The 115,343-nt window shown below is 41.7% G+C and carries 105 protein-coding genes and 1 pseudogene (1 of these 106 running past the window's edge); 56 read left to right on the top strand and 50 right to left on the bottom strand.

Translation table 11 applies throughout. The features are described from left to right. On the bottom strand, positions 1 to 196 hold the 5' end (the start) of the coding sequence (gene speA / locus LS71_RS06550; protein WP_034354606.1) for an arginine decarboxylase. 1,655 nt of this gene lie to the left of the window's left edge; the window shows 196 of its 1,851 coding nt (coding positions 1-196); the start codon lies at positions 194 to 196; the stop codon falls past the left edge of the window. Positions 197 to 337: 141 nt separating this feature from the next. On the opposite strand from speA, the gene ybeY reads away from it, so the two are divergent. Genes ybeY through LS71_RS06535 form a run of 3 tightly spaced genes read left to right on the top strand, consistent with a single transcriptional unit; the run spans position 338 to position 2,814 of the window. Further along, positions 338 to 820 (top strand): rRNA maturation RNase YbeY, encoded by a 483-nt coding sequence (ybeY, locus tag LS71_RS06545; protein WP_034354604.1) that lies wholly within the window; start codon positions 338 to 340, stop codon positions 818 to 820. A 42-nt stretch (positions 821 to 862) separates the two neighbouring features. Continuing rightward, entirely contained in the window at positions 863 to 1,567 is a 705-nt protein-coding gene (locus LS71_RS06540; RefSeq protein WP_034354602.1) for a nucleotidyl transferase AbiEii/AbiGii toxin family protein, read from the top strand. After that, the gene (locus LS71_RS06535) at positions 1,567 to 2,814 is read left to right on the top strand and encodes a HipA domain-containing protein (protein WP_034354599.1); all 1,248 of its coding nucleotides are present in this window, start codon (positions 1,567 to 1,569) and stop codon (positions 2,812 to 2,814) included. Before LS71_RS06540 ends, LS71_RS06535 begins: the two co-directional genes overlap by 1 nt. A 170-nt stretch (positions 2,815 to 2,984) precedes the next feature. On the opposite strand, the gene LS71_RS06530 is transcribed toward LS71_RS06535, so the two are convergent. The 3 genes from LS71_RS06530 to LS71_RS06520 form a co-directional block, all read right to left on the bottom strand. After that, positions 2,985 to 3,329 carry a hypothetical protein gene (locus LS71_RS06530; protein WP_034354596.1) on the bottom strand — a complete coding sequence of 115 codons (345 nt, stop codon included), beginning with the start codon at positions 3,327 to 3,329 and terminating at the stop codon, positions 2,985 to 2,987. Between the two features lie 104 nt (positions 3,330 to 3,433). Continuing rightward, a complete protein-coding gene (gene cutA, locus LS71_RS06525) occupies positions 3,434 to 3,739 on the bottom strand; it encodes a divalent-cation tolerance protein CutA (RefSeq protein ID WP_034354594.1) in 306 nt (101 codons plus the stop codon). A gap of 58 nt (positions 3,740 to 3,797) precedes the next feature. Then, complete coding sequence (locus LS71_RS06520; RefSeq protein WP_034354591.1) at positions 3,798 to 4,775, bottom strand: cation diffusion facilitator family transporter; 978 nt, start codon at positions 4,773 to 4,775, stop codon at positions 3,798 to 3,800. Here LS71_RS06520 and LS71_RS09815 point away from each other — a divergent pair. Then, positions 4,765 to 4,887, top strand: coding sequence for a hypothetical protein (locus LS71_RS09815; protein ID WP_275050989.1), 123 nt, complete (start codon positions 4,765 to 4,767; stop codon positions 4,885 to 4,887). The two genes, LS71_RS06520 and LS71_RS09815, sit on opposite strands and share 11 nt — an antisense overlap. After that, positions 4,884 to 6,224: an argininosuccinate synthase gene (locus tag LS71_RS06515; RefSeq protein ID WP_081946263.1), complete on the top strand. Its 1,341-nt coding sequence runs from the start codon at positions 4,884 to 4,886 to the stop codon at positions 6,222 to 6,224. Before LS71_RS09815 ends, LS71_RS06515 begins: the two co-directional genes overlap by 4 nt. Before the next feature lie 120 nt (positions 6,225 to 6,344). Here the strand turns inward: LS71_RS06515 and LS71_RS06510 are convergent, their stop codons facing one another. The 7 genes from LS71_RS06510 to LS71_RS06480 all read right to left on the bottom strand — a co-directional run bounded on the left by LS71_RS06510 (position 6,345) and on the right by LS71_RS06480 (position 16,705). Further along, positions 6,345 to 7,376, bottom strand: coding sequence for an LLM class flavin-dependent oxidoreductase (locus LS71_RS06510; RefSeq protein WP_238700365.1), 1,032 nt, complete (start codon positions 7,374 to 7,376; stop codon positions 6,345 to 6,347). A gap of 20 nt (positions 7,377 to 7,396) precedes the next feature. Beyond that, positions 7,397 to 8,431: an ATP-grasp domain-containing protein gene (locus LS71_RS06505; protein ID WP_034354589.1), complete on the bottom strand. Its 1,035-nt coding sequence runs from the start codon at positions 8,429 to 8,431 to the stop codon at positions 7,397 to 7,399. A gap of 35 nt (positions 8,432 to 8,466) precedes the next feature. Beyond that, positions 8,467 to 9,897, bottom strand: a complete 1,431-nt coding sequence (locus tag LS71_RS06500; RefSeq protein WP_034354586.1) for an LLM class flavin-dependent oxidoreductase — start codon at positions 9,895 to 9,897, stop codon at positions 8,467 to 8,469. Positions 9,898 to 9,983: 86 nt separating this feature from the next. Continuing rightward, complete coding sequence (locus LS71_RS06495) at positions 9,984 to 11,276, bottom strand: MFS transporter (RefSeq protein ID WP_034354583.1); 1,293 nt, start codon at positions 11,274 to 11,276, stop codon at positions 9,984 to 9,986. 34 nt (positions 11,277 to 11,310) lie between these two features. Continuing rightward, the gene (locus LS71_RS06490; protein ID WP_052058007.1) at positions 11,311 to 12,120 is read right to left on the bottom strand and encodes a cyclase family protein; all 810 of its coding nucleotides are present in this window, start codon (positions 12,118 to 12,120) and stop codon (positions 11,311 to 11,313) included. 128 nt (positions 12,121 to 12,248) lie between these two features. Then, on the bottom strand, positions 12,249 to 13,700 hold the full coding sequence (locus LS71_RS06485; RefSeq protein ID WP_034354581.1) for an LLM class flavin-dependent oxidoreductase: 1,452 nt from the start codon (positions 13,698 to 13,700) through the stop codon (positions 12,249 to 12,251). A gap of 311 nt (positions 13,701 to 14,011) precedes the next feature. After that, on the bottom strand, positions 14,012 to 16,705 hold the full coding sequence (locus LS71_RS06480; protein WP_034354579.1) for a phosphoenolpyruvate carboxylase: 2,694 nt from the start codon (positions 16,703 to 16,705) through the stop codon (positions 14,012 to 14,014). 109 nt (positions 16,706 to 16,814) lie between these two features. On the opposite strand from LS71_RS06480, the gene ilvC reads away from it, so the two are divergent. The 5 genes from ilvC to LS71_RS06455 all read left to right on the top strand — a co-directional run bounded on the left by ilvC (position 16,815) and on the right by LS71_RS06455 (position 22,175). Then, the gene (gene ilvC, locus LS71_RS06475; RefSeq protein ID WP_138109861.1) at positions 16,815 to 17,840 is read left to right on the top strand and encodes a ketol-acid reductoisomerase; all 1,026 of its coding nucleotides are present in this window, start codon (positions 16,815 to 16,817) and stop codon (positions 17,838 to 17,840) included. Continuing rightward, positions 17,840 to 18,034 (top strand): hypothetical protein, encoded by a 195-nt coding sequence (locus LS71_RS06470; RefSeq protein ID WP_034354207.1) that lies wholly within the window; start codon positions 17,840 to 17,842, stop codon positions 18,032 to 18,034. Before ilvC ends, LS71_RS06470 begins: the two co-directional genes overlap by 1 nt. 154 nt (positions 18,035 to 18,188) lie before the next feature. Then, positions 18,189 to 19,304 carry a hypothetical protein gene (locus LS71_RS06465; RefSeq protein ID WP_034354212.1) on the top strand — a complete coding sequence of 372 codons (1,116 nt, stop codon included), beginning with the start codon at positions 18,189 to 18,191 and terminating at the stop codon, positions 19,302 to 19,304. Positions 19,305 to 19,349: 45 nt separating this feature from the next. Further along, entirely contained in the window at positions 19,350 to 21,122 is a 1,773-nt protein-coding gene (locus LS71_RS06460) for an oleate hydratase (protein WP_034354215.1), read from the top strand. Between the two features lie 39 nt (positions 21,123 to 21,161). Continuing rightward, a complete protein-coding gene (locus tag LS71_RS06455) occupies positions 21,162 to 22,175 on the top strand; it encodes an MDR/zinc-dependent alcohol dehydrogenase-like family protein (RefSeq protein ID WP_052057969.1) in 1,014 nt (337 codons plus the stop codon). A 97-nt stretch (positions 22,176 to 22,272) separates the two neighbouring features. Here the strand turns inward: LS71_RS06455 and LS71_RS06450 are convergent, their stop codons facing one another. The 3 genes from LS71_RS06450 to dnaA form a co-directional block, all read right to left on the bottom strand. After that, positions 22,273 to 23,655 carry a methyl-accepting chemotaxis protein gene (locus LS71_RS06450; RefSeq protein ID WP_034354218.1) on the bottom strand — a complete coding sequence of 461 codons (1,383 nt, stop codon included), beginning with the start codon at positions 23,653 to 23,655 and terminating at the stop codon, positions 22,273 to 22,275. After that, positions 23,655 to 24,152, bottom strand: a complete 498-nt coding sequence (locus LS71_RS06445) for a PAS domain-containing protein (RefSeq protein WP_034354220.1) — start codon at positions 24,150 to 24,152, stop codon at positions 23,655 to 23,657. The genes LS71_RS06450 and LS71_RS06445 overlap by 1 nt, the downstream gene beginning before the upstream one ends. A gap of 171 nt (positions 24,153 to 24,323) precedes the next feature. After that, positions 24,324 to 25,652: a chromosomal replication initiator protein DnaA gene (gene dnaA / locus LS71_RS06440; protein ID WP_034354223.1), complete on the bottom strand. Its 1,329-nt coding sequence runs from the start codon at positions 25,650 to 25,652 to the stop codon at positions 24,324 to 24,326. A 138-nt stretch (positions 25,653 to 25,790) separates the two neighbouring features. Between dnaA and ruvC the strand changes: the two genes are divergently transcribed. The 7 genes from ruvC to LS71_RS06405 are packed head-to-tail and all read left to right on the top strand — an operon-like array spanning position 25,791 to position 33,124. After that, positions 25,791 to 26,324 (top strand): crossover junction endodeoxyribonuclease RuvC, encoded by a 534-nt coding sequence (gene ruvC, locus LS71_RS06435; protein ID WP_052057971.1) that lies wholly within the window; start codon positions 25,791 to 25,793, stop codon positions 26,322 to 26,324. After that, on the top strand, positions 26,321 to 27,730 hold the full coding sequence (locus LS71_RS06430) for a hypothetical protein (RefSeq protein WP_034354225.1): 1,410 nt from the start codon (positions 26,321 to 26,323) through the stop codon (positions 27,728 to 27,730). Before ruvC ends, LS71_RS06430 begins: the two co-directional genes overlap by 4 nt. Further along, positions 27,720 to 28,331: a hypothetical protein gene (locus tag LS71_RS06425; RefSeq protein WP_052057973.1), complete on the top strand. Its 612-nt coding sequence runs from the start codon at positions 27,720 to 27,722 to the stop codon at positions 28,329 to 28,331. The genes LS71_RS06430 and LS71_RS06425 overlap by 11 nt, the downstream gene beginning before the upstream one ends. Beyond that, positions 28,328 to 28,681, top strand: coding sequence for a hypothetical protein (locus tag LS71_RS06420; RefSeq protein WP_034354227.1), 354 nt, complete (start codon positions 28,328 to 28,330; stop codon positions 28,679 to 28,681). The genes LS71_RS06425 and LS71_RS06420 overlap by 4 nt, the downstream gene beginning before the upstream one ends. Next, positions 28,674 to 30,323 (top strand): pilus (MSHA type) biogenesis protein MshL, encoded by a 1,650-nt coding sequence (gene mshL, locus LS71_RS06415; protein WP_081946258.1) that lies wholly within the window; start codon positions 28,674 to 28,676, stop codon positions 30,321 to 30,323. Before LS71_RS06420 ends, mshL begins: the two co-directional genes overlap by 8 nt. 21 nt (positions 30,324 to 30,344) lie before the next feature. Next, positions 30,345 to 31,877 carry a GspE/PulE family protein gene (locus LS71_RS06410; protein ID WP_034354229.1) on the top strand — a complete coding sequence of 511 codons (1,533 nt, stop codon included), beginning with the start codon at positions 30,345 to 30,347 and terminating at the stop codon, positions 31,875 to 31,877. Beyond that, positions 31,874 to 33,124 carry a type II secretion system F family protein gene (locus LS71_RS06405; RefSeq protein WP_238700364.1) on the top strand — a complete coding sequence of 417 codons (1,251 nt, stop codon included), beginning with the start codon at positions 31,874 to 31,876 and terminating at the stop codon, positions 33,122 to 33,124. Before LS71_RS06410 ends, LS71_RS06405 begins: the two co-directional genes overlap by 4 nt. Here LS71_RS06405 and LS71_RS06400 read toward each other — a convergent pair. Further along, positions 33,108 to 34,196, bottom strand: coding sequence for a DUF354 domain-containing protein (locus tag LS71_RS06400; protein ID WP_034354235.1), 1,089 nt, complete (start codon positions 34,194 to 34,196; stop codon positions 33,108 to 33,110). The genes LS71_RS06405 and LS71_RS06400 overlap by 17 nt on opposite strands. 105 nt (positions 34,197 to 34,301) lie before the next feature. On the opposite strand from LS71_RS06400, the gene thyX reads away from it, so the two are divergent. Beyond that, a complete protein-coding gene (gene thyX, locus LS71_RS06395) occupies positions 34,302 to 34,949 on the top strand; it encodes an FAD-dependent thymidylate synthase (RefSeq protein ID WP_034354236.1) in 648 nt (215 codons plus the stop codon). Positions 34,950 to 35,085: 136 nt separating this feature from the next. Here the strand turns inward: thyX and LS71_RS06390 are convergent, their stop codons facing one another. From LS71_RS06390 to LS71_RS06375, 4 genes are all read right to left on the bottom strand, one after another. Further along, positions 35,086 to 36,189, bottom strand: a complete 1,104-nt coding sequence (locus LS71_RS06390; RefSeq protein WP_034354238.1) for a c-type cytochrome — start codon at positions 36,187 to 36,189, stop codon at positions 35,086 to 35,088. Then, positions 36,186 to 37,418 (bottom strand): cytochrome b, encoded by a 1,233-nt coding sequence (locus LS71_RS06385; RefSeq protein ID WP_034354240.1) that lies wholly within the window; start codon positions 37,416 to 37,418, stop codon positions 36,186 to 36,188. Before LS71_RS06385 ends, LS71_RS06390 begins: the two co-directional genes overlap by 4 nt. 10 nt (positions 37,419 to 37,428) lie before the next feature. Beyond that, positions 37,429 to 37,938 carry a ubiquinol-cytochrome c reductase iron-sulfur subunit gene (gene petA, locus LS71_RS06380; protein ID WP_034354243.1) on the bottom strand — a complete coding sequence of 170 codons (510 nt, stop codon included), beginning with the start codon at positions 37,936 to 37,938 and terminating at the stop codon, positions 37,429 to 37,431. Between the two features lie 102 nt (positions 37,939 to 38,040). Next, positions 38,041 to 38,766, bottom strand: a complete 726-nt coding sequence (locus tag LS71_RS06375) for an SIR2 family NAD-dependent protein deacylase (RefSeq protein WP_034354246.1) — start codon at positions 38,764 to 38,766, stop codon at positions 38,041 to 38,043. 137 nt (positions 38,767 to 38,903) lie between these two features. Between LS71_RS06375 and LS71_RS06370 the strand changes: the two genes are divergently transcribed. From LS71_RS06370 to LS71_RS06355, 4 genes are all read left to right on the top strand, one after another. Further along, entirely contained in the window at positions 38,904 to 39,737 is an 834-nt protein-coding gene (locus LS71_RS06370; protein WP_034354249.1) for an NAD+ synthase, read from the top strand. Between the two features lies 1 nt (position 39,738). Next, positions 39,739 to 40,644, top strand: a complete 906-nt coding sequence (locus LS71_RS06365) for a tetraacyldisaccharide 4'-kinase (protein WP_034354251.1) — start codon at positions 39,739 to 39,741, stop codon at positions 40,642 to 40,644. A gap of 67 nt (positions 40,645 to 40,711) precedes the next feature. Next, entirely contained in the window at positions 40,712 to 41,173 is a 462-nt protein-coding gene (locus LS71_RS06360) for a peroxiredoxin (RefSeq protein ID WP_034354255.1), read from the top strand. Between the two features lie 10 nt (positions 41,174 to 41,183). Beyond that, positions 41,184 to 41,831 (top strand): trimeric intracellular cation channel family protein, encoded by a 648-nt coding sequence (locus LS71_RS06355; protein WP_034354286.1) that lies wholly within the window; start codon positions 41,184 to 41,186, stop codon positions 41,829 to 41,831. Positions 41,832 to 41,977: 146 nt separating this feature from the next. Here LS71_RS06355 and LS71_RS06350 read toward each other — a convergent pair whose 3' ends face one another. Continuing rightward, positions 41,978 to 43,738 carry a saccharopine dehydrogenase family protein gene (locus LS71_RS06350; RefSeq protein WP_034354259.1) on the bottom strand — a complete coding sequence of 587 codons (1,761 nt, stop codon included), beginning with the start codon at positions 43,736 to 43,738 and terminating at the stop codon, positions 41,978 to 41,980. A 165-nt stretch (positions 43,739 to 43,903) separates the two neighbouring features. On the opposite strand from LS71_RS06350, the gene lpxD reads away from it, so the two are divergent. From lpxD to LS71_RS06325, 6 genes and pseudogenes are all read left to right on the top strand, one after another. Further along, on the top strand, positions 43,904 to 44,881 hold the full coding sequence (lpxD, locus tag LS71_RS06345) for a UDP-3-O-(3-hydroxymyristoyl)glucosamine N-acyltransferase (RefSeq protein ID WP_034354262.1): 978 nt from the start codon (positions 43,904 to 43,906) through the stop codon (positions 44,879 to 44,881). A 90-nt stretch (positions 44,882 to 44,971) separates the two neighbouring features. Next, entirely contained in the window at positions 44,972 to 46,279 is a 1,308-nt protein-coding gene (locus LS71_RS06340; protein ID WP_034354265.1) for an aromatic amino acid transport family protein, read from the top strand. 113 nt (positions 46,280 to 46,392) lie between these two features. Then, positions 46,393 to 46,860 (top strand): annotated as a pseudogene (locus LS71_RS09900) (ATP-binding cassette domain-containing protein); the annotation flags it as partial. A gap of 18 nt (positions 46,861 to 46,878) precedes the next feature. Continuing rightward, complete coding sequence (locus LS71_RS09895) at positions 46,879 to 47,694, top strand: ABC transporter ATP-binding protein (RefSeq protein WP_476702754.1); 816 nt, start codon at positions 46,879 to 46,881, stop codon at positions 47,692 to 47,694. A 9-nt stretch (positions 47,695 to 47,703) separates the two neighbouring features. Continuing rightward, a complete protein-coding gene (locus tag LS71_RS06330; RefSeq protein WP_034354270.1) occupies positions 47,704 to 48,567 on the top strand; it encodes a carbohydrate ABC transporter permease in 864 nt (287 codons plus the stop codon). Beyond that, positions 48,567 to 49,385 carry a carbohydrate ABC transporter permease gene (locus LS71_RS06325; RefSeq protein ID WP_034354271.1) on the top strand — a complete coding sequence of 273 codons (819 nt, stop codon included), beginning with the start codon at positions 48,567 to 48,569 and terminating at the stop codon, positions 49,383 to 49,385. The genes LS71_RS06330 and LS71_RS06325 overlap by 1 nt, the downstream gene beginning before the upstream one ends. Positions 49,386 to 49,447: 62 nt before the next feature. Here the strand turns inward: LS71_RS06325 and LS71_RS09845 are convergent, their stop codons facing one another. From LS71_RS09845 to ccoS, 3 genes are read right to left on the bottom strand one after another with little or no spacing between them, the layout of a single operon-like run. Continuing rightward, entirely contained in the window at positions 49,448 to 49,594 is a 147-nt protein-coding gene (locus tag LS71_RS09845) for a hypothetical protein (RefSeq protein WP_338034453.1), read from the bottom strand. A gap of 30 nt (positions 49,595 to 49,624) precedes the next feature. Further along, the gene (locus LS71_RS06320; protein ID WP_338034452.1) at positions 49,625 to 50,410 is read right to left on the bottom strand and encodes an NAD(P)-binding domain-containing protein; all 786 of its coding nucleotides are present in this window, start codon (positions 50,408 to 50,410) and stop codon (positions 49,625 to 49,627) included. Beyond that, on the bottom strand, positions 50,411 to 50,626 hold the full coding sequence (gene ccoS, locus LS71_RS06315; RefSeq protein ID WP_138109859.1) for a cbb3-type cytochrome oxidase assembly protein CcoS: 216 nt from the start codon (positions 50,624 to 50,626) through the stop codon (positions 50,411 to 50,413). Between the two features lie 140 nt (positions 50,627 to 50,766). Between ccoS and LS71_RS06310 the strand changes: the two genes are divergently transcribed. Further along, the gene (locus LS71_RS06310; protein WP_034354275.1) at positions 50,767 to 51,792 is read left to right on the top strand and encodes a type I glyceraldehyde-3-phosphate dehydrogenase; all 1,026 of its coding nucleotides are present in this window, start codon (positions 50,767 to 50,769) and stop codon (positions 51,790 to 51,792) included. Positions 51,793 to 51,799: 7 nt separating this feature from the next. Next, the gene (recG, locus tag LS71_RS06305; RefSeq protein WP_052057975.1) at positions 51,800 to 53,725 is read left to right on the top strand and encodes an ATP-dependent DNA helicase RecG; all 1,926 of its coding nucleotides are present in this window, start codon (positions 51,800 to 51,802) and stop codon (positions 53,723 to 53,725) included. 179 nt (positions 53,726 to 53,904) lie between these two features. On the opposite strand, the gene LS71_RS06300 is transcribed toward recG, so the two are convergent. The 6 genes from LS71_RS06300 to LS71_RS09810 form a co-directional block, all read right to left on the bottom strand. Next, positions 53,905 to 54,732, bottom strand: a complete 828-nt coding sequence (locus tag LS71_RS06300; protein WP_034355473.1) for a MetQ/NlpA family ABC transporter substrate-binding protein — start codon at positions 54,730 to 54,732, stop codon at positions 53,905 to 53,907. A gap of 66 nt (positions 54,733 to 54,798) precedes the next feature. Continuing rightward, positions 54,799 to 55,617 carry a MetQ/NlpA family ABC transporter substrate-binding protein gene (locus LS71_RS06295; protein WP_034355470.1) on the bottom strand — a complete coding sequence of 273 codons (819 nt, stop codon included), beginning with the start codon at positions 55,615 to 55,617 and terminating at the stop codon, positions 54,799 to 54,801. A 25-nt stretch (positions 55,618 to 55,642) separates the two neighbouring features. Further along, entirely contained in the window at positions 55,643 to 56,353 is a 711-nt protein-coding gene (locus LS71_RS06290) for a methionine ABC transporter permease (RefSeq protein ID WP_034355467.1), read from the bottom strand. A gap of 1 nt (position 56,354) precedes the next feature. Further along, complete coding sequence (locus tag LS71_RS06285) at positions 56,355 to 57,374, bottom strand: methionine ABC transporter ATP-binding protein (protein WP_034355465.1); 1,020 nt, start codon at positions 57,372 to 57,374, stop codon at positions 56,355 to 56,357. Positions 57,375 to 57,474: 100 nt separating this feature from the next. Next, positions 57,475 to 58,239 carry a pseudouridine synthase gene (locus LS71_RS06280; RefSeq protein WP_034355464.1) on the bottom strand — a complete coding sequence of 255 codons (765 nt, stop codon included), beginning with the start codon at positions 58,237 to 58,239 and terminating at the stop codon, positions 57,475 to 57,477. 20 nt (positions 58,240 to 58,259) lie between these two features. Beyond that, positions 58,260 to 59,396, bottom strand: coding sequence for a tetratricopeptide repeat protein (locus LS71_RS09810; RefSeq protein ID WP_034355462.1), 1,137 nt, complete (start codon positions 59,394 to 59,396; stop codon positions 58,260 to 58,262). 228 nt (positions 59,397 to 59,624) lie between these two features. On the opposite strand from LS71_RS09810, the gene LS71_RS06270 reads away from it, so the two are divergent. The 3 genes from LS71_RS06270 (at position 59,625) to LS71_RS06260 (ending at position 63,836) form a co-directional block, all read left to right on the top strand. Further along, positions 59,625 to 60,653, top strand: coding sequence for a TonB-dependent receptor (locus tag LS71_RS06270; protein ID WP_052058083.1), 1,029 nt, complete (start codon positions 59,625 to 59,627; stop codon positions 60,651 to 60,653). A gap of 162 nt (positions 60,654 to 60,815) precedes the next feature. Further along, positions 60,816 to 62,240, top strand: a complete 1,425-nt coding sequence (locus LS71_RS06265; protein WP_052058081.1) for a TonB-dependent receptor — start codon at positions 60,816 to 60,818, stop codon at positions 62,238 to 62,240. 24 nt (positions 62,241 to 62,264) lie between these two features. Beyond that, positions 62,265 to 63,836, top strand: a complete 1,572-nt coding sequence (locus tag LS71_RS06260; protein ID WP_052058079.1) for a cytochrome-c peroxidase — start codon at positions 62,265 to 62,267, stop codon at positions 63,834 to 63,836. A gap of 22 nt (positions 63,837 to 63,858) precedes the next feature. Here LS71_RS06260 and LS71_RS06255 read toward each other — a convergent pair whose 3' ends face one another. The 5 genes from LS71_RS06255 to mobA all read right to left on the bottom strand — a co-directional run bounded on the left by LS71_RS06255 (position 63,859) and on the right by mobA (position 68,740). Then, entirely contained in the window at positions 63,859 to 64,530 is a 672-nt protein-coding gene (locus LS71_RS06255; protein ID WP_052058077.1) for a hypothetical protein, read from the bottom strand. Further along, on the bottom strand, positions 64,505 to 65,398 hold the full coding sequence (gene lpxC, locus LS71_RS06250) for a UDP-3-O-acyl-N-acetylglucosamine deacetylase (RefSeq protein ID WP_034355460.1): 894 nt from the start codon (positions 65,396 to 65,398) through the stop codon (positions 64,505 to 64,507). Before lpxC ends, LS71_RS06255 begins: the two co-directional genes overlap by 26 nt. A gap of 156 nt (positions 65,399 to 65,554) precedes the next feature. Then, entirely contained in the window at positions 65,555 to 66,919 is a 1,365-nt protein-coding gene (locus LS71_RS06245; protein ID WP_034355458.1) for a M23 family metallopeptidase, read from the bottom strand. 123 nt (positions 66,920 to 67,042) lie between these two features. Continuing rightward, positions 67,043 to 68,161: a flagellar biosynthesis protein FlhB gene (gene flhB / locus LS71_RS06240; protein ID WP_034355455.1), complete on the bottom strand. Its 1,119-nt coding sequence runs from the start codon at positions 68,159 to 68,161 to the stop codon at positions 67,043 to 67,045. A 9-nt stretch (positions 68,162 to 68,170) separates the two neighbouring features. After that, entirely contained in the window at positions 68,171 to 68,740 is a 570-nt protein-coding gene (gene mobA / locus LS71_RS06235) for a molybdenum cofactor guanylyltransferase MobA (protein WP_034355452.1), read from the bottom strand. A gap of 97 nt (positions 68,741 to 68,837) precedes the next feature. On the opposite strand from mobA, the gene moaA reads away from it, so the two are divergent. The 8 genes from moaA (at position 68,838) to infB (ending at position 81,340) form a co-directional block, all read left to right on the top strand. Next, a complete protein-coding gene (moaA, locus tag LS71_RS06230; protein WP_034355449.1) occupies positions 68,838 to 69,836 on the top strand; it encodes a GTP 3',8-cyclase MoaA in 999 nt (332 codons plus the stop codon). 401 nt (positions 69,837 to 70,237) lie between these two features. Then, on the top strand, positions 70,238 to 72,412 hold the full coding sequence (locus LS71_RS06225; protein WP_138109857.1) for a TonB-dependent receptor domain-containing protein: 2,175 nt from the start codon (positions 70,238 to 70,240) through the stop codon (positions 72,410 to 72,412). Between the two features lie 210 nt (positions 72,413 to 72,622). Then, a complete protein-coding gene (gene mqnE / locus LS71_RS06220; RefSeq protein WP_034355443.1) occupies positions 72,623 to 73,708 on the top strand; it encodes an aminofutalosine synthase MqnE in 1,086 nt (361 codons plus the stop codon). Next, the gene (locus tag LS71_RS06215) at positions 73,708 to 76,242 is read left to right on the top strand and encodes a heavy metal translocating P-type ATPase (protein WP_034355440.1); all 2,535 of its coding nucleotides are present in this window, start codon (positions 73,708 to 73,710) and stop codon (positions 76,240 to 76,242) included. The genes mqnE and LS71_RS06215 overlap by 1 nt, the downstream gene beginning before the upstream one ends. A 125-nt stretch (positions 76,243 to 76,367) precedes the next feature. After that, positions 76,368 to 77,480 carry a Cj0069 family protein gene (locus LS71_RS06210; RefSeq protein WP_034355437.1) on the top strand — a complete coding sequence of 371 codons (1,113 nt, stop codon included), beginning with the start codon at positions 76,368 to 76,370 and terminating at the stop codon, positions 77,478 to 77,480. A gap of 157 nt (positions 77,481 to 77,637) precedes the next feature. Next, positions 77,638 to 78,564: a homoserine kinase gene (thrB, locus tag LS71_RS06205; protein WP_034356173.1), complete on the top strand. Its 927-nt coding sequence runs from the start codon at positions 77,638 to 77,640 to the stop codon at positions 78,562 to 78,564. Between the two features lie 20 nt (positions 78,565 to 78,584). Further along, the gene (locus LS71_RS06200) at positions 78,585 to 78,830 is read left to right on the top strand and encodes a YlxR family protein (RefSeq protein ID WP_034356178.1); all 246 of its coding nucleotides are present in this window, start codon (positions 78,585 to 78,587) and stop codon (positions 78,828 to 78,830) included. Further along, a complete protein-coding gene (infB, locus tag LS71_RS06195; RefSeq protein WP_034356181.1) occupies positions 78,818 to 81,340 on the top strand; it encodes a translation initiation factor IF-2 in 2,523 nt (840 codons plus the stop codon). The genes LS71_RS06200 and infB overlap by 13 nt, the downstream gene beginning before the upstream one ends. 295 nt (positions 81,341 to 81,635) lie before the next feature. Here the strand turns inward: infB and LS71_RS06190 are convergent, their stop codons facing one another. The 5 genes from LS71_RS06190 to yedE form a co-directional block, all read right to left on the bottom strand. Then, complete coding sequence (locus tag LS71_RS06190) at positions 81,636 to 82,910, bottom strand: ammonium transporter (protein ID WP_034356184.1); 1,275 nt, start codon at positions 82,908 to 82,910, stop codon at positions 81,636 to 81,638. A 136-nt stretch (positions 82,911 to 83,046) separates the two neighbouring features. Then, the gene (locus LS71_RS06185; RefSeq protein ID WP_034356186.1) at positions 83,047 to 83,394 is read right to left on the bottom strand and encodes a P-II family nitrogen regulator; all 348 of its coding nucleotides are present in this window, start codon (positions 83,392 to 83,394) and stop codon (positions 83,047 to 83,049) included. Positions 83,395 to 83,504: 110 nt separating this feature from the next. Beyond that, positions 83,505 to 83,663, bottom strand: coding sequence for a hypothetical protein (locus LS71_RS09455; RefSeq protein ID WP_194145676.1), 159 nt, complete (start codon positions 83,661 to 83,663; stop codon positions 83,505 to 83,507). 9 nt (positions 83,664 to 83,672) lie between these two features. Further along, positions 83,673 to 83,900, bottom strand: coding sequence for a sulfurtransferase-like selenium metabolism protein YedF (yedF, locus tag LS71_RS06180; protein ID WP_034356187.1), 228 nt, complete (start codon positions 83,898 to 83,900; stop codon positions 83,673 to 83,675). Between the two features lie 14 nt (positions 83,901 to 83,914). Then, positions 83,915 to 85,120 (bottom strand): selenium metabolism membrane protein YedE/FdhT, encoded by a 1,206-nt coding sequence (gene yedE, locus LS71_RS06175; RefSeq protein ID WP_034356189.1) that lies wholly within the window; start codon positions 85,118 to 85,120, stop codon positions 83,915 to 83,917. Positions 85,121 to 85,383: 263 nt separating this feature from the next. Between yedE and LS71_RS06170 the strand changes: the two genes are divergently transcribed. The 4 genes from LS71_RS06170 (at position 85,384) to LS71_RS06155 (ending at position 89,960) form a co-directional block, all read left to right on the top strand. Next, complete coding sequence (locus LS71_RS06170) at positions 85,384 to 85,998, top strand: hypothetical protein (protein ID WP_034356192.1); 615 nt, start codon at positions 85,384 to 85,386, stop codon at positions 85,996 to 85,998. Positions 85,999 to 86,099: 101 nt separating this feature from the next. Beyond that, positions 86,100 to 86,972: an NAD(+)/NADH kinase gene (locus LS71_RS06165; RefSeq protein ID WP_034356194.1), complete on the top strand. Its 873-nt coding sequence runs from the start codon at positions 86,100 to 86,102 to the stop codon at positions 86,970 to 86,972. A gap of 72 nt (positions 86,973 to 87,044) precedes the next feature. Next, positions 87,045 to 88,595: a DNA repair protein RecN gene (locus LS71_RS06160; RefSeq protein ID WP_034356197.1), complete on the top strand. Its 1,551-nt coding sequence runs from the start codon at positions 87,045 to 87,047 to the stop codon at positions 88,593 to 88,595. 3 nt (positions 88,596 to 88,598) lie between these two features. Further along, positions 88,599 to 89,960, top strand: a complete 1,362-nt coding sequence (locus LS71_RS06155; protein WP_034356199.1) for an NFACT family protein — start codon at positions 88,599 to 88,601, stop codon at positions 89,958 to 89,960. A gap of 60 nt (positions 89,961 to 90,020) precedes the next feature. Here LS71_RS06155 and LS71_RS06150 read toward each other — a convergent pair whose 3' ends face one another. From LS71_RS06150 to LS71_RS06130, 5 genes are all read right to left on the bottom strand, one after another. Continuing rightward, positions 90,021 to 91,235 carry a malic enzyme-like NAD(P)-binding protein gene (locus LS71_RS06150; RefSeq protein WP_034356202.1) on the bottom strand — a complete coding sequence of 405 codons (1,215 nt, stop codon included), beginning with the start codon at positions 91,233 to 91,235 and terminating at the stop codon, positions 90,021 to 90,023. A gap of 102 nt (positions 91,236 to 91,337) precedes the next feature. Then, positions 91,338 to 92,042 carry a di-trans,poly-cis-decaprenylcistransferase gene (locus tag LS71_RS06145; protein WP_034356204.1) on the bottom strand — a complete coding sequence of 235 codons (705 nt, stop codon included), beginning with the start codon at positions 92,040 to 92,042 and terminating at the stop codon, positions 91,338 to 91,340. After that, the gene (locus LS71_RS06140; protein ID WP_034356206.1) at positions 92,039 to 92,503 is read right to left on the bottom strand and encodes an acyltransferase; all 465 of its coding nucleotides are present in this window, start codon (positions 92,501 to 92,503) and stop codon (positions 92,039 to 92,041) included. Before LS71_RS06140 ends, LS71_RS06145 begins: the two co-directional genes overlap by 4 nt. Then, positions 92,493 to 94,190, bottom strand: a complete 1,698-nt coding sequence (locus tag LS71_RS06135; RefSeq protein WP_034356209.1) for an N-6 DNA methylase — start codon at positions 94,188 to 94,190, stop codon at positions 92,493 to 92,495. The genes LS71_RS06140 and LS71_RS06135 overlap by 11 nt, the downstream gene beginning before the upstream one ends. Before the next feature lie 12 nt (positions 94,191 to 94,202). After that, complete coding sequence (locus tag LS71_RS06130) at positions 94,203 to 95,036, bottom strand: flagellar hook-basal body protein (protein ID WP_034356213.1); 834 nt, start codon at positions 95,034 to 95,036, stop codon at positions 94,203 to 94,205. 316 nt (positions 95,037 to 95,352) lie between these two features. Between LS71_RS06130 and LS71_RS06125 the strand changes: the two genes are divergently transcribed. Then, positions 95,353 to 96,123 (top strand): GNAT family N-acetyltransferase, encoded by a 771-nt coding sequence (locus LS71_RS06125; RefSeq protein WP_034357194.1) that lies wholly within the window; start codon positions 95,353 to 95,355, stop codon positions 96,121 to 96,123. A gap of 333 nt (positions 96,124 to 96,456) precedes the next feature. Here the strand turns inward: LS71_RS06125 and LS71_RS06120 are convergent, their stop codons facing one another. The 4 genes from LS71_RS06120 to hemH form a co-directional block, all read right to left on the bottom strand. Continuing rightward, a complete protein-coding gene (locus LS71_RS06120; protein WP_034355989.1) occupies positions 96,457 to 98,502 on the bottom strand; it encodes a hypothetical protein in 2,046 nt (681 codons plus the stop codon). 265 nt (positions 98,503 to 98,767) lie between these two features. Next, positions 98,768 to 101,665 carry a cytochrome c biogenesis protein gene (locus LS71_RS06115; protein ID WP_034355992.1) on the bottom strand — a complete coding sequence of 966 codons (2,898 nt, stop codon included), beginning with the start codon at positions 101,663 to 101,665 and terminating at the stop codon, positions 98,768 to 98,770. Between the two features lie 34 nt (positions 101,666 to 101,699). Continuing rightward, positions 101,700 to 102,314 (bottom strand): SoxW family protein, encoded by a 615-nt coding sequence (locus tag LS71_RS06110; RefSeq protein WP_238700362.1) that lies wholly within the window; start codon positions 102,312 to 102,314, stop codon positions 101,700 to 101,702. Beyond that, entirely contained in the window at positions 102,304 to 103,260 is a 957-nt protein-coding gene (gene hemH, locus LS71_RS06105; protein WP_275050991.1) for a ferrochelatase, read from the bottom strand. Before hemH ends, LS71_RS06110 begins: the two co-directional genes overlap by 11 nt. 72 nt (positions 103,261 to 103,332) lie before the next feature. On the opposite strand from hemH, the gene LS71_RS06100 reads away from it, so the two are divergent. From LS71_RS06100 to LS71_RS06075, 6 genes are all read left to right on the top strand, one after another. Next, the gene (locus LS71_RS06100; protein ID WP_034355998.1) at positions 103,333 to 103,761 is read left to right on the top strand and encodes a hypothetical protein; all 429 of its coding nucleotides are present in this window, start codon (positions 103,333 to 103,335) and stop codon (positions 103,759 to 103,761) included. Beyond that, a complete protein-coding gene (locus LS71_RS06095) occupies positions 103,762 to 104,451 on the top strand; it encodes a 16S rRNA (uracil(1498)-N(3))-methyltransferase (RefSeq protein ID WP_034356002.1) in 690 nt (229 codons plus the stop codon). It begins immediately after the preceding gene. Between the two features lie 39 nt (positions 104,452 to 104,490). After that, positions 104,491 to 105,339, top strand: a complete 849-nt coding sequence (locus LS71_RS06090; RefSeq protein WP_034356005.1) for a prephenate dehydrogenase — start codon at positions 104,491 to 104,493, stop codon at positions 105,337 to 105,339. Between the two features lie 74 nt (positions 105,340 to 105,413). Then, positions 105,414 to 107,645 (top strand): outer membrane protein assembly factor BamA, encoded by a 2,232-nt coding sequence (gene bamA, locus LS71_RS06085; protein WP_034356008.1) that lies wholly within the window; start codon positions 105,414 to 105,416, stop codon positions 107,643 to 107,645. Between the two features lie 22 nt (positions 107,646 to 107,667). Then, positions 107,668 to 108,753: a dehypoxanthine futalosine cyclase gene (locus LS71_RS06080; RefSeq protein ID WP_052058129.1), complete on the top strand. Its 1,086-nt coding sequence runs from the start codon at positions 107,668 to 107,670 to the stop codon at positions 108,751 to 108,753. After that, positions 108,753 to 110,045 carry a M16 family metallopeptidase gene (locus LS71_RS06075; RefSeq protein ID WP_238700361.1) on the top strand — a complete coding sequence of 431 codons (1,293 nt, stop codon included), beginning with the start codon at positions 108,753 to 108,755 and terminating at the stop codon, positions 110,043 to 110,045. Before LS71_RS06080 ends, LS71_RS06075 begins: the two co-directional genes overlap by 1 nt. Here LS71_RS06075 and LS71_RS06070 read toward each other — a convergent pair. Together LS71_RS06070 and LS71_RS09450 are read right to left on the bottom strand one after the other, a co-directional pair. Then, complete coding sequence (locus tag LS71_RS06070; RefSeq protein ID WP_034356014.1) at positions 110,029 to 111,015, bottom strand: Gfo/Idh/MocA family protein; 987 nt, start codon at positions 111,013 to 111,015, stop codon at positions 110,029 to 110,031. The two genes, LS71_RS06075 and LS71_RS06070, sit on opposite strands and share 17 nt — an antisense overlap. After that, complete coding sequence (locus LS71_RS09450; RefSeq protein ID WP_194145675.1) at positions 111,012 to 111,167, bottom strand: hypothetical protein; 156 nt, start codon at positions 111,165 to 111,167, stop codon at positions 111,012 to 111,014. Before LS71_RS09450 ends, LS71_RS06070 begins: the two co-directional genes overlap by 4 nt. Before the next feature lie 298 nt (positions 111,168 to 111,465). Here LS71_RS09450 and LS71_RS06065 point away from each other — a divergent pair, with 298 nt between their 5' ends. The 4 genes from LS71_RS06065 to LS71_RS06050 are packed head-to-tail and all read left to right on the top strand — an operon-like array spanning position 111,466 to position 115,250. Next, positions 111,466 to 111,717, top strand: a complete 252-nt coding sequence (locus LS71_RS06065; protein ID WP_034356017.1) for a YfhL family 4Fe-4S dicluster ferredoxin — start codon at positions 111,466 to 111,468, stop codon at positions 111,715 to 111,717. Next, positions 111,717 to 113,192 (top strand): Ppx/GppA phosphatase family protein, encoded by a 1,476-nt coding sequence (locus LS71_RS06060; protein WP_034356020.1) that lies wholly within the window; start codon positions 111,717 to 111,719, stop codon positions 113,190 to 113,192. The genes LS71_RS06065 and LS71_RS06060 overlap by 1 nt, the downstream gene beginning before the upstream one ends. A gap of 6 nt (positions 113,193 to 113,198) precedes the next feature. Next, entirely contained in the window at positions 113,199 to 114,308 is a 1,110-nt protein-coding gene (gene waaC, locus LS71_RS06055) for a lipopolysaccharide heptosyltransferase I (protein WP_052058131.1), read from the top strand. After that, a complete protein-coding gene (locus LS71_RS06050; RefSeq protein WP_275050988.1) occupies positions 114,309 to 115,250 on the top strand; it encodes a lipid A biosynthesis lauroyl acyltransferase in 942 nt (313 codons plus the stop codon). It abuts the gene before it with no gap. Positions 115,251 to 115,343: the final 93 nt, after the last annotated feature.

Genomic DNA, 115,343 nt, shown 5'->3' with positions numbered 1-115,343 from the left:
AGGCTTTAAATACTTTATCCACTTGATTTTTAATTAAATGCGGGAAGCGTAATAAAAGCGGTCCTTTGTAGCCTTTCTCACGCACATCTTGGACAATATCAATAAGGGCTGGCTTGTGCTTGTGATTGACTTTGACCTTACCATCTTGGATAATAAAGTCATTATTGCTCCAAAAGTTAATTCCATAATCCACCATATCACTCCCCTGTGCGCGTGAAATTTAAGTGCGGCATTATAGCACTTTGCGTTTAAATTAACAAAATAAGAATATACTTAAAATCCTAACAGCAAAGCTAATAGCACATAAATGGAGCAATCACTAACTGGAGTAGGCTAAATGGATAGTTTTATCATGCCACGCCTTGAGATAGCAGAGCATAAGTATGATTTTCTGCACGCGCTTATGCAAGATATACAAAATCTCGCACTCATAGAGCGTGATTTATCGCACTTTTATATCGAAGTGATTATGCTAGATTCTAAGCAAATGCAAGATATTAATCGTGTGCATCGCGGCATTGATAAAAGCACTGATGTCTTAAGCTTTCCACTAGCGCTAGATTCTATAACGGATTTAGATTCTATAAATGAGCCTTTGTGCTTGGGGAGCGTGGTGATTAATGTGCAGCTAGCCACTCAAATGGCACAGCAGCTTCATCATAGCGTGCAAGATGAGATAAGCTTACTTTTTATCCATGGGTTTTTGCATATTTTAGGCTATGACCATGAGCAAGATGAGGGCGAGCAGCGGGCTTTGGAGCAGCGCATTATAGAATCTTTGCATTTAAAACAAAGCCTCATTGTGCGCGCACAAGGCTAAACACAATGCGCACAATGCAGAAAAATACCAAAAAGGATTAAAATGCCCAAAAATAACGCACCACAGCACAATACCTCACAGCATTACGCGCAAAAGCTTGAGTTTATGCGCTCTATTTTGCCCTATTTTAGTGAAGGCTTTGTGCTAAAGGGCAGTGGGGCTTTGGGGTTGTTTTATGGGCTAAATCGCTATGCTAGGGATTTAAACTTTGATAGTATGAGCGAGCATCTTAATTTTATGGAGTGCTTAGAGGCGCATAAGGATTTTAAACGCTGGCGCATTTGCGAGCAGAGGGAGAGTGAGACAAGCTTTAGCGTGGTGATTGAGTATGGTTTGGATTTAGAGGCGCGCGATAGTTTAAAGATAGAATCTAGCGCGATTTATAGCGCATTTTTGCGCCATAATTATTTAGATGTGGATAATATCTTGGGTGTCAAAGTCTATGCCCTACACGAGCTTATAGCGATGAAAAAATGGGCTTTTGGCAATAAAGAAAGAATAAGGGATTTGTATGATTTGCACTTTTTACTTGAGCATTATCCACAATATTTTGATAAAAATACACTCCTTGATATGTATATGCAAATAAGCTATATGGAGGCTAGCACTATTGAGGCGCGGCTTAATGCCGATGTAGCAGCAGGCAAGATTGTGTTTGTAGATACTAGCACTAAGCTTGATACGGCGTATTTTGCGCAAAATATGCTTGCAAAAATATCCCAAATGCTTAAAGGCAAGGCAAAGTAATGCAATATATCCTTAAAAATAAAGATATAGATGTATTGTGCTTTGAGGTGCAGTTGGCAGATAGCACAAATCTTAGCACCATAAGGGTGCGCATTATAAATGTATTTAATGAGGCGCTGCTGCCTATGGGGATAAAAAGGCAAAGTCTAGATTCTATATCATTAGATGAAGCGCTGCTTACTTGGATTAAGGCTAGGAAAATCCCACACCACAGGGAAAATGCACCCTATATCGTTGCCACATATAGTGATTATGGTAATGAGGGGGTTATGGATTACATTCACGCGGGCTTTGGCTTAGGGCTGAATGATAGCTATTGGATTATGCCTATAGAATCTACGCCAAATATGACAAAGCATGAGTTTATGAGTAGTGCGCATACTCCCGCACGGTGGAAAGATGTCAATTTGTATGAAAATGCCTTTTTAGAGAGTGTGGAGCGAGCAGCCTTTGGACTTTTTGCTAAAAGATTGCAGCCCATAAGTCTTTCACCCGAATACACCACTAATGGTATGCTCAAAAAATGTTGGCACAGAAGTAAAGATAGAATCTGCCTCTATAAAGCTTCTAGCAAGATGTTTGGCATAGGCGGCGAGGCATATAGCGAATATTATATGGCTCAAATTGCGCGCGTTTTGGGCTTTAATGCCATAAGCTATGATTTGCAAATGTTTTATGATGAGGTGGTGAGCGTTTGTGAGATATTTACTAGCCAAGATGAAGGCTATGTGCCTATGGCGCAGTGCCTCAATGCCAGAGAGAGAAAAATGAGAAAAAACTCACAAAATAATGTCATAGAGCATATTCTTAGGCTTTATGACAAGGCTGCTTTTGAAGATTTAATGCTTTTTGATGCTATTATTTATAACGCTGATAGGCATTTGGGCAACTTTGGCATGATAGTGGATAACAACACAGGCGCGCCCTTGCGTCCCGCGCCTATTTTTGATAATGGACTTTCGCTCATCGCCACTTTAGAGGAAGCGTATTTAAATGATATAGATACCGCACTTGCGCGCGATAAGAGTTATTTTGATATACCTTTCACAGAGCAAATGCGCCTTTATGTGCGAGAGCGACATTTAGAACATCTCACTAAACTTTGTCATTTTGAATTTACTAAGCACCCTAAATATAATCTTGCAGATTCTATCCTTGAGCCTATAAATAAGCATTTGCAACGCCGGGCAAGGCAGGCAATAGCATTGTGTGAGGAAAAGCAACAGCGTGGAATTTATAGAATCTAACCTCAAAAAACAAGTTGATAGATGCTTAAAGCAGCTATAACTTTATACTTTAGGCGCAAATGTGAGCTTTGCTTACATTTGTAAGATGCGCGCGGCTTTTTATAAAAAGCAATAGGGTGGAATTTATAGAATCTAGCCTGCAGATTCTATAAATTTAGTCATATCGCGGCTTACTGCTCGCGAGTGCTTTGCGTGGTAGTTGTCTCCACACTTGGCATTTTGATGCTTACATTTTGATTGCTGCAAGCCTTATATGTGACAATGAGCATGACAATATACACAATAGGCACTAGCACAAAGCCTATGATAACGTAGCATAAAAGACCCGAAAGCACTAAGCACACTACAAATAAAAACGCCACAAAAAAGCTTTTCAAAAAGCTCCATTTGCCAACCAACCAGCAGGAGAAAAACATGCCCAAAGGTCCAAAGAAAAATGCTAAAATCGCCCCCAAAAATCCAGATGAGCCAGCATCTACTTTCACATTTACGGTGGTTTCTTGAGTTTCGCTCATTATCACTCCTTTTTGATTATAAGTATTAAAAACGCGCGATTTTATACAAAAATATATAAATAAGTCAAGTCGCATATACGCCCATATAGCGCGTATATAAGCCCTTAACCTTTGGTATTATCTACTAGCCATTGCTTGTAGGTGGGCGCTGCTTTTGCTTCAAAACTCACAATTTCAGGGATTTTGTAACTATGATTGGCATATATAAGCTGCCTAATCTCTTCATAATGCTCTTTTAGCGCTTTAAATATGAGCAGGTATTCGCTCTGCTTATGCACGCGTTTGCGCCATACATATTGGCTTTTAATCTTAAAATACTGCACGCATGGCACAAGATGAGATTCTATAAGGATATTTGCAAGCTTTTTGGCTTCCTTTTTGTTACTTGCAGTGGTGTGGATAACTAACATTAGACTTGCTCCTTTATGTGGTTTTGTGCGCAATTTGAGGTAATTTATAGAATCTAGCCTAAAGCCATTGCGGATTTGCCGTAAAGCTCACAGAGAGCCATATTTTGTAGCTAGGGATTTCAAGGGCTTTTTGAATACGCTCACGAATATCATCAAACTCCTGCATAGTTTTGGGCTTAAAATTCTTATGTGTGAGGATATTAACCTCCACCATATAAAACCGCCCAGATTTCGCGACATGCGTATCATAATCACTAAATCCATACTCCACGCTTAAAGATTCCATAATATTTGTAATTTTTTCATCAATCTCCTTTGGCGCTACCATCATCAAATCTTTGAAATTTGCCACAGCTATGCGAATAGGAGACACGCACAGCATAAGTGATAAAATAGCCAAAAGCGCAGGGTCAATATATCGCTTTATGTGTAAATGCGGCAGCCAATAAATAATGCCAAACGCCACCAGTGCGCCCAAATACAGCACGCAATCAATTTTCCATTCTGTATTATCAACTTTCACCAAATCAGATTCTAAAGCTCGCACATAAAGCAAAGTGTATCCATAAAGCAGCGCGCAAAATACAAATGCACACAGGCTATACACCACCGCGCCGCCCACTTCCACATCATAACCACCATTAATGATACTATGCAGCGCGTTTATAAAGGCATACACGCATACAAATACAAGCACAAGGGATTTAAACAAATTCACCATAGGTTCAAAGCGCACATAGCCATATTGAAACACATCATCATCTTCTTTATAAATATAGCGCGAAGTAATCACGCTTAGCATTCCTAGCCCTACGCTTACGAGCGCCACAAAGCCATCAAACATAACCGCCATAGATTTGACATAAATGCCAAAGCCTATGCCAAAAATAGCCAAGAAAAGCGCGCTAAACATCGATACTTCAAGCACTTTTTGTTCTGTTTTGAGCGCTTGCGCGGGCGTGCGCACTTTATTATCCCGCACACTTGTGCCATAATGCTTTATCTGCCGCGAGAGCAAGGCGCGTATGAAATTCATTTATCCCCCTGTATTTAAGCCTAAAGCGTTCATTATAGCTTCTTTGGCTTTGAATTTAGCTATTTTGCATTATAATACAGAATCTAGATTCTATAAACGGGGTGGGTTATGAAAAAAAGCGACACAAAAGGCAAAATAAAAAAAGTAGTCCTCGCATACAGCGGGGGGCTTGACACAAGCGTGATTTTAAAATGGCTAGGCGACACTTATGGCTGTGAAGTCATCACATTTACCGCAGACATCGGGCAGGGCGAGGAAGTAGAGCCAGCGCGCCAAAAAGCCCTGAAACTCGGCATCAAAGCAGAGAACATTTTCATACAAGATTTAAGAGAGGAATTCATCAAAGACTTCGTATTCCCCATGTTTCGCGCAAACACGATTTATGAGGGCGAATACCTGCTGGGTACTAGCATCGCCCGCCCGCTAATCACAAAACACTTAGTAGAGATAGCAAAAAAGGTCGGCGCAGATGCCATAGCACACGGCGCCACAGGCAAGGGAAACGACCAAGTGCGCTTTGAGCTAGGCGCATATGCGCTAAATCCAGACATCAAAGTCATCGCGCCGTGGCGTGAGTGGGATTTAAACAGCCGCGAAAAACTGCTAAAATACGCAGAAAACGCAGGTATCCCAATCGAAAAAAAGAAAAATAAATCGCCCTATTCAATGGACGCAAACCTGCTGCACATAAGCTATGAGGGGCAGATTCTAGAAGACCCAAACGCAGAGCCTGAGGAGAGCATGTGGCGATGGAGCGTTTCGCCCTTGGACGCGCCAGATAAGGCAGAGAGCGTGGTTATAGGCTTTGAAAATGGCGATGGCGTGAGTGTGAATAGCAAGAGGCTTAGCCCTGCGGCGTTTTGGACGCGCCTAAATGAGCTAGGTGGTAAGCATGGCATCGGGCGGCTTGACTTGGTCGAAAATCGCTATGTGGGTATGAAGTCGCGCGGCTGCTATGAGACGCCAGGGGGCGCGATATACCTAAAGGCGCACCGCGCGATAGAATCTATCACGCTAGATAGGGAGGAGGCACATTTGAAAGATTCTATAATGCCGCGATATGCGGAGCTAATCTATAATGGATATTGGTTTAGCCCCGAGCGGCAGGCACTTCAGGCACTGATTGATAAGACGCAAGAGCGCGTGAGTGGCGAAGTGCGACTGAAACTTTATAAGGGCAATGTGATGGTGGTTGGGCGAGTGAGCCAAAACTCCCTATTTAACGCGGCTTACAGCACTTTTGAGGAGGATAGCGTGTATGACCAAAAGGACGCCGCTGGGTTTATAAAACTTAACGCCTTGCGCTTTATTATCGCGGGGAAAGCTAAGGTGAGTGGTAAAGGTAAGGGCGGGGCAAAGGCGCAGGGAATGGCTACTCAAAACAAGGCAGATAGCGCTAAAATAGTGCAAACTAAGCCCGCCAAGAGTGTTAAGAATACCAAAAAATAGCGCAAAATAAACACAAGTATTAAGCAGATTCTACAACGCAAAGACCCATGCGCCACCTTTTTAGAATCCAGATTCTAAAAAGGGCTTTTGCATGTCCTAAGTCACCACTACAGCTCTCATTTACAATAACGGAAACACATTCCTTGCGATATACTCAAGCTCCTCTTTCATATTCGCACACTGCACGATGAGCAAGTCTAGCCCAGCCTTTTTATACGCGCGAATTTTCTCCGCCACACTTTGCGGCGTGCCCACAAGTCGCGGACGCAAGCCACGATTAGACACGCTATACTCCTCCTTGCTAATCTCCACATTCAAATTTGAATTATCTGTAAAATCCTTATATGAATTTTCATACGCCGCAAAGTCCTTGATATTGGTAATACGCGCTAGCTCGGCATCTGCTTCTGCTTGCGTATCGCGCACTATCATATAGACTGCCATTCCATAGCCTTGAAAGTCGCTCAATCCAGCCCTAGCGCGACGCGCGCGCATATCAGCGATTTTAGATTCTATCTCTTGGAGCGTGCCACCATGCATAAGATACTTATCAGCAAAATGCGTAATCGCCTCTCGCCCCACCTCGCTCTCACCGCCTGCATACACCAGCGGCATACGCTTTGGCTTTGGCTCATTGTAGGCATTCTCAAAGTGAAAATATTTTCCCTTATAGCTAAAAGGAGTATCACGCCAAAATCCACGCAAAACATCGGTATATTCGCGCGTGAGCGTGTATCTATCATCGTGAGCATCAAAGCTAATGCCATATTGCCGCGCCTCCTCCTCCCACCACGCGCTCACCATATTTATGCTAAAGCGATAGTTTGAAATCTCCGCAATCGTGGCAATTTGCTTCGCAGTAATGGCTACTTGATGATACTGCGGGCGCAGCGCTGCTAAAATCTCAATTTTAGAAGTAATCGCAGCCAAGCCATTTGCCACCGCCCACGCATCAAGCACAGGCGCGCTATGCCCTTTAATATCATTCAAATACAGCTCAGGCACGAGCGTTAGCGCGTATCCTAGCGCCTCCGCACGCAGCGCCAAATCGCGACAATACTCCCAGCTACACTGCGTGCTATCATCATCTACATTCCTAAGCCAGCTGCCAAACACAGGCGTCCAATAGCCAAACTGCATTTTCTCTGCCATTTTTGCTCCTTTTGTTGAGATTAAAGCTTATGGAGTTCATTTGTCAAAAACTCCACCACCCTATCAGCCGCGCAAGGCTTCCCCTGAGAGCGCAAGGCGTTTTCTACCGCGCTATTGTAGTTTGTGTTTGTGTTAATATCATACACCACCTGCCTACCTTGCGTATCTTCCATAAACTCAATGCCGGCAATATCGATATTTTGCGCCCTTAAAAAACCCTCCAAGCGCACCACTAGCGGCGTATCCGCGTTAATATCCTCTCGCAAACTAAACTTATCATTGCTACCTATCTCGCACGCCGCGCCTGCAAGCTGCGGCTTTATATCCTCAATATTGCACGCATCAGCAGGGCATAGCTCAAACGCCCCACCACTCGTATCCACGCGCACCGCGTAAAAAAACCGCCCACCGATAAACTCAAGGCGCGTGATAAACATAGCACGCGCGCGCACATACTCCTGCAGCAACGTGATGTCATCAGCTGGCGGCTCAAACTCGCTAGATTCTATATATTCGCCAAACTCGCTCAAACTCTCAAAACGCCGCACGCCTAAGCCTTTGCCGCCTTGATTATGCTTTGTGATAAAGGGCTCTTTGCCCCCTTGTGAAATACGCTCTGCCGCACTTAGCAAGTCGCCTTTCCCAAAGACTGCGATAGTGCGTGGCACGATAAATCCGGCGTTTTTCAAGGCTAAATGCTGGCGCACTTTGCTTACTTCTAGCTCTAGGACATGGCTTGCATTTACCACGCGCACGGGGTTTTGCGCTTTAGATTCTATATTTCTAGATTCTAGCGCGCTAAGCAGGGCGCGCCCATACTCCTTAGAGTGCGCATTCCCACGCGTATGGCTAGACGCACTAAGCCTACTCCAAAACACGCCGCTAAGCGGACTAGATTCTATAGAATCTATAGAATCTAAATCAATGCTACCACTAGTCAAAATAATCTCGCCAAACTCCACGCCCGCGCGCTCAAACGCCGCACGAAATGGCGGTATCCACTCAGGATTTTCATGCAGGATATAAATACCTTTTTTAAGATTGTTATACAACATTTTTGTCCTTTCTTTTCAAAAATTGAGCCTAGATTCTATTCTGCGGGGCGCGGTCTGCCTGTATCAGTATAGTCATCAATCGTGCTTAGTGCGCCACCTACGCGATATTGCGAGCCAATGTGCGTAGAATCTAGCCTATCGCCTTTGCCAAAGAGTTTATTGCGCAGTGAGCCTTTGGCGTATTCGTGTTTATACGCGTCGCGCTTTTGGAGTTCAGGCACGACATAGCGCACCACATCTTCAAAAGTCCCGGGTGTTGTGGCATAGGAGAGATTAAAGCCATCGGCATCTGTTTGGGCGATAATATCTTGCAGTGTGTCGGCTACCTGCTTTGGACTGCCGATAATGCGCGGTGCTTGAGGCGCGCCAATGCCTGAAAGCTTTAACAAATCGCCCAAAGTCCAAGCGCGCTGCCCGTCGATAGTAGAATTACTCATCGCCTCCACCTTGCCAAGCATAGCATTTGATTGAATTTTATCAAGCGGCTCATCAAGTTTATATTTGCTTAAATCTACGCCAAGCCAGCCGGAATTCACTACCAGTGCGCCCTCTTTGTGCGCATATTTGAGTAAATCTTTATACTTTGCTTGCGCTAGACTTTCGCTCTCATCTGTAATGATAGTGGCTAGAAGGTATATTTTTGCGCTATATGGGTCGCGCCCAGCTTTGATGAGCTCTTGGCGTATTTGGGCAACGGCTGTTTTGGCGTATTGCAAGGGGGGCGCGATAAACATAGCTTCTGCGTGTTTCGCGCTAAAGGCGCGCCCACGCGGTGAATTACCCGCTTGAAATAGCACAGGTGTGCGCTGAATGCTAGGCTCGCACAAATGAATGCCCGGCACATCATAATATTTGCCATGATGTCCTATGTGATGGACTTTGTAAGGATTAGCAAAATCGCCGCTCTCCCTATCTAAAATCACCGCATCATCTTCCCAGCTGCCCTCTAAGAGTTTATAAATCACTTCCATATATTCCTCTGCTACATCATAGCGCTCATCGTGTGGCAGCTCCTTTGCACCCATATTTTTATTTGCGCTCGGTAAGTAGCCTGTTACGATATTCCAGCCTATGCGCCCTTTGGTCAAATGGTCTAGCGTGCTTAAGCGCCGCGCAAAGGGATAAGGGTGCTCAAAAAACACGCCAGCTGTAATGCCAAAACCCACATTTTTAGTAACAGCCGCACCGATAGTGGCAAGACTTAGCGGGTCATTGATAGGCAGCTGCTGCGCCGCTCTTAGCGCGCCTAAATCATTGCCACGATACACATCATACACGCCTAGCACATCAGCGATAAATACCGCATCAAATAGCCCTTGCTCTGCAATACGCGCGATATTTTGCCAATACTCAATGTCTTTATACTTTAGCGAACAATCGCCCGGATAGCGCCATAGCCCCGGACTTAAATGCGATACACAATTCATATCAAAGGCATTTAGACTAATTTGCTTTGTCTTGCTCATATTCCCTCCTTATAGAATCTTAGGCTTTTTGCGGTGCAAAATTATACTAGATTCTATATAGAATCTAGCTTTATTACCCTTTTGCATTAATCTAATTCGCGCTTTTTGGGGATTAAAATCACACAAATAGTCGCAATAATCATTAAAATTTCAAAATAGATAAAAAATCCATTCTCCACGCCCCATTCCTTAAACTGCAGTGCCACATAAGTCGCACTCCCACCAAATAGCGCTGCGCCAAGAGTGTAGCTTAGCCCAGTGCCAAGAGCTCGCACATGCACAGGGAAAAGTGTTGTTTTAAAAATCCCTGCCACTGCGGAGTAAAATCCAAGCACAAAGCACATAAGCCCTAAAATCCCAAAAAGCACAAACGCATTTTGCGTCCCGCGCATAAGCTCAAATAGCGGATACACGCCAAAAAGCGCAAATACGCAGAAAATTAAAAGCGAGGTTTTTAACCCGATTTTATCACTTAGCGCGCCAAGAAAGGGCGTTACGATAAATAGCACAAAGAGCGCGCCTAAAATGATATTATTTGCTACCACCGCATCAATACCATTATTTATCATAAATACCTTGCTATACACGGTAATCACATACCACGCAGGCGAGCACCCAGCGGTAATGCCAAGCACCAAAAGAAAAGATTTATAAGATTTAAAAAGCGCTTTAAAGCTGCCTCTATCATCATATTTTTTTAATTCTTCTGCTGAATTATCATGCATAAGGCTACGCACCAGTAAGCTTAAAAGCGCGGCTACACCGCCGATAAAAAATAAAATGCGCCAGCCAAAATCACTCATTTGCTCTTGATTTAAAAATGAAAATAGCACGCTAACGCTAGCCACAGCCAAAAGCTGCCCACCAATGAGCGTGAAATACTGAAAACTTGAATAAAACCCCCTTTTTCCCGGTGGTGCCACTTCGCTAAGATATGCCGCAGCAATGCCATATTCGCCACCCACAGCAAAGCCCTGTAAAAGTCTTGCAAAGAGTAATAGCAAAATCGCCGCATCGCCTATAGTGCGCTTATCGGGCAAAAATGCGATAATAAATGAGCCTAGCGCCATAAGCACGATAGAGATAATCATCGAGCTTTTGCGTCCAATTTTATCCGCAATGCTGCCAAAAACTGCACTGCCAATAGGTAGCATTAAAAATCCAGCCGCAAATACGCCAAATACAGAGATTTGCTGCACAATGGGCGAGCTTGCATCGGAGAAATTTTTTGCAAAATACACCGCTGAAAATCCATAAATGTAAAAATCAAACCACTCCACTAGATTCCCACTACTAGCTGCAAGCACGGAGCGCAGGGCTTTGGGATTATGCTCTTTTGGGATAGAATCTATATTTTGTTTATAATGTAATGTATTCATATTGTTTCCTTTTATAGCTTTATATAGAATCTACTCAAGGCACAATGGCAAATGCGCGCACAGGGAAGCCCGGATAGCCCTCAAACTTTGGCACGCCAATGATGATAATGCCCCCAGTGGCAGGCAGATTCTCTAAATTTGTCAAAAGCTCGATTTGATATTTATTTTGACTTAAAACAAACTTTTCAGATTCTAAAAAGCCATTTTTACGCACATCAGCCGCCGCGTCCGTATCTAGCGTCTCATGCCCAATAGCAGTAGCCCCTCGCTCATTTAAGATATACTCTAATGCCTCAATGCTCCAGCCAGGCGTATGCGCATCGCCTTTTTTATCTTTATTGCTAAAATCCGCCTTACCAGCCACAGCCAAATCCCACTTTTTGCTCCAGCCGCTAGCAAAGGCCACAAAGCTATTTTTAGGGATTGCTCCATGGCGCTTTTCAAAGTCTAGCACATCTTGCTTTGTAAGGATATAGTCCGCATTTTTGGCGACCTCCTTTTCTTTATGAATGACAATGAGGGGCAGCACTAGCTCTTTAAGCTGTATTTGCTCTAGCGTGCGCTTATTATTCACAAAATGTATAGGCGCGTCAATGTGCGTGCCATACTGCGTTGGGAAGCTTGTCTTATACACAAAAAAGCCATCTTTATCCACATTAAAAATCTTATCTTGCTCTAGCTTTGGCAGGGCGTAGAAGCGTGGAATCTTATCATTTACGCCATGTGTCAAATCTATGAATTTACCCTTTTGCAGCACATTTAAAGCCTGCAGGATTTCGGTATTTTGCTCTTTTGCTGCTGCTATGCTAAAAGCTGCTAATATAATTAAAAACCATTTTTTCATGTTGTATCCTTTTATGTTGATTCCCATAGATATGGGGCTTTAAAGATTCTATAAATTACAGAATCTAGACTTAAAATCTAACCCTTGCGGCACGAAGTGCAGCAACGTGGCGATATAGAATCTAGATTCTATATCGCATATTCCTCATTTGACTTGCGGGGGCGACCGGTGTTTGCGTAGTCATTTATCGTGCTAAGTGCGCCGCCTACGCGGTATTTCGCGCCTGTGTGTGAGTAGGGCAGCCTATCGCCATTGCCAAAAAGCTTATTTCGCAAGCTCCCGCTTTCATACTCCAAGCGATACACGCCCCGCTCCTGCAGTGTAGGCACGATGAATTCCACTATATCCTCAAAAGTGCCAGGCGTGGTAGCATAAGCTAGATTAAACCCATCAGCCCCGCTATAGCCTATAAACTCCTCTAAAATATCTGCCACCTTTTGCTTCCCACCGACAATTTTTGGTCCCAAAGAGCCGATTCTCTCGCTATGTATTAAATCCTGCAGCGTCCAAATCTTGCCAGAATCTGTAGTAGATTCTCGCAAAGCATCAACTAACGCAATTATCGCGTTTGACTTAATGTTATTTAGCGGCTCATCAAGCTTGTAGCGGCTCAAATCCACGCCAAGCCAGCCTGAATACTTTACCAAAATGCCCTCCACACTGCCGTAACTTGCCAAATCATTAAACTTCGCCTCGGCTAGCTTATCATTAGAATCTGTGATGATAGTCGCGCCCAAATAAATCTTTGCTCCCAAAGGGTCGCGTCCAGCGCGCGCTAGCTCATCGCGTATCTGCCCTACGACAAGGCGCGCATGCTCCTTTGTGGGCGCGGTAACAAAAATCGCCTCCGCGTGCCGCCCAGCAAACCGCCTCCCACGCGCGCTAGCCCCCGCCTGAAACAGCACCGGCGTGCGCTGAATGCTAGGCTCACAAATGTGAATGCCAGGCACATCATAATACTTGCCGTGATGCCCTATGTGATGGACTTTGTGCGGGTTGATATACTCGCCGCTACTTTTATCGGCTATCACGGCGTCATCTTCCCAGCTGCCCTCCAAAAGCTTATAAATCACTTCCATATACTCGTCCGCGACATCGTAACGCTCATCGTGCGGCAGCTCGCTTGCGCCCATATTGCGATTCGCCGCGGGCAGATAGCCTGTTACGATATTCCAGCCCACGCGCCCTTTGGTTAGGTGGTCTAGCGTGCTAAGGCGACGCGCGAAGGGATATGGGTGCTCAAAAGCCGTAGCAGCCGTGATTCCAAAGCCTACATTGCTAGTCACACTTGCCATCACCGCAGCCAGCTGCACGGGGTCATTCACAGGCACTTGCAGCGCCGCTCTTAGCGCGCCAAAGTCATTGCCACGATACACATCATACACGCCTAGCACATCAGCGATAAATACCGCGTCAAATAGCCCTTTTTCGGCGATTTTTGCAATATTTTGCCAATACTCAATGTCCTTATATCTTACCGCCTCATCGCCAGGATAGCGCCACAGCCCGGGACTTAAATGCGAAATACAATTCATATCAAAAGCGTTAAAGTGGATTTGTTTTTTATTTTTTTTGCTCATATTAATACTCCTTTTTTTGTTAAGTTCGTTTTTGAACTTACAGGTGTCATCATACACATAAATTTTTAAAAATACAATATGTAATTGCAAAAATTTGTAATTAATGATACTTTTTTACTCATTTTTAAAGGGGTATTTAATAAAAATAAGCTTATAGAATCTCACAAAATCACGCCAGCACAAAGATTTCAAATATGGAATCTAGAAAAGATGATGGGGAAATGAATATTTGGAGGGTTAAAATTAAGGCTTAAAAATGAGGAGATTGAAGCTATAAGGCGCAGAAGCACTTATTGCACAAGAGTAAAGGCTTAGCCAGTATTGCGAATGCCTTGAGCTATGCCTACAATAGTGGCGTGGATTTGCTCCATAAGCCGCTCTTGCGCCTTTGCATAATGCGAGCTTTGGTATTTTTTGATAAGCTCAATTTGCGTGAGATTAAGCACGCTCAAATATGGCTTGCGCAAAAGGATAGATTCTCTAATGCCACTTTCAGAATCTAGCAGCTCGCTTTCATTGCGCAAATAGAGCAAATACTCTAAAGTAAGGTTGTATTGGGCATAAATATGCTCCCAAATATCCTCTCTTATGGCTTTATTTTTCACAAATTCATTATAAAGTTTTGCAATGTCTAAATCTACCTTGAGCAGGGCTTGAGAGATGTTATCAATGGTAGTTTTAAAAAAAAGTGATTGAGCGTAGCAATCTCGCAAGGCATTTTTATCTCCTTGCGCTAAACCACTGCCTAGCCCATACCATGCGGGGATAATGCTGCGATTTTGCGTCCATGCAAATACCCAGGGAATTGCGCGTAAATCCTCGACTTTTTGCGTGTCTTTGCGCTTGCTTGGGCGCGAACCTAAGTTTAGATTCTGTATAAATTCTATGGGCGTAGCATTTTTAAAATACTCCATAAATCCCTTATTTTCATACACAAGTGCGCGATAGGCTTTGTAGGAATGCTGCGAAATAGGCTCAAGCAGGCTCATCGTCTCTGGATTAACTTCACACGCGCTCCCTACGCAATAAGTATCATATGCTGCCCTTTTAAGCAGCGCGCTAAGGGTGCTTGAAAAATTTTTAGTAGCGATATTTTTGTTAAGATACTTAGCGCTTATCATTTCGCCTTGCTCTGTGGTTTTTAGCACGCCATTCACACTTTGAGGGCTAGAGGATAATAAAGCCTCCTCCAAACTCCCGCCACCGCGGCTAACGCTCCCTCCGCGCCCGTGGAAAAAGCGAATATGTATATCAAGCGTGCTTTGGAGCTTGGTAAGATTGCTAATAGCGTGATATAAATTGTAATTGCTAGCAAAAATCCCACCATCTTTGCTTGAATCTGAATAGCCAATCATAATTTCTTGCGTGCTTTGATTATCAAGTAGATATTGTCGATAATGCGGGTTTACACATAGTGTTTGGATAATGCTTTGTGCGCGCTGTAAGTCGTCTATGGTCTCAAAAAGTGGGGTAATGGAAATTTTTGCCTTGCCGCTTTTTGCCTCCTTTTTTTTGCCCGGCTTCCATAAGCCGCTTTGTTTAGCAAACCACAGCACACAGAGCAAATCACTTGCTTCTGTGCACATAGAGATGATAAAACTTTGCAAAATATGCTCTGAAATATGCTTTTTTGCCCACTGAATGCGTAAAAATGCACCCACAAAGCGCCTTGTTTCTGGTGAAAGCTCTTCAAGTATGGTATTTAAATCAAATCTTTTAGCGCCTAAAGCCGTATTTAAAATCTCGCATTTTTTATTCTCGCTTAAATCCTTAAAATCGCTATCGCTCCTCCCAATAAGGCAAAATACCTCGCTTGTGGCGTTTAAAATTACATCTCTATGCTCCCTAAAATCAAGCCTTAAAAGATGAAAGCCCCCAAGCAGCACTAAATGCCTAAACTCCACCAATCCCGCTGCAGAGATAGAATCTAGAGATTCTATAAGCATATCAATATCGCCAATAAGCTCTTTAGAATCTTTGTAGGTAAAATCAATATTATCCACAGTATTAATGGCTATGAGGCGATTTTGCAATTTCTTTTTGATAAGGTAGAGTTTAGCGCGAAAGGGTTCTTTGGCAAAGAGTGTGGCTTGACTTTGCGAGAGTTGGGCTATATTATCTTGTAGGGATTGCATGAGGGCTTTGCTAGGCTTTATAAAATCCATAGACATGGAAAGCTCGCGGATAAGCTTATCGCATTTTTTAATATACACTTCAATGATAGCCTTATGCGCGATTTTCATAACCTTTGTCATAATTTCATTGCTTACATAGGGATTGCCATCTCTATCGCCGCCTATCCAGCTGCCTAGTGTGATTGGCGAATGCTCTAAATTTTTATTTAGCAAGCATTGTATATCGCCTAAAACCTTTGTAGCCGCCTCAAGTATGGAACTTTCAATAATATAGAGTAGATTATCAAGCTCAAATAAAATCTCCATTTTTTCACTGCGCACCAAATGCGTATGCCACAATAGGTGCAAGCGATAGAGCAGTTGGGCTTTAGCCGCGCTGTCATTGTGCGTAAAAATGGCTTGAATGTTTTGGCTCATTTGATGATGCGCTTCAAGGAAAGTGCGGCGGCGAGATTCTGTAGGGTGCGCGGTAAAGACGGGATAAAAGCGCAAATGCTCTAAAATCTCTAGCATATCACAAGTATCATAGCCCTCTTTATTTAAATCCTGCAGGCTTTGGGGGAGGGTGTTGAGTGTGGCATTGTTGCTAAGGTTTAACTCCTCGATAATATTAAGTAGCATATGATAGAGCGTGAAAGCCTTTATAATAAAAAGTGTTTTATCCTGTGCTGAAATCTCTGCAAGCGCGCGCTTAAATGTCTCAATATCTTTCTTTTCAAGGCTTTGTTTAATACTAATAAAGGCGTGCGTTAGCTCTGTATCAATGCTCTGCAGGAGGCTAGTGATGATTTCTCCTACAAATTCCATTTGCGCTGGCTCAAGTAGGCTAGAGCGTGATAAGGGTGAGTTTGTATCTGTGATGTGCTGCATTTTGCCTCCTTTGTGATTTGGCGTTAATTATAACTAAGTTTGTTTTAACTATAATTGAGCCTTTATTCTATCATTTAAGCGGTGGCAAAACTGCGAAAGGACAAACAAAATGGCACTTAAAGTTTATTACGATAAAGACTGCGATTTAGGCTTAATACAAGGCAAAAAAGTGGCAATCATAGGCTTTGGAAGTCAAGGACACGCACATGCTGAAAACTTGCGAGATAGCGGCGTGCAGGTAGTCATCGGGCTTTATAAAGGTGGCAAAAGCTGGGCAAAAGCAGAAGCAAAAAAATTCAAAGTAGTAGAAGTGGCAGAGGCTACAAAATGGGCAGATGTGATAATGATTCTAATACCAGATGAACTGCAAAGCGATGTATTTTACCGCGACATCGCGCCACATTTGAGTGAAGATAAGATTATTGCATTTGGTCATGGATTTAACATTCATTTTGGGCAGATAAAAGCACCAAAGGGCGTGGGCGTAATAATGGTCGCTCCAAAAGCGCCCGGGCACACCGTTAGAAGCGAATTTGTAGCAGGGGGGGGAATCCCAGATTTAATCGCAGTGGCACAAGATACTAGTCGGGGCGATGCAAAGGCTATTGCATTAAGCTATGCCGCTGCAATTGGCGGGGGGCGAAGCGGTGTCATTGAGACAAGCTTTAAAGATGAGACTGAGACAGATTTATTTGGCGAGCAAGCGGTGCTTTGCGGCGGTGTGACAAGCCTTGTGAAAGCAGGATTTGAGACTTTGGTAGAGGCGGGGTATCCTGAGGAGATGGCGTATTTTGAGTGCTTGCACGAGCTAAAATTAATCGTAGATTTGATATATCAAGGGGGGCTAGAAAATATGCGATATTCTATCTCAAATACCGCAGAATACGGCGATATGATAAGCGGTCCGCGTGTAATAGGAGGCGAGGCAAAACGCGCAATGAAGTCAATATTAAAAGACATTCAAGATGGCAAATTTGCAAAAGATTTTATTTTAGAGCGAAAAGCCGGCTACGCACGCATGAACGCAGAGCGCGCAAATCTAGCCGCCCACCCAATCGAAAAGGTCGGCACCCGCCTGCGCGAAATGATGCCCTGGATAAACAAAGGCAAGCTAGTGGATAAGGAGAAAAATTAATGCCTATAGAATCTAAAGCCCCTAAGGTATCCTTGTCCAAAGCTTTCTTAAATCATCAGGGCAAGCTCGTATTATGCGCGCTATGCGCGATATTTTTAGCCATTGTGCTATCAAATATCACTCGCACTTCTATCTGGGGTGATGAGGGCTTTAGCGTGATGAGTATCGGGGGGGGGGGGTATAACCTCTCTTAATAGATTCTGGGAGCTTGTTTTAGGCGACAATCACCCTTTTTTATATAATTTTCTACTTTACTTCTATGCCAAACTTTTTGGCTACACTGATGGCGTTTTACGATTTTTTAGCACACTTTGCATTCTTGTAGGGGGTTTTGTCAGTTATTATCTATTGCAAAAGCACACAGGGCGCTATGTAGCCTTTATTTATTTTGGTATATATTTGTGTGCGCCAAATACGATTTACTATGCGCAGGAATTGCGCAGCTATGCCATGCTACTAGGTTTATCATCTGTATTTTGTGTGCTGTATTTTTTGATTAGAGAATCTTTATATGCGCGCTTTACTTCCCTTAGTATTTGGCATTTTGTTGGGCTAAGTTTTGTTGGAGTTTTGCTCATTTTAACGCATTATTATGCATATATTTTTTGTTTTTGCGCAGGGCTAGCGCTTTTGCTTGAATGTTTGTATAAAAAATCACTTTTTCTCCCTGTATTTTTAAGCTTTCTAATAATTGGCTGTGTGGGCGTTGCGTGGATTCTTGTGCATATATATTATGGTGGATTCTATGAGCGCATTATTGGTTCGGCAAATGGACAAAACTGGATTCATGAGGGCAGCGTGTGGAGTTTGGTATGGAGCGTTTTACTCTCAATGTTTGGTAAATATGGCATAGGCGCGCTTATTCTCACAACCCTTTATCTTACTGTGAGTAATTTTGCTCAATTGCGCAGCCTTATAAAGCGCCATATTACGCTTTGCTTACCTATCGTATTTGAGATATGTATGCTTGTGGTGATTTTTACTTTTGTGAGTAAAACAATGACTACGCGCTATTTTATTGAGATTTATCCTTTTGGATACTTGTTTGTAGCCCTTATTTTAGGCTTTTATGGGAGGCGTGTGCTGCCCTTTGTGTGCTTAATCCTTGTATGTTTAAGCATTCATAGCTTTTTGCTTAGCGCCACTTATAAAAAAGAAGATATTCGCGCCGCATCAGCTTATATCACCACGCACTTTGATAGCGCGCATTGTAAGCTGCCTGTATCGTGGATAAGCTATGCGCGATATTTGCCCGAATTTGAGTTCGTTACACACCCGCTTAAGCAAGAATCTTGTGATTTAATCCTGCTTAGCACCGCAAATGAGACGGATAAAGCCACAGATTTTAAAGCCACAAGGGATTATTTGAGCAAGCATAATATTAGCGAGCCTTATTGCTTTTTATACTTTGATGGCGCGCTGCTCGTGCTTCAAAAATGTGCGCCAAAGAGCCTAAAAGATTAGAAACTTTGTATTATAATTGCGCAAATTTTTGCGTGGAGGTGTGCAATGTATTACAGCAGCGGGAATTACGAGGCGTTTGCGCGCCCATTAAAGCCAGAGGGCGTGGATAATAAGAGTGCGTATCTTGTGGGAAGTGGGCTTGCAAGTCTGTCTGCGGCGTGTTTTCTTATCCGTGATGGGCAGATGAAGGGCGAGAAAATCCACATTTTAGAGGAGCTAAGTCTGCCGGGCGGGGCGTGCGATGGAATCTATAATGAGAGCAAAAAGGGCTTTGTTATCCGCGGTGGGCGCGAGATGGAAAATCATTTTGAGTGCCTTTGGGATTTGTTTCGCTCTATCCCCTCGCTAGAGGTTGAGAATGCAAGTGTTTTGGACGAATTTTATTGGCTAAACAAAAAAGACCCAAATTTTTCTTTGATGAGAGTAACGCAAAATCAAGGTCAAGACGCCCATACTGACAAGAAATTTGGCTTGAGTGATAAGGGCTTAATGGAGATTTTAAAGCTATTTTTCACGCGCGATGAGGACTTGTATGACAAAAAAATCGATGAAGTGTTTAGCAAAGAAGTGCTAGATTCTAACTTTTGGCTTTACTGGCGCACGATGTTTGCGTTTGAGAATTGGCACAGCGCGCTTGAGATGCGGCTATATTTGCAGCGATTTATCCATCATGTCGATGGGCTGCCTGATTTGTCTGCGCTAAAATTCACAAAATATAATCAATATGAGTCGCTTATAATGCCCATGATTGCGTATCTTAAGCAGCATAATGTGAATTTTATCTACAATACAAAAGTTACCAATGTGAAATTTGAGAAAAATGGTAACAAAAAGGTGGCAAAAGAGATAATTTTTGAACGTGATGGCAAGGAAGATTCTATAAAATTAAGCGAAAATGACTTGGTGTTTGTTACGAATGGTAGCTGCACGGAAAATTCGACTTTAGGCGATGATAATACCGCACCGGTGCTGAATACAAGCGAGGGTGCGTGCTGGAAATTATGGAAAAATATCGCCGCTCAAGATTCTAGTTTCGGTCGCCCTGAGAAATTTTGTAACAATATTAAGGCGACAAATTGGGAATCTGCGACTATAACGACACTTGATAATGTTATCCCGCCTTATATTGAGAAAATTTGCAAACGCGACCCTTTTAGCGGGAAAGTCGTGACCGGCGGCATTGTCACGGCGCGAGATTCTGCGTGGCTGCTTAGCTGGACTATCAATCGGCAGCCGCATTTCAAAAGTCAGCCAAAAGAGCAGCTTGTGATTTGGTTTTATGGGCTATTTACCGATGTGCCGGGCGATTTTGTCAAAAAGCCCTTGAAAGAGTGCAGCGGGCGCGAGATTATCCAAGAGTGGCTGTATCATATCGGCGTGCCGAGCGATAAGATTGTGGAATATAGCGAAAAGCATGCGCGCTGTGTGCCTTGCATGATGCCCTATATCACGGCGTTTTTTATGCCGCGCGCAAAGGGTGATAGACCTGATGTGGTGCCGCAGGGTTGTGTGAATTTTGCGTTTTTAGGGCAGTTTGCACAGACGGCTAGTGATACGATTTTTACGACTGAATACTCGGTTAGAACGGCGATGGAGGCGGTTTATACTTTATTGAATGTGGATAGGGGCGTGCCGGAAGTCTTTGGCTCGCGCTTTGATATTCGCGCCCTGCTTGCCTCTAGCGTGCGGCTAATGGACGGGAAAAAGCCCACAGAAATGAAAGTGCCTTTTTTAGTCAAACTGCTTGAAAAAGCCGCCATAGCAAAAATTGACAACACACTCCTAGGCGACCTTTTGAAAGAATATGGGGTGATATAGAATCTAGATTCTATAACTTTGCAAAATGCGAGGTGAATAATGAATGAAGTCCCTAAAATGCCGCAAAATACGAAAGGCTTTTGCTTTGCTCCAAATACGCCTTTAAAGCTTAGCCTGCAAGAAAAGCCCTTGCGCGCGCTAAATGCGGGAGAGACGCTTATACAAAATCTTTTTGTCGGGCTAAATCCTGTTGATTACAAGCTTTTAGATAGCTTTTCGCCTAAAAAAGCAGGGCAGATAATGGGCGTAGATGGCGTTGGTATCGCACTTACAAGCTACCCAAATCAAGAGCATAATCCTATAAAAATCGGGCAGATATACGCGTATCACACGGATTTGCGCAGTGATGGGAGTTTTAGCACATATAGCATTGTGCGTTCTAGTGCGTTAATGCCACTAGTTGCTAGCCTGCCGCTGCATATTGCCGCTAGTCTGCCTTGCCCTGGGCTTACTGCTATGCAGGCGCTGCATAAAGTGCCATTGCTTACGGGGAGAGATGTGCTCGTGTATGGCGCTGGGGGCGCGCTTGGGCGGATACTGCTCTCGCTTTTAGTGCGGCAAAATGCTAGAGTAAGTGCTGTGGCAAGTAAGAAGCATCATAGCGTGCTTTTGGCGCAAGGGGCGTGGGCGTGCTATGAGTATGAGGAGTTTTGCGCGCAGAATCTAGATTCTATAAATGGCGCGATAGAATCTGTGCGGAATAGATTCTATGCTATCTTTGATACGATGGGCAAGGCTAGCGAGCTAGTCTGCCTTTTGGGCTATTATGGGCATATCGTTTCTATTTTGGGGCGCATTGAGGAGAATGCTGTGAGGGCTTTTACTTTTTGTCCTTCGTTGCATGAGATTGCGCTAGGTGCGATACATGAGTGCGGTAGTGAGGCGGATTTTAGGCGGCTTAGAGCGCAAGGAGAGGAGCTTTTTAGCCTTGTTTTAAGCGGCGAAATACTTTTGCCAGATATTCAAATAATTGATTTTGCCGAGATTCCACAGGCTTTAAGCGAGCTAAAGAGCGCGCATTTAGGGAGAAAATTTGTAGCAAAGGTAAGCTAATTAAAATGGGCAAATAGAGCGCGCAAGCGTATCTAAATGTTTAAAAATGCACACATTTTTCTAGATTCTATATTTTTACGTGAGTTATAGAATCTAGCTACTCTTTGGGAGTTAAATGCTCAAGCAGCACGGCAGAGCTTTGCTCCACTTCTTTGACATCTTCTAAAATTTTTGCCGAACTCTCTTGTGTGAGTTCCTCTCCGATGAAAGCCACCGCATTAAGTGCGTCCTGCTTTAATCTTTGGCTAATGTTTTCAAGCTCTGCTTGTGGTAGCAGTGCGTAAATAATGGCATTTGTATCTTTGTCATCAACCAGAGAAGAAATAGGATTATTTGTTTGCAAACTTGTATGGTTTTGCTGAGTGTTAAGGCACAAATAGAGATTTGATTTAAACACAATATGGTCAAGCTTTGTCACAGAAAGCACGAGGCGCTTGTAGAGCTGGGTAAAGATATCGTTTAAAGAATGGCTATTTGCCTCCATTTTATCAAATACTTCTTTGAAACTTTGCAGTTTAGATTCTGAAACGGAAGTGATTTTGCTCACTTCCTCGCCGCCCTCTTCAATGCTACCTACTTCTTGCTGCATACTTTGGATAGAAATAGAAATTTCATTGGTGGCTTTTTGTGTTTTTTCTGCGAGTTTTCGCACTTCATCTGCCACCACAGCAAAGCCCCGCCCATGCTCGCCCGCGCGTGCGGCTTCGATAGCGGCATTGAGCGCTAAAAGATTGGTCTGCTCGGCAATGTCATTAATAAGCTCTACGACATTGCCAATATCGCTTGATTTTTGCGCTAGATTTTCAATTGATTGATTATTTGCCTCAATAAGCGTGAGCAGCTCGCCAATGGAGCTTGTGAGATTGGTTACATCTTCTTTGCTATTAAGGGCTAAAGTGCGAATATCGCGGATATTTAAATCCACCTTTTTCATATGCACGATATCTTCATTAAGTGTGTGGGAGATACTATCGAGGTTGGTATTTTGGCTAGTGAGGCTAAGATTCATTAAATTTTTTGAGAGGGCGTTGCGGATAGAATCTTTGGCGTTTTTTTCAATCTCGCTTAATGCCTGATTAATGCCCTCGATATTTTGTGCGAAAGTGCCATTTAAGCCCTCCATAATAGCCTTGCGATAATATTTACCCTCTCTTGAGCATTCAATGGCAGTTTTTACCTCGCGCAAAAAGGCTTCCAAATGGTCAGCAAAATCATTCACGCACTCACAAATCTTTGATATTGCGCTTTTACCCTTGATATGCGTAATGCGCGCCTCAAACTTACCATGCGTGTATTCCTGCATGGTAAGCAGTAGTGCTTGCACTAAGCGCCTATCTTTGCGTGAAAGCAAATAGTTTAGAATCCACACAATACCAATAAGCACAAATATCGCGCTTACCATGCTTAGCCCATTTGTATACACATCAAGCCCTATGCCCACTACCAACAAGGCAAGCACTAATATATCTTGCCATTTCATTATGCGCGCTCCTGCAAAGAAAGTATGAAGTGATTATAAGACATATTATGCTCGCTAAGCTTCTGCTCAAGCAATGCGTAGCTTGCCTGCGTGGATTGACTTTGCGCACTAAGCATAGAGCGATATACTTGAGCGATTTGCTTAATGGCTTTGGGATTTGGCTTTCTCCTTACAGAATAATAGCCCACGATATTTTTTTGCATATCAAATGAGGGTGTGACATTGGCAAAAACCCAATAATGCCCATTATCTTTGGTTCTATTTTTCACAAAGGCAAAGACCTCCTCGCCCCTTTTAACATAATCCCACAAAATTTTAAAAACCGCCTTTGGCATATCCTTGTGTCGCACGATGTTGTGTGGTTTTCCAAATACTTCATCTTCGCTAAAGCCGCTATATCGGAGAAAATCTTTATTGCAATATGTTACCCTGCCTTTTAAATCTGTTTTAGATGTAATGAGCGTAGAGTCGCTTAGTTCCATACCCAAATCAATCATTATTGCTCCTTATAAAAATCAAACAACGAGGAATTCTAGCAATTTTTAGTTACAAACTAAAAATTTAGCAAATTAAGCGCATAGTCAAGAATTATTTTAAGAAAGATTGTAGCTTTAAGTAGCACTTTTATAGATTCTAGATTCTATATTTTGCTGCGCTATGGGTGTTATCTATATGCTATCAAGACTTTGTTGAATTTTGCTTTTTATATCCTCGATAATGCTTTTTGTGGAGGGGTTTTGCTTAATTTCTGTTTCAATAGCCTTTAAAGCCTTGCTCACAGAGCTATGGTCTTTCATACCAAGCTCTTTGGCAATCATAGGCATGGAATTAATCGTTAAAGAGCGTGCGAGGTAAATAACAGCGCGCCGCGCGAAGGCAACCTTACGGCTGCGCTCTTTAGAGGTAATTTCACTAGGCTTAATGTTTAGCTCCTTACTCACCACTTTTATAATATTATCAAGCGTGATGTCGCCTAATCTCTCATTTTGATAATTTTTAAGCACATTTTTGGCAATGAGCAAGGCATTGCTTTGTGGCGAAAGATTAAGATGCGTGTTTATGGTGGATAAAATCCCCTCAATCTGGCGGATATTAGCATGAATATTTGAAGCGATGTATTCAATGACTTCTTTATCAAGGCTAATGCGGTTAAGCTCGCACTTAGATTCTATAATGGATATTTTTGTCTCAAGTTCAGGATTAGTAATCTCTGCCATAACCCCACCTTCAAAGCGCGAGCGCAGCCTATCTTCTAAGCCTTTAATTTCTTTGGGAGGCTTATCGCTTGTCATCACAATTTGTTTTTTAGAGCCATACAGCGCATTAAAGGTATTTAAAAGCTCCTCCTGCACGCCTTCTTTGCCGCCAAAAAACTGCACATCATCAATAAGCAAATAATCACATTTGCGGTATTTATGGCGAAAGCTATCCATAGTTTTGCGCTTAATTTTTTCCATATAGTCATTGAGGAAATCTTCAGCTGTAACATACAACACATTTTTGTTTTTTTCTTTCACATCATTGCCTATGGCGTTAAGCAAATGCGTTTTGCCAAGCCCAGACTTACCATAAAATACCACAGGATTATACGCAGAGGCTTGTCTTTGAGCCACAAGCTTAGCAATGGTGTGGGCATGCTCATTAGATTTACCCACAATAAAGTTTTCAAAAGTGTAGTAGGGATTAAGACTCATCGCATTTGTGGAGGGCATAGCGATTTTATTAAGATTTACACTTTTCACATTGTGGTTTTGTTTTCTCACTTTGATGTGAATTTCTGGACGAATACCTAGCGTATTTTCATCTTCAAAAGCATGCGCGATAATTTCTAAATAGTTACTTTTTATCCAATTTGCCACAAACATATTAGGCACATAAAATACTTCCGTATCCGTCCTAGAGGCACTTTCATCATACTCCATAAGTGAGATGTAAGAAGCATATTCAGATTCTGATAGCTTAGTTTTAAGTTTTTTTAATATATTATCTATGGACAATATTACTTCCTATGGGGAAAGATAGAATCTTGATTTACCCTGTGAATAAAATGTGAATAATCAAAGATTCTTAAGCTTTAAAGATTCTAAAAATGGAAGCGTCATCATAATGAAAAAAACTTTTAATTTGGATTAAATGTGCATATCTTAGGCATTGACCCCGGGAGTAGAAATTGTGGCTATGCGGTGATTGATTATGCGCCTATGTCGCGCAAACTTAAGCTTTTGGAGGCGGGGTTTATAAAGATTAAGCAAAGGCATTTGCAAGCGCAGATTCTAGAATGTATAGAGGGGATAGATTTGATTTTAAAGCATTTTTCCATAGATGAGGTGGCTATTGAGGATATATTTTTTGCTTATAATCCTAAAAGCGTGATTAAGCTTGCGCAATTTCGCGGCGCGCTAAGTCTTAAGATTTTGCAAGATGTAGGCAACTTTGCTGAATACACGCCGCTACAAGTTAAAAAGGCTCTCACAGGCAATGGCAAGGCTGATAAAGCGCAAGTCGCCTTTATGGTTAAAAAAATACTTGGCATTCGTGCAGACATAAAGCCTCTTGATATTAGCGATGCTATTGCCATTGCTATTACGCACTCCCAACGCATTGGCGCGCTAGATTCTATAAATCCTGCTAAAAATTCCACCATAAATCCCGCAGCAGGGCAAATATGAAACATATAAAAAATAAACCCACAAATCCTATCTTTTTTGACACGCACAAAGCCTATGAGCTAAGTAATGGCGAGATTGTGCTATGTGATAAAATCCCAAAGCGTGCTTGTATTATTTCTTTGCCTCCCACAGAGCTTATTTATACGCGCTTAGAAGTGGATACACTTGCGCTTCAGTCTGCAGGTGCGTCGCTGCTTATTTCACTCGCGCCGCTAAAAGCGCCAAGCTATGCTTATGAGCTATATTTCACTGCCTATCCGCATTTGTTTGATGAGCAAAAATGCGTGTGTGAGTGCTTTTTCTTTGCCAAATCCCGCGCACTTCCCCATACTGCTATCATTACTAGCGATATATTTTTGCCCCTGTGCGCATTTGCTGCAAACGCCCATAAAAGTCAAAATGCGTTTGTGGCGTGGATAGAATCTTATCTGTGCTACTTTGAGCATAATGCTTTGAGGGAAATATGTGTGCTAGATATGGCAGATTCTATGCTACAAGAGCGTGTGCAAGGGCATATTGCATATTTGCAAGATGCGTATGGGCAGGTTTTTAAGCAGATATATTATTTTATGCCCTCCCTCCCTCATCAATTTATAGAATCCACGCCCCATGCGCCCTCCCAAGATGTGCATACAAATTCTGTAGATTCTATAGAATCTGAAGCCAAAAATGTGCAAGGGCTAAGTTTTGTGCCATTTTATGAATGCTTTGGGTTTAAGGGCGAGATAGATTTTGAGCATTTTAGGGCATTTCTAGCTTTTGAATATGCCAAAATGTATGAAAATACAAAAGTATCTTTGCCTAATTTTGCGCCTAAGCCAAGCCCATACAAAAGGCTATATGCAGGTATTGCAGCGGTTTTTGTGCTATTTGTATGTCTTATTCCGCTAGGGCTTGCTAGCTATAATCACTATTTGCATAACGCCATAATAAGCTTAAATGAGCAAACCCAGCAGCTTTTTATGCCAGATGATATGCTGCAGCTCGCACAAGAGGGCAATAATGAAAAAACGCCAAATGCGCACACCAGCACTCTAAGCGAGCTTACAAAAAAGCAACATATGCTTTTAGAGAATCTGCAAGAAGTGCATACATGGCAGCAGAGCTACATTAAGCGCTATGAGTTTATGCAGAGTATCCTATCACAATGTAATGTCGCGCACATTAGCGTTGAGGGGATAGCATTTTATTTCACGCCCCAAATTTTTATCGCCACTATGCAGGTGAGTTCCTCATCGCAGATGCATCTCTCCTCCCTGCTTGCCACGCTTAATAACGGCACGCAAAGCGCGCTTTTTAACCATCCAGATTCTATAAATAAAGCGCAAGAAGGTGCTATAGAATCTGCGCCAGATATGCCTGATAAAACAAAGGCGCAAATTATGGTTGTGCATTATGTTATCTAATCTTTATGCGCGTATTTTTGGTGCTTTGGAGCATTTTTTATCTACTAAAACTAAGCGCGAGCGGTATTTGTTAAGCCTTGCTTTAATCTTATGTATGGCATTTGTGATGATAGAATTTGTGTATATGCCTTTGTTTGAGCGTTTTTCTGCATTACAGAATATGCACAAAAGCGCGCACAATGAGCTAAAACTCTCGCTAGATTCTGTAAATCACACCAAAATGCAGCATTTAGAGCAGACACAAGCCCTACAAGCGCACATTGAACATATAAATGAGAATCTAGCCCTTTTACAGAGCCACATAAGCCCGCAAGAGCCTCCACTCAATCCATTTTCGCTCATCTCTCAACTCATTGCCTTTGCCAAAGCACATAGCCTTAATCTCACGCATTTTGCGCCTTATCCTGCGCTTAATGCACTGCGCATTCAAGGTGTGGGGGACTTTGCACAATTTATTGCTTTACTTGAGTTTATAGAATCTTATCCATTTTTTAGCCTTGATACTATACATCTAATGCCTAAAGATAGTGCGCAAATGGGCTTTGAGCTGCTGATTGTAGATTATCATTTAAACCCCTTTATACAAAGCAGTGCCAAATGAGAAAAAAGCTTATATTATTACTTTTTGCGCTTAATCTTTACGCGCTAGATTCTAAGGCAGATATTCACGCGCTTATTTCAAGCCTGCAGGGATTTTCTAAGGAGGCTATAAAGGAGCATTTGCACGCATTGCATAATCCTTTTGCGCTAGATTCTATGTCTTTACATACAGATTTAATGCTTGAGGCTATCATTAATGGCAAAGCCCTAATCAATGGGCAGTGGCTAAGTGTAGGCGAGTATATGAGTGAGTATTATATATCACATATAGAATCTCATGCTGTGTATGTGCAGAGCCAAAATGCGCGCTATGTGCTTGAAGTGGGCAAGGAAATGCGCCCACATGAATAAAGCAAATCAAAGGTTTATTGTGGCACAATCTAGCCACTCTAGTTTCAAAAAGGACGCTACTTTGCCACTTCTGCTCCTTATTTTCGCGCTATTTTTTATGCCCTCTTTACTCCTTGCGTGCGGTAAGGCTATGAATATCCACTCAAGCAGCCATGCCATGCTTAGCAAAATCATCGAGGAAATCGCCGCACAATGCCATTTAAGCGTTATTTATCTGCAAGAAGATACCAAAGCCCTGCTTGATGGCAAGAAAAGTGCCATTCATATAAAAGATAAGCCCTTAACAAATATCCTTGAAAGCCTAATCATGGGCAATGACTTCCATTATACGCTTAATAAAGGCACGCTAAAAATTGGCTCTTTACTTACAAAAACTTTTGAGATTAGCTATATCGCCACCACGCGCGTTGGTTCTAGCAATACAGATATTGTGTTTTCACAAGATAATCAAGTGCAATCTTTATATAACACCACGCATTCAAGCGCACCTATAGGGATTTCAAACTTTGAGATAGAATCTCAAGCGCATAAAATGGCGATGAGTAAAGCCACTTCTAATAATCCAAACATTGGTAAAAGTGGGACAAAAATTTATAGCATTGATGAGATTGACTTTTGGGGCGAGCTGTGGCAGGAGATTGCAGGCATTGCTTATGCACCCGGTGATGCGTATCAGCCAGAATCTAGCAAAAAAAGTAAAGATATTATCATCAATAAAGCCGCAGGTTTGCTCACTATCACTGCTTCGCCTGCGCAACTGCGGCGTGTAGAGGCATATATCGCTCATCTTAATGCTAAGATTCAAAAGCAAGTGCTTATTGATGTGCATATTTTCAATGTGCAGCACACAAATAACCAAACTTATGGCATTGATTGGAATGAATTTTATAAGCTTGGTAACCTTATGACACTGCCGCCAAATGCCAACACACAAGGCAATGAGGGCTTTGGGATTAATATTTTTTCACAAGGGGTGAGCATTAACCGCATTATAGAATTCTTACAAACTTATGGCAAAGTGCATTCTATTTCTAATCCTAAAGTACTCACACTTAACAATCAGCCCGCTATCATTAGCGTAGGTAGTGTGCTGCGCTATTCGCAAAACACCACTTATCAAACCACCACGCAAGGCACTTCTATCCAAAATAACGCTCAAGCTTTTCCATCAGTCTTTGCGGGCATTTTGCTTGATGTAACGCCAAGCATTAAAGACAATAAAATTATCCTAAAAATTAATCCATCTATTACTAAAACAAAAGATATTGCTATTGAAAATCACACCACTGCCCTTGATACTCCGCCAAATCTCTCAACTAAGCAGCTCTCTTCGCTCGTGCAGGTAAAAGATGGAGAAAGAATTGTGCTTGGAGGATTGATTGATAAAACAGAGGGGCAAATAAGGCGCAAAATCCCGCTTTTAGGCGATATTCCGCTTATAAAATATTTATTTAGCTATACAAAAAATATTCAAGAAACGCAAGAAATGGTGATTGTCATCGCTCCGCACATCGTGCAGCTAGATGCGCAGGAGCGTGGGGAGTATGGAGAGCAGGAGCGCATAGAAGAAATTATTGATTTTTTACATGGGCAGGATTTTATGTATGAGCTAGATTCTATACGCGAGAAGCCCTTTGTGTAGGCTAGATTCTATAAAGGGCGTATGATGAGTGAGGCGCTGCCTTTTATTAACCTGCACACGCACACATTGTGCGAAAAATCTTTGAACGCACTTGAGTATAAATTTATTTTAAAGCATCAGTGCCTTATTTTTGCTTTTAATTCCAAAGAAGTGTGCATAGCCCTTAAAGATACTAGCGCGCCCATTGGGCTTATACGCGCGCATATTGCAAAGCTATATCCTTATGCGAAATTAGCACTTTTTACTTGCTTGCCCCAAGCCTTTGATGTGCAAGCAAAGCAAATCCAGCGCTTTCAAATGTTTCATACGCTTAAAAATGCCCTTTTGCAGCAGCACAAAACGCCTCTAGATTCTAAAAACGCATTTCAAGATTTAAGCGCGGTGGCGCTGCTTGATTTTATCTTGCAGGCGTGCATTGAGGAGGGCGCGAGTGATATACATTTTGAATGCTTTAATGAGCAGCATATCCATAAAGCGCGCATAAGAGTGCGCGTAGATGGTATGCTAAGGGAAATTTTCAGCTTAGAATCTAGCATCTTTGAGGCTTTAAGCTCGCTTTTAAAGCTTGAGTGCGAGCTTGATATTAATCAAAATCGGCAAAGCCAAGATGGGCGATTTAGTCGCGAATTTAATGCTTTGGGCTATGACTTTAGGCTTTCATGTTTGCCCGCATTTGGTGGAGAGTCAATTGTGCTTAGAATCTTGCATAAAAATGCCAAAAGCATTCATTTAGAGCAGCTAGGCTTTAATCCTACGCATTTAGAGATTATTAAGCGCAATATTTTTACCCCACATGGCATTATTTTGCTCACAGGTCCAACAGGCAGTGGCAAATCCACAACACTTTATGCGATATTAGAATTACTCAAATCCCCGCTTAAAAAAATTATCACCCTTGAAGACCCCATTGAATACCAAATGCAGCTTGTTACTCAAGTGCTTGTGCAGGATAAATATGATTTTGGCTTCACACAAGCATTAAGGGCGATACTGCGCCATGACCCAGATATTTTAAGCATAGGCGAGATACGCGATGAGCAAAGCCTTGAAATCGCGCTTAGAGCGTCTTTGACCGGACATTTAGTGCTAGCTACATTGCATGCTAATGATGCTCTAAGCGTGATAGAGCGTTTGCTTGATATGGGCGCACAGGGCTATTTGCTTGCTTCAAGTTTGCATTTAGTTATCTCCCAACGATTAGCTAGGAGGCTTTGCCCACATTGCAAGCTGCCCCTTTCTGCGCAAGAAGTTTATAAACACTTTGAGCAGCGTGCTATCACGCATTTATGGGAAGAGGTGGAGCAAGGCTCATTTTTTGCGCCAAATGGCTGCGGACATTGCCATATGCAGGGCTTTAGCGGGCGTTTATTAATAAGTGAATGCTTAGAGCATTCGCCCTTAGTGTATGAATATATTAAATCCCCACAAAATAAGGCATATATCATGCAGGAGCTAAGGCAAATGGGCTTTAAGAGCATGTTTGAAAATGGCTTGCAAATGCTAAAAAATGGGCTAAGTAGCTTTGATGAAATTTATAGAGTGTGCAAAATATGAAAAAACTGCCCAACAAACTGCCGCGAAAATATCTCATTAAAGGCATTAAGGATAATGCACATATTCAAATCACACTTTTTGCGACTTCATATGAAAATGCCAAAGAGCAGAGCCTGCAAAAGTATAATATTTATCCCATTGACATTAAGGTTCTAAGCGGTTTTGAGTTTTTGCATTTGCAGATGCTGTGGCTTGATAATAAAATTAATAAACAAGATATAAGCGCGCTTTTTTTGCAAATCTCAATTATGCTAAGTGCCTCCCTGCCGCTTTTAGAAGTCATTCAAGTGTGTGCGAAAAACACACAAAAGCCTGCTTTAAAGCATATTTTGCTTGAGATTGCTTATCGATTGAATCTAGGACAGAAATTATCTATAGCATTCAAGGAGCATAGGCATATTTTTGGCGATATGACTTGGAGTATGATAGCACTTGGCGAGAAAAGCGGGGAGCTAGGCGAGATTTTTAAAATGCTTAGCGCGCATTTGGAAAAAGAGCATAAAAATAAAAGCAAAATTAAGCGCGCACTTTTGTATCCGCTGCTTGTGCTTATAAGCATTATCGGGGCGTTTGTGGGGCTAGTGATGTTTGTGCTGCCGGAATTTTTGGTGATGTTTGACGAACTAAGCGTGAATTTGCCCATATACACGCGTGTGCTTATACATTTGCAGCATTTTTTCACGCATTTTGGGCTAATAGCTTTGATTGTATGCGCTGTGAGCGCGGTGGTGCTGTATAGATTCTATACGCGCTCACTTAACTTTAGGCACAAAATCCACGCGTTAAGCCTGCATGTACCAGTCATTGGCGAGATGATAAAGCTTAATGTGTTTTATCAATACACTTTCACACTCTTTTTGCAGCTTAAATCCGCCACGCCACTTGATGTGGCTTTAAGCCTAAGCAATGATACTATAGGCAATCTAGCCCTTAAAGCGCGCTTTATGCAAGCACTCACTTTAGTAAAAAATGGCAAAAGCCTATCGCTTGCGCTCACACAAGAGCATTTATTAGATGATATTTCGCTAGCCATTTTGGCTGCTGGTGAGCAAAGCGGGAAATTGCCTGAAATGCTTGAAGTGTGTGCAAAGCGCTTTGAGGAGATTGCACAAGGCAAGATTGATTTTTTAATCTCACTCATCGAGCCGCTTTTAAGCTTTATTATGGGCGTGCTGCTTTTGCTTTTGGCTCTAGGCGTGTTTGTGCCGATGTGGGATATGAGTTCGCACGCTATGGGCGGTGTATAAGCTTTTTGATATGAGGTAGGATTTTACTAAAATCCGCACCATTTGGTGCAAAGAGGCTATCTTGCTTTTTTTGGGATTTTTTTGGGATTTTTGTGAGCAAAGACATCACTTCTTGCGCACTTTTTGCGTGATACATAAGTTTGTGCTTTATAAGAAATTTATCATGGAACAATAAAAGCGAGCGCGTAGAAATCACAGGTATGCCAAGATAGCACGCCTCTAAATTCATAGTCCCGCCCCCACCTAGCAGCACATCAATAAAGGGATAAAAATCTTTTGGCATAAGCTTTTGCTTGATGATTGTAATACGCGCCTGCCCTCCAAAGCGCGTTTCTAACCCATCGCTTTCATATCGCGGCATAAGCAATACATTAAACGCTTGAGCTAGAAGCGTAATACTCTCATAAATAATAGGCAGTTTTTGCGTCACATAATGCGCCTTATACTCCTCCTCGCGCACTAAAATAATGGGTAGATTTTTATCTAAATGCCACTTTTTGCAAAATGCTGCGCGCTGTATAGAATCTAGCGCATAAGTAGGCACATCTTGCAGCCATAAAGCCACATCTATAAAATCATAAGCTATGACTTGAGAATCTGCTAGCCCCAAACTTGTGTAACACACTTTTGGCACGACAAAAGGATAAAAAACAAGGCTTGAGAGCGGCAAGCTCAAGCGCGAAAGAATAGTGATTTTTTCTTTACTAAAGCGCCAATCTGCCACAGGCGTGTCAGCAAACTGCACGATAGGAATGCCCAAACCATACGCGCACTGCACGCCATCTACGCTTGCTCCAGTGATAAAAAGATGCGGCATACCCACTTTTTTAAAAAGTGCCAAAAAGCCCTTTTGCCGCTTTAATCTCGCCTCAAATTTACCAAGCTTGCTCGCTCCCCCATAGCCGCCAATAGCATAAGATTCTATATTAAAGAGTTTTAGGAGTTTGGCACATTCATCATAGCCCGCACTTTTGCGCGTGGTGATAATCACAGAATCTAGCGCCTGAAGTTTAGGCAATAAGGATTTAAAAAATAGCACATACTTTGGGTCAATAATATCAAGCCATATCATTTGCGCTCCTTGATGTTTGTAGCTTTTATGGGCAATTGCATTCATTAAAGTATTATATAAACTGCGTTAAGATTCTATAAAGAAGGGCAGATAAAGGAGACATTTATGGTAGAGAATATCGCTTGCAAGATTCATATCACACTTTTACATTATACGCCTTTGGAGGTATGCAGCCACGCTATTCGCACTTGTTGGCAGAGCTTTGATAAAAGCGATAATGGTGGGCAGAAAGATATGGAGCTTATCGATAGGGTGGGGAATAAATTTAAGCACGCAAGCACTTTGGAGCATTTGCACTATAATTTTTATATTCAAGGCATTTCTCGCGCGTGTTTGCAGGAGCTAGCACGCCACAGAATGGCAAGCTTTAGTGTGAAATCTTCACGCTACACGCTTAAAGAACTTAAAAATCTCCCTAGCTTTCTCCCTGCCAACGCAGAAAATCTAGCGCGTGCAGAGGAATTTATCGTCCTCACAAGCAATGAGCAGGTCAATCTCGCCTCACTCCATGCGCTTGAAAATTTGCGCCAGATTCTGTGCAATAATGTAAATAACGACATTGCCAAGTTTGCTATGCCAGAATCTTATCGCACAGAACTAAGTTTTAGCATTAATGCAAGGAGTTTGCAAAATTTTCTTGCTTTGCGCACTTCTAAGAGTGCATTGTGGGAGATTAGAGCCTTAGCTTTAGCGCTTTTTAACGCTTTGCCAGAGGAACATCGCTTTATTTTTGAGGAGCATATCACGCAGTAATGCCGCTTTAATTTGCCCTAATAATTGTATGGTTATGGAATTTAAAAAGTAAGTATGCAAGGATAGAATCTGAAAGGTTTTAGTGCAGCATAGAATCTAGGGTCGCAACCTTAGATTCTATGGCTAGATTCTATATTTAATGCACTTCGCTCCAAATGCGGCGCTTCCATAGGTATGCTAGCACGCTCATCACAGCAAAGAAAATCATTATTTTAACGCCCAAGCTTTCGCGCTCCGCTTTTTTAGAATCTCCAATAGATTCTAAGTAAGCCACAACGCGCTCTTGTGATTCTTGTGTTAATCCAACGCGCGGCATAGAAAGTCCCACCGGCATAACGCCTAGCTCTTTGGCCAGATTGCTATAATCTTTGTCATCTTGCCAATCGCTTTTTTTGTCATTAGCAGGCAGTGAGCCTTGCTTTTTGATAATAGCCTCTTGTATAGATTTGTAAGAGACTTTTTGCGGGTCGTTGATGAAATACTCTAAATAATGCTCACCCTTGCTGCGAATGATAGTTGATAAATCCGGCGCAGCTGAGCCAAGATATATACCCAAGCTTTGAGGCGTAGTCTTTGAGGCGACTTTGTCATATTTCATCGTATGACAGCGTGAGCAGGCATTGAGGAATACGGCTTTATTTGTAAGGCTATCTTCAAGCTTTGCAATCTCATTTTGCTTTTGCGATTCAGATATATTTGCCTTTTCAATTCTTTCTTTTTTGCTCACGAACTCTTGAGATTCTAAGACTTGTTTTTTAAGCGATACAGAGCCTATGGATTTGAGATAGGCGACCATATCTGCCACTTCTTGTTCTTGATTTTCATCGCCAGCATACGGAGGCATAGGAAAGTCAAAATTAGGAAATTTATGGCTAAGGTGGAGCGTTTCAATAGGATTCATAATAAGATTTGCCAAAAATTTCTCATGATAAATTGCGCCTGCAGTGGAAATATCAGGCGTTGAGATAGTCGCCTCTTTATCATCGCGAAAATACATTGCCATATCGCCTCCAGCAATGCCCACATCATTAAGGGTGTGGCAGCCTATACAATTTGCCTCAATGAGAGCCTTACCACGCTCTGCATCGCCTTTACTAATATCTACTTCTTGCAAATCTTTAAATGCAAAATCAGCCTTTGCCACTTCAGGGTGGAAAGTCGCATGAGCCAAAGGTTCAACACCCCAGTAAAGCACACCTACAACCACTATAAGAATAGCTAGAATTTTTAACTCTTTCATTGGTGTGCCTCCTTCTTGTTTTCAAGCATAGTAACTATAGGCAGGGCGACAAATACAAGGAATAAAAATCCAATCGAAGCCACAAAACCAATGAAATTATTTGCTCCTTCTGGTGGGAGCTTACCAAAGATAGTAAGCACAATCATATCTACCACAAGCAGGCAATACCATACAAAATAGCCCGGGCGTTTATGAGCGGGCGCAACATTAGGGCTTCTATCAAGCCATGGCAAGAATAAAAACGCCACTTGCGCAATACCAAAGGCAATTAATCCTAAATCTGCGCTAAAGAAAAATCCTCTTAATACCTCATAGCTCCACAAGAAATACCATTCAGGGTAGATATGCGCGGGCGTTTTCATATTATTTGCTGGGTCAAAGTTAATGGGGTCCATAGCAAAATCAAAATGAAAGCATACTAGATAGAAAAACCCAATCATAAAGCTACACACAACAAAAATATCTTTTGATAAAAATACAGGCCAGAAAGGAATGACTTTAGATTCTTTTTTCTTGCCTTCTTCATATTTTTTTGCTTCTGCTTCAAAGTCGATATGCTCGCCTGTTTCATTATTCACATGCGGCATTCTTAGCGTATAAAAATGCAGCGCAATCACGCCAATAATCACGATAGGCAGCAAGCAAACATGCAGCATAAAAAATCGTGTCAATGTAGAATCTGCTACTACAAAGTTTCCGCGCACCCATTCAACCACATCAGGGCCAATCACAGGAATCCCACCAAAAAGATTAGTAATAACAGCCGCCGCCCAGTAGCTCATCTGTCCCCAAGGCAACATATAGCCGCTAAATGCTTCTGCAGAAAATAGCACAAAAAGCAGCATACCGCCAATCCACACCATTTCGCGCCCTTTTTTAAACGAGCCATAATAAATAGCCACAAACATATGGATATAAATGATGAGGAATATCATACTTGCAGCCACTGCGTGAATATGCCGCCACAGCCAGCCAAATGCCACTTCGCTCATAATGGTATGATTTACACTATCAAAAGCCAAATTCACATCAGGCTTATAATACATAAGCAAAAATAGTCCGCTCACTACAAGTAAAGTAAATAGCACGAGCAGCACCACGCCCATAGCCCATAAGAAGTTGATATTTTTGGGAATCCAATATTTTGTCATCATCACTTCTAAAAATTTCTTAAGAGCAAGGCGTTGGTCTAGCCAATCCACCAAGCCATTAGCTTTTTTCACTTCCATTGTCGCCTCCTTATGCTTTCTTTACTTCAAGCAAGGCTTTGTATTCTTGCCCTTCTTCGCCTAAGACCATTTTTGTGCCATCGATTTTAAAGGGTGGAATATCCATAGGGCGTGGTGGAGGTGTGCCAGCTTCATTAACACCCGAAGCATCAAACCTCCCTCCATGGCAAGCGCAGGCAAATTCTTGCGAGGCTTGATTAAAGCTAGGGATACAGCCCAAATGCGTGCAGATTTGAATTCCAACTGTATAGAGTGCGCCACCTACTTCAAAGTCGCGCCCCTCTACTTTTTGGGCATTAGCTAATTTTTTGAGAATATATACAGGCTTACCTCTCCACTCCACCGTGTGCAGTATGCCCTCTTGCAATGCGCTTAAATCAAATGTAGTAAAACCAGCTGAAACAACGCTAGGCAATGGGTCCCAAGAGCGTTTCATCGCATACAAAGACGCCACCGCGCCCACAGCAGCGACACCACCTAGAGCCATTCCCAAGAAATCGCGTCTTTTTGTGTCTTGCATCTTTTCTCCTTTCTTGTTGTTTTGCGAAGTCTAAAAAAGCCATTATCGTATGCAAAAATGGCTTAAATATTGTTTATTTACTTTAATTGTTGTTTAAAATTTTTAGTTAAAGAACGCCAAAATTTCTTTGTCAATATCTGCTATTGCCTCTGTAGTTGGCTTATAAAAAATTTTATCAAATACAGATTCTGTAATGCTTTTGCTTGGCGCGAGATTATTTAAAATCTTAGAGCCTATGCGCTTTCCACCCCTCTGCGCGTATGTGAGCAGCATACTAATATCCACTACATTCCCACTTGTGCCAATCACTAGCGCCATATCATTATGTGAAAGTGAGGAGAGAATCTCATACATGGGCGCATATAGCGGGGCTTGCTCAAAGAAAAAGATAATTTTTGGCTTCACTTTAGTATAACCGCATTGCTCACAAGGTGCGGGTGTGTAGGCATTATAGCCTATATTTGTGACATGCTGACATTGCGGGCAAATAAGCTTTGTAAGCTCGCCATGAATATGCATTATATTTCTCGCCCCTGCGCGCTCAAGTAAATCATCTACATTTTGCGTGATGTGTATCACCTCAACTGATTTAAGCTTTTTATCCAGTGTAGCAAGATATTTATGCATCGCATTTGGCTGCACTTTGGCTAGCTCCTGTCTGCGTAGATTATAGAATCTATGCACCAATGCAAAATTATCAAGCCAATTTTCATAATTGCACACTTCCATAGGGTCATACTGCGCCCATAATCCATTACTATTGCGAAAAGTCGCTAGCCCAGATTCTGCACTTAGTCCCGCACCGCTAAAAACCACCAGTTTTGGCATATTTGCTCCTTTCTTAAAGTGTGTAATGTTTAAGCGCGCGGTTATACAAAAATTACGCTTAACATCAAATTTTGCATACACAAATGTGCTAAAATCCCAAACTTAGATTCTCAAATACTTTAAGGATATGTTTATTTATGGACACATTTATTACGCAATGCAGCGCTTTTATCCGAGATGAGCTAGCCTCGCGCGGCTTTTCGCGTGTAGTTTTGGGCTTAAGCGGTGGCGTAGATTCTGCAGTGGTGGCTACTTTAGCGAGCAAAGCACTAGGTAGTCAATATGTGCGCGTGCTGCTTATGCCCTCTCTTAGCTCAAATCCAACGCATTTTGATGATGCGCTTAATCTCGCCCAATCTTTAAACCTTGATAGCAGCATTATCCAGCTTGGCTCTTTTCAAGAAGCCTTTGCCTTGCAGGAGGGAATGGATTTAAGTGGGGCGTTTATGAATGGATTAGATAAAGCCCAAAAGCTGCGTATGGGGAATTTCTGTGCACGCTTAAGAATGGCTTTGCTGTATGATTGCGCGAGTGCAGAAAATGCGCTTGTGTTAGGCACGAGCAATAAAAGTGAGCTGCTTTTGGGCTATGGCACGATTTTTGGGGATTTGGCTTGCGCGATTAATCCTATTGGCGGATTGTATAAAAGTGAGATTTTTGCCCTAGCGCGCGCGCTTTTTGTGCCACAAAATATCATTAACAAAAAGCCAAGCGCGGATTTATTTGCCTATCAAAGCGATGAGGCAGATTTGGGCTATAGTTATGAGCGCATTGATGCGTTTTTAAGGGCTTTTGTAGCAGCTCATGGGCTAGATTCTATGCACCTTAGCGCGGATACAAAAAATGCGCTTTTAGAGCAGGGATTTGATTGGCAGATGATACAATCTTTGAGCGCGCGTGTTTATAAAAATGCCTTTAAACGCGCTATGCCTACTATTTTTGACCCAAAAACTTCCAACCCAAAGGAATAAAATGCGATGGATTGATGCATATTTTTATCGACCAAATTTTATACAAAAGTGCATAAGCATCGCACTTTTGCCTATTTGTGTGCTTTTTAGCATAGGGGCTTTTGTGCGGCGCAAAGTGGGTAGATTCTATAATTTTCCCATTCCTATTGTGAGCGTGGGCAATCTCATCGCCGGCGGGAGCGGCAAAACACCCTTTATCATCGAAGTAGCAAAAGACTATGAGTGCGCAGCAATAGTCTCACGCGGATATAAGCGCACTTCAAAAGGGCTTGTGGTGGTGAGCCAATGGGGTAAAATCCAAGTTTCACAAGCACAAGCGGGCGATGAACCTTATCTTATGGCACGTGAATTAAATCAAGCAAGCGTTATTGTGTGCAAAAACAGGGTAAAAGCCATAGAAAAAGCCATAGCTTTGGGCGCAAAAGTCATTTTTTTAGATGATGGATTTCGCTTTAGATTTGCTAAGTTAAACATCGTGCTTGAGCCGCTTTTGAAGCCATATTTTAGATTCTGTTTGCCTAGTGGGATTTATCGCGAATTGCCTAGCGCGTATAAAGATGCCGATATAGTCGTGCAGGAGGGCAAAGACTACACGCGCGAAGTGGAGATAGAATCTCCTAGCCCTAGAATGCTTTTGCTCACAGCCATTGCCAATCCTGCGCGCCTTGATGCGTTTTTGCCCTCTATTGTGGGAAAAATTACGCTAAAAGACCACGCGCGTTTTGATAAAGATTTTCTTACCCAAGCCATGAAAGAATATAACGCCACAAGCCTGCTTGTAACGAGTAAAGATGAGGTAAAGCTGCTTGATTATGGCTTTAAACTTAGTGTTATGCGGCTGCGGCTGCACATAGATTCTGTAATATTAGAGCAAATTAGGGCTTATGTGCAGCATTACAAAAAGTAAGATAGAATCTAGCTATAGAATCTAAAGCCTTGTGTTATGAGGACGCGAATAATTTTAAGGAGTGAAAATGAAACTACAAAAAGGCGATAAAGCACCGCTATTTAGGCTAAAAAGCGCAGATGGGACAGAAGTGGGCTTGCAAGATTTGCTCACGCAATGCGTGATTGTGTATTTTTATCCTAAGGATAATACGCCCGGCTGCACTATTGAAGCAGAGGAGTTTAGCGCGCTAGCTAGCGAATTTCGCGCAAAAAATGCCGTGATTGTAGGCATAAGCCCCGATAGTCCCAAATGCCACCAAAATTTTATTGAGAAAAAATCACTCAAAGTTCTGCTGCTAAGCGATAACGATAAAAGTGTGGCAAGTGCCTATGGCGCGTATGGCACAAAAATGATGTATGGCAAGGAGGTGCAGGGCATTATCCGCAGCACATTTATCATCGGGCAAGATGGCAGGATAATAGAGAGTTTTTATAATGTCCGCGCCAAAGGACACGCACAAAAGGTATTTGAGGAGCTTGCAAAATAGGGCTATTTTTATGCTACTCACTACGCTTTATATTATTGCTATAACTGCAGAGGGTATGACTGGCGCACTCGCAGCGGGCAAGCATAAAATGGATTTATTTGGTGTGATATTTATCGCCCTTGTAACAGCCATAGGGGGCGGCTCTATCCGCGATATTTTGCTCAATCACTATCCGCTTACTTGGGTGGCGCACCCAGAATATGTTCTGCTTATTTGCGCTTCTGCGCTTTTAACTACCAAAGTACCACGCGTAGTGGTGCGCAGCGAAGCGGTGTTTTTGACTCTTGACGCTGTGGGGTTAGTTGTTTTTAGTATCTTGGGTGCGCAAGTAGCGATAGAAAAAGATTATGGCTTTATTATTGCAGTGAGTGCGGCGGTGATTACTGGTGTGTTTGGTGGAATTTTGCGCGATATTTTGTGTATGCGCATACCGCTAGTGTTTCAAAAGGAGATTTATGCGGGCATTGCCATTATCGCTGGGGCTATGTATTATGCGCTGCTACAATACGCGCACTTAGATATTATGCTAGTTACTATTCTTACGCTAGTTGTGGGTGTGAGTGCTAGGCTTTTGGCTATTTTTTATAAGCTTTCTTTGCCTGTGTTTGACTATGAGGATACGCAGGGCAAAGATGGGGATAAAGATGCCCTAAAGTAGGGTTGTAGGATTCTATAAAGTTTCAAGTTGTATGTAAAAAATGATTTTCTTGCATATGTCACAAAAAATGCAACCACACCAAAATACATTGCAAGTCCTTTATTTTTTGATATGTATTTTGGGATTAGATAAGTATTTTCGAATTTCTATAGTCGCTTTCTCCCATCCTCTAGCACCTTGTAGTTCCCCGGGCTAAAGACATCTAGGACTACATAGGGTAAGCCTTGCTTGTTTAGCTCTGCCATAAATGGGTCAGGGTCGTTTTGCTCCATATTCCACACGCCAGCTCCCTGCGTTGCCTCTTTGCCGCTTTTGCGGGAGTCTGCAGTGGCGGCTCGGTCATTTATGTCTAATAAACTCCCTTCGCCGCCACCTTGACAACCCGCAAAATCGCCTAAAGATGCTGCCGCAGACAATACAACCTTATCTATCCCTTGCGCTTCGCCGCCATGAGGCATATCCTTATTTAACGCCGCACGCGCCGCATTAAACGCACTCACTGCATTAGAATCTTTAGAATCTAGCAGCGAAGTATTTTTCACACAGCCCACGCCCCATTTGCCCTCTACAATGAGCTTTGCGCCAATCATAGCTGGCACGCCGGTAGTATAGCTCACGCCTTGTGCATTCACCTCTTTATAGCACGCCTCATGGTCGCAAATATTGTAAATATAAATCGTTCGCAGTTTAGAATCTTTATAGCCGCGTATAAAGCAGCCAATGTGCGTCTTTCCCTTAGTGCGGCTCGCAAGACTTGCCGGGTCAGGCAGTAGCGTCTTTAGCACCTCAATAGGAATGATTTTTGCGCCCTTGTGTGCGACCTCATCAATGCGTAAAAGCCCCACATTTTCTAAGACTTTCATATGCGTCAAATAGCTCTCGCCAAAGGTCATAAAAAAGCGGATTTTCCGCAGTCCCTTGATATTTCGCACGATAGATTCTAGCTCCTCATGATAAAGCAAGTAGCTATTTTTCACGCCTACTTCGGTATAATCCCACTCTTTCATAAGAGCCAAAGGCGCGACATCTCGCCACTCGCCGCCGCAATAAGCTTCGTTCTTTAGCGATAAATCGGGGAGCTCGCCACTCGCTTGTGCGATAGACTCCAAAGTCTTATCTCCGCGTTCAAAGCGTCGCAACCCCGATTTCTCATCTAAAGAACTTTGCTTATTAATCTTATCTCGCACTTCTTGCGTCCAATGCTTTTCCACGCGCTCAAACTTACGATATATGCAATCTTCTTGCAAATCAGGGTTTAGGGCAAGATTAGATTCTAAACTCGTGTCGTTTAAATTAGCCTTTTCGCAAGTCCAAAAACGCGCCTTGCTGCTCACCTCGCGCAAATTAATCTCAGGATTAAAATTCGTAGCAAACGCGTATCCGTGGTCGCCGGCATTGCAGTCCAAAATGTCAATAGATTCTATGCTATCAAAGTAGTGCTTTTGTGCATACGCGCAAAAAACATTCGTAACCCCCGGGTCAAAGCCACTGCCAAGCAGCGCGAAAAGCCCAGCCTGCTTATATCGCGCATCGTAAGCCCACTGCTCCTTATACTCGAAATGCGCGCTATCAGGGTGCTCGTAATTTGCGGTGTCAAGGTAGTGCGTGCTAGTCTGCAAGCAAGCGTGCATAATGCTTAGGTCTTGATAAGGCAGGGCGACATTTACCACGAGTTTTGGCTTGTATTTTTGGATTAAAGCTACCAAATCATCGATGTTATCGGCATCGACCTTATCGATTTCAATCTCACCTAAGCCTTTCTCGCGGATAGAATCTGCGATTTTCTTGCATTTATCAAGCGTGCGGCTAGCTAATATTATGCGCGTGAAAACATCTCTATTTTTCGCCATTTTATGCGCCACCACGCCACCTACGCCACCTGCTCCAATCTGTAAAACACACGCCATTTTCGCTCCTTGTTATGATTAATGCAATCATTATACTTAAAAATACTCAAAATCTTGCAACACTGCCCATGAGCGCGCGCAATTTTTACGCAATCTTAATAAATCCTTATAACATTATGCTATGATTTCCCCCACATTTTGTCAAAACTTCTAAAAAGGATTGTTATGCTACTTTCAGCCGCCCTATCTCAAGCGTTTGAGGGCTATTTGACCATACAAAACACTTTGCAAAAGGATTTTGAACTTAGTGGAATCGCCCCACTCACACAAGCTAAAGCCACAGACATAAGCTATATTGACCAAGACAAATATATAGATGAGCTAGCAGATTCTAAAGCTGGAGCGGTGCTTATCCGCGCGCATTTAATTGAGAAGGTGCCTGCGCATATTCAGCCCATTGTGGTTGAAAACCCTCATCTTGCTTTTGCCCTGCTCTCTCAACTATTCACACAAGGGGATTTTTCACCCACTACTCATACTTTAGTATCTCCAAGTGCTTGTGTGGCGACAAATGTAAGTATGGGCGCAAATGTAAGCATTGGTGCAGATTCTGTAATTATGCCCGGCGTTGTCATAGGCGATAATGTCCAAATAGGCGAGCATTGCAAGATTTATCCAAATGTGGTGATTTATCGCAACACTATCATCGGCAATCGCGTGAATATCCACGCAGGCAGCGTGATAGGCTGTGATGGCTTTGGCTATGCACATACCAAAGATGGTAGGCATATTAAAATTGAGCATAATGGCTGCGTGGTGATAGAAGATGATGTAGAAATTGGCGCAAATAACGCTATTGATAGGGCTGTGTTTGGTGAAACGCGCATAAAACAGGGCGTTAAGATTGATAATTTAGTTCAAGTTGGGCATAACTGCGTCATAGGCGAACACAGCATTTTGGTTTCACAAGTAGGGCTTGCTGGCTCAACTAGCACGGGACGCAATGTTATTATGGGTGGGCAGGCTGGCACAGGAGGGCATATACACATTGGCGATTTTGTGCAAATTGCTGGGCGCGGCGCTGTGGGCAAAAACTTGCCACCAAATACCAAATGGGGAGGACACCCGCTTATGCCGCTTGATGAATGGATGAAATTTTATGTCTCTCTACGCAGAATGCTCAAAAAATCCCCCTCGAAGTGAGTCCTTATAGAATCTAGATTCTATAATTTCAAGTATTTCAAACACTTCATACTATAGAATAGACAAAAAATGTTTTTACAAAGGAGATGTATGCAACATATACCAAAATGGAGCAAGTTTGATACGCGCTGGACGCTTTCACTCTTTGGCACGGCTGTGGGCGCTGGGATTTTGTATTTGCCAATTAGGGCTGGAGGCGGGGGATTTTGGCCTGTGGTGGTGATGAGCATTATTATATTCCCTATGGTGTATTTAAGCCACCGCGCGCTTAGCCGCTTTGTGTGTCAGGCAAGTGGGAATGACAAAGACATCACGCACGCCGCAGAGGAGTATTTTGGTCGTAATGTGAGTGTGTTTATCTCCATTTTGTATTTTTTTGCCATTTTTCCTATTTGTTTGGCGTATTGTGTGGGGATTACAAATACTTTTGAAAGTTTTATTTATAATCAGCTTTTGCCGCTTTTTAGCGAGCATAGCGGTGTAGCACACTTTATTCAAAGCATATATCAAGTCCATGATAACACAGCTTCTTTACTGCCTTTGTGGCGGGGGATTTTGGTGTTTATTGGCGTGAGCGTTTTTATGATTATTATGCTCTTTAGTGAGGAGCTTATTACAAAGGTATGTGAATGGCTGGTGTATCCGCTCTGTGGCATTTTGTTTTTATTTTCGCTCTATCTTATCCCACAATGGCGGCTTGAAAGCTTCACTATCGTGCCGCACACAAAAGAATTTTTGACTATTGTTTGGCTCACTCTGCCTGTGCTTGTTTTTTCTTTTAATCACTCACCTGCAATCTCTACATTTTCACTAAGCGTTAAGCGCCACTATGGCAAAAATGCTAATGCAAAAACTAATCAAATTTTATTGCGCACTTCTGCTATGCTGCTATTTTTTGTGATGTTTTTTGTATTTTCTTGCGTGCTTTCACTCACCCCTAGCGAGCTAGCAGAAGCAAGGGCGCAAAATATCCCAGTCCTGTCGTATTTTGCCAATAAATTAGATAATCCTATCATTTCTTATGGCGGTCCTTTGATTGCGTTTTTAGCCATTGCGAGTTCGTTTTTTGGGCATTATTTTGGTGCGCGCGAGGGGGCGTATGGCATTGTGCGAAAATGCTGCAAGATTGCGGGATTTACGCCAAATCTTAAGGTGATTGCTGTAGTTTGCACAGGTGTGATGTATGTGATTATGCTCATTACTGCGTATGTCAATCCAAGCGTGCTAGGCTTTATTGAGGATTTAGGTGGCCCAATTATTGCAGCGATTTTATTCCTTATGCCTATTATTGCTATTTATAGCGTATCCAAAATGAAGCAATTTAAAAATCCTGCCCTAGATTTATTTGTATTTATCACAGGGCTTTTAACGATTTTTACCGTGATTTATAAGATGTAGATTCTATATTTTTAGCAGGTTTTTTACTTTCATTTTAAAAAATAATCCTTTATATTTTACACATACGCCCTAACATTCGCTCCTAAGAAACAAACTGCAAAGAGGAGCGAATTTTGTTACGGATTGTTAATCTTGTCAAAAATTATGGCAGCAAGCAGATACTTAAAAATATCAATTTGGATATTAAACAAGGCGAGTTTCTCACACTAGTTGGCGAAAGTGGTAGCGGTAAATCAACGCTTTTGCGCATCATAGCCGGCTTAGAAGAAAAAAGCAGCGGGCAGATTCTAAAAAATGATAAAGACATCTCTCACACCGCGCCCAAAGATAGGGATTTTGCTATGGTGTTTCAAAGCTATGCGCTCTATCCTCACTTTAATGTCGCACAAAATCTTGCCGCGCCTTTGAATGCTCGCGCAAAATTTAGCTACAAATTGCCTTTTGCCAGATTCTATAATGCAGGGGCTAGAGCGTATCAAAAGCAAATTCAAGATAAAGTCTTGCAAGTAGCCAAGCAGCTAAAAATTGAGCATTTATTAGAATCTAAGCCAAAGCAGCTCTCCGGTGGGCAATGTCAAAGAGTGGCTTTGGGGCGTGCGATGACGCGCAATCCAAATGCGTTTTTAATGGACGAGCCGCTTTCAAATCTTGATGCGAAGCTGCGCGCGCATATGCGTAGTGAGCTAGTTAATCTCCACAGGGAGCTTAATAAGACATTTATTTATGTAACACACGACCAAACAGAGGCAATGACTATGAGTACGCGTATAGCGTTTTTGGTCGATGGGCAGCTGCTGCAAGTGGATACGCCAGATAATATGTATAATAACCCAAATCACCTAAAAGTGGCACAATTTATCGGCACGCCAACGATTAATACTACGCTTGTAAGCGTGCAGGGCGATGAGGTGATATTTGGTGCGGATATTGCGCATTTAAGTGAGGATTCTAAGATTAAAAATTATAGAGCTACGCATACTTTTGCTATCCGCCCAGAAGATGTGAGCATTAATCCAAATAGCGCATTTAAGGCTAAGGTGCAAACGATTGAAAATATGGGGAATGAATATTTAATCCACATCGTGCCGCTCTTTGCTAATGCGGAGTTTATTATTAGTGTGAATGCCCATACAGGCAAGCAAATCCATTTTGATGAAATTATAGGCATTGAGCTTAACCTTAGCAAGGCTATGTATTTTAATCTACAAGGGCAAAGAGATAGCGCCATAAGTCCGCAAAAAGCAAGCATTACAGAATCTAGCAAGACAAATGTCCCCTTAAGCTCCGCAGGCTCTGCTACTCACACTCCAAAGGGTAGTGCTGCAAAAAGTAGCGACAATAACGCGCTAGCTTCTGCAAATTTATACAGCAATGAGCTAGATTCTATCGTGCAGAAAAATTTCGCAAAAGCATAGGAATAAGCTATGAAAAAGACTTTGAGTACCTTTTGTTTTGTCTCTCCGGCTTTTATTTTAATGATGCTTTTTTTGATTTTGCCAATTCTTAGCGTGGTGGTGCTAAGCTTTACAGATTGGCAGCTAGGGAATACGGATTTTAAGTTCATAGGATTTGATAATTATGTGGCGATGTTTAAAGATGATGTGTTTTTTACTTCGCTTAAAAATACTTTGATTTATGTGGGCTTAGTGCTGCCTATCTCGGTGCTAGGTGGGCTGTTTATAGCCTTACTTATAGAATCTAGGGCAAGTGGGAAGGCATTTTATCGCACAGTATTTTTCTTGCCCGTTATGGCGACTTTGATTGCTATGAGTATTGTGTGGGAGTATATTTTGCACCCTGATATTGGGATTTTAAATAAAATTTTAGCCCTTTTTGGCGTGCAGGGTTCAAACTGGCTAGCAAACCGCGATACCGTGCTTTATGTGCTAGCTGGCATTGGGATTTGGCAGCAGTTAGGCTATAACATGGTGCTTTTTACCGCAGGGCTTATGGCAATCCCCTCTCATCTATATGATGCGGCTAAGATTGATGGCATAGAGGGCTTTGCGCAGTTTCGCCTAATCACTTGGCCTTTACTTGGTCCTATGCTGCTTTTTGTGGTGATTATCACTTCAATTAAGGCGTTTCAAGTCTTTGATACTGTTTCAGTCCTCACGCTTGGCGGTCCAAACCATGCGAGCGATGTGATGCTTTTCACTATTTATCAAGAGGCGTTTATGTTCTTTAGGACGAGCTATGCGGCGGCTATTTCGGTGGTGTTTTTATTCTTTATTATGGTTTTAACACTAATTAAAATCAAATTCTTAGATAAGAGGGTGCATTACTAATGAGTGCTTTTAGTATTTTTCGGCATATTGTGCTAATTGGCATTGGCAGCGTGTTTTTCTTCCCATTTTTGTGGATGGTGCTTACTAGTCTTAAGCCAGAATCTGAAATCTTTTCTAATACCCTTGCGTTTTTCCCTACACAATGGTATGCCCTGCAAAATTATACGCAGGCTTTTACTGATACGCCACTTTTAAGATTTTTGATTAATGGTGTGTTTGTAACGCTAAGCATTTTGCTTTTGCAGATTCTTATTGCCTATCCGTGTGCGTATGCGCTATCAAAGCATAAATTTTGGGGGCGCAATTTTATTTTAGTGATGATTGTTTGCTGCTTGCTTATCCCTGCGCAAGCCATTTGTGTGCCTTTGTATCTTTTAATGTATAAATTTGGCTTTTTAGATTCATATATGGGGCTTATTGCGCCTTATACGATTTCTGTGTTTGGTATTTTTCTTATGCGGCAGTTTATTAATGGCATACCTGATGATTTAATTCATGCAGCAAAGATTGATGGATTTAGCGAGTATGGCATCGTGTGGAAAATCATTTTGCCAACGACCATTCCTGCTATTATTTCATTTGCCATTTTTTCTATTGTCGCGCATTGGAACGACTACTTTTGGCCGCTTATTGTGCTAAGTTCTACAGAGTTATTTACACCCACACTAGGTGTGGTGGCGTTTAGAAATAATGAAGCGGGAAGCACTTATGGCGCACTTATGGCGGCTGCTACTATTATCGTGCTGCCTCTTATTGTAGCTTATCTTTTTGCGCAAAAATACTTTATGCAAGGTATTGCAAGCACTGGTATGAAATAATACGCAGGCGTGCAAACATACTCGCAAGCCTGCTTGAGAGTAATTTATTACAGCAAAAGCAGTTATTTTGCGCGCTTTATAATTTCTTGCACAATCTCATAGCCATGCTTGATGCCAGCTGCAATTGAGCCACCGCTTTTTAACGCGATATCACCTGCTACAAAGATATTTTTCACATTGCTTTCCCACACATTAGAAGTGAGCGGCACACCCTTTTCATCGAGTTTAATTCCGCATTTTTAAAAAAAATCAACAGGAGAAGCCCCGCCAATAGCATAAATTACCCTATCAAAGCTCTCACTACTTCCATCGCTAAACTCCACGCCTACTTTGCCATTATCATCGCTTAGCCCATTAATATCAATGCCAAATTTTGGGATAATCTTTCCTGCTTGCAGTGCAGAATCTAGCGCGTGGGCATTTGTATCATTAATGCGATTAAACTCTTTGCGGCGGTAATTAAGCGTTACACTGCCGCCATCTTTAGCACTTTGGGCTAAATCATAGGCGTATTCTACTGCTGAATTGCCCCCGCCTACTACAAGGATTTTTTCACAACTTTTTGCATCATTGGCGTTAAAATTAATCTGCTTTCTCACACTTGAGGGCAGGGGATAGCTAGGTTTGTTAGGCTGTCCCATTTTGCCAATACCAATAACCACAAATCTAGCCTTAAAGCTGCGATTGTCTGTCGTATTAACGCTAAAGCCCTCTTCGCTTTTAGTAATAGATTCTACATCGCTATTATAAAGCACTTCAAGCGGAGTAAGCAGCCCGCTAAAAAAATCTAAAGTGCTTTCCCTTGTGCCATCTTTAAAATCAATTTTGCCACAGAGTTCTACCACATGCCCTTTGTAGTCTTTATCAACGCGTTTTCCCTCTTTGTAGAATTTACGAATACTCATATTGTGCGCCTCACCCTTTTCAAGCACAATGACACTTAAATGATTGGCTAAAGATTCTATGCCTACACTTATCCCAGCAGGACCGCAACCCACCACACATACATCATACACCTTGCTCATTTACCGCTCCTTTGTTGAATGTTTGCTTTTTTTCTCCTTCGGGCTTTTCTTTGCTGCAAGATTTAAATCCTCCACAGAATCAAAAAGCACACCCTGCATCATTTTATTTGCATCATCAAATTGCCCATTTTTTAATCCCCATATAAACGCAAGCAATCCAAATAATCCCAGCACAATAGACACGCCAAGCATAATTGCTATGATTTCGGTGTTCATAAAATAAGCCTTTGCGCAATGATGAAGTGGGGACATTGTAGCATAGTTTTTTATATGTCAAATCAAATAAAAACGCAATCATTTGGCGCAAATATGCTACAATCACGCTCCATTAGATTCTGTAAATATCAAGGGATAAGATGATAAATATTGCAATTAATGGCTTTGGGCGTATCGGCAGAAGTATTTTGCGCGCCCTTTTGGCACAGCAAGAAGCCTTAAGAGAAGATATGAAACATATAAACATCGTAGCCATTAATGATATTAATGATTGGCAGATTCTAAGTTATCTTTTAGCGCATGATACTACACATGGCGCTTTGCCCTATGAGGTTACACATGCGCAAAATACACTCTTTATCAAGGATAGCCCCCTCCCTCCCATACCTACGCTTAATTGCGCCACACCAAGCGAGCTTGATTTTAGCACCTTTGGCGCGGATATAGTTATAGAATCTAGCGGGCAGTTTTTGGATATGCATTCTCTTGAACATCATTGCCAAAAGGGCATTAAAAAAGTCATTCTCTCCGCTGCGCCACAAGATAATATGCCTATGTTTGCCCTTGGCGTTAATCACACACTTTATAATAACGAGCCTATTTTTTCAAACGCCTCTTGCACGGCAAACGCACTCGCGCCACTTTGCAAGATTATTGATGAGCATTTTGGCATTGATTTAGCCAGTTTTTGCATTACGCATAGTTATACTAATGAGCAATCTTTGCTTGATAGCGTTTATCCACACGATAAGCGCCGCTCGCGCGCTGCTGCACAAAATATCATTCCCACCAGTACAGGCGCTACAAGCGCGCTTTTAAGACTGCTACCATCTTTGCAAGGCAAAGTAGGTGGGCATAGCGTGCGTGTGCCGGTTTCAAATGTATTGTTACTTGATATAAGCTTTGTGTTATCGCGCCAAGCAAACGCACAAGCCATAAATAAGCGTATTATCCACGAGAGTGAGCATACTATGCGTGGCATTATTGGTATCGATAGGGATTATGGCGTAAGCAGTGATTTTATCGGCAATCCACATAGCGTAGTATTTGTGCCAGATTTAACCTATATGGTGAGCGATAAAATGGTGCGCATAATGGCATGGTGCGATAATGAATGGGGTTATGCTAATCGTATGCTTGATATGGTGCGTTTTTGCTCCTTATAAATGACTTATGAATGATACGCTTTTTCATCACATTTACTCCACCCTTAGCCCCACAAATCAAGCGCGCATAAAAAAGCTTAAAGTAACAAACCTCTTAAGCTTTATGCTAGCCCATGTGCCTAAATCCTACACTAATACCACGCTTTCAAGCACGCTCATTCCAAAGCAGTCTATCACGCTAAAAGTGCGTATTAGCAATGTGCAGCCGCTAGGTTTTGGCAAAAATGCGAGATTAAAAGTTTATGCCTTTATGTGTGATTTTAATGAGAATCTAGAAATGATAATTTTCCACGCTAAGCCATTTCATAAGAAAATTTACACGCTAGATTCTATACTTTATATTCAGGGCAAGCTTGATGTAGGGCAGTTTGGCTATGTGATAATGCAACCAAAGGTCGTGCAGGAGATTAATACTATTGTAGCGCATTTTAAAACCACAGTCCTAAATCACAAATCTATGCAGGAGTTATGCAGCGCGCTTGTTACACTAGAAAATCTCACACAATATGGCATTCCTACGCATATAGCGCAAAAAATATGTGATATTTTTGTGCCAACTCCTTCTTTTATAGAAGCCTATAGCGCGCATAATGCCCTGCCCCCAACACATCTTAATGCGCTTAAATTTGTCGAAATCTATCGCTATTTGGCATTATTATCGCGCAAAAAGCGCTATTTTCCAGCAAAGTATCGCTGCCATAATGATATTTCATCTTTTATTCAATCCTTGCCTTTTGCGCTAACCGATGGGCAAAAGGGCGCGATTAAGGATATTGCGCATGATTTAGATTCTGTAAATGCGGCAAAGCGGCTTATTATGGGCGATGTGGGCTGTGGAAAAACCATTGTTATTTTATGCGCAGTGATGTTAGCCTACCCGCATACAAGCATACTTATGGCGCCAACGACCATACTCGCCACCCAGCTTTATGAGCAAGCAAAGCTACTTTTGCCCTCATTTGTAAATATCGCGCTCATCACTGCGAAAAATAAGCAAGATACGCCTTTTGAACAAGCGCATTTTATCATCGGCACGCAAGCTTTGCTTTATAGGGAGTTTGCTTTAGAGAATCTAGCGCTTGTTATGAGCGATGAGCAGCACCGCTTTGGCACAAATCAGCGCTATGTGCTAGAAAAAATAGGGCAGGAGGACTTGCCAAATTTATTTGCCGCTACATCGCATACAGCTAAAAATACCGCTAGAGCGCATGTGCTGCAGTTTTCCGCCACGCCCATACCGCGCACGCTTGCGATGATTAATGCGCAATTTGTTGATTTAAGTATTATTCGTGATGTGCCTTTTAAGAAAGATATTAGCACAAGCATCGTGGATAAAAGCGGTTTTAAAGCAATGTTTGCGCATTTGCAAAATGAAGTAAGCAAGGGCAATCAGGCTATTATTGTCTATCCGCTTGTAGAGGAGAGCGAGCATTTAGATTATCTCTCACTAAGCGAGGGTTTGGGCTTTTGGCAAAAGCATTTTACATCTGTGTATTTCACATCGGGCAAGGATAAAAATAAGCAAGAAGTGATTGATAATTTTGCGCGTGATGGCTCGCTGCTACTTGCTACGACGCTTATTGAAGTGGGGATTTCCCTGCCTAGAGTTTCTAGCATAGTGATTGTCGCACCCGAACGATTAGGACTAGCCACGCTCCACCAGCTGCGCGGGCGTGTGAGCCGCAATGGCTTAAAGGGATATTGCTTTTTATATACCAATCAGCCAGAAAATGAGCGATTGAGGGCATTTTGCAAGACGACAAGCGGCTTTGACATAGCCGAGCTTGATTTAAAATACCGCAATAGCGGGGATTTACTAAGCGGCGAGCGGCAAAGCGGGAATGAATTTACATATTTTGATATGAGCAGCGATGAGGCAATTTTATTAGAAGCAAAAGCGCAGTTAGACACACGCCACAATGTAGAAGTCTAATTACAGAATCTAGATTCTATAAAAATATAGAATCTAGCATTAAAAAAACAAGTTGATAGATTAGCTAAAGCTTAAGCTATAACTTTATACTTTGAGGGCTAATGTGAGCTTTGCTTACATTTGTAAGACCACGCGGAGCTTTAGCTCAATAGCGTGGAAATTATAGAATCTAGTGGAGATTAAAACGCAGGGACGATTTCACCTTGATATTTTTCGATGATAAAATCCTTGACTTTTTGGCTTTGGAGTGCATTTTTAAGCTTTTTTAGATTTGCATCATCAAGCCTTTTGCTTTGTATCACCAAAATATTAGCATAAGGAGATTCTGCACCCTCTAAGATAAGCGCATCGCTACTTTTTAAGCCCGCTTGAAGTGCGTAATTGCCATTAATCACCGCTCCATCGACATCATCAAGTGTGCGGGGTAAAAGCGCAGCGTCCATAGGCTTAATCTTAAATTCTTTTGGATTTTCTACTATGTCAAGCTCTGTGGCAGCGAGATTACTTGAATCTTTAAGCTTAATAAGCCCCTTTGCATCAAGTAAAAGTAACGCTCTAGCGCCATTACTTGGGTCATTAGGGATAGCAATGCTCGCGCCCTGTGGAAGCTCATCAATGCTTTTATATTTTTTAGAATACAAACCAATAGGCTCTACATGGATAGTTGCAATAGATTCTAACTCAAAGCCCTTATCAGCCTTTAGAGAATCTAAAAAGGGCTTGTGTTGATGAAAGTTCGCATCAAGCGAGCCGTCATTTAGGCTTGCATTGGGTGTTACATAATCTGTAAAAGACACAATTTGTAAATCAATGCCCTCTTGTGCCAAATCTGGCTTAATAAACTCCAAAATCTCCGCGTGAGGCACAGGGGTCGCGCCTACTTTTAGCACTACTTTTTCTTGTGCATTATCTTTGGTGTCTGCTTGCGCACTTTTTTTGTCATCGCCACAGCCAATAAGGGCTAGTCCCATACCTATAAATGCTACTAATGCAAGTATTTTTTTCATTTCTGCTCCTTAAAAAAATGTGGCGATATTTTACACCAAATAAATAAAAATCATTCGTATTTTTTATTATTTTGCATTCACAGGGATAATTTCACCGCCATATTTTTGCAAAATAAATGCGGTTGTTTCATCGCTTGTTAGCACTTCTGCAAGCTTTTTAATGCGCTCATCATCTTTATTATCCTCCCTTGCGGCTAAGACATTAGCAAAAATGCTTTGACTACCTTCATGAAAGAGTGATGTGGCAATTTTAATACCCGCTTGCAAGGCATAATTTGCATTAATAATCGCGCCATCTACACTATCAAGCACACTTGGGAGCGATGCTGCCTCCATATGCTTAAATACAAAGCCCTTTGGATTTTCTAATATATCAAGCTCTGTAGCAGCAAGATTATCAGGGTCCTTTAAGGTGATTGCGCCATTTTTGTGAAATAAAATAAGCGCGCGTGCTAAATTCACCGTATCGCCCGGAACAGCAAGTGTAGCGCCTTGTGGAAACTCATCAATACTTTTGTATTTATTAGAATAAAATCCTAGTGGTGTGATGTAAATAGGCACTATTGGCACGAGTTTATAGCCTTTTTGTTTATTAGTATTATCCAAAAATGGCTTATGTTGATATAAGTTTGCATCGCTACTTCCTTCAGCCAAAGATACATTTGGCACGACATAATCTGTGAAGCTCTGCACCTCCATTTGCACACCTTTAGCCGCAAGCTGTGGTTTTACAAATTCTAAAATTTCTGCTGCTGGCACAGGGGTCGCGCCCACTCTTAATACAGCACTTGTATTGCTAGATTCTGTATTTTTCTTTTCATCTCCGCAGGCTATGAAGCCTAGTCCCAATGCGCAAAGTAGCGCTAATTTTGCTATATTTCTCATAAAAACTCCTTTGTAATATTTATTTTTAACGATGCGCTCGCAGTCGTTTTGTAATTAAATCACCAACGCTTTGGATAATTTGCACCAAAATAATGATACAAACTACCGCATACGCCAACACATCAGGCTTAAAAGATTGAAAGCCTATGCGATAGGCTAAATCTCCCAAGCCTCCAGCACCTACGACACCAGCCATTGCCGAATATCCCAGCAAGCTCACTGCCATAATGGTAATGGCATTCATAAGTGAGGGCATACTTTCACTTATCATCATTAGAATTACACGCCATTTGCTTGCGCCCATACTCATCGTAGCCTCTATTAAACCTTTATCCACCTCATCAAACACGCCCTCAAAAAGGCGAGCGATAAAAGGTGTAGCGGCAATCACAAGAGGAATGATTGCCGCGGTGCTGCCCACACTTGTGCCAATAATCATTTTTGAGAGTGGCAAAAGCAAAAATATAAGCACAATAAACGGAAAAGAGCGCACAACATTGACAATGCTTGCTAAAATCCTATAAAGCAGCGGACTTGCCATAATGCCAGAAGGCTTAATAATGCTTAGCATAACGCCTAAAGGCAGTCCAAAAAGCACCGCAAAAAAGGCTGAAAATGTAATCATATAAAGCGTCTCGCAGCATGATTTTGCTAGGCTAAACGCCACAGGGTCGGTAAAAATATCCCTTAGAAAGATTAAAAAATGTTTTTCGCATAAATTTAAAAAATCAAGCATATTACTCTCCTTTAGATTCTCTAAGTAAGGCAAGATTTACAATTGTAACGCCTTGATTGGTAAGCCACTGCAGTGCTTCATCTCTTTTATCATCTTGGGCGATAAAGCGCAGCACTAGATGTCCCACTTCGCCTGTAGCAAGCTCATCAATGCTGCCGCTTAAAATATTTACATCAATATTAAAAGTGCGTATCATTTGGCTAATTAAGGGGGATTGCGCAAATGGACCTGTGAAAACTACTTTATACACATTGTGTAAATCCTCTAAGCGCGCAATCATTTGCTCTTCATCTTGCGGCAGGAATGAAATAAGCTCGCGTGTAATAGGCTGCTTTGGCGCGGCAAAGACTTCATCTACACTTCCACGTTCAATGATTTGCCCCTCACTCACCACGCACATTTTGTTACAAATCTCGCGCACCACTTCAATTTGATGCGTAATAAGCACCACGCTTAAACCTAGTTTCTGCTGAATATTGCGTAGGAGGGCTAAAATCGATTTTGTCGTTTTAGTATCTAATGCCGAAGTGGCTTCATCGCATAAAAGCACTTTGGGGTGATTTGCCAATGCTCTAGCAATCGCCACGCGCTGCTTTTGCCCACCGCTTAATTGACTAGGATAGAATCTAGCGCGCTCGCTTAAGCCCACAAGCTCTAAAAGCTCATTCACACGAGGCTTAATCATTTTTTTGTCCCATTTGGCAATCTCAAGCGCAAATGCGACATTATCAAACACATTCTTAGCGCTTAGCAAATTAAAATGCTGAAAAATCATACCTATTTTCTGCCTTTGGGCTTGCAGCTCTTTCTCTTTAAGGCTTAGCATATCCACACCATCAATAATAAGCTGCCCGCTAGTTGGCTCCTCTAAGCGATTAATAATGCGAATAAGAGTGCTTTTACCCGCTCCAGAATAACCAATAATGCCCATAATATCGCCTTTTTGCACTTCTAAATCGATATTTTTAAGCGCCACAAAGCCATTAGGGTAAGTTTTATTAATACCTTTAAGTTGTATCACGTTTGCTCCTTTTAGATTCTATAAATGTATTTTTCTCAATCAAAAAAGGCGCATTATATCACAAAAATTTTAAAATACAATATGTATATTGAAATTTTTGCTAATTTACTTGAATTTTATTAGCTTGTAAAAATTGATGCAGGGCTTTGTATTCATCTTTATTAAAATATCTTACTTTCCCGCAAGGCAGGGCATTGAGTGAGACAAATCCATAGCTTAATCGTCGTAAATCCAGCACCTCACGCCCAAATGCACCAAAAAATCGCCGCAATTCTCTATTTTTCCCCTCTGTTAGCGTAACTTTAAGCTTAGAATATCTATTGTCATTTTTTAAAATCTCATATCGTGCAAATGGCGCAAATTCCATGGCATTAATCTTGCTTTTGCTATGTCCGCCAGCGCGCGCATTTTCGCATACTAGACCATTTTCAAACGCCTCTATCATAGGCTTTGTAATCGCGCCATTAATTTTTAATAGATAAACACGCTCCAGCATAGAATCCATTAAAGCCTTTGCCACAGGCGTGCTGTCAGTTAAAATAAGCAGCCCCTCACTTGCAAAATCAAGCCGCCCTACATACACAAAATGCTTAAATTTCCCCTCAAGGCTATCATAAATGACGCGCCGATTTCTATCATCGCTTTTGCTTGTAAGCTCGCCTTTAGGCTTATGATAGACAATGCAAGTGAAATGCTCCTTTGGCATTACGCGCTTGCCATCGATAAATACACGCTCATTTTTATGCAATACAGAATGCGCTGTGGCTTTATGCTTTTCTATATTCACACGCCCTTGCTCGATGAGCTTATCTGCCTCTCGGCGTGAATACTTGCTATTATGGGCGATGAATTGATTAAGGCGCATAGTGCTGCTTTGTAGCGGGGCTATTTTAAGCCAAAGAGCAGGTTATTGCCAGCACTTACACTACCTTTTGTTTTCATAAGTGAGTAATTATTGCACCCAGATTCTATACCATAATCACACGCTAGCCCAAAAAGCTCAATAGCTTTGCGTTTATCTTGCCTTACGCCAAAGCCCCCATCATAAAGCACGCCTAAGTTATTGCAGCTTTGCATATGCCCGCTATCACAAGCAATGGTAAAATACTTTGCCGCATTATAGTAGCTTTTTTCCGCTCCGCTTGAGCCTGTGGCATACATCCAGCCTAGATTCCCACAGCCTATGATATCGCCCTGCTCGCATGCTACATAGTTTAGCTCCACATAGCTCATTTTATCTTTTGTCATGCCATAGACATTGTAAGTATTGCTCATAAGCCCTAAATTATAGCAGCCCAAATCGCTCCCTAGCTGACACGCGCTATTATAATATGCTAATGCCCTTTGATAGTCTTTTTTCACACCCACACCATTAGCATACATCCATGCAATGTTTGTGCAGCCTAAGCTATCTCCACCTTGGCAGGCGACCTCATAGAGTTGCGCGGCTTGATTTTTATCCTCTTTCACACCTTGCCCATTATCATACGCCATAGCTAAGTTAGCGCATGCTACCGCATCTCCACCTACGCAGGCTTTGTAGTAATAATCAACAGCCTTTTGCGGATTAGGCACGCCAGAGTTTGCGCCATACATATATATGAGTCCCGAGCCAAAGCAGCCTGCGGCATTACCTTGGTCGCAAGATTTTGCAAAAAGCTGCAGCGCGCTCTCATAATCGCCCTCTTTAGCAAATGCCATAGCAGATTTTAGCGCCGTGTTTGATTCATTTACTTGTGCGAGCATATCATCAAGCGGCGCGCCGCTAATTTCATTTGCGGGCGTTAGGGGTTGATTTGCCAAAAGCCCAGAGGGCGTTTGAGTAGGCGCTTGCATAGGTTGCGTGGGTGCTTGAGTGGTAGGCGTTTGAGAATCTAGCGCGGGATTTTGTGCGCTAGGATTTTGTGCCATGGTGGGGGATTGAGTAGAGCTTGCATCGGGCGTTTCTGCAGGCTCTGCGCCAAAGCTCACTGCATATATCACCGCCCAAACAAGCACATAAAGCGCGAAAATCTTTTTCATTATATATCCTCTATACTTATGGATTTGCCTTGTAGCTTTTGGATTTTAAAGCAAAAATAATGCCATTTTTTCCTTAAGAATCTGATGAAAATAATGTGAACAAATGTAAAAAGAAAAGTAAAATAAATATATACTCTTAACAAAATAAGAGTTATTTTTATAATACTTTAAGCATATGGGGATTATGTTTTGTCTGCTTTACAAACTTCAAACATTAAGGAGCCTCCTATGCAATCAAGACAATCAAAATCCGCTTTTCTCTTAACGCTCACATTTGCGTGTATCACAGCTTTTGCCGATACATCTGTGTCAAATAGTGCGCAAAATAATGCCCAAGATAATACTTCCTCCCCCCCCCCAGCTAAAAATGTAAAACTCTCAACTTCAATTGTGAGCACCACTAACGAAATGCAAACTTATCAAAATGGGGTAAAAATAAATAAAAATGTCCTAGATTCTATCCCTAATGGCAATGGCGATATAAGCGCGGCTCTCTCCATTTTGCCAAATGTGCAAACTAATAATGCCTCGCGCACTTCAAATAGCCCGGGTGAAGTAAATCCGGCAAATATTAGCATTAGCGGAGGGCTACCTTATCAAAATAGTTTTCAGCTTGATGGCTTTGAGATGAATAATGATATTGACCCCGCAGGCTCAACCACAAATCAAAATCAGCGCTTGCGTGGTGGGCAATCGCAAGGACTTAATATCGATACAAGCTTGCTAGATTCTATAAGTGTGCAAGATTCTAATATTTCAGCAGCCTATGGACGATTTAGCGGCGGCGTGATAGAAGCAAATGTGAGAAAACCCCGCACAGATGGCTGGCATGCAGGGCTTTCATGGCAATACACATCAAGTGGTATGACTAAATATCATTTTTTAGAGGGACAAGAGGAGCTTGCTAATGTAAGCAGCAATGAAAATTTTCAGCCAAATTTTACTAAACATATCGTGCGTGCGTATTTAGAGGGCTATGCGGCTAAGAATTTGGGCATTATCGCTAGCTTTTCAACAGCACGCTCGCTTATCCCTTTGCAGCTCTACTCCACAGGCACGGATACAACCAAGCAAGACCAAAAAAGGCAAAATGATAATTATTACATTAAAGCCATTTATAATCCCGAAGAATCTTTTAGTTTGGAGGCAAATTTAGCCTATATGCCCGGAAATAATGTCTATTTTATACCCGGTTTTAAAAATTCACGCTATACGATGAGGAGCGGAGGAATTCAAGGAGGCTTGAAAGCATTATAGCAAAGTGGTGTAGGATTATGGACAAATCAGCTTGGCTATTCAAGGTTAGAAAATTCAAGAAAAAGTGATACAAATTATTATCTTGTATGGAGTGCCACAGATAGAGATGGGCAGTATGGAAGCGTTAATCAGATTCAAGACAGTCTTAATTTTAAAAGCGATATGCTTTTTGATGGTTTAGAAATAGGACGCTTTGAGCAAAATTTTCGTATAGGAGCTGAGGCAATCTATCAAAAAGCCGTGCGCGATAGGATTGAAGATTCATATATGTATCCTTATGGGAATTTTACTGCGATGAGTGGCGGTATTAATAGTGGCTATCCGCAAGGCACGGGAGCAAATGGCGTGTGGAATGGACAGCCCGATAGCTGGGGAAATATCAGTGTAAATGGCGATAGTTATTATAATAAAATGGGGGTAATTCACGCGCACAAAGGGCAATTTGATACTTTCACCTATGGCGTATATGTAGAAGATGATGCAAAATATCATCTAGGCAGCGCAGGCACGCTTAATGCACGATTTGGTATGCGCTTAGATGGTGATAATTTTCTTAACAAAAATAAACTCGCCCCGCGCTTTAGTTTAAGCTATGTCGCCCCTTGGGAAAATGAGTATAAAACGCAGCTTACCTTTGGTGCAAATCGCTACTATGCTAGAAATTTGCTCGCATATAGATTCTATGCAGAGGCAGTGAATAATCGCCGCGCGTATTATCGCACTAATCCCAACGAAGCATGGCAACACTGCGGCGTGCAAAATGCAAACTGCGTTATAGCGGGTAATAATTATATGAGCGATGGGGTTGTTACAGCTGGAAATAGGCTAGATTCCATTGATGTGCCTTATGATGATGAACTTATGGGCGCATTCACACAGAATCTAGCAGGACTATTTAGCTTTAATCTTAAATATATCCATAGAGATGGCAAAAATCAGGTCACACAAGAAAATCGCGGCACGGAGGCGGCACCTCGCTATTTTTGGGGTAATAATGGCTATACAAAAGCGGATATCATAAGTCTTGCTGTGCAAAATATTGCACCCATTGAGAGTGCGGGCATTAAGCATTTTTATATGGTAGGGGTAGATTGGAATAATGCACGGCGTAACTATAACTCAAGCAGTATAGACACAGATATGTTAGGAAATATTACTTACAATGGACAAGCTATGAGATATGAAGATATGCCCGCCCAAAAGGTTAATCAACCCCTTATTGCGCGCATTAATATGACGCACACAGTGCAACTTGGCAGGGTGCAAGTGCTGTGGAATAACCTTTTTCGCTATAAAGGCAGCTATGATAGAATTGTGCTAGAGAGCCTCTCAAATACTTCAACATTTGTTGATAAGCATTTTAAGCCAACTTTCATGTGGGATATGCGATTAGGCTTTGATGTGAATATTTATGGTGGCAATACGCTATTTGTAAATTTTGATATCTATAATGTGCTAGATTCTAAAAATGAAGTGGCGCTAAGCGCTGCAGATGGCATTATGCTCTATGGAATTCCTAGTAATGCCGCGCTTACTACTTATGAGCTTGGGCGGCAGTTTTGGACACAGGTGGGGTATAGATTCTAAGATTTAATTTTAAGGAGTAAGGCTATGAGTTGGGAAGGAAAGATAGGTGTAAAGGCGGCGTTGGTGGCTGTATTTATAGGAGGTATATGCGTTGGGGTGGGCGTTTATGCGCTTTTTTCTAACAAGGCGCAGCATGTGGCGCTAGATTCTAAAGCTACAGAAAATGCAACAGCAAGTACTATCGAGCAGCTCCACGCGCAGGAGGATAAACAAGATGCGCAGATTATAGAATCTAGCGCAGATTCTATAATTCGCAATCAAACGCCCATAGCGGACTTTGAGCGGAAAAGGTATGCCAAATATGTAGCAATGTATGCTAAGCCTATATCTCAATGGGAGCAGCCACACATTGATGAGGGCGTGGAGTGGAAGGAGTTTGCGCCCCTCCCAGAGGTCGCTCCAAGCCCAAAGGATAATCCTATTACAGAATCTAAGGTGCGTTTAGGCAAAAGGCTTTTTGAAGAGCCAAAATTAAGCAAAAGCGGGCAAATATCCTGCCAATCCTGCCACAATGCGCAATTAGGCTTTGGCGATGGACTAAAGGTAAGCATAGGGCATAATCGCGCACAAGGTCGGCGCAATGCGCCAAATATCCAAATGGCGGGGCTTTTTAAAGAATTATTTTGGGACGGGCGTGCGGATAGTTTAGAATCTCAAGCCCTTTTCCCTATACAAGATGGCGTTGAAATGGCAAATACTTTGGAAAATATGGAAATGGCGATTAAAAATGATGAGAGTTATTATGCTGCGTTTATTGAAGCCTTTGGGAGCGATGCGCAGAAAGCAGAGTGGGAGCGCGCGTATCCTGCGCTATTTGAGCGGGAGCAAGATATAAATTTTTCTATTAGCTTTCTTGAAAAAAGGCTAAAAGTGCCTCCAGAGCAAAAGCCAGAAGATAATGTGATAGGACTTAATGCTAATGAGCGTCAGCAGCTAAGAGAGCAGGTGCTAGCGCTATTTGGGACAGATTCTATGCAAAAGCCTTTGAGTGAAAAGGCAGCAAGAAAGCAGCGCGCAGATACAAGAGCTAAGGCAATCCAGCAGCTAAGCCAAGCGCACAAAGCCCAAGCGCGCGAGCTTATTAGTATAGAAAATATCACTAAAGCCATAGCGAGCTATGAGCGCACGCTTATCCCACAGGATACGAGGTTTAATCGGTTTTTAAAGGGCGAATACGAGATGTTAAGCCCTAAAGAGATTTATGGAATGCACATTTATCGCACTAAGGGCAGGTGTATGAATTGCCACTTTGGCGATAAATTGAGCGATGAGAAGTATCATAATTTAAATATCGGGCTTTATGGGCGCTTAGGGCAGGATTTGGGGCGGTATGAGGTAAGCGGCAAGGTGGAGGATATAGGCGCGTTCCGCACACCAAGCCTTGTGAATGTGAGAAAAAGCGCGCCCTATGGGCATAATGGCATATTTCCAAACTTTGTAGGGCTTATGCACTTGTATGATAAGGCTTTGCCTGTGCCTGAATTTGAGGGGATAAAAGATGATAAAAATAAGCCAAAAATTGATGTTTTAATTAAGCGGCTTGATTTAAACACAGAGGAGCTAGAGGCGCTTGAAGCCTTTATGTGGGCATTGTGAGATGTAACTATTGAGTATAATTTTAATGCAGTGCGGGGAGGATATAAAGGGGCTGTGTGTGCGTGTGAAAGGCGCTTTTATCTAAATAGTCGGGGAGGAAAAAGCCCTCTTGCAAAGGCTTGTGCTGCGGTTTGGCATTTATAGAATCTGCTATAGAATCCGCGCTTGGCGTAGATTCTATATTTTGTGTAGATTCTATGGAGTTTGTCTCATCGCGCACATTGTCGCGCGCAAGGGTGATATTGCCCATCTCATCGCGGTGAAAGTAGGTCGTGCCAAATGCCTTGATATAAGGGCTTTTGGTGAAATAAAAGCTTGAAGTGGCAAAGAGTTTCACATCATACATAAGGCTTAGCGTGTGCAGAAAAATATGCGTGAGTTTAAGCGAGGTGAAGCTCCCCGGACCCTGCGCATAGTAGATAGATTCTATAATTTTGCCTTTATATGTGAGGTGCATAGAATCTAGCACAGAATCTGACATAGAATCTGGTATAGAATCTAGCGCGGGTAAGGCGCTTTGTGGCGCTTTGTGAGGGCGTGGCAAAAACGCCTCAAAAATGCGCGGCAATGCGATGAGAGCTAGCTCATCACTTTGAATGGTTTTAATAAGCCTATCTTGCTCATAGATTCCACATAGAATGGGCGCGCTCACACTCACTAGTGCAATATCAATGTGTCCCAAAGGCGTATTCAAGGCTTTCTTCCTCTGCCTTATCCTCAAAGCTCACAATCTCAAAGGCTTTTTCATCGCTTAAGAGCTGCTTTGTAAGCAGGTGATTGAGTTTATGACTGCCGGCAAAGGATACATAAGTGCCAAGCAAGGGCATTCCAAGCAGCGCCATATCGCCAATGGCATCTAAGATTTTATGCCGCACAAACTCTTCTTTATATCGCAAGCCCTCTTTATTAAGAATGCTGCTCTCATCAAGCACAATGCAATTGCTCAAATCCCCTCCCTTAGCCAAACCTTGAGAGCGCAGATAATTCACCTCGTGCAAAAAGCCAAATGTCCTAGCGCGTGCAATCTCCTCTTTGTAAGCCTTTGTATTAAAAGTAAACTTATAGTGCTGCTGGCGTATGGCAGGGTGATTAAAATCAATGCTAAAATCAAAAATCATCTTTTCACTAGGTTCTACGCGCACAAATTTCTTATCATCTTGAATCTCAATAGGCTTTTTAATCGCAATAGCCCTTTTTGGCGCATTTTGCACCGCTATGCCCGCCTCCTCGATAAGCATACAATAGCCAATGGAGCTGCCGTCCATAATAGGCACTTCCTCATTATCAAGGCAGATTCTAATATTGTCAATCCCATATGCAGCAATAGCCGAGAGCAAATGCTCGATAGTAGAAACCCTCGCATCGCCCATACCAAGCACGGTTGCCATAGTGGTATCCACAACATTTTCAGGCTTAAGCGGAATGCTAAGCCCCAAATCAGAGCGATAAAACACTATCCCACTATCCACGCCCAAAGGCTCTAACTCCATTTTTACCGGCACGCCCTTATGCAGCCCTATGCCTATGATTTCAACTTTATTTTTAATGGTTTTTTGCTTCATTTGCTATCCTTTGCGCGCTTCTTAGCATGTAAATCGTTTGTTTTGGCAAATATATTGCGCATTTTGCACCCTTTGAGTTAATTTTGTGTAAAAATTTGCCCAATTTAGACTATGTCCGCACTTTTTAGAATCTAGCACAGAATCTGTTTTAGAAACTTAGTTGCCCTGCGTCCATGAGCGCGCTTTATTTAGCACATTAATGATATTCTCATCTACCCACTTTTGGTCAAGCCATTCATTAAGCCTCACAAAATGCCCTTGCACTAAGATTCCAAAATGCAAATGGTCACCAAATGCCCAGCCTGTCGTGCCTGTTTTACCCATTTCTTGCCCGATATGCACCTCATCGCTCACTTCAACATTGCTTGCCGACATATGCGCATAAATAGATGAGATACCAAATCCATGATAAACTAGCAGCGTATTCCCATATAGCCCAAGATGACTTTTAAGCAGCACCACGCCTCTATTGCTTGCAATAATGGGCGCATTTTTCACACTTGCTACATCAATGCCCAAATGCGTAGCCTCGCTAATTTTTTCTTTGTCAAGATAATAAATGCGATAATCCCCAAAGCTCCCCACTACCTTTGAGCCTTTCAGCGGCACAAAGGCACGAAAATGCTCATCAATATAGCTTTTATTTGAGCTTAAATCACTGCAGGCTTTTAAGATTCTATGCTCGTCCTCACTGCGTATGTTTTCATTAAAAAATACAAATCGTTCAACATCATTATCAAAATCTTTGACTAATTTTTTATCAATTTGCGCGATGAGTTCATTGAGCTTTCCATTTAGGAAATTTTCTTGCACGCGGATATTTGAGCGGTAGTAAGGCACATTGATATTGCGCGTAATGGGAATAGTTTGCTTTGTAGTATTGCCCGCTTTATCTGTAGCAATCACTTGAGCATTAAAAAACATATTTTTCAAAGGCCAAGCAATAATACCCACATACACATCATCTATATACTTAAACAGCGCAAAATCATCGGTGCCATTATTAATGCGCACATGCTTTAGTGCCATATCTTTTATCTCCACAGCGACAACAGCACTCCCACCACGCGCGATTTGGAAAGATTGCGCAACGGTTTTAATGCTAGGTGGCGTGGTATCTACGATGAGATTAAGCTCTACACTAGCGGTATTGCCGCCAAAAAAATGCGCATTGCTCCAGTCTGTAACTTGAATTTTATACTGCAAAGTTGTACCATTTTTGAGCGTTGTGGAGGGCTTTGGCAAGGTGATATTCACAGATTTTGGCTTATTTAGAATGATTTCTTTTTCATCGCTTAGAATCTCGCCATCAAAAATGGTTTGTATGCGATAATGTCGTATGCCGCTCTCATCATCAAAGCGCACTTGCACTTCATCTGTAAGATTCCAGTGTGTGGGTAGCGTTTCATTATGGACTTTGGGCGCATCAGTCTCAAAAATAATAGAGCTAAAAATAATAAGCCCAGCAATCACTGCAAACACCACGCCTATGCTCACCAAAATCAATCGTTTATTATCCATACATATCCCTTGCCCATTTATCTATGAAAAATATATCTAAAATTATGTAGAAAATCCGCGCATTATAGCATAAATTGCGCTTATCGCTTTTTTTAATCCTATTTATAGAATCTACTTTTATGTTTAACCTTGCGCAGCCTTTTCGCCTGCGGCTTTTAGCACTTCACTCATTCTATGTTTGCCCTCTAAGCTTTCAAGGTATGCCACTTCGCTAAGCACCTGCCCCACAGCGGCAAACAAATCATGCGGGATAGCTTGATTAATATCAAGCTGCCGATACAGCTCCCTTGCAAGTGGAGGATTTTCAATGATTTTTATATCATATTCGCGCGCTACAGCCTTAATGCGTATAGCTAGCTCATCAATGCCCTTTGCTACAAGTATGGGCGCTAGACCTTTATCAATCTCTTTTTGACTATATCGCAAGGCTACAGCGTAGTGCGTGGGGTTAGTGATAACCACAGAAGCAGAGGGGATTTCTTGCATCATACGATTGCTTGCAATTTTTTGCTGCATGGCGCGGATTTTGGCTTTAATTTCAGGGCTTTGCTCATATTGCTTGTATTCATCTTTAACTTCTTTCACGCTCATTTTGAGACTTTTTATGTATTGATAGCGCTTGATGAGATAATCACTCACCGCCATTACAAAAAATAAAATAAGCAGCACACCAATTAAAATAAGTGCCTTTTGCCTAAACCACAGAATCTGCACATAAAGGCTTGCCATAGACACGCTTGGTAATTCATCAAAAAAGCTCACAAATACCGCAAATCCCACGATAAAAGCGACAAATACTTTAAGTGTAATCATAAATCCATCAAGGATTTTTTTAAGCGATATGACATTTTTAACGCCGCTAATGGGATTAATTTTTGAAAGCTTTGGCTTAATGGCTTTGGGGGAGAGTAAAAGCCCAAATTGCGCGATATTAGCAATCACGCCTGTGATAATGAGCGCGACAAAAAGGGGGGAGAGCATAAGAAACATTTCAAGCCCAATGCTTAGCATAAGCTGCCCTAAAAGCTCGCGGCTCACATCAAGTGTGATGAGTTTATTAATGTGAATAAAAATTTTTTGCGCGCCCTCCACCCAAAAGGGTATGAGCAAAAACATCATTCCAAGCCCTACAAGCAGGATAAAAAATCCTGCAAGCTCGGGACTTTTGCTTACATTTCCTTCCTCGCGCGCTTTTTGAATCTTATGCGCGCTGGGGGCTTGGGTTTTTTCCTCATCAGCCATTATGTGAGCCTATTGCAGATTCTCAAACATCTTAAGCGCGTTATGATAATCTGTCATGGTATTGATATTAAAGCACTCCTCCTCGCTTGCCTCAATAGCCGTGTGTGGGTGAGATTCTACAATACGATGCAGTGAATAATCTTTAGATTTAAAAGCCCACAAAAGCGCATCTAGCATACTTTTATCCCATTTTGATATAAGATAATGCGCTCTATCCGTGCTTTGCGCAAAGGCGATAGGATTTTGCGCAGAGGCGATGTGGGAGAGTGTTTTTTGCGTTATAAATGGCGTATCCACGCTTATAAAAAGCAAAGATTGAGAATCTAGCTGCTTAAAGGCATTTATCATACCGATGATAGGCGCGTAAATGGGGCTAGATTCTATCAAAAATGGTGCGTGGAAGTTAAATTTATCTGTTTGCTTCACACTCATATAGACTTGCTCGCACATACTTTGCAAATGCAGAAAAATCCACTCGCTTAGAGTGCGATTGCCAAAATCTACTTGCGTTTTATCCGCTCCCAAACGCGAGCTTTTACCGCCTGCTAGGATAACACAAGGTGTATCAATCTTTTGCATAAAAATCCTTTATTTAATCCTTATATTTTAGTGAGCATTGTAACTTATTTTGTATAATCCCCATTTTTTCAACAATAAATAATTTTGGATACATCAAATGCTTATAGATACTTTTGAACGCACTATCGATTATATGCGCGTATCAGTGACTAAACAATGCAATTTCCGCTGCCAATATTGTATGCCAGATACCCCAGATGATTTTGTTGATGAAAGCCTGCTCCCGCTGCCTAAAATGCTAGCATTTATAAAAATTGCTATTGATAATGGCATTAAAAAGTTACGATTTACCGGTGGTGAGCCGCTTTTGCGCCCGGATTTGAGTGAATTTATCGCGCAAATTCACGCCTATGCGCCTCAAGTGGAGCTTACACTCACTACAAACGCCTATTTGCTTGAGCGCTATGCGAGTGCGCTAAGGCAAGCAGGACTTTCGCGCATTAATATTTCGCTAGATTCTCTAAAAGATGAGCGCATTAGGCTTATTTCAAAGCGCGACGCGCTGCCACAGATTCTAAGAGGGATTTTTAAAGCCAGTGATTTAGGCTTTAAAATTAAGCTTAATATGGTGCCGCTAAAAAAAATCAATGATGATGAGATAGTGGATATGCTGCATTTTGCCAAGATGTATGGCTTTGGCATTCGTTTTATTGAATTTATGGAGAATACCCATGCAAAAGCAGGCTTGCAGGGCTTAAGGAGCGATGAAATGCTTAATATCATTAGCGCAGCGTATCCTGTGCGTATGGTAAAAAAAGATGTTTTTGGTCCAGCAAAGCTCTATGAAATCAACTTTGATTCTGCGCTAGATTCTGTCACTTATGCGCCTTTTGGTTTTGGCATTATCTCCCCGCACGAAGATGACTTCTGTAAAAGCTGCAATCGCATTCGCTTAACTAGCGATGGCGTGATATGCCCTTGCTTGTATTATCAAGAAAGTGTGAATTTGCACAAAGCCATTATGCAGGGTGATAGGGAGCAAATGCAGCGCCTCCTTGAACTCTCTGTGAAAAATAAGCCCGAAAAAAACCAATGGGAAAAGGATATGTGCGAGGATTTGCATTCAAGTCGGGCATTCTACTACACCGGCGGATAATGCCAAAGAAACACGCCTTTTGGCTAAAAACGATGATTTGCACGCGCGCGGCTTGGTCATTTATTTCATATAAACTCCCTCCCTTTGCCAAAAATAAAGTAAAGTAGTGAATTTTAAAATGGAAAGCTAGAGAATCTAGAAAAAGACATAAGATTATAGAACGCAACATCGCAGAGATGATAAAACGCGAACTTTTTTACACATTTGTTACATTTCATATAGAATCTGCTTCACATTTATTTCACTTTCAGCTTAAATCTTTAGAATATGCGCTTTATGACTCAATACTAAGAATAGATATTGATTTATAAAATATCACTTTTGAAAAGGATTACAGATGACATTTACAAAATCACATTTCATCTCATTTTGCGCCGCTTTAGCACTCTCTAGCGCGCTTTATGCTGATGAACAGCTTGTGGGGGGGGGGGGGCACAACTGAAAGCTCTACTCAAGATTCTAAAGAAGTAAAAAAGGTAAATCTTGGTCGCTCGGTGGTGAGTGCCACAGGCTATGAGCAGGATATTAAAGACGCGCCCGCGAGCATTTCTATCATTGATAGGGAGGAAATCCTCACGCGTCCGGTGCGGGATTTGGGTGATATTGTGCAAGATGTGCCGGGCGTATATGTGGAGGCAAGTAAAACAGGGGCTAATACCATTTCTATGCGCGGGCTAGCTTCTGGCTATACGCTTATTCTCGTAGATGGCAAACGCCAAAATGTCGCACAGGGCTTTGGTGCAAATGGTATAGACGCAACCACTTCATTTATGCCACCGGCAAATATGATTGAGCGCGTGGAGGTGATACGCGGACCTGCATCAGTGATTTATGGTAGTGATGCAATGGGTGGGGTGATAAATATCATTACCAAAAAGCATAGCGATGAGACAACCGCTGGCATTCAGCTTGATACGCGTTTAGCAGAGGAGAGTGATGTATTTGGTAATATCTATGGGTTTAATGCCTATCTTAATGCCCCGCTTGTCAAAGATAAACTTTCTTTAAACTTACGCGGAGGCTATAAATATGGGGAGCAAAATGCATTTTTAAAGCCTGCTTACATTCTGGCTAATCAAACAGGCACTAGCAGGGCAAATCCTTATCTAGGCTGGAGTGCTACTGGCTTTACACAATATAACTTAGGTGGGCGCATAAACTTCACACCAAATAAAAACAATTATATCTATCTGGATTCTGAAATGTATTTTGGACGCTATGGCTCGCTTAATACTTCGGGCAATTCAATCACAGCAGTTCGGGACTTCACAAGATATAATAATATCCTAAGCCATGAGGCAAGCTATGACTGGGGTAAAATATCTAGCTATGTGCAGTATGCGCGCACAAGCTACCGCTCACACGCCGATAGCTGGAGAATGGCAAATCACCTTAGCGGGCTTACTCCGGGAGCATCAAGCGGAGATACATTAGGTGCGCCAAAGATTAATGATGATGTCGTGGTGCAATCCACCTATACTAATGACTTTGATTTTGGCAAGGCAGGCGCGCTTATTGTAAATGGTGGAGTGTATTATATGTGGCAGCGATTAATTGTGCCTAGAAGTGTGAATCTAACCACAGGCGCAATTACTAGCGAAGAAGACAAGCGCGATATGAATCAAGTAGCCGCCTTTGCAGAGGGTGAATATTTGATTAATCAATACATTAGCACTACTCTAGGCTTGCGCTACAACTATAGTGATATTTTTAAAGCTGTGCCAAATCCACGCTTTTATGTGAATATTAATCCTACCGATTGGCTTACTTTTAAAGCTGGTGTAACAAGCGGCGTGCGCGTGCCAAACCTTAGCTATTTGTATGAGGGCTATACAGAATCTACCTCAGGAAACACGACTACATACACTTATGGAAATAAAGACTTAAAGCCAGAGGAGAGCCTAAACTACGAGCTAAGCGCGATTTTAGACACTGATAGTGCGATGTTTATCCTTACTGGATTCTATACAGACTTTAGAAATCAAATTGAGACTGTGGGCTTTAATGGCGATATGTGTTCAACTGGTAGCACTAATCAATGCCGCACTTATCGCAACCTTGATAAATCACTTATGACAGGAGCGGAAGTAAGCCTTAAGCTAAAGCCTATGTATGGATTTTCGCTTGATGCAAACTATGGCTTTACACATACAGAAGTGGTATCTTTCTCCGGTAGCAATACAGCAGGTGAAAATCCTGTAGGCAGGGCTGTGAATTCTATCCCTCGCCATAGCTTTACTATTACGCCGCGCTATAGCTATCAAAACTTTGATGTGTATTTGCGCTGGAGTGGGAAGTATAAAACGCCAACTCCCACACCTATTGGCACAAATGCAGGCAGGCTAGACCAAACAAAGGCTATTTTGGGCAATTATTACAAAGACTATCAGCTTGTAGATGTGGCAGCTACTTATAAGTTTGCTAAAAAATATGCCATAACTTTGGCGGTAAATAATTTACTTAATGTGAATTTTGTGGATTTAACGCCCTATAGCAATAACACCAATGCAATGAATAATTACCAACGCATTTTGCCTAGCCGCAATTACTGGCTCACTTTCCGCGCGGACTTTTAGCCCTGCGCGCTAGTTTTTGTAAGAAACTTTATTTTCTCAAAGACACTTGCGTTTTTCAAAAATCCTACCGCATGCTAGATTCTATAACCACCGCGTGGAATATAGAATCTAGCCTTTAAAATTTTACTTATTAAAATAGATTCTAAGATTTCACACATTACAATGCACCCACAAAACAAACGCTAAACATCATAATTTAAAAGGATTTTTATGGATTTATTACACAAGGTTTTAGACCAAGAGGCGCATTTAAGCCCAAGTGAGCTAAGCGGGCTTTATGAATATGATATTTTTACCTTAGGCGATGTCGCAAATGCCCTGCGCACGAAACTCTATGGCAAAAAGGTGTTTTTTAATAATAACCGCCACATTAATCCTAGCAATATTTGCGCTGATGTGTGCAAATTCTGCGCGTTTTCAGCCTCGCGCAAAAATCCAAACCCTTACTCTATGAGCATTGATGAGATTCTCTCCCAAGCCCACACCGCCTACAATAATGGCGCAAAGGAGCTGCACATCGTTTCAAGTCATAATCCAAACTATACTTATGAATGGTATTTTGAGCTTTTTAGAGAAGTCAAAAAGGCTTTGCCACAGGTGCATTTAAAGGCTTTGACCGCGGCGGAAGTGGATTATTTAGATAGAATCTCAAACAAAGGCTATCAAAAAGTGCTAGAAGATATGCTAGAAGCAGGCGTAGATTCTATGCCCGGCGGGGGAGCGGAGATTTTTGATGAGGGCGTGCGCAAGTATATTTGCAGGGGGAAAGTAAGCTCAAAGCGCTGGCTTGAAATCCACTCCTACTGGCACACTCTAGGTAAAATGAGTAATGCTACTATGCTTTTTGGGCATATAGAATCTAGAGAGCATCGCATTGACCATATGTTGCGCCTGCGCGATACGCAGAGCAAAAATGGCAAGGCAGAGCGCAAAGAGGGCGGCTTTAATGCCTTTATCCCCCTATTGTATCAGCGGCAAAATAATTTTTTAAAAGTGCAGGCTTTCCCTAGCGGACAAGAGGTGTTAAAGACTATAAGCATAGCTAGAATTTTATTGCATAATATTCCGCATATTAAGGCGTATTGGGCGACTTTGGGGCTAAATATGGCAATTGTCGCGCAAGATTTTGGCGCAGATGATATGGATGGCACTATCCAGCATGAAAGCATACAATCTGCCGCAGGCGCTAAAAGCAAGAGCGGACTAAGCAAGCAAGAGCTTATTTCGCAGATTAAAGATGCGGGATTTCGCGCTATTGAGCGGGATTCTTTGTATAATGAACTTGTTGAGTGCTAATGCGCTGCAATCACTGCCAACTTGAATACGACAAAGCGGCGTTATTCACACGCTATAACGACAAAGGTGAAGAGCTACATTTTTGCTGTGCGGGGTGTGAGGGCGTGTATTTTTTATTACAAGATGCCTCCCTTACAAGCTTTTATGACAAACTTAGCTCCCCGCTCTCTCCGCCGCCCTCTTTTACAAACACTGATAAACAACATCACTTAGCGCGATTTGACACGCAAGCCTTTGAGCAAAAATACATACAGAATCTGCCTAGCGGCTTATGCGAGGTGCATTTAATTATTAGCGGCATTCACTGCGCGGCGTGTATTTGGCTCAATGAAAAGCTGCTCTCAAATACAGAGGGCGTAGAAAGTGTGGCGATTAATTATACAAATAACAAAGCAAGCATTATTTGGGATAGGGAGAAACTGCCGCTAAGCAAGATTATTGCGCTTATTCAGTCTATTGGCTATGATGCGTATGCGTATGATAGCACGCTACAGGAGAGCGCGGATAAGGCGCAGATGAGGGAATACTATATCCGCGTGATTGTGGCACTCTTTTGCACGATGAATATTATGTGGGTGGCAGTGGCGCAGTATAGCGGCTATTTTTTGGGCATAGATAAAGATGCAAAAGATATTTTAAATATCGCTTCATTTGCGCTCTGCACGCCCGCACTTTTCTACTCTGGCTTTGTATTTTATCGCTCTAGCTTTTATGGATTAAAACATGGCTTTGTGGGTATGGATTTGCTTGTATGCGTAGGCTCAACGCTCACTTATATTTACTCTATTTATGCCGCACTCACGCGCAGTGGGGAGACTTATTTTGAATCTGTGAGTATGATTATCACCTTTGTGCTTATTGGCAAATTTTTAGAAGTGCGTGCGCGCAAAAATGCCGGCGATAGCCTTGATAAACTAAGTCACCTTTTGCCTACAAGCGTGATAGTGTGCGATAGTGATAACACCACGCGCGAAGTCACGCCTGAAGCGGTGAATGTGGGCGATATAATTTTAGTGCGCGCGGGTGATAAGATTGCCATTGATGGCGTGCTTTGCTCCCCTAGCGCGCTTTTTGACACTAAAGCCATTAGCGGTGAAGCCCTGCCCAAAGCGTGCAAAGAGGGTGAAAGCGTGCTATCTGGCTACATTAATCTTAATCATCAAATCTTTTATCGCGCCACAAAGGCATTTTCACAAAGCCTTATGAGCCATATTATTTCGCTTGTTAGCTCCTCGCTCTCCCATCGCCCGCGCATACAAAATCTTGCCAATACTTTGTCGCAGTATTTTTCGCGCGTGATTTTAAGTATCGCGCTTTTATGCTTTTTGGGCTGGTATTTTGTGGGCGAAGTGGGTATGGAGCGCTCACTTATGATTGCTATATCTGTGATTATAATTGCTTGCCCTTGCGCATTAGCGCTTGCTACGCCTATTGCTTCAGTGGTGGGCATAGGCGAATCTTATCGCCACAATGTGCTTTTTAAGCAAGCTAAGTTTTTAGAAACCTTAGCCAAAGCGCGCCTTGTGGTGTTTGACAAAACAGGCACGCTCACACTAGGTAAGCCTCAAGTGCAAAAATGCCATTTGCAACAGCCCTATGATAAAGCCTTGCTTTTACAATTTGTGCGATTAAGCAAACACCCTGTAGCAGAGGGTATTAGGGATTTTATCTCATCACATTTTATAAAATCCACACTTACAGAATCTAAGCCTATAGAATCTAACTTTATAGAATCTAGCGCGCCAGATTCTATAAATCAAAATAGCGCCCTAGTGCGCGATTTTAGGCAGTTTGACGCGCAGGGCATTAGCGCGTATGTGGGTGATGCGCAATTAGTAGGAGGGAATTTAGCCTTTCTTGCGCAGCTAGGCTTTGAAATCCCAAATATCACGCTTGGCAGCGGTATGGTCTTTGGCTATGGGATTATAGAATCTAGCGCGCATAAGCCCTATAAATTGCTTGAAATTTTTGAACTTTATGATGAATTAAAGCCCTACGCAAAGCAGCTCGTGGCGTATTTGAAAGAGCGGGATATACAAAGCGTAATGTTAAGTGGCGATAGAGCGCAAAGTGTAGCGCAAATAAGCCAAAAAGTGGGCATTACACAGGCTTTGAGCCTACTCTCCCCACTGCAAAAAGCTCAATGGATAGAATCTTACAAATCTAATCACCCCTCACATGTGGTAGTGATGATAGGCGATGGCATTAATGACGCGCCCGCACTTAGCAAAAGCGATATTGCCATATCTATGGGCGCGGGGAGTGATATAGCCATTTTAAGCAGCGATGTAGTAATCCTTGATGATAAGCTCACCACCTTGCGCAATGCCTTTGAAATCGCGCACCAAACTTATAAAAACATTAAACAAAATATCGCCCTAAGCATTGGCTATAATGCTTTAAGCGTGCCGCTAGCGGTTATGGGCTTTGTGATACCGCTCTTTGCCGCGCTCTCTATGAGTTTTAGCTCTATTTTAGTGGTGCTTAACTCCTTGCGCTTAAAATATTTTAAAGCCGTTGAGGCTAAAGCTTAAATAATGCTGAAATGGGTAAAAACTCACAATAAAGACAAAAAATATTACAAGAATCTTAGATTTTAGTTTATCTTATAAAAATCTAGCGTAAGATGAATGCGTTAATCTTAAACAAGGAGGATTGCATGAAAAAACACGTTGTTTTTTTTGAAGCGGTAGGCGGCACTGATAAAGGCTATGATGGACATAGAAAAGATACGGTTCCTATGATGGACTATCTTAAAAAGCTCGGTTGGGGCGCGGAAGTTGTTTTTTTTACTGACGAGATTTTAAAGGATAAGGATAAAACGCAAAAGATTTATGACTATGTCAAAGGCGTGGCTGATGCGTATGTTTCGCGTGTGAATCCGGGCAATTTGAAAGAGGAAAAGCTCTACTTTGATGTGCTGCGAAAGCTCTGCGATGATGGCGTTATCGGTATGCCGCACCCTGATGCGATGATTGGCTATGGGGCAAAAGACGCGCTTACAAAGCTGCGAAATACCGAGCTTGTGCCTACTGACACGATGGCGTATTATGACCCAGAGGAGGCGAAGCGAATTGGTGTAAAATGGGAGAGCGGCGGCGAGCATGACTTTAAGCATTACTTCCCGCATACGCTTACAAAGGGCGAGCGCGTGTTGAAGCAAAATCGCGGTAGCACGGGAGAGGGCATTTGGCGTGTGCAGTTAAAGCACCCTGAAAAATACGCCGGACTTGATAGAATCCCGCTAGATGCGGAAATCCGCTGCACAGAGGCTGTGGATAATCATGTCGAGGAGCATAAGCTTGGCGAGTTTATGGACTTTTGCGAGAAATATTTGAAAGGCGATAATGGAATGCTTGTTGATATGCGATTTTTGCCGCGCATTAAAGAGGGCGAGATACGCATTTTGATGCTGTATAAAGACCCAATTTATGTCGTGCATAAAAAGCCAGCTGAAGGTGCGGACGCCTTTTCTGCTACGCTATTTAGCGGGGCGAAATACCGCTATGATAAGCCTGAGCAGTGGCAAAAGCTAGTTGATTATTTCCTTAATAACCTGCCTGATATTAAGCAAAAGCTAGGCAACTACGACTTACCGCTGATTTGGACTGCGGACTTCATTTTAGATGGTAAGCCAGGCGAGGATAAATATTGTCTAGGCGAGATTAACTGCTCTTGCGTGGGCTTTACTTCTCCTGTGGAGTTCCTTGATAAGACTGCGCGCCGCGTGGCTAATACGATTATTAACATTGTGGAGGACGCACAAAGCTAGCTATAACTTTATTCTTTGAGGGCTAATGTGAGCTTTGCTTACATTTGTAAGACCACGCGGAGCTTTAGCTCAATAGCGTGGAAATTATAGAATCTAATGCAAAATCAATCAAAAAATCATTATAATGCTATTTTTAGATTTTCACTAGGAGTTGCATTTGGTTATATCCGTCCCCGCTACAAGTGCTAATTTGGGACCGGGCTTTGATACGCTAGGCTTGGCGCTTGGGCTTTATAATACCTTTAGTATCACGCCTGCTAGGCTAAGTAGTATTCATATTTCAGGGGAGGGCAAAGAGCGCGTAAAGTTGCGCGTGGATAATGTGTTTGTCAAAATTTTTAATGACATTTTAGCGCTGCATGAATACCCTAAGGATAATTTCAAATTTAGCTTTCATAATTGCATACCCATTTCACGCGGGCTTGGCTCAAGCTCGGCAGTGATTATTGGCGCGATTATGAGTGCGTATCATATTATGCAAAAGCCCATTAATAAACAAGAGATGTTAAATCTTGCTTTGCATTATGAAAATCACCCCGATAACATCACGCCAGCACTCTATGGGGGATTTAATATCGCTATGCTAGAACATACAGAATCTAGGACAAATGCTAAAAAAATACCAGAAAAAAACACGCAAGTAGTGAGCTTTCAAGCAAGCCTGCCCCCAGAGATTAAAGCCGTAGTGGTAATCCCTAATATGACTATCTCCACGCGTTATTCGCGCCGCACCTTGCCTAAAAAATACAGCACTAAAGATGCAGTGTTTAACCTCTCTCACGCATGTATGCTAAGTGCTGCATTCATCACGCAAAAGTGGGATTTGCTGCGCGCGGCTAGTGCGGATAGATTTCATCAAGATGTGCGCATGAAAAGCTTGCCTGTGCTTTTTAATGTGCGCAAAATTGCGTTAGAGCATGGCGCGCTTTTAAGCACGCTTTCGGGCAGCGGCTCATCTTTTTTAAATATCTGCTACAAAGATGATAGTGCGAATTTAGCTCTAAAATTGCGTGATGAATTCCCAAAATTCCGTGTGCTTGAGCTAGATTTTGACAACATGGGCGCGTGCCTAAGAGAATTATAGAATCTTTAAGGTATAATGCGATGAAGCAGCCCAAGCAAACGCGTATGTGCGTGAAGTGCAAAAAGAGATTTTATCAAAAGGAGCTTTTGAGACTACAAAGTGATGGTTATTCCCTATGGAGCTTTAGCGGGAGAGGACGGAGTTTTTATGTGTGTGCGGAGTGCTTAGAGCAGCCCAAAACATTTCAGGCAATTATCAAAATAAAGAAGCTAAAACCAGAATGCGCGTTGCATTTAAAGGAGATATGGAATCTATGGAGAAAGTAAGATTATCAGAGATAGGAAAGGAATTTGGTAAAAACGCAGGCTATGCGTATGAAAAAGCCAAAGAAATGGGGCTTAAGGTTAAATCCCCCTCAAGCTCAATTCCCGCAGAGCAAGCCGCTGCGCTCTATGAATTTATTACCACGGGCATAAATTCATACGCACCCCCCGTTGAAGAGACAAAGGAGAAAAAGCCTAAAAAAAGCACGCAGGCAAGTAAAACTAGCAAAGCCACTAAGTCAAAAGAGGAGAAGCCCACAGAGACAAAAGCAGCTAAGATAGAGACATTAGAGCCTAAACCACAAGATGAGCCAAAGCCTAAAGTAGGCTTGCGTATTGTGCGCAAAAATGAAAGCAAAGCATCTACAGAATCTAGCACAGAATCTAAAAAAGAGGAGAGCAAAAAGGCTACACTAAGCTACAAGGAGCTATTTGCCAATACCGAAGCCACAGATGAGCCTAAAAAAACTAAAAAAGATAAGCCAAAGCCTAAGGTCGCGCATAAGCACACAGACCAGAAAATGCATATTTTAGATGACAGGGATATTACTTTTGATTATGATGAGGAGCAAGATGAGATTATGCTCTTTGACTTAAATGAACGCGAGGTGCGCGACGAGGAGGAGGAAAATCAAATCCGTCAAGCCATTACCGAGCGCGTGCATATTCATCGTAAAAATCCATGGATGAATGAGGGCAGCATTAAGCGCGGTGGCAAGCGGCGCAAAGTGCCAAAAGTGGCTAAAAATGTGGATAAAATTAAAGGTCCTATTGCTATCCCCGCAGAAATCCGCGTGTATGAGTTTGCTGAGCTTGTGAAAGTAGAGCTTAAAGAAGTGATTAAGGTGCTTTTTAATCTCGGGCTTATGGTAACTAAAAATGACTTTTTAGAGCGCGATGTGATTGAGATTTTAAGCGATGAATTTGAGCTTGATATTTCTATCCAAGATAGCCCAGAATATAACATTATAGAATCTAGCCTAAGCGCAGATACGCCAAAGTTTGAGCGCCCACCGGTGGTTACGATTATGGGGCATGTAGACCATGGTAAAACTTCATTGCTTGATTATATCCGCAATTCGCGCGTAGCAAGCGGTGAGGCAGGTGGCATCACGCAGCACATCGGCGCGTATATGGTAGAGAAAAATGGCAAGCAAATTAGCTTTATTGACACGCCCGGACATGAGGCATTCACGCAAATGCGCAGTCGCGGCGCGCAGGTTACGGATATTGCTATTATTGTGATTGCTGCAGATGATGGCGTAAAGCAGCAAACCATTGAAGCGCTCAATCACGCCAAAGCCGCAGATGTGCAAATTATTATTGCGATGAATAAAATGGACAAAGAAAATGCTAATCCCGATAAGCTTAAAGCCGAGTGTGCGGAGCTTGGATTTACCCCAAATGAATGGGGCGGGGAATATGAGTTTATCCCTATATCTGCTAAGAGTGGGGATGGCGTGGAGCATTTGCTTGAGACCATTCTCATTCAAGCAGAGCTTTTAGAGCTTAAAGCCTCACATGAGGGCAACGCACAAGCCATTATCCTTGAAGCAAGCGTAGAAAAGGGTAGGGGTCCTGTGGCGACTATCATCGTGCAGCAAGGCGTGCTGAATGTGGGAGATTCTGTAGTGGCGGATACAGCTTTTGGGCGCGTGCGTGCCTTGCTTGATGATAGGGGGCAAAATATTAAAGCACTTTATCCCTCTGGCGTGGCGGTGGTTACAGGTTTATCTGAAGTGCCAAGCGCGGGCGCGGTGCTACAAAGTGTGGATAATGATACTATTGCGCGTGAATACGCCCAAAAGCGCGCCTTGTATTTGCGCCAAAAAGAATTAAGCAAAAGCACGAAAGTTACTTTTGATGAGCTTGGTGAAATGGTCGCGCAGGGCAATCTTAAAAGCTTGCCGCTCATCATTAAGGCTGATACGCAAGGCAGCCTTGAGGCGATTAAATCAAGTTTAGAGAAGCTTAGCAATGATGAGGTGCGCATTAATATCATCGGCTTTGGCGTAGGCGGGATTAGCGAGGGCGATATAGCATTATGCGCTACTAGCGCTAATAGCCTTATTCTAGGCTTTAATGTGCGCCCAACTGGGAGTGTGAAAGCAAAGGCAAAGGAACTTGGTGTTGAGGTTAAGACTTATTCGATTATTTATACATTGCTTGATGATATTAAATCGCTGCTTGGTGGGCTGATGTCGCCTATTTTTGAGGAGGAAAACACAGGGCAAGCGGAGGTGCGTGAGACATTTAATATCGCTAAAGTGGGCGTTATCGCTGGGTGTATGGTGGTCGATGGGAGCATTCAAAGGGGCATTAAAGTGCGGCTTATTCGTGATGGAGTGGTTGTGCATACAGGCGCTATCGCTTCGCTTAAGCGCTTTAAAGATGATGTGAAAGAAGTTTCAAAAGGCTATGAGTGCGGCATTATGCTGGAGAATTATAATGATGTGAAAGTGGGCGATGTGTTTGAGACCTACAAAGAAGTGGCAAAAGCAAAGGTGCTGTAGTTAGCCACACTTTAAAATAGGTTAGATTCTATAAATTATAGAATCTAGCTTTAAAAAACAATAACTTTACACTTTAAAGGGTGCGTAGGGCAATTCATTTGCCTACAGCCAAGACCGCACAGCGCGCAAGCACAATAGCCGCGGCATTATAGAATCTAACCTTAAAAAACAAGTTGATAAGCTGCGTAAGCAGATTATAACTTTATGCTTTAGGCGCAAATGTGAGCTTTGCTTGCATTTGCAAGACCGCGCGGCTTTTTATAAAAAGCAATAGCGCGGACATGATAGAAACTAGCTAGCGGTATGCGATTTCGCCATGTAGGGCTTGGTCTAAGCCATTTTCTTCTTGCGCTATATCTACACGCAAAGGTGTGAAAAGGCTAATAACTTTTAAAATGATAAAGCTCACTATGCCAGATAGCGCAAAACAGGCAACTATAGCCACTATTTGCACAAGTAGTAGTGAAAAATCTCCGCTATAAAATAATCCCTCGCCCGCTGCCTCTTCTTTGACAAGCTCATTAACGCTGCTTGTGGCAAAAAGCCCTGTGGCTATACCACCCCAAATACCGCCTATGCCATGTAGCCCAAACGCATCAAGCGTATCATCATAGCCTAGCTTTGACTTCAAATAACTGATAGCAAAAAAGCAAATGGGCGAGGCGCATAAGCCAATAATTATGCTTGCAAAGGGCGTTACAAAGCCTGCTGCTGGCGTGATTGCCACAAGTCCTGCTACAATGCCTGTAATGCTGCCTAGCAGTGTGGGTTTGCCATATTTTACCCATTCAATAATCATCCATGAAAGCATAGCGCCAACAACGGCAAAATTGGTCGTGATAAAGGCATTAAGCGCGATAGAATCTACACTAAGCGCACTTCCACTATTAAAGCCTAGCCAGCCTATCCATAATAGCACCGCGCCGATGAAAGATAGCGGCAATGAGTGGGGTAAAAGCCCTTGAGAAAAGGTGCGCTTGCCTAGCATAATGCACCCCACTAGCCCAGCCACGCCAGCGGCGATATGCACGACACCACCACCTGCAAAATCTAAAGAGCCAATTTTCACAAGCCAGCCATTTCCCCACACCCAGTGTGCTAATACATCATACACCAAAGTGCTCCAGCACAGAATAAAAAGCAGCAAAATGCCAAAGCGCATACGCTCCACTATCGAGCCTGTGATAATAGCCGCGCCGATAATGGCAAAAAGCATTTGAAAAAAGGCAAATTCTATTTGCGGAATGCTGCCATGCGCGCCCTCAACATTTGCCCAAAAAAGATGTTTAAGATTGCCAATAAGTAGCCCAATATCATCGCCAAAAGCAAGCGTATAGCCGATAATTACCCATTGCAATGCAATCACAGAAAAGAGCATAATGCTATTTAAAGTAGTGCTTAGCACATTGCGTCTATTCACCATACCCGCGTAAAACAACCCAAGAGCGGGCGTCATCATTAACACTAAAGCCGATGAAGCCATAACAAACAGCACATCAACCGCTACAAACTCGCCCTCTGCGCCAAATGCACACACACAGCACAGAAAAAAGATAAGTATTGCTTTCATTTTTACTCCTTTTGTATTTAGGTTTTGCCTCATTCTTGCTCAAATTTGTTATAGAATCTAGCCTTTAATAAGCGTCTAAAGCGCGTTTATAGAATCTAGATTCTATATTTTGCGCCATTTAATCAACCAAAGCCCACTAAATGGCGTCCTCGCCCTCCTGCCCTGTGCGGATTCTAATCACATTAGCCAAAGGCTGGATAAGAATCTTGCCATCGCCCGCTTTGCCCGTATTTAGCGTCTGTTTAGCAATAGAGACAATCTCATCGACATGGCTTTGCTTAGCAATAATTTCTATGCGGATTTTAGGGAGCAAATCAATAGTCGTTTCACTCCCGCGATAGATTTCTGTTTTGCCTTTTTGGTTGCCTGCACCCATTACATTACTCACCGTCATACCCTTGATACCCTTTTGAGCTAGTGCATCTTTCAAAGCACTAAGCTTTTCAGCGCGCGTGATAATTTCAATCTTAAAAATGCTTTCCATAATTTACCTCCTAAAATGAGATAGGTGCATTATATATCACTAAAACTTATATGAGAATTAATTAAGTTTCGATAAAGTTTAAAATTTTTGAAGCATTTTTCAAGTATTTTTTAAATAGTGGGCGCGTAGATTCTATAAATGACAAAATAGCGCCATAAAATATAGAATCTAGCCTTATAATTTTGGAAGTTGATTGAGTGATGTAAGTGTGAGACCACGCGGGCTTTTTGAGCAAGCCGCAGCGCGGTAAAGTGAAAATATGAAAGCAATAAGCTTTCTTAAGGCTTTTTAATGACAAAGCGCAAAGTAGGACCATCTTGCTCAATGGCAAGCATTTCAAATCCCCTAGAAGTCGCATCATGCGGGATTGAGTTAATGCTCTGCGGGCAGTCGCACAGCACTTCTAAAATTTCCCCGCTTTTGAGTGCAGGCAGTGCATCAAGTGTTGCAATGGCAGGATAAGGGCAAGCCTCACCCTGTAAATTAAGCGTATAAGTAATCTCCATAAAATAGCCTCCCTTTAAACCTTTGCTTTAAAAAATTTATATTTATATACACTCACTAGTATGAGCGTTATAACAAAAAGCAGCAGCGATATGCCAAAGCCATTAAGCGCGCCAAATGTTTGCAAGAGATTAATTTTTGCGCCCTCTTTAATGCTCTGCGGGAAATAATCATAGCTCAAAGCCAAAATCATCGTGCCAAGCACATTTGCTATACCCACAATCATAAAGTGTGTCTGCCCCTCACACGCACGATATGCCCAGCCGCATTCGCAACCTCCAGCAAAGACAATGCCAAAGCCAAATAAAAATGCGCCAATAACCACGCCTAGGCTAATATCTACTACCTTTGCTTGATGACCTAAGAGCATAAAGCAAAAAGCTAGCAAAGAGGCAGCTATCATACCCACAATCGCGCCTTGTGTGGCAATAGAGCGCCCAAATAAGAATAAATCCCTAAAACATGAGGTAAAGCACACTTGCGCACGCGAGATAATAAAGCCAAACACAAAGCCAAAAAGCAGTGCAAGCGCGAGCAGGCTTTGTTTGACTTTCACATCAAGAGCAGGATTATGCGTAACTAAATAGATAAACCACACAATAAATAGCGCAAACACAATGCACCCATACACAAAATGCCTCTTAGCGCGCGCAGGGCTAGGGGCGATGTGTGCGCTTGTGCCATTGCTTTTTTGCAATGTTGCGCGGGGTTTGAAAAAGGGCATATTGCACACTTTCACGCCTATATAAATCCCAAGTATCATAAAAATAGTAAAAACCCAAGTATGCAGGGAAAAATAAGGCAATCCGGTGAAAAAATTTGCCAAATTGCAGCCAAAGGCAAGTCTTGCGCCAAAGCCTGATAGAATCCCGCCCACAATGGCTTGAAAGATTCTCACATTACTCGCAGGGAGGCGAAATTTAACTTTATTTGCCCATAGCGCTGCTACGAGCGCGCCAATAAACATACCAATGAGCATAAGCCCATCTGTGCGCGTGAGAGGTGTGCCATTAAGATTTTGCTTTTTGTAATAACTATATGAGCTTAAATCCATACCAAAGAGTTCTAAAAATTCTCCACCCCATCGCGTCATCTCGCCTGTTACAGCCCACACGCCGCCAAAAAGCCCAAAATACGCCGCGCTAATAATGCCAAGCGCAATCATACCTTTGCCCGTATCCCAAAAATGCACCAAATATTTTTGCCTAAATGACTGAAACATTAAGCAATCCTTATGAATGAAAATGATTTAGACAAGAAGTTAAGAGAAGTCTAAATGAATGCCTTACACGAAAGCCTTTTTGGAGAGCGTTATTGTAGCGCGTAATGGTATCAAAAAGCAAGGGGTTGGAATATTTTTTGCTGTCTTGCCTTAAGGTAAAGATTACCAAGTCACTTTTATAGAATCTAGCTTGCAATATTTAGGCGATGTGAGCTTTTTAAAAAGTCTAGATTCTATAAAATAGCGCAAACAAGGAGTGTAGCGTGGAGAAAAAAACATCAAAAGCCAAATTTTATTTGCTAGGATTTGCATTCGTGCTTTTAGCAATACTAGGCGGAATATACTACTATATGGTGGCGTTTTCTAATATATCGCTTGAAGAGGCGAGCAAAAATATAGAATCTAAGCTCTTAGAGCAGGACGCTATGGCAAAGCAATCGCAACTTGATGCTAAAGATTCACAAATTGAGCGCCTAAAAGCGCAAAGTCAATCGCTGCAAAAAGAGCAGGAGAGCCTGCCTATGAAGCTACGCTATTCTATTAAGCCAAAAGATAAAATTGTCGCGCATTGCAAAAGTATGAAGCTTGGGCGTTGGGGAATGCCAAAAGATTGTCTCAATGAGCTAAATAGCGGCATTACAGATATGGTGAAAGAAGATAATAAAATTGTAGCCTTTGAAATTGCTGGCATCGTGGATAATTTACCCTATGCGGGTTTAAGCCCAGAGCTCAAACAAGAGGGGCTTGCGAGCTTTCGCGCTAAAGAAGCTATTCAAATTGTCGCTAAACAAATGCCAAGCGTGGCTGTATTTGAGGGACTAAGCCAACAGAGAGCGGAGCAAAGGGGTTTTGTTGTGCGTGCTTTTTATGTGGAGTAATGCTATATTAGTTGTTTTATGCCTGAAGTAGCGCATTATACGCGCGTTATAAGAGTTCTGCTACAATTTTTGCCTATAAATTTAATCATTAAGAGGAAAGAATGAGCCATCTTAATAAGCCCATTACGCAAGTTGGCATTATCCTGCGCCCCTCAAGCCCTGAACTTAAGGGAGTATTTTTACAAATACGCGAGGAGCTAGATAATGCGGGCATTGAAGTAATGCTAGAGAGTATAAGCGGAGGTATGATTGAGCTTTTGGGGCAGGATTTTCATCACATCATCTCGCGTTGCGATGCGCTCTTTAGTTTAGGGGGTGATGGCACGCTCATTGCTATGCTGCGCCGTGCTTTTGAGTATAGGCTGCCTTGTATGGGCATAAACACAGGCAGGCTTGGCTTTTTAACGGCATTTATGCCAGAGCATTTGCATACTTTTATCCCCGCACTTAAAAGTGGGGACTACTCTTTGCAACATCATTTAGTCTTGCAAGCGCAGGTATTTAAAGCAGATTCTATAACGCCCTCCCACACGCTTATTGCCATCAATGAATTTCTTATCTCAAAGCATGATTTAAGCGGTATGGTGCGCATTGATGCAAGCATTGATGGTGCGCATTTTAATACTTATAGTTGTGATGGGCTTATTATCGGCACGCCCACAGGCTCAACAGCGTATAATATTAGCGCAGGTGGCTCTGTGATTTATCCTTATTGTCGCAATATTTTGCTCACTCCCATTGCGCCCCATTCGCTCACGCAGCGTCCTTTGGTGTTAAGTGATGAATTTGTGCTAGAATTTTCCGCTAAATCGCGCGCAAAGCTTATCATTGATGGGCAAGAAATGATTGATATTATGCCAAGCCATAGGATTAAAATTCAAGCCCTCTCCCAGAGTGCTACGCTTATGTATCCACGCACACGAGATTACTTTAGCGTTTTGAAAGAAAAATTTAAATGGGGTGAAGAGGATTAAGAGATATATTGGCGCAAAATATAGAATCTAGATTCTAAAAATAGGCAAAAGTTTAAAAAGGAGTTAAGGCAAATGGTCGGGCGCATTCTAATCCACAAATCCCCCGCTTTTAATGACATAGAATTATATATGCAGGGGGGATTTAATGTCTTTAGCGGTGCTAGCGGGAGTGGGAAGTCGGTGTTTATGGATTCTTTGCTGGCAATTTTAGGCATTAAAGAGAGCAATGCAGATTTGATTGAAGCAAACATCGCTATAGAAAATCTTAATTGTGATTTGGCATCATATGGCATAGATGATAAGGAGGATAATGAAATAGTGCTAAGTATTCTTAAAAAAGACAAAACGCGCTATTTTATAAATCATAGCTCAAGCTCCAAAAAAAAGCTCTATGAGATTGTCTCTGGCTTTGCTAAACACATTAGCACAAAGGGCGCAGATGAGCTAAAGGGAGCAAATATTTTAAGAATTTTAGATATCTTTATATCCCAACAAGATAGCGCACATAGGCAGATTCTAAGCGAATATGAGGCGGATTTTAAAACCCTTATACACATAAGAGATGAGCTTAAAGATATAGCGCAAAAGGAAGCTAATATCGCGCATTTAAAGGAATTTGCAGCCTTTGAAATTGCTAAGATAGAATCTATAAACCCAAAAGAGGGGCAGTATGAGGAGCTTTTGGCATTAAAAAAAATGCTCTCCAAGCAAGAAAAAATTAAAGAGCATATCTACAAAGTGCGGCAGGCTTTGGAGCTAAGGGGGGAGCTTGAGGAATTTTTAAATCTTATTGATGAGCCATGCCCTAGTTTGGTTGAGGGATTAAATGAATTTGAGGCGATTTTAGAGCGTCAAGAGGAGCGCTTGGGCGATTTGGAGGAGCTAAATACAGAAGAAATCCTTGATAAACTTGCAGCCCTAAGCGAGCTTAATCGGCGATTTGGCGGCGTAAAGGAGGCATTAGCATATTTAGAGGAGCAAAAGGCAAAGCTCGTAGCGTATGATAATCTTGCCTTTGATAAGCAATCTTTGCAAAAAAAAGAAGCCGCTTTAACCCAAAAATGTGAGGCAAATGCCAAAAAACTGCACGAAAACCGCATACATTTTGCGCCACTTTTAAATGAGCGCATTAATGCTTTGTGTGAGCAGCTTAAATTAAAGCCAAGTCATATAGTGCTTAAAAGCGTGCCAATGGGACATTCTGGCATAAGTCAATGTGAGATAATGCTAGGGGAAAGCGATGTGGGCGTGCTTTCATCTGGTGAGTATAATCGCTTGCGGCTAGCACTTATGTGTGTTGATACGCAGCTTGAGCCGCGCAGTGGGATTTTGGTGCTTGATGAGATTGATGCGAATTTGAGCGGTGAGGAGAGTGAGGGCGTGGCGCAGATTCTTAAAATGCTCTCCCATGATTATCAAATCTTTGCTATCTCGCACCAAACGCATATGCCCTCCTTAGCGGATAATCACTATCTTGTGTCAAAAAATGGCACAACAAGCGTAATTACTAAGCTTGATTATGAAGGCAGAGTAAAAGAGATAGCGCGCATTATTAGTGGGGCAAATATCACGCCTGAAGCCTTAGAGTTTGCAAGAACGCATTTAGACAAAGCCAAAGGATAGGCATTGAATCTAGGCTTGCTTAAAGGTGTGAGCGCGTATTTGCAAGATATGCGTTATTTGCAATGCTTTAGGCGCGTGGAGGAAAATCTTTTTATGTGCGCGTGTGAGGATAGTGCGCGTAAATCTCATTGCTTGTATTTTGATATGACACGCGCTCATAGCGGGATTTTTATGAGTAGGCATGAACTATTTGTCGAGCATAAATTTAGCGCACCATTTGATAATAAACTCGCTCAATGCACCACTAACAGCGCTATTATGCAAGTGCGCGTAGATGGAGAGAATAGAATCTTGCAATTTTTGCTTGCACAAAAAGAGCAGTATAAATCGCGCCATTTTTGGCTAATGTGCGAATTCACAGGCAAGCACACAAATGTGATTTTATGCGATGGGGATTTGGTGGTGATTGAGGCTTTGCGCCATATTCCACAGACTAAATCATGGCGTGATGTGCGCGTAGGTAAGCCTTTGCAGCCCTTGCCACAACCAAAAGATGCAAAAATTACACCTGCCTTAGGTATGAAGCAGACTTTAGATGCATTGCATGCGCATTATGACACGCGCTATGTGGCTTTGTATGAGGCTAAAAAACTGCAAGTTATAAAGGATTTAACCCATAAGCGTGATATGCTCCAAAGTGCGCTTAATGCGCTCCCACAGAGTGAGAAACTTATAGAATCTGCTAAGATGTATGCTGCTTATGGCGAGGTGCTTTTTGGCGCACTGCACACTTTACCCACGCATAAAATCACAGCAAGCGCCATTGATATCACTGATTTTAATGGCATGCTATGGCATTTAGAGTTGCCCCCGCACGCTAGAGATTTGCAAGAGGCGGGGAATTGGTATTTTGCTCAAAGTAAAAAATATCACAAAAAAGCACAGCACCTGCATAAGCAAATACAGAATCTGCAAGATAAAATTGCTTTTTTAAGCGATAAAATTGCCTTTGTGGAGCGCTTTGGGATACTAGGCTTTGAGCGTGAAAAGCTCGCCCCACGCGCAAAAGAGAGTGAACATATATTTATTGATGGCTTTAAAATTAGCCTTGGGCGCAATGCTAGGGAAAATCAAAAGATTTTAGAATCTGCTCGGGCGGAGGATTTGTGGTTTCATATAAAAGATGTGCCAAGCGCGCATTTAATTATTCATTGTGGGAAGCAAATGCCGCCAAATGCGGTAATTGACAAAAGTGCGCAAATGCTAGTTGGGCTGTATGCTGCACGCAAGGGTGTGGGGGACTTTGTGGTGGATTGGACAAAAAGGAAATTTGTTAAACTCTCCGCAAATGCGCATGTAAGCTATGCCAAGTATAAAAGCCTGCATTATAGAATCTTGCAAAATGGGATTATAAAATCTTGCTAGGGCTTTAATTTCCGCGCTGTTGCTTTTGCTAGCACAAAAGCCGCGCGGTCTTGTAAATGGTTAAATCCTTGCCACGCCACTTTTGATAGCTGCCTCTGCTACAGCGTTTGAGACCACTTCATCAAGTCGCTCATCAAAGGCAGAGGGGATAATGTATTCTTTGCCAAAGCTTACTTTTTTCTTTAAAATGCCCTCAAGTTTTTGCGTGATAGGCTCTCTAGCCAAATTTGCCAACGCATGCGCGGCAGCAAATTTCATATCTTCATTAATCTTGCTTGCTCGCACTTTGAGCGCGCCCTTAAAGATATAAGGAAAGCCTAGCACATTATTGATTTGATTAGGGAAGTCGCTTCGCCCTGTGGCGACAATAGCATCAGGACGTGCTTTTTTTACGACATCTGGCATAATCTCTGGTGTGGGGTTGCTTAGCGCAAAGATGAGTGGGGATTCATTCATACCCATAATATCCTCTGGCTTTAATAAATCAGCCTTTGATAGCCCAAGTATCACATCTGCACCATTAAGCGCATCTTTAAAGGTAGGATAATGCCCTTTGCACACAAACTCTTTTTTCAAATCATTTAAATCATTTCTTTGCTCTGTAATCGCGCCTTTAGAATCAAACATAATAATGTGTTTTATGCCCAAAGCCTTATACATTTTCGCACACGCTATGGCTGCCGCGCCTGCGCCAAAAACCACTACTTTAATATCCTCTAATTTTTTATGCACAAGATAAAGTGCATTGATAATAGCCGCAGTAGAAATAATAGCCGTGCCATGCTGGTCATCGTGCATGACTGGAATATCAAGCTCATTGACTAAGCGCTTTTCAATCTCAAAGCACTCTGGCGCTTTAATATCCTCTAAATTAATGCCTCCAAAAGTGGGCGAAATGGCTTTAACCACGGCTACAAACTTATCAATATCTTTCTCGTTTACCTCAATATCAAAGGCATCGACATTTGCAAAAGTTTTAAACAAAATCGCCTTGCCCTCCATTACAGGCTTACTCGCCAATGCTCCTATATCGCCAAGCCCAAGCACAGCTGTGCCATTGCTTATAACAGCTACTAGATTGCTTTTTGAGGTGTAGTCATACGCGCTAAGCGGCTCTGCCTCAATTTGTTTGCAAGGCACTGCAACACCGGGCGTATAGGCTAATCCTAGCTCATCAATAGAGTGTAAGGGTTTGCGTGGTGTGATACCAACTTTACCGCCAATATGATATGAAAGCGCTTTGGGATAGGCACTTTTAAGACTTTCTAAATCCATTTTTAATCCTTTAAAATCATATAAAAACAGCATTTGTAGCACTTTTTTACAAATAGAATCTAACGCATTTCCCAAAGGTTAAGCAGTATTTAAACTAGTGCGTTATAAGCCCCCAAATCTTCTTTTGCGCTGCATAAAATCCTCTAGCATAGAATCTAGCTCTTGCGTGCGTAGGTTAGGCCATAAAGTGGAGGTAAAGAATAATTCTGCATAGCTTGCCTGCCAAAGCAAAAAGTTTGATATGCGTTTTTCCCCACCTGTGCGAATAAGCATATCTACATCAGGGAGTGTGGCAGTATCAAGATTAGCATTAATCATATCTATCACTTCAGATGTGCTAAGGGCAGCTAGGTGTGTGGGAGAGAGCGTGTTGGCAAGTTTGATAAAAGTGCGTGCTATTTCATCATGTGAGCCATAATTTAGGGCTAGAATCTGTGTAAGATTAGTGTGATTTTGCGTGATATGCTCCAATTCTAAAATGGCATTTTTAAGCGTGGTGCTAAAGATGCTAATATCGCCTATAGCGCGAAATCGTATATGGTTTTTCATATACATAGGCTGTTCGTTATGGAGATATTTTTCTAAGAGATTCATTAAAAAATCTACTTCAATTTTGGGTCTTTTCCAATTTTCAGTTGAAAAGGCATAGAGCGTAAGATATGGAATATGTTTATTTGCGCACCATTGTGTAACATCGCGCACGATTTTTGCTCCCTCTTTATGCCCTTGTGTGCGCTTTTTGCCTTGCGCTTTTGCCCATCTGCCATTGCCGTCCATTATCATAGCAATGTGTTTAGGCATATTCATAGCGCGCCCTTTAAGGGACGCAAAAATCGTGCAGGATTGCCAATATAGAATCCACTTTGTGTGATTGAGCGCGTAACCACAGCTCCCGCGCCAATAACGACATCATCGCAAATACACACAGGCAAAATGGTAGCATTTGAGCCAATGCTCACGCGATTGCCAATGCGCGTTTGCTCCCATAGATTCTGTGTTTGCGCGGGATAGCCTTGTGAAAATTTATCATTTATAAACATCACGCCATGTCCTATAAAGCAATCTGTGCCAATCTCCACAAGCGAGCAAATAAAGCTATGAGATTGAATGCGCGTGCGGGCTTTAATAAGCACATCGCTTTGGATTTCGCAAAATGGTCCCACAAACACATCATCTTCAAGCGTGCAGCCATAGAGATTGCTTGGCATAATGATATTTACATTATTGCCATAAGTGATATTTGCAAGGCTAGCGTGCTTAATATTCATCTCTTAACTCTTGGAGCTTAGATTGAATATTGCGTAATTCAAGGGCATAAGATTCTATACGCTTAAATCGCTCTTGCGCACCTTGCATAAAATCATTAGGAATAGGCAGCTGCTCTAAATCAGGAGGATTAATGCTGCCTAGATTGCGCTCATAAATACTGCTTAGAATCTTCTGCCCTTGCGTGGAAAATAAATAGCAATAAATACCTATGGCTACCTCTGCGCTAGGTGAGCGCAAAATGATAATGCCTGCATTTGCTACCACTCTAAGGGATTTAATCTGCGGGCTTAGAATGGTAAATTTGGGCGTTGTGCCGCGGATTGATAGGGCTATATCATAGGGCTTTAGGCTATATTTATGCACTTTGTGCGCCTCGCCTTTAAGTCTTTGGATAGAAAACTCATCACAGAATCCAAAATCAGTAAAATCCGCAATGCCCAAATCAAAATAGGTAATTTTTTCATCTTTAGCGCTGCCATAGACGCGCTGCCCGCGAAATACGCTTATGCCTAGCGCGCTAATGGGCGTGTGGTTATTATGATGAGAGAGTGGCTTTTTAATATATCGCCCCACACTTAAATCGCTCCTGTCAATATCTTTAAGCGGCGTTAGAGCGGAGTATTGACCTGTGATTTTGTGATGATAGATATGCAATATTTCTTTTAAATTAATAAGGCGATTATACTTGCCGTCTTTGCGGTAAAAGTGCGGCACATTGGCATTAATGTGCAAAATGGCTTTGTTGTGTTGAGAAAGCACGATGATAGAAAATTCATGCGTTTGATGTGGAAAGATATTTTTAGGCAGCTCGATGATAGATTCTATCAAACCCTCTTCGCAGAGCCTTTCACGCAGCTTGACTTCAAGTGAAGATTTAATTAAAGTCTGCGTGCGCAAGATAAATACACCCTTATCCTTTAAGTGGGAGAGGGAGTGAATGAGAAAAAGCAGCTCGGGATAGGTTTTAATAAGTGTCTCATAAGTAGCAAAGCGCTCATCTTCTTTTAGAAACTGCGTGCCAATATGGCTATCAAGCGGAGGATTGCAAATAATTTTATCAAATCTTTGGTATTTAAATTGCGCGTTTTTAAGGATATTATTAAGCAATAAATGCTGTGAGTTTAAATCTAAAATTTTGCAAATAATTTTTGCAATGCGCGACAAAGAAGCATCTAGCTCCTCACCATAAAGCTCAAAACTATGTGCATAATTAGCAATGGCAAAAAAGAGGCTGCCCATACCATAGCAAGGGTTATACACGCTTTGAGATTCTGTAATATCAAGTAAGCCCACAAGCAGTTCATTTACCTCTAGTGGCGTGGAGTAGGAGTAAAGCTTATGGATAGTTTTTTTCTGCGTGATAATGTGCAAAAATTCCTCAATAGTGTGATTAGAAGCGTCATTTGCCATAATGACTTTAAGGATTTTTAGTAAATTAGAGCTTGGATTAAGCGGCGTGTAAAGCTCCTCACCAAAGGCGTCTTTAAGCGCAGCGGCGCATTCATCGTGGATAAATTTACGCTTTGCAGCAAGGTGGATAAGAGATTCTATAAATGCGGGCGAATGCCTTTTTAGCCAAAACATTTCAAGCATAATGGCTATAGAATCTAGCATATCTGTATGATAGCGCTTGATGTATTCAAAGCAATTAAGCAGCTCCTTAATGCCTTGGCGGTAATCTTGCATGATTATCCTTTATTATGCGCGCACAGCAAGCTTAGTGATAGCTTCAGTATTCAGTTCGTCCATATGGCTTTTCATCACTTTAGAATACATATCCACAAGGCGATTGGTTTCAATCAGTGAAGTCATCTCCTGCACGGCATTGACATTGCTTTTTTCTAAAAATCCTTGCGCAATGATACCACTATTTTGCATAATATCTCGCTCTTGCAGGCGCTCGCTTGGGTATTCATAGAGATTTTTGCCCACTTTTTTAAGATAGCGCGGATTTTCAAAGCCTACAATTGCAAGCGCGCCGATATTTATCTGCTCGGCAATGGCGTCATTATTGATATTGCGCAAATAAAGTGTGCCATTATTATCGCTCTCAAGGTGCATTCCTGTGGGAATGGTAATGCCCTCATTAGAATCTAGCCCATCACGACTAAGCACCAAATGCCCATCTTTATTTACAATACGCCCACTAGCATCGATATTAAAGCTCCCATCACGCGTGTAGCGAATGCCATCGGGGGTTTTAATGACAAAAAAGGCATTTTGGCTTTGCAGGGCAAAATCTAGTGGATTATCCGTTTGAGCGAGGCTACCCACGCTCCTATCGGTGTATTCCTCGCTAATAATTGGCACGCGATTCATCGTGCGGTTTAAAAATTTAGCCGCTTTGCGCGTGTGGTCTTCTATAGGCAGCTGTTCTTTGTGCGTTTCATAAAGCCTTAAATAATCGCCAATAACGACATCATCGCGCTTAAAGCCTGTGGTGTTGAGATTGGCTAGATTATTTGAAATTAAATCAAGTCGGCTAAATTGCGTTACCATACCGCCTGTGGTGTTATAATATCCACTTTGCATAAAACCCCTTTATTTATAGAATCTGCTTTATAAAAAGCAAAAGATATTCCTTTAAGATATTTGCTTAAAGCGATTGTGTGAAAATATGTTATATTCGCAGGCTTATAGAATCTAACCTAAAAAAACAAGTTGATAGATGCTTAAAGCAGCTATAACTTTATACTTTAGGCGTCGCAGGGCAATTCACTTGCCCGAAGATAAGATACGCGCGGCTTTTTTATAAAAAAGCAATAGCGCGGGAATTATAGAATCTGCCCATACAGAATCTTAATGTGGTTTGTGATAGTATAAATACCACACATTTATGGGGAGAAAAATGAGCGAGTGCTTTATAAATTTGACAAATGAAAATATTGACAAAGAGCATTTGTGCTGTGCTATTGCAGATAAAAAGCACAGCAGCGGTGTGGCGAGTAAAAAGGCGTGGCTTAAAGAGCGGCTAAATGAGGGGCATATTTTTCGCAAACTCGATGTAAGGGGAAAGGTTTTTATCGAATATGCACCTTTAGAGAGTGCTTGGGTGCCTATTTTGGGGGAGAATTATTTGTATATTTATTGTCTTTGGGTGGCTGGCTCTTTTAAGGGGAAGGGGTATGGAAAGGCTTTGCTTACATATTGCATAAATGACGCCAAACTTAAGGGTAAAGCTGGGGTTTGCGCTCTTAGTAGCGTAAAGAAAAAGCCCTATTTGGCGGATAAAAAATTTTTGCTTAAATATGGCTTTAAGGTCGTGGATAGCGTGGGTGAGTATGAGCTAATGGCTTTGTGCTTTTCTCAAAATAAGCTGCATTTTGCTAAGCCTTATTTCTCTAGCACCGCAAAGCAAATGAAAATTGATAGCAAAGAGCTTAGCATTTACTACACGCCGCAATGCCCCTATATCCTGCACTGCGTTGAAGAGGCACAGGATTACTGTAAAAGTAATGATATAACGCTAAATCTAATGCCTGTAGATTCTGTGCAAAAGGCAAAAAATCTGCCTTGCATTTTTAACAACTGGGCTGTTTTTTATAATGGTAGGCATTGGACAAATAAGCTTATTGAACAGAGTTTTTTAAAAGAAATTTTACTACTAGGAAAATGTTAAGACTTTCTTAAAGCACAAACTTATCGCTTAAAAATATTACTCACCGCGCCAAAGCGCTAGATTCTAAATACTCCAAAGCCTTGGCAAAACTTAATAATCCCATTTTGTAAAATTCTATAATGCAGGCTTTGCGGCTTTTGTGCTAACAAAACGAAGTTTCTTTGAGACAAAGCAACAGCGCGGGAATGATAGAATCTAACCTAAAAAAACAAGTTGATAGATGCTTAAAGCAGCTATAACTTTATACTTTAGGCGTCGCAGGGCAATTCACTTGCCCGAAGATAAGACCGCGCGGCTTTTTATAAAAAAGCAACAGCGCGGGAATGATAGAATCTATTTAAAGAGATTATTGAGCAGCTTTTGCGCGCCATCTTTTACTTTATCATCTTTTATGTATTTATCTATGGCTTTTTCTGCTCCTTTGCTAATAGCTTTATTAGCTTCTGCCTTAATGAGTTCATTAGCATCAATGCTAATGCTAGGCGAGGCAAGCTTGTCGCGTGCTTTAAGATAAATGTATTTATCTTTAATTTGGATTTTTAAATCTGCATTAATCGTGCCTTTATCCGCATCTATGCTCGCACCCTGCGCGGCAATAGTAGTATTTGCACTCTTTAAGCCAATATCTGCGGTAATAAGCTTTTTGTTAATAGTAGCATTAAGCCCAGCATCTTCGTAAGCCTCTTTAGTAATATCAGTTTTTAGATATTTTGTCGCTAGCTCTGTTATTTGATTAGGCATAAGCTTGCCATTGCTTAAAACCGCTTTAAGCGTGCCTTTTTCGGTGAGCGTGTCGTAGTTTAAATCACCATTCATAGCGGAGCTAAACACAGGCTTTAACTGCGTGATTTCAAAGAGTTTTAGGGTATTTACATCTTTTAAAGTAGCAGTGAGTTTGTTATTATCTAGCTTTGCATCGATATTCCCGCCTAGTGATTGGGTATTAAAATCCGCATATAAAGAATCTTTAAATCTTGCCACGCCCTTAGCCTTAAAGTCTCCAGCTAGCTCAATGTCTGTTAGGAATTTTAGCTTTTTAAGATTAGGGATTATGGCTTCATAAGGGGCTTCAAAAGCCACATCATTAAGATTAATGCTTGTTTTTTGTAAAAGCACTTGAGCAATATCAGAATCTAGCCGCGAATTTGCCTCACCCACGCCTTGATTGAGGTTAATAGCAGATTTTAATGTAAAGTTTGTATCAGGCATATCCATATCAAGGGCTTGCTTCATTACAGCATTATTGGTAATGCCTTTTAGGGTAAGATTTGTCTTTGTCGAAATGCCCTTATCAAAGTCGCTCACTACAGAATCTGCATCAAGATTCATATTCGCATAGCGGGGTTGATAAATCATATAAAGCAGCGTATCTACTCTAAGATGTTTGATGCTTGCCTGCACATTTTGCGGCGCAAGCTCCACAAGTGTGGCATTATAAGTCGTATTTGAGCTAGCAAGATTTGAGCTGCCATTAATCACCAAAGATTCTTGCCCGCCTTTGACTTCACCTTTGGTATCAAAGCTGCCGCGTATAGGCATACCCACCAGCGGTGTGAAAGCCGATAAATCGCTTAATTGCACATCATAAGTGCTAAGTGTGGTAAGCGTTTTAAGCTGCGTTTCCCCGCTTGAGTGGATATTACCAATATTGGCGTTAAAGTTAAAATCATGTTTAAGCTTATCCATATCAAAGAGCGCATTTAGTGTGGTTACAAAGGTAGTTTTTGGCACTTCAATAGCAAAATCTTTTTTAATAAGTGCGCTATCAACTAAGCCTTGCGAAATGCTTAAAAGCGCGTTGCCATTAAGATTAAATTCTGTATCGCCTTTGATGTCAGCCTCAAGGTTAAGCGAGCCATTTGCGTAGGGCTTCAAGCCAGCCATAGCAAGGAATTCTCTAATTTGAGCATCTTGAATATGCGCTATAATGGAAGTTGGCGCAAAATCTTGCAGCACTACGCGAATATCGGTTAGAGATTTAGCAATATCGCTTGTGGTGTTGATTTCAAGTAATTGCAGTGTGCCTTTTGCTGTGGTATTAATAATAAAAGAGCCTTGCAACGGCGTATCCACAAGCTCACCAAGCGCGGATATATCCTTGGCATTTACCTTAAGCAGCAAATCAAGCGTTTGAGAAAATAGCGAGAAGTCGCCATTTAGCGTGATATTAATCTTATCGCCGTGATTAATGGCTACATCTATACTTGAAAACCTAAGCGCGAAAGTGTCTAAATCAAGCTTAAGCGGCGCGTATTTATCAATTTGGGATTGAATAATGGGCTTTAAGAGGGCATTGCCCGGGGGTGTGAAAAGCACACAGAAAATAATTACAAGTAAGGCGACAATAATGCCAACTAGCCACAACACAAATTTTTTCATTTTCTTACTCCTTTAGATGCAAATGCCATAATGCCATTCTTGACAACCATTATAAAAATCTAACTTGAAATATCAATTAATGCTTAATTTTTTAAATTTAGCTTGCAAGTCTCTGTAAGTTTTTAGAGAATCTCTTAGAATATGCAAGCTCGTGTTCATCTAAGCCCCATTTTCTATTGCTTCTATCATTGCATCTACGCTTTTATAGTTCTTTAGGTTTCCTGTTTTGTATGCTTTGCAATTCATTGTATTTATGGGCTAGATTCTATTTTAAATGGGGCATTTGGAGTGTTTTGTTTCTGCTAGCCATAATAATAAGCACAAAAATGCCTCCCACCATGAGCTTTACCCATAATGGCACGGGCATAGCCTCGCCAGCAGCATAGCTATGCATACCTGTGAGATAGAAATTCACCCCAAAATAAGTCATAAGAATAGAGAAAAACGCCACCACCGATGCGCTTGCAAAAATGAAAGGCAAATTGCTCTTAACCACAAAGCGCAAATGCAGCACGATAGCATACACACCAATGCTAATTAATGCCCAAGTTTCTTTAGAATCCCAGCCCCAATATCGCCCCCAAGACTCATTTGCCCACACACCGCCTAGAAAATTTCCAATAGTGAGCAAAAATAAGCCTAAAATCATACTCATTTCATTAAGCGCGCTAAGAGAGAGGATAGAGCTATCAATGCGCTTTATGCTAGATTCTATGCGTGCGATTTTTTTATCTTTTAAAATAAACATTAAAAGCGTAATAAGCCCAAGCATAAAGCAAAGTCCCAAAAATCCATAGCTTGCTGTGATGACAGAAACATGGATATTAAGCCAATAGGATTTAAGCACAGGCACAAGATTGCCAATTTGTGGGTCCATAAAGCCAAGATTTGCCACAAATAGCGTAATGCCAGCTAGAAAGCTTGCCGCACATAGCGCGAGATTTGAGCGTCTAAAAAATATCACGCCTGATAAAATAGATGCCCATGCAATATAGAGCATAGATTCATAGGCATTGCTCCAAGGTGCATGCTCGCTCACATACCACCGAATGCCAAGCCCGCAGGTGTGCAAAATAAAAAGCCCAAGCAGCAGTATATAAAATACTTTATGCGTTAAAGCCTTCATGGGCTTATTTCTTAAAATCCCACCTAGCACGATGATAAAAAGCACAATGCTAATAAGCAAATACGGATAAGTGAGCTGATAGAAAGGATTATATGTATTAAGCCATATTTCAGAATCTACCTTAGCTGATGAAATAAGCGTGCTTGCGCCATTTTGCTGCTGGAAGTTAGCAATGCCTTGCACAGCCTGCAGCGCCTCGCTCCAATTGTTTGTATCTAGCCCTTTTTGCATACCCTCTGCAAATTGCTTATAAATACTCATAAGATTTTTTGCTTTTTGCATATCTGCTTGTGCCACAGCGCTACTTATGGCTTCAAGCGGATAGAGCCATTGATTATTGCTCGCTTTGCTATCGGGGAAGATTCTAAGCACCTGCCCGGTGTAGATTAAAAATGCGTAATTAATGCGCTCATCAACGCTAATGACATCTTTTTCAAAAGTGCTGCGAGAAGCGGGACTTGTGAGATTAGCAGACTCAACATAATTTTGCAAAATATATTGCCCATCTTTAGTGAAAACATCAATATAAGCAATATATTTCTGCCCCTCATCTTTGCCTAGAATCTGCCTTAATTGCGGACTTTTAGTCGCTATCATTTGGATAGATTGCCACTCTTGTGGGTAAAAAATCATACCAAGTAGGATTTGCGTGGGATTAAGCCCTTGAAATGTGTTTTTTTGCGTGATTTTATGGATATATTCATTTGCGAGTGTGTGGATAGGCTTTGTGCGCCCTCCAAAATCCTGCACTAAGATTCTATCAAAGTCTTTAGCTAGCAAAGTAGTGCCTTGCAGAGCCTTTATCATAGCTGGAATATCCTGCATAGGCGGATTTATAGAATCTGCTTGAGTGGGTGATACATTTGGAGAGCCTGCAGATTCTGTATTTATAGAATCTAGCGCGCCTTCTTGCGTGGATTGTGCCATTTCTTGTGTATTTTGCGCGCTATTAGCCTGCGCATAGCTTAATTGTGGGTAGGCAAGCATAGAGCCTAGCACGACAAGGAGGGATAAAAATTTTTGTGTTTTTAAAAATCTGCCTAACATCATAAATCTCCCATTTTTATCAAAAAGCAGCCATATAGCTCCAAGTATGAGCATAGCATAGCCGATGTATGTGGGGAGCTTGCCGGGGTCTTTATTTACAGATAAAATCGTGCCTTGCTCATCGGGGAAATATGAGGACTGGAAAAATCTATATCCGTGATAATCAAGCACATTATTCATAAAAATCCTAAAAGGCATCGGAGGATTTTGCCCATCAAGCACCTCCACTTCGGAAGCATAAGAAGCGGGTGAATTAGAACCCGGATAGCGCTCAAGCTCAAATGCTTTAAGCCTAATGCTAAAATCAAGTGGGATTTTATCCACGCCCCACGCGAGAAATATTTTATAGCCTTGTGTTTGGAGTATGCTAATGCGTTCTAAAGTGGGGAAACTATCACCCTCTCTTAGAATCTGTGTGCGAAAAGTCTCACCTAAAAATGTAATATCGCTTGTGAGCGTGTAAAGCCCGCTTAAATCATCGCTTTTTAGCTCGCTAGTGCGGATATTTAGCGGTTTATCAAAAAAGGTAAAAGTATAATCTATGGGACGATTAATTTTATTATCGATATATGTGGGGATTTGGGCTGATTGCTCCTGTCCATTTGGGTCTTTCACTCCAATAAAAATATAATGCGTATTAGTCGCGATATAATCCACACTTTGCCCCTCTCTTATGCTCATAATGCCTTCAAACCCAAAATGCCGCGTAATCCCCGCGCCAATAATCATCACAATAAAAGAGGCGTGTAGTAAAAGCGCGGCATATCGCTTCCTTTGCCATGCTTTAGAGGTAATAAAGCAGCCAATAAGGCACAAAGCTAGCCATAAATGCAGCACTTCAAACCAAAAAGCATCATACACATAATACCGCGCAGCTATAGTGCCGTGAAATTTTTCTATAAATGTGGCTATCCCGCAGGCTATGGCATACACTGCCATAAGCAAAAGCACCATTTTCATGGAGCAAAAAAGTGTCTTAAGCATCTGCATTATTTCTCCTTATTTTCCCTTATTGAAGTGAAGCCTAACTGAAGGCGTTGTTGATTTCGCGTGCGATTTGCTCCTCTTTTTTATTTTCCCATGAGTGAGATTGCATATATTCTAGTAGGATTAAAAGCTGGCTGCTAGGGATATAGCCGGGAAGCTCATAGATTTTTTTGCCCTGAAAATCTAAAAATACAAGCGTAGGTGTAGGGCGCATAGGGGATTTGACATAAGATTCTGTAAGGGCGGCGGTGTTTAGCGAAGTTTTAGAATCCCCAAAGGTGAGATTATGGACTTTTGAGTAGCTTGTATTAATGTAATAAGGCACAAACTGGCTTTGTAGCATATTTTTAAGCGTGGCATTATCTTTAATATCATCTTTTAATTTATCGCAATATACGCAATTATTTTTGCCAAAGACAAGCAGCGTTACTTTATTTTTGTCCGCAAAAATATTTTTTGTATCTAAAAATACATCTTCTAAGCCTGCATAGCTTGCTTTATCTAGGCTTTCAGCTTGCTCTATGTGCGATTTTTGTGTATTTGAGCCTTGAGAGACTTTCACCTCGCCCTCATCATTACAGCCTAGAAATATAATGCCACTACAAATTCCAGCGCATATCCCAAATGTGCGTAATGCCGCTTTAGCCTTCACTTTGTCCTCCTTGAATGATATTAATAATGCTTTGTGCGAAATGCTCACTATCATTAAAGCACTTGCAAACGCGATATTCAGGGACATTGAGTTGTTTGGCAAGATTTTTATATAGAATACTTAGTTCAAAATCTGTCTCCGAATTATCTAGCGTAAAAGAGAGCGGAAAGAGTATGATTTTTTCATTTTTATATTTTTTAATGCTTTGTGCTGTGCTAGGCTCAAGCCACTTCATACGCCCGATTTTAGATTGATAACATAAGGCTATTTCTTTAAAGCATATATTTTGTGCTAAAAGCGCAGATTCTAGGGCTTTGGCAGTGGCTTTGCAGTGTTTTTGATAGGGGTCGCCTGCATCTATGCGCGATTGAGGCAGGCTATGGCTTGAGAGTAAAAGCACAAAATCACTCGCATTTGATGTGCCTAGCGTCTCTTTAATGCTTTTTACAATGCATTCAATATAATCTGTATGCGTATGATATGAGCTAAACTCTTGGAGTGTGGGATTAAACTGCAGTTTTTGAAGCGCGTCTTTGGCATCAAGGATTGAAGAATGGATAGTCGTGTAGGAAAATTGCGGATAGAGGCTAAAGAGTATGATAGAATCTGTGCCATTTTTTTGCAGCTCATCTAGCACATCATAAGCAAAAGGCGGTGTGTAGCGCATAGCAAAAGTATAATGCCGCTTAGAATCTAGCGCATTTAGCTTTTTTACAAGATTAACTGTATGTGTCATAAGGGGGGATTTGCCACCGATTTGTGCGTAATTTTTTTTCGCCTCTTCAAGGCGACTATTAGTGATAAAACTAGCAAGCATTTTGCGCAAAAAGTTATTTTTAATCCCAAGTATAAAGGGGTCATTAAACATATTTTTAAGGAATATTTCTACTTCAAAGAGGCTGTTTGGTGCGCCCATATTCAGCAGAACAACGGCTTGTGGTTTAATGGGGAATCCTTTTAAAGATGAGGTTAAAAAACTTAAGTGATAATAAATCACTAAATTAAAGAAGGAGTAAATATGCAGGAATTTCACTCTCCCGTATTGGAGGATACTTTTGTAAATCTTATGCTTTATCACAAGGTGTTTGCTGGCTTTTTTGCACTGCCATTTATCCTTAATCTCTTAGTGTTATTCTTTGGTGCTAAAAATTTGGTGGCGATGAATAAAAAAATTTGGTTTATCGCACCCATTACTTTCTTCCTCCTTTCTGTAAGCGTGCTAAGTGGTGTGAATCTATGGGCATTTGGGCGGCTTGAGCTTAATCTTGGTATGATTGCGATGATGACTTTTTGTGTCTTTGTGCTTATTGGAGAGATATTTCGCATACGCATTCTTAAAGTAGCGCGCCGAACGAGTATGGAGGCGATGATGAGTTACATTAAATTTTGCAAGATTTTGTATTTTTTAGATTTATTCTTTTTTGTTTTACTTTTTTGGTGGGTGTAAATGCAGTTTTTGTATCACCCTAACGCCAAAGACGCGCTCATAGAGCTAGATTCTAAAAATACGCATTATTTGCTTAAAGTGCGCCGTATGCGCATAGGGGAAGCTATAAATGTGCGTAATTTAAAAGATGATATGCTCTACACATATTCCATACAGAATCTGCATAAAAACTTACTTACTTTGTGCCTAGATTCTAAAAAAAGCGCGCCAAGCGTGATAACTACACGCCTGCATTTATTGTGGGCAATTATTGAACCAAAAGTGATTGAAAAAGCATTGCCATTGCTAAATGAACTAGGCGTGTGGCGCATTAGCTTTTTTTACGCGCAATATTCCCAGCAACATTTCACATTAAATATGCAAAGAATGCAGCATATTCTCATTCAGTCTTGCCAGCAATGTGGGCGTAGTAGCCTTATGGAACTTGATGTGTTTAAGGATTTTAAGAGTATATGCGAGGCATTTAGTGATTTTTACGCTTTTGATTTTGGTGGGGAGGATTGCAGGGATTTAGATTCTATAAAGGCAGATATAAGGGATAATATATGGCGCGTAATGATTGGCACAGAGGGTGGATTTAGCCCAAAAGAGCGGGCAAGATTTGCAAAAATCATAACTTTAAATGATACACTTATTTTACGCAGTGAGAGTGCGTGCGCGTTTGTGGCGAGCATGGCTAAAATGCTGTAATTTATACTTAAAAGAAACAAACATGCAAGAGAGGCAAATATGAAAATAGGCATTATTGGACTAGGGCTTATGGGCGGCTCTATGGGATTGGCTCTTAAAAAAATAGGGCGCATTCATAATAAGGAAATTAATAGAATCTTAGGCTATGATAAAAATGCCTTGCATTCGCAGCAGGCTTTAAATCTAGGGCTTGTTGATGAATGTGTGAGCCTAAAAGAGATGTGGCAATGTGATGTGGTGTTTTTAAGCGTGCCAGTTGATGGGATTATAGATATTTTGGCGCAAATTACGCCACAAGATGTGCGCAAAAATATGACGCTTATTGATGTGGGTGGGGCAAAGACGCATATTTTAGATTCTATACCCGTATGGCTTAGGCAGTATTTTGTAGGCGCGCACCCTATGTGCGGGACGGAGTTTTTTGGTCCTAAGGCAGCTTTTGAACATTTGTATGAAAATAATATTGTGATTTTGACAGATTTAGAGCAAAGTGGGGAATATCAAGCAGAACTAGCAAAGGATATATTTATTGGCATTGGTATGAAGATTCTAAAAATGTCCGCACAAGAGCATGATAAGCATGTAGCCCTTATTTCTCATATGCCTCATATTATGAGCTATGCATTGGCTAATGCGACTTTAGCGCAGGAAAATCCACAAACTATTTTAGCCCTTGTGGGTGGGGGATTTAAATCTATGAGCAGAATCTCCAAAAGTTCGCCGCTTATGTGGAGAGATATTTTTAAGCATAATAAAGACAATGTGCTGGAGGCTATGGCGTATTTTCAGGCGAAATTTGATGAGGCAAGACAATTACTTGAAAATGAGGATTGGGACGGCTTAGAAGCGTTTATGGCGCATGCAAATACATTGCAGAAATTTTTGTAATTGCTTAGTTTGTTATGGGCTTTGTTAGGATTTTTCATTACAATGCTTGATTTTATTTTAAGAAATGGGATTTGATGAGAAAAGTATTTTGCATTATGCTATTGCTGTGGAGTGTCGCGTGGGCAAAGGAGATTAGCGCGATTAGATATGAGGGGTTAAGCTCTATTTCAAATGTATTAGCTGATGAGATTATAGGCATTAAGGTGGGGGATAATCTTGATGTAGCAAAGGTTGATAAAGCTGTTGTGGCGTTGTATTCACAAGGGTATTTTGAGGATATTTATGCAGATTTTAGCGATGGGGTATTGACTTTTTATGTGAAGCAAAAGCCTAAAGTAGCAAGCGTTGAAGTCAAAGGCTATGGAAGTGAGCAAGAAAAAGAGACGCTGTATTCTCAAATTGGTATAAAAAAAGGTGATAGCTATGATGAGACTAAGCTTAATCGCGCCAAAAATGTCATACGCACGGTGCTAGAGTATCAAGGCTATTATGGCACGGTAGTAGAGGCTGATATGGCAAAAGTGGGCGATGATGCGTATGCGATTACTTTTAATGTCAATCAAGGTGAAAATATTATCATTAAAAATGCCCAATATGATGGCAGAGAAAAGCTCAAAGTCAAAGAGCTAGAGGAGCTAAGTGCTAATAGAGCAAAGCAGTTTATGGGCTGGCTGTGGGGGCGCAATGATGGTAAGCTAAGGTTAGCAGACTTAGAATATGATGGCGCTAGAATCCAAGATGCCTATATGCGAAAAGGCTTTTTAGATGCGAGCGTTTCTCAAGCTTTTTTAGATGCGAATTTTGGCGATTATAGTGCGAATTTGTATTATAAGATTAAGGAGGGGGAGCGGTATAAGGTTTCAGGCATTAAAATTATCCTGCATGTGCCTGTGATTGAGGAGGAGGAGCTGCGCAAGATTCTCAAAGTTAAAGAGGGCGTGTATTTTAATATCGAGGAAGTGCGCGCTGATGTGGAGAGTATCCGCCAAAAAATCGCAGATTTGGGCTATGCGTTTGCTAGAGTAAGCCCTGATTTAGACAAAGACCAAGAAAAAGCCGAAGTGAAAGTGCTTTATCTCATTCAAGTGGGACAAAAGGTAAGAATTAATGATGTGCTTATTTCTGGTAATTCTCGCACTGCAGATAGAATCATACGGCGTGAGCTGCTTTTAGCACCGGGCGATATGTATAAGCTTTCAGATTTAAGAGAATCTGAAAACGCACTCAAGCGGTTAGGATATTTTGGCAAAGTCAAAATTGATGAACGGCGTGTGAGTGAGAGCGCTATGGACTTGCTTGTGAATGTCGAGGAGGCACGCACGGGTGAGCTTATGTTTGGGCTTGGATATGGAAGCTATGATAAGCTTATGGTAAATGCCTCCATACGCGAGCGAAATCTCTTTGGCACAGGGCAGAGCGGGCAGATTTATGCTGACTGGAGCTATCGCAGGCAGCTTGTAAATGTTACTTTAAGCAATCCGCGTGTGCTAGATTCTAAATACAGCGCATCATTTAGCGTTTTTCACTCACTTTATTGGAATTGGGATTATAGGGAGCAAACTACAGGCGGGTCTATCACAGCTGGGCGACTGCTTACAAATACTTTGCGCGCTTCACTTGGCTATACGCTCTCCACCACGCGCGTTTTAGATTTTTACAATGCCGATACAGAGTGGCTTTATCGTCAATATCTCACAATTGATAGACCAGTCAAATCTGCCATTACGCCGGGCTTATACTTTGACAACACAGATGATTACTATTTCCCCAAAAATGGCGCGATTATTTCTGCGTATATGGAGTATGCTGGACTTGGCGGCGATGAGCAATATACAAAATTTTATGGCAAAATGGCGTTGTATTATCATTTTAAATCATTGCTAGGGATAGATTTAATTGCGCGTTACAAGACGCAGGCTGGAGCGATTATAGAAAATGGCTATGTGCCTATTACCTCGAAATTTTACATGGGAGGTATTTCTAGTGTGAGGGGGTATCAGGTAAGCTCTCTTACGCCTAGAGACCCTAGCGGGGCTATCCGCATTGGTGGAAACTATATGATGACGCATTCTGGTGAGTTAAGCTATGGTATTTTAGAAAAGGCACAAATGCGTATAGCTCTTTTTACGGATTATGGTATGATTGGTGTGGATAATCTTAGGGACACGGTAAGGGCGTCTTGGGGCTTTGCAGTTGAGTGGGTAAGCCCTATGGGACCCATTGTGCTTGTCTTTCCACGCCCGATTAATCCTCAACCAAATGATAGAACTTCAACTTTTGAATTTACTATGGGAACTAGATTCTAAAAGATTTGCTAAAGGAGGCAAGATGACAGATACATTTATGCATATTGAAGATACTCATAAAACAAAGCGTATAAGTAATGCTGAAATTCTAGATTTAATCCGCTATGGGGATTTGCGTGAGCTAGGGCAAATGGCAAGCGCGATTAAGGCAAAATTACACCCACATAAAATCACTACCTTTGTGGTGGATAGAAATATAAACTATACTAATATTTGCTGGGTGGATTGCAAATTTTGCGCCTTTAAGCGCAGGCTTGGTGAAGAAGGCGTGTATATTTTAAGCTTTGAGGAAATTGATAAAAAAATTGATGAATTATTAGAGATTGGCGGCACGCAGATTCTATTTCAAGGTGGCGTGCACCCAAAGCTTAAAATTGAGTGGTATGAAGAGCTTGTATCACATATTGCTACTAAATATCCTATGATTACTATTCATGGCTTTTCGGCTATTGAGGTAAATTATATTGCAAAAGTATCTAAAATTTCTATCCCTGAAACTTTAAAAAGACTGCAAAAAGCAGGCTTATCCTCCATACCCGGTGCTGGTGCGGAAATATTGAGCGATAGGGTAAGAGATGTTATTGCACCCAAAAAGCTTGATACAAAAGAATGGCTAGAAGTGCATAGAGAAGCGCATCGCATAGGTATGAAAAGCACGGCTACGATGATGTTTGGCAGTGTGGAGAATGATGAAGATATTGTGGCGCATTGGGATTGTCTGCGGCAGCTGCAAGATGAATTTGGCGGCTTTAGGGCGTTTATTATGTGGAGTTTTCAGCCGGATAACACACCTTTACAAAAGGAGTTTCCAAACATTCACAAAGCCTCATCAAATCGTTATTTGCGCCTATTAGCCTGCAGCAGAATCTACCTTGATAATTTTATGAATATTCAAAGCAGCTGGGTTACGCAAGGCTCATACATTGGGCAGTTAGCTCTGCTCTTTGGCGCAAATGATTTAGGCAGCACTATGATGGAGGAAAATGTCGTTTCATCTGCTGGCGTGTGTAATTCTATGAATCAACAAGAGATGATTGAGCTTATCAAAGATATTGGCGAAAATCCTGCCAAACGCAACACAGCCTATGAGATTTTGGAGCGGTTTTAATGAAAAAGTGGATATTTCTTGCATTATACATAGGAGGCATTATGAGCGCGCAAGATTCTATAAAAGAGGGAGCAAAGCTCACAAGCATTGAGATAAGGGGCGTGCAAGTGCCTTTTATTTTTGAGCAAAGCAAGCAATTGCCTGTGGGCAGCATAGAATTTATTTTTGTGGGCGGTGCGAGCGATGAGCAAAAAGATGGACTAGCAGCACTTAGCTCTAAGATTTTAAATGAAGGCACAAAGCAGCTAGGCAATGTGGAATTTGCTAAAAAATTAGAAAGTAAAGCCATAAGCATTTATGCGGGGGCGAATTTACAGACTATGAGCTTTGAAATCTCATATTTAAAGGAGTTTGAGGATTTAAGCTTTGAGTTTTTCAAAGATTTGCTTTATAATCCAAACCTTACGCCAAATGCGCTAAATAAAGTTAAAATGCTTACACTTAATCGCTTAGCAAGGGAGGAAGATGACTTTGATAGTGTGGCGAGTAAAAATCTTTATCAGATTCTCTTTAAAGGCACACGTATGGCAATACCGCTTTTAGGCACTAAGCAGAGTATAGAATCTATTGAGCTTAAGGATATAGAGGCGTTTTTAAAGCGTAATCTTGTGCTAAGTCGGCTTATTGTCGTAGCTGGCGGAGATGTGAAGGAGGAGGCTCTAAGGCAAAAGATTATTAGCACCTTTTCTGCGCTGCCTGTGGGAGAGGGCAGGCAGAGGGAGTATTATAAAACTTCGCGTGAGGTAGATTCTATAAATGTCGATAAACCCACAGAGCAGGCTTTCATATACTTTGGCGCGCCCTTTGATATTAACAATAAAGAGCAAAATTATATAGCGCGCGTGATGAGCTTTATACTTGGAGGCTCTGGCTTTGGCTCGCGCATAATGGAGGAAGTGCGTGTAAAAAGGGGGCTAGCGTATTCAGCCTATACGCGCATTAATTTAGATGGCTCGGCGGATTTTATGAGTGGATATTTGCAAACAAAGCTTGAAAATAAAGATGAGGCGATAAAGGTCGTAAAAGAAGTGATTAGGGATTTTGTAGATAATGGAGTGAATGCACAGGAATTAAGCGCGGCGAAAGCATTTTTGCTAGGTAGTGAGCCTCTGCGTGAGGAGACACTCTCCCAAAGGCTTAATGCGACATTTAGCAATTATTTTAAAGGCTTGCCGCTCAATCAGCATAAAAAGGAGCTAGAGCTTATACGCAACCTTAGCTTAGAAGAGCTAAATGCCTACATTAAGGCACATAGAGAGATTTTAGATTTGAGCTTTAGCGTTGTTGAGTAGATTCTATAAGGCTTAGGGCTTTCATTACTCGTAGGACATGGGCTTTATTAGATTCTATATCTTGCGTTAAAATAAGATTGGCAAAAAAATTAATAGAGCTATCAAGCGGGGCAGCTTGTGAGAGCTGTGGGGATTCTTGCGTGCCTATGCGGTATTCTACCATTTTCTGATAGAGGCTTGTTTTATCAAACTCATCTTTTATTACCACCCCCGTATCAAAGAGTGTGAGTTTTTCTTTTTTAGTCTCATCATAAATAGCACTTTTTTTGCTCCCGCCAATAATCATCTCACGCACTTTAATAGGGCTAAGCCATGAGACATTAATGATAACAATAATGCCAGATTCTAACTCTATATTAATATTTGCTAGCGCGTCGTTTGGGTAGTTAAGGTATTTTGTAGCAAAGGTAGAGACTTTGTGAATATGCAAACCCACAAGATAGTCAATAATGCTTAAATCATGGATAGCCAAATCCCAAATCACATCGACATTGCTTTGAAAAAGCCCGAGGTTAATGCGCCGCGCGTTGATATAGACAATCTCACCAAAGCTAGCAATATGCTGTTTTAGATAATTTACCGCAGGCGAGTGCAAAAAAATATGGTCGCAATAGAGGCATAATTGCGCGGTTTTGGCTAAATCATACAGGGCTTTAGCTTCTTTGAGATTTGTAGTGAGGGGTTTTTCTACAAAGGCGTGTTTTTTATGCTCTAGTGCAGCTTTAGTAAGCGCAAAATGCGTGTGTGGCGGCGTGATGATAAAAATAGATTCTATATTTACATCATTTAAAATATGCCCATAGCTTTCATACAGGGCTAGCTTATAATCCTCATAGGCTTGATTTTGCGCAGCTTTATCTTCATCATAGATAGTTATGAGATGAAAAAAAGGGCTTTTTACGCAGGCTTTGGCGACATTGCGCCCCCAATATCCATAGCCGATAATAGCACAGCTAATAGGTGCGCTCATAACTTGCCTTGCAGTGCTTTAAGTGCTACATAAACAGCAGATATATACTCATCATAAGCCATACGCCCGCCCTTGTGGTAGATTCTATAAATTCCGCGCTGCTGCTTTTTACAAAAAGCCGCGTGCATCTTGCCCAAATAAGCAAAGCTCATCTGTGCGCCTAAAGTTATAGCCGCTTTTAAGCATCTATTAACTTCATATTTTAAGGTTAGATTCTATAAATATACAGGCTGCGCATTATAAGCCATTATATTAAATGCGATTATGATGTGATAGTGTAAAATATGGGCATAAAAGGCGGGTGTTTTATAGAGTGCTTAGCGGGCAAAAGCGGCGTAGTTAAGCGACATTTAAACAATCTTTAGCTAAAAAGCTTGATTTTTTATGCCAATAAAACGACTTAACATAGCTAATAACTTCGATTAGTTAAAACTTCTTGGGAGGGCAGAAATGGCTTTAATGATAAATAATGAATGTATTGCGTGCGATGCATGCGCTGAAGAATGCCCCAATGGAGCGATTGAGGAGGGAGACCCTATTTATAGTATTGACCCTGATATTTGCACAGAGTGCGTAGGCAGCTATGATGAACCTAGCTGCTTGTCTGTATGCCCCGTTGATGCCATAGTCCCAGACCCTGATAACATCGAAAGTATAGAGGAGTTAAAATATAAGTTTGAAACCCTACAAAAAGGGGAGTAATGGCAAAAATTACCTCTGTGATAGATATTGGCTCAAATTCCGTCCGTATGGCAATTTTTCGCAAAACTTCGCGTTTTGCTTTTCACCTTATTTATGAGATTAAATCAAAGGTAAGAATTTCGGAGGGCTGCTATGAATCTGGCGGCGTGCTTGGCGAAGTGCCGATGAATCGCGCCATTTTGGTGCTAAGAGAATTTGTCCAAATTAGTAAAGCCCAAAAATCGCGCAAAATCTTTTGCGTAGCTACTTCTGCTCTGCGTGATGCGCCAAATGCAAAAGTCTTTTTGGATAGAGCAAGGAGAGAGTGCGGGCTTTCTATTAAAGTCATTGATGGTAAAAAGGAGGCGCTTTATGGGGGCATAGCGTGTGCTAATTTGTCTCACTATAAAGATGGCATTACTATGGACATAGGCGGGGGTAGCACAGAGTGTGCGCTCATTGAAGAAGGCAAAATCGTTGATTTAATTTCGCTTAATATTGGCACTATTCGCCTAAAAGAGCTATTTTTTGATAAGAAAAATAATATACAAGGCGCTAGAGACTACATTGAGCAGCAGCTCAAAAGCGTGCCTGCGCATTTTAAGCATAGTCGTGTATTTGGCGTGGGTGGGACTATACGTGCATTGTCAAAAATGATAATGAAGCATAAAAAATACCCCATACAAGAAGTGCATGGCTATGAAGTTGATGTCGCACAGAATCTGAAGTTTTTTGAAAAGATTTCGCAATCTAGCGAGGATAAATTAGAATCTATGGGCGTAACACAAGATAGAATCGATAATATCCGCAGTGGCTCGCTTATTTTGCAGATGTTTCTTGCGCAATTTGGCACAAAGCAAATCGTTACAAGCGGTGTGGGCGTGCGCGAAGGAGTGTATTTAAGCGATTTATTACGCGGACATAAAAATACCTTCCCTAAAGCCCTCAATCCTTCGGTGAGCGCTATAGAAGACCGCTTTATGCTTGATAAAAAAAACGCAGAAATGACGCGCAGAGAATCTCTAAAAATTTTTGATGCGCTTTTCCCCATTCATAAACTTGATGCGCATTGTAAAAATCTTTTAAATACAGCCTCGTATCTCTCTAGCATTGGGCGGATTCTTAATTTTTATAACGCAAATTATCATGGCTCATATTTTTTGCTCAATGCCTTAGAATATGGCTTTTCACATGCCGAGCGTATGAGTATTTGCCTGCTTGTAGAATATAGTGGGAAAAAAATCCCACAAAATGAGAGCATAGCGGGCATAAGCGATATGATGCCAAAGCTTTTAAGCCTGCAGTGGCTAAGCTTTATGCTAGCCCTTGCGGAGAGCATTTGCCGCAGTGAAGATAATGTGCAAATTCGCTATGAATATGTAAAACCTAAAACCTTAAAGATTTATACGCTAGCAGAGCTGTATCTCGCGCGAGAGAATATTGCTAAACTTCACAAACCAGAGCCATTGCAGATTGAATTTGTAAGGGCGCAGTAGGTCGCAGTGAAGTTAGCCCAACATAGCCATGTATTTAAAATAGCTATCGTGCGCTTATCAAGCCTTGGCGATGTGATTGTGGGAGCATGCGCCCTGCCTTTTATCCGCACGACTTTGGAGCAGATGTATCCGCAGGGCGTGAGTATTACTTGGGTTGTGGATAGTGTGTTTGCTCAAGTGCTGCAAAATAGCCCATGTATTGAGAACCTCACTATTATTTCACTTAAAAAAGAGGGTATAAAGGCTTTGCCTATAATTGTTAGAGAACTTGCTCAAATAGGGTATTATGATAAAGTTATTGACATGCAAGGGCTTATTAAATCTGCTTTGTGTGCACGACTTATTAAAGGTCGGGAGTATTGGGGCTTTGCGTGGGATTCTATAAAAGAGCCTGTGGCAAGTCTATGCTACACAAAAAAGGTGCATATGGCTTATAGTGAGCATATTTTAAAGCGTAATATGCACCTACTTTGCGCAGCTTTTAATATCCCATACAATCAAGCCTATGATTATTATGCATCGCGAGGCAGTGCCTTTGGCGTGGATAAGGACGCTAGTGCACGCGTTAAGGAAGTTTTTATAGAATCTATCCCGCCAGATTCTATAAAAAGCCATAAAACGCAATATGTGCTTTTAGTGCTTGAATCATCTCTAGAATCTAAAAGCTATCCTGTGAGCTTATTTGCTGAAGTTATAGAGCAGCTTTGCGTGCATAGGCACATTTATATACTGCTTTTGTGGCATAATAGCAATAAGGCTAAGATATTAAAGACCTCCTTTGCTAATGTGCATAATGTCGTGCTGCTCCCACATCTTAACTTAAATGAGGTGAAAGCATTAATGCAAAAGATAGATGTAACCATTGGCGGTGATACTGGCATTACACATTTAGCATGGGCTATGCAGAGGGCTTCTCTTACACTTTATGGCAATACTCCGCCTAAGCGATTTGCGCTAAATGGTGAGCATAATCGCTTTTTGTGTGGGAGTGAAAATCCAAACTATAAAAAAGATGATTTTAGCATTGCTCATATTTTGCCAAGCGCTGTGTATGAAAGCGCTATGATGATTTTGCAAGATGTGGGGCAAAGCAAGATTTGCAGCGATATACAATGAGTGAGATTCTCTAAATTAAGGGCGGTTAGGGTTATGAGCGCGTGGATTATTAGAGCAGTGGTCAATGTATTAGGATTTTATCTTGCCAAAATGCCTCATAGGTGCTTTGTGTGGCATATCAAGACCTTGGCTTTTATGTTTAGAATCTGCGATAAGCGGCGCAAAAATGACGCGCAAGCAAACTTAGATTTTGCCTACGGGGAGGATTTAAGTAAGCAAGCAAAGCGTGAGATAATTAAAGGCTGCTATGAGAATTTTGCTTTTGTGCTACTTGAAACTATTCGCGTTACATTTATTCCTATAGAGCGATATACGCAGCGATTTAATTTTGTTGATGAGCATTATATTTTGCAATCTTTACATAAAGATAAGGGTGCGGTGCTTATTTCTGCGCATTATGGGCTTTGGGAGGCTATGGCAAGTGTGCTACCTCCGCGCTATAATTGGTGCAATATGGCTTCACTAGGGCGATTAACACCATTTGATGCGATTAATCGCGTGATTATTGCGCGGCGTGAGGCGCAGAATGTAAAATTTATCGACAAAAAGGGCGCATTCAAGCATTTACTTAAGCTTTATAGCGCGCCAAATGCACTTGCTGGAATTTTGATTGACCAAAATATTGCTCAAAGTGAGGGTGTGTGGGTGGAATTTTTTGGCAAAAGGGCTACTCACACTACTATTGCTTCTGTGCTTTCAAGGCGCTTTAATGTGGGCATTGTACCAGTGATGATTAGCATAAATGAGGGCTTTAAAAGCTTTGAGGTGCGCTTTTATCCGCCAATTTACTGCCCAAAGAGTGATGATAGCAAGGCAGATATATTAGAGGCTACGCAGGCTCAAGCAAATGTCGTGGAGCGCGCTATTAGAGCAAAGCCTAAAGATTGGTTTTGGTTTCACAAGCGTTGGAAATCCGCTTATGGGGAAATTTACAAGTCCTAAGCCCACTTTAAGCTTTAAGCCTGTAATATTTCACTCCCATTTGATTGAGCTTCTAGTCTCTTCTCTTAGGTTTTCATTACAAAGTTTTTAGTT

The sequence above is a fragment of the Helicobacter jaachi genome, from assembly GCF_000763135.2.
In the GTDB taxonomy this organism is placed as follows: Bacteria; Campylobacterota; Campylobacteria; order Campylobacterales; family Helicobacteraceae; genus Helicobacter_C; species Helicobacter_C jaachi.
The sequence above is the reverse complement of the archived record's forward strand: the minus strand, read 5'-3'. Positions and strand labels throughout refer to the sequence as shown.

Excerpts from the sequence above, each read along its gene's own strand:
- ybeY (WP_034354604.1), top strand. The coding sequence starts at position 338 with ATGGATAGTTTTATCATGCCACGCCTTGAGATAGCAGAGCATAAGTAT.
- LS71_RS06540 (WP_034354602.1), top strand. The coding sequence starts at position 863 with ATGCCCAAAAATAACGCACCACAGCACAATACCTCACAGCATTACGCG.
- LS71_RS06535 (WP_034354599.1), top strand. The coding sequence starts at position 1,567 with ATGCAATATATCCTTAAAAATAAAGATATAGATGTATTGTGCTTTGAG.
- LS71_RS06530 (WP_034354596.1), bottom strand. The coding sequence starts at position 3,329 with ATGAGCGAAACTCAAGAAACCACCGTAAATGTGAAAGTAGATGCTGGC.
- cutA (WP_034354594.1), bottom strand. The coding sequence starts at position 3,739 with ATGTTAGTTATCCACACCACTGCAAGTAACAAAAAGGAAGCCAAAAAG.
- LS71_RS09815 (WP_275050989.1), top strand. The coding sequence starts at position 4,765 with ATGAAATTCATTTATCCCCCTGTATTTAAGCCTAAAGCGTTCATTATA.
- LS71_RS06520 (WP_034354591.1), bottom strand. The coding sequence starts at position 4,775 with ATGAATTTCATACGCGCCTTGCTCTCGCGGCAGATAAAGCATTATGGC.
- LS71_RS06515 (WP_081946263.1), top strand. The coding sequence starts at position 4,884 with ATGAAAAAAAGCGACACAAAAGGCAAAATAAAAAAAGTAGTCCTCGCA.
- LS71_RS06510 (WP_238700365.1), bottom strand. The coding sequence starts at position 7,376 with ATGGCAGAGAAAATGCAGTTTGGCTATTGGACGCCTGTGTTTGGCAGC.
- LS71_RS06505 (WP_034354589.1), bottom strand. The coding sequence starts at position 8,431 with ATGTTGTATAACAATCTTAAAAAAGGTATTTATATCCTGCATGAAAAT.
- LS71_RS06500 (WP_034354586.1), bottom strand. The coding sequence starts at position 9,897 with ATGAGCAAGACAAAGCAAATTAGTCTAAATGCCTTTGATATGAATTGT.
- LS71_RS06495 (WP_034354583.1), bottom strand. The coding sequence starts at position 11,276 with ATGAATACATTACATTATAAACAAAATATAGATTCTATCCCAAAAGAG.
- LS71_RS06490 (WP_052058007.1), bottom strand. The coding sequence starts at position 12,120 with ATGAAAAAATGGTTTTTAATTATATTAGCAGCTTTTAGCATAGCAGCA.
- LS71_RS06485 (WP_034354581.1), bottom strand. The coding sequence starts at position 13,700 with ATGAGCAAAAAAAATAAAAAACAAATCCACTTTAACGCTTTTGATATG.
- LS71_RS06480 (WP_034354579.1), bottom strand. The coding sequence starts at position 16,705 with ATGCAGCACATCACAGATACAAACTCACCCTTATCACGCTCTAGCCTA.
- ilvC (WP_138109861.1), top strand. The coding sequence starts at position 16,815 with ATGGCACTTAAAGTTTATTACGATAAAGACTGCGATTTAGGCTTAATA.
- LS71_RS06470 (WP_034354207.1), top strand. The coding sequence starts at position 17,840 with ATGCCTATAGAATCTAAAGCCCCTAAGGTATCCTTGTCCAAAGCTTTC.
- LS71_RS06460 (WP_034354215.1), top strand. The coding sequence starts at position 19,350 with ATGTATTACAGCAGCGGGAATTACGAGGCGTTTGCGCGCCCATTAAAG.
- LS71_RS06455 (WP_052057969.1), top strand. The coding sequence starts at position 21,162 with ATGAATGAAGTCCCTAAAATGCCGCAAAATACGAAAGGCTTTTGCTTT.
- LS71_RS06450 (WP_034354218.1), bottom strand. The coding sequence starts at position 23,655 with ATGAAATGGCAAGATATATTAGTGCTTGCCTTGTTGGTAGTGGGCATA.
- LS71_RS06445 (WP_034354220.1), bottom strand. The coding sequence starts at position 24,152 with ATGATTGATTTGGGTATGGAACTAAGCGACTCTACGCTCATTACATCT.
- LS71_RS06430 (WP_034354225.1), top strand. The coding sequence starts at position 26,321 with ATGAAACATATAAAAAATAAACCCACAAATCCTATCTTTTTTGACACG.
- LS71_RS06425 (WP_052057973.1), top strand. The coding sequence starts at position 27,720 with ATGTTATCTAATCTTTATGCGCGTATTTTTGGTGCTTTGGAGCATTTT.
- LS71_RS06420 (WP_034354227.1), top strand. The coding sequence starts at position 28,328 with ATGAGAAAAAAGCTTATATTATTACTTTTTGCGCTTAATCTTTACGCG.
- mshL (WP_081946258.1), top strand. The coding sequence starts at position 28,674 with ATGAATAAAGCAAATCAAAGGTTTATTGTGGCACAATCTAGCCACTCT.
- LS71_RS06410 (WP_034354229.1), top strand. The coding sequence starts at position 30,345 with ATGATGAGTGAGGCGCTGCCTTTTATTAACCTGCACACGCACACATTG.
- LS71_RS06405 (WP_238700364.1), top strand. The coding sequence starts at position 31,874 with ATGAAAAAACTGCCCAACAAACTGCCGCGAAAATATCTCATTAAAGGC.
- LS71_RS06400 (WP_034354235.1), bottom strand. The coding sequence starts at position 34,196 with ATGATATGGCTTGATATTATTGACCCAAAGTATGTGCTATTTTTTAAA.
- thyX (WP_034354236.1), top strand. The coding sequence starts at position 34,302 with ATGGTAGAGAATATCGCTTGCAAGATTCATATCACACTTTTACATTAT.
- LS71_RS06390 (WP_034354238.1), bottom strand. The coding sequence starts at position 36,189 with ATGAAAGAGTTAAAAATTCTAGCTATTCTTATAGTGGTTGTAGGTGTG.
- LS71_RS06385 (WP_034354240.1), bottom strand. The coding sequence starts at position 37,418 with ATGGAAGTGAAAAAAGCTAATGGCTTGGTGGATTGGCTAGACCAACGC.
- petA (WP_034354243.1), bottom strand. The coding sequence starts at position 37,938 with ATGCAAGACACAAAAAGACGCGATTTCTTGGGAATGGCTCTAGGTGGT.
- LS71_RS06375 (WP_034354246.1), bottom strand. The coding sequence starts at position 38,766 with ATGCCAAAACTGGTGGTTTTTAGCGGTGCGGGACTAAGTGCAGAATCT.
- LS71_RS06370 (WP_034354249.1), top strand. The coding sequence starts at position 38,904 with ATGGACACATTTATTACGCAATGCAGCGCTTTTATCCGAGATGAGCTA.
- LS71_RS06365 (WP_034354251.1), top strand. The coding sequence starts at position 39,739 with ATGCGATGGATTGATGCATATTTTTATCGACCAAATTTTATACAAAAG.
- LS71_RS06360 (WP_034354255.1), top strand. The coding sequence starts at position 40,712 with ATGAAACTACAAAAAGGCGATAAAGCACCGCTATTTAGGCTAAAAAGC.
- LS71_RS06355 (WP_034354286.1), top strand. The coding sequence starts at position 41,184 with ATGCTACTCACTACGCTTTATATTATTGCTATAACTGCAGAGGGTATG.
- LS71_RS06350 (WP_034354259.1), bottom strand. The coding sequence starts at position 43,738 with ATGGCGTGTGTTTTACAGATTGGAGCAGGTGGCGTAGGTGGCGTGGTG.
- lpxD (WP_034354262.1), top strand. The coding sequence starts at position 43,904 with ATGCTACTTTCAGCCGCCCTATCTCAAGCGTTTGAGGGCTATTTGACC.
- LS71_RS06340 (WP_034354265.1), top strand. The coding sequence starts at position 44,972 with ATGCAACATATACCAAAATGGAGCAAGTTTGATACGCGCTGGACGCTT.
- LS71_RS09895 (WP_476702754.1), top strand. The coding sequence starts at position 46,879 with ATGACGCGCAATCCAAATGCGTTTTTAATGGACGAGCCGCTTTCAAAT.
- LS71_RS06330 (WP_034354270.1), top strand. The coding sequence starts at position 47,704 with ATGAAAAAGACTTTGAGTACCTTTTGTTTTGTCTCTCCGGCTTTTATT.
- LS71_RS06325 (WP_034354271.1), top strand. The coding sequence starts at position 48,567 with ATGAGTGCTTTTAGTATTTTTCGGCATATTGTGCTAATTGGCATTGGC.
- LS71_RS06320 (WP_338034452.1), bottom strand. The coding sequence starts at position 50,410 with ATGAGCAAGGTGTATGATGTATGTGTGGTGGGTTGCGGTCCTGCTGGG.
- ccoS (WP_138109859.1), bottom strand. The coding sequence starts at position 50,626 with ATGAACACCGAAATCATAGCAATTATGCTTGGCGTGTCTATTGTGCTG.
- LS71_RS06310 (WP_034354275.1), top strand. The coding sequence starts at position 50,767 with ATGATAAATATTGCAATTAATGGCTTTGGGCGTATCGGCAGAAGTATT.
- recG (WP_052057975.1), top strand. The coding sequence starts at position 51,800 with ATGAATGATACGCTTTTTCATCACATTTACTCCACCCTTAGCCCCACA.
- LS71_RS06300 (WP_034355473.1), bottom strand. The coding sequence starts at position 54,732 with ATGAAAAAAATACTTGCATTAGTAGCATTTATAGGTATGGGACTAGCC.
- LS71_RS06295 (WP_034355470.1), bottom strand. The coding sequence starts at position 55,617 with ATGAGAAATATAGCAAAATTAGCGCTACTTTGCGCATTGGGACTAGGC.
- LS71_RS06290 (WP_034355467.1), bottom strand. The coding sequence starts at position 56,353 with ATGCTTGATTTTTTAAATTTATGCGAAAAACATTTTTTAATCTTTCTA.
- LS71_RS06280 (WP_034355464.1), bottom strand. The coding sequence starts at position 58,239 with ATGCGCCTTAATCAATTCATCGCCCATAATAGCAAGTATTCACGCCGA.
- LS71_RS09810 (WP_034355462.1), bottom strand. The coding sequence starts at position 59,396 with ATGAAAAAGATTTTCGCGCTTTATGTGCTTGTTTGGGCGGTGATATAT.
- LS71_RS06270 (WP_052058083.1), top strand. The coding sequence starts at position 59,625 with ATGCAATCAAGACAATCAAAATCCGCTTTTCTCTTAACGCTCACATTT.
- LS71_RS06265 (WP_052058081.1), top strand. The coding sequence starts at position 60,816 with ATGCTTTTTGATGGTTTAGAAATAGGACGCTTTGAGCAAAATTTTCGT.
- LS71_RS06260 (WP_052058079.1), top strand. The coding sequence starts at position 62,265 with ATGAGTTGGGAAGGAAAGATAGGTGTAAAGGCGGCGTTGGTGGCTGTA.
- lpxC (WP_034355460.1), bottom strand. The coding sequence starts at position 65,398 with ATGAAGCAAAAAACCATTAAAAATAAAGTTGAAATCATAGGCATAGGG.
- LS71_RS06245 (WP_034355458.1), bottom strand. The coding sequence starts at position 66,919 with ATGGATAATAAACGATTGATTTTGGTGAGCATAGGCGTGGTGTTTGCA.
- flhB (WP_034355455.1), bottom strand. The coding sequence starts at position 68,161 with ATGGCTGATGAGGAAAAAACCCAAGCCCCCAGCGCGCATAAGATTCAA.
- mobA (WP_034355452.1), bottom strand. The coding sequence starts at position 68,740 with ATGCAAAAGATTGATACACCTTGTGTTATCCTAGCAGGCGGTAAAAGC.
- moaA (WP_034355449.1), top strand. The coding sequence starts at position 68,838 with ATGCTTATAGATACTTTTGAACGCACTATCGATTATATGCGCGTATCA.
- LS71_RS06225 (WP_138109857.1), top strand. The coding sequence starts at position 70,238 with ATGCTGATGAACAGCTTGTGGGGGGGGGGGGGCACAACTGAAAGCTCT.
- mqnE (WP_034355443.1), top strand. The coding sequence starts at position 72,623 with ATGGATTTATTACACAAGGTTTTAGACCAAGAGGCGCATTTAAGCCCA.
- LS71_RS06215 (WP_034355440.1), top strand. The coding sequence starts at position 73,708 with ATGCGCTGCAATCACTGCCAACTTGAATACGACAAAGCGGCGTTATTC.
- LS71_RS06210 (WP_034355437.1), top strand. The coding sequence starts at position 76,368 with ATGAAAAAACACGTTGTTTTTTTTGAAGCGGTAGGCGGCACTGATAAA.
- LS71_RS06200 (WP_034356178.1), top strand. The coding sequence starts at position 78,585 with ATGAAGCAGCCCAAGCAAACGCGTATGTGCGTGAAGTGCAAAAAGAGA.
- infB (WP_034356181.1), top strand. The coding sequence starts at position 78,818 with ATGGAGAAAGTAAGATTATCAGAGATAGGAAAGGAATTTGGTAAAAAC.
- LS71_RS06190 (WP_034356184.1), bottom strand. The coding sequence starts at position 82,910 with ATGAAAGCAATACTTATCTTTTTTCTGTGCTGTGTGTGTGCATTTGGC.
- LS71_RS06185 (WP_034356186.1), bottom strand. The coding sequence starts at position 83,394 with ATGGAAAGCATTTTTAAGATTGAAATTATCACGCGCGCTGAAAAGCTT.
- yedF (WP_034356187.1), bottom strand. The coding sequence starts at position 83,900 with ATGGAGATTACTTATACGCTTAATTTACAGGGTGAGGCTTGCCCTTAT.
- yedE (WP_034356189.1), bottom strand. The coding sequence starts at position 85,120 with ATGTTTCAGTCATTTAGGCAAAAATATTTGGTGCATTTTTGGGATACG.
- LS71_RS06165 (WP_034356194.1), top strand. The coding sequence starts at position 86,100 with ATGAGCCATCTTAATAAGCCCATTACGCAAGTTGGCATTATCCTGCGC.
- LS71_RS06160 (WP_034356197.1), top strand. The coding sequence starts at position 87,045 with ATGGTCGGGCGCATTCTAATCCACAAATCCCCCGCTTTTAATGACATA.
- LS71_RS06150 (WP_034356202.1), bottom strand. The coding sequence starts at position 91,235 with ATGGATTTAGAAAGTCTTAAAAGTGCCTATCCCAAAGCGCTTTCATAT.
- LS71_RS06145 (WP_034356204.1), bottom strand. The coding sequence starts at position 92,042 with ATGAATATGCCTAAACACATTGCTATGATAATGGACGGCAATGGCAGA.
- LS71_RS06140 (WP_034356206.1), bottom strand. The coding sequence starts at position 92,503 with ATGAATATTAAGCACGCTAGCCTTGCAAATATCACTTATGGCAATAAT.
- LS71_RS06135 (WP_034356209.1), bottom strand. The coding sequence starts at position 94,190 with ATGCAAGATTACCGCCAAGGCATTAAGGAGCTGCTTAATTGCTTTGAA.
- LS71_RS06130 (WP_034356213.1), bottom strand. The coding sequence starts at position 95,036 with ATGCAAAGTGGATATTATAACACCACAGGCGGTATGGTAACGCAATTT.
- LS71_RS06125 (WP_034357194.1), top strand. The coding sequence starts at position 95,353 with ATGAGCGAGTGCTTTATAAATTTGACAAATGAAAATATTGACAAAGAG.
- LS71_RS06120 (WP_034355989.1), bottom strand. The coding sequence starts at position 98,502 with ATGAAAAAATTTGTGTTGTGGCTAGTTGGCATTATTGTCGCCTTACTT.
- LS71_RS06115 (WP_034355992.1), bottom strand. The coding sequence starts at position 101,665 with ATGCAGATGCTTAAGACACTTTTTTGCTCCATGAAAATGGTGCTTTTG.
- LS71_RS06100 (WP_034355998.1), top strand. The coding sequence starts at position 103,333 with ATGCAGGAATTTCACTCTCCCGTATTGGAGGATACTTTTGTAAATCTT.
- LS71_RS06095 (WP_034356002.1), top strand. The coding sequence starts at position 103,762 with ATGCAGTTTTTGTATCACCCTAACGCCAAAGACGCGCTCATAGAGCTA.
- LS71_RS06090 (WP_034356005.1), top strand. The coding sequence starts at position 104,491 with ATGAAAATAGGCATTATTGGACTAGGGCTTATGGGCGGCTCTATGGGA.
- bamA (WP_034356008.1), top strand. The coding sequence starts at position 105,414 with ATGAGAAAAGTATTTTGCATTATGCTATTGCTGTGGAGTGTCGCGTGG.
- LS71_RS06080 (WP_052058129.1), top strand. The coding sequence starts at position 107,668 with ATGACAGATACATTTATGCATATTGAAGATACTCATAAAACAAAGCGT.
- LS71_RS06075 (WP_238700361.1), top strand. The coding sequence starts at position 108,753 with ATGAAAAAGTGGATATTTCTTGCATTATACATAGGAGGCATTATGAGC.
- LS71_RS06070 (WP_034356014.1), bottom strand. The coding sequence starts at position 111,015 with ATGAGCGCACCTATTAGCTGTGCTATTATCGGCTATGGATATTGGGGG.
- LS71_RS09450 (WP_194145675.1), bottom strand. The coding sequence starts at position 111,167 with ATGAGCTTTGCTTATTTGGGCAAGATGCACGCGGCTTTTTGTAAAAAG.
- LS71_RS06065 (WP_034356017.1), top strand. The coding sequence starts at position 111,466 with ATGGCTTTAATGATAAATAATGAATGTATTGCGTGCGATGCATGCGCT.
- LS71_RS06060 (WP_034356020.1), top strand. The coding sequence starts at position 111,717 with ATGGCAAAAATTACCTCTGTGATAGATATTGGCTCAAATTCCGTCCGT.